Raw genomic sequence first — 107,287 nt, forward strand, 5'->3', positions numbered from 1 at the left:
TGCGGCGCACCACCCCCAGATCGTGGCTGATGAACAGCAGGCTCATCCCCAGATCGCGTTTGAGTTCCGCCAGAAGATCAAGGATCTGCGCCTGAATCGTCACATCGAGCGCCGTCGTCGGCTCGTCCGCCACCAGCAGTTCCGGCCCGTTCGCCAGCGCCATCGCGATCATCACCCGCTGCCGCTGCCCGCCCGAAAGCTGGTGCGGCAGATCGGCCAGACGGCTTTCCGGGTTCGAAATGCCGACCCGGGTCAACAGTTCGAGGATCCGCGCCCGCGCCGGGGCACCGCTCAGCCCCTGATGCAGCGCGAGGCTTTCCCCGATCTGTTTCTCGATCGAATGCAAGGGGTTGAGCGAGGTCATCGGCTCCTGAAAGATGAAGCTGATGTCATTGCCGCGCACCGCGCGCAGCGTCGGCTCGCTCGCCCCCACCATCTCGCGGCCGAGATAGGTGACCGAGCCCTCGACCTTGGCATTGGCCCCCAGAAGCGCCACAGTGGAGAGCGCCGTGACCGACTTGCCCGAGCCGGATTCGCCCACCAGTGCCACGGTCTCGCCCTTGGCGACGGTGAAGCTGACACCCTTGACGGCCAGCGCCTCGCGGCCCTCCTGACGGAAGCTGACGCGCAGGTTGTCGACGGAAAGAACGGCAGTCATTTGAACACCTTGCGCGGGTCAAAGGCGTCGCGCAGGCCCTCGAAGACGAAGACGAGCAGCGAGAGCATGGTGGCGAAGGTGACGAAGGCGGTGAAGGCGAGCCAAGGCGCCTGCAGGTGCTGTTTCGCCTGCAAGGCCAACTCGCCAAGGCTGGGCGCGGAGGACGGCAGCCCGTAGCCCAGATAATCCAGCGTCGCGAGGCCCGAGATCGCCCCGGTGATGACGAAGGGCAGCATCGTGATCGTCGCCACCATCGCATTGGGCAGGATGTGGCGGAACATGATCACCCGATCCGACACGCCCAAGGCGCGGGCGGCGCGGACATATTCGAAGTTGCGCGCGCGCAGGAATTCGGCCCGCACGACGCCCGTCAACGCGGGCCAGCCGAAAAGGATTGTCACCCCGACAAGCAGCCAGAACGACCGACCCAAGATCGCGAAGAGGATGATGATGACGTAAAGCGAGGGGGTGGAGGACCAGATTTCCAGCAGGCGTTGGAAGATCAGATCGACCTTGCCGCCGAAATAGCCCTGCACCGCCCCCGCCGCGACGCCCAGCACGGAGGAGACCGAGGCGACGATCAGCGCAAACGCGACCGAGATGCGGAAGCCATAGATCACCCGCGCCGCCACATCGCGCGCGGTGTCGTCGGTGCCCAGCCAGTGCTGCCCATCGGGGGCCGAGGGCGCGGTGCCGACGTCGTTGATGGTGCGGTAGTGGTAGGGAATGACCGGCCAGAGCATCCAGCCTTTTTCAATGGCTTCGCCCGCGACGGTGCCGGTGGTCTCGGCTTCCTTGCGGGTCTCTTCGGGGGTGTCCCAGCATTCCTGCCGCCCGCCGGTGACGATCAGGCATTGCACGGCCGGGTCGGTGTAGATCGCCTCGGTGCGGGAATCGCCGCCAAAGGCGGTTTCCGGGTAGAACTTGTAAACTGGGAAGAACGTCTCGCCCCGGTAGCGCACGACGATCGGGTGATCGTTGGCGATCAGTTCCGCAAACAGCGACAGCAGGAACAGCGTCGAGAACAGGATCAGCGACCAGAAGGCGCGGCGGTTGGCGCGGAAATTGCGCCAGCGGCGCTCTGCGAGGGGCGACAAAGCCATCAACCGGCCCTCCGTTCGAAGTCGATGCGCGGATCGACGAGGGTATAGGTGATGTCGGAGATGATCCCGATCACCAGCGAAATCAGGCCGAACGCATAAAGCGAGCCGAAAACAAGCGGATAGTCGCGCTCGACCGCGGCTTGGTAGCCAAGCAGGCCAAGCCCGTCGAGCGAGAACATCGTCTCGATGATCAGCGAGCCGGAGAAGAGGACCGACAGGAACAGCCCCGGAAACCCGGCGATCACGATCAGCATGGCGTTGCGGAAGACATGGCCATAAAGCACGCGGCCCTCGGTCAGGCCCTTGGCGCGGGCGGTCATCACATATTGCTTGTTGATCTCGTCGAGGAACGAGTTCTTCGTCAAAAGCGTCAGGGTGACGAAGGACGACAGCGTGATCGCGATCGTCGGCAGGCAGATGTGCCAGAGGTAATCCAGCACCTTGCCCCCCATCGAGAGCGTGTCGAAATCATCCGAGGTCAGCCCCCGCAGCGGGAAGATCTTCCAGTAGCTGCCGCCCGCGAACAGCACCATCAAGAGGACGGAAAACACAAGCGTCGGAATGGCATAGGCGACGATGATCGCGGCCGAGGTCCAGGTGTCGAAGCTGGTGCCGTCCTTCACCGCCTTGCGGATGCCCAAGGGGATCGAGATCAGATAGGCAAGCAATGTGGACCACAGGCCGAGCGAGATCGAGACCGGCATCTTGTCGATCACCAGCTCCACGACGGTCTTGTTCTTGAAGAACGAAGTGCCGAAATCAAAGCGCAGGTAATCGCCCATCATCTTGAAGAAGCGCTCGTAAGCCGGGATCTTTTCGCGATGGCAGGCGGGGTCCTTGAGGTTCGGCGTGCCGGTGAAGCCTTCATCGCAGGTGATGCGCGAAAAGCCCATCTGCACCTCGAGCTGCGCCAGCAGGTCCGGGGAAATCCCCCGCGCGCCCTGATAGCCCATGTCCTCGGCCGATTGGCTCTGGCCCGCATCGGCGCCGCCGGTCAGGTTGCGCGTCGCATCGGACTCGCCCTGCACCCGGGCGATGATGCTTTCGATCGGCCCGCCCGGCACGAATTGCGTCAGCGCGAAATTGATCAGCATGATGCCGAAAAGCGTCGGCAAAACCAGCATCAACCGCCGCAGGATATAGGCGCCCATCGTTCCCTTGCCTTGCAGTTTTGCGACATTTCAGCGGGCCTGAAGCCCTAGAGCGCCCCTGCCGCTTTCAGTTTTGCAGCCTTGTCGGCGTTATACCACCAGAAGTCCAGCTCTCCCAGAGAATAGGGCGGAAGCTGGGCCGGGTGCTCGTACATGTCATAATAGGCGACGGTGTGGCTGTCCTTGAACCACTGCGGCACCCAGAAATACAGCGCCCGCAGCGCCCGGTCGAGCGCATGAACGCGGACCGCCAATTCCTCTTTCGTCGTCGCTTCCTCGACCTTGCGGATCAGCGCGTCGATGGCCGGATTGGCGATGCCCGCCAGATTGAAGGCGTCCTTGGTCGCGCCCGAGCCGAAGTATTGCTGCAGCCCCGCGCCGGGCAAAAGTTCCTGCCCGAAATGCCCGGTGATCAGGTCGAAATCATGCCGCGACTTGCGCTCCTGATATTGCGCATCATCGACCCGGAAGTTCACCGCATCGACCCCAAGCGCGCGCAGGTTTTCCACGAAAGGATTGATCACGCGATCGAAGCTCTGGTCATCATTGATGAATTCGACATGCAGCAACTCGCCCTTGGCGTTGCGCCGCATCCCGTCATCGCCCGCGACCCAGCCCGCCGCCTCCAGAAGCGCCGCCGCCTTGCGCATGTTGCCCCGGTCGAGCTGACGCTTGCCCGAGACCGGCGCCAACACCGCCGGATCGGTCAGAACGCCTTCGGGCAAATCCTTGGCGAGCGGCGTCAGCAGCGCCAGCTCCGCCTCCGAGGGCGGTCCCGAGGCCGCCAGATCAGAGTTCTCCCAAGGCGAATTGATCCGCTTGTAAAGGCCGTAGAACAGCGTCTCGTTCGACCAGTCGAAGTTGAACATCAACCCCAAAGCCTGCCGCACGCGGATATCCTGGAACTTCGCGCGCTCGAGATTGATCGCCCAGGCCTGACCGCTGGCCACACTGCCATCGGGCAGTTGCGCCTTGACCACATGTCCGGCTTTCAACGCCGGAAAGTCATATTGCGTCGCCCAGATGATCGAGCTCGCTTCGTTGCGGAAGGTGTAGCTGCCCGCCTTGAACCCTTCGAAGGCGGATTGGTAATCGCCGTAATACTCGACCCGGATGCGGTCGAAATTGTTGCGGCCCAGATTGATCGGCAGCGTTTCCCCCCAATAGGCCGGGTTGCGCTTCCAGACCACGGTCTGGCCCATCTTGAAACTGTCGAGCATGTAAGGACCGGAGCCCATCAGCTCGACCTGCGCGGGCTTTTCCAGATCGATCTTGTCGCGCGCGAACTGCGCCTTGGAAAAGACCGGGAAGCCGCCCGCCGACTGGATGATGTCGCGACGCGGATAGTCGGGCTTGAAGGTGAATTTGATGCGGCGCGCGTCCAGCACCTCGACCGAGGCGATCTGCTGCGCGACGATGGCGCGGAAGCTCGACAACCCCTTGTCGCGCATGGTTTCATAGGAAAAGAGCACATCCTCGATCGTCAGCGGCGTGCCGTCCGAGAAGGTGATGCCGGGGCGCAGGGTGAAGATCACCCAATCGCGCGAGGGCGGATATTCGAAGCTTTCGCACAGCAGGCAATAGGCCTCGCCCACGGTGTCGGCGGTGCCGGTGAGCATGCTTTCCTGCGGCGCGCTGGCCATCGGCGCCGCGCGGCCCTCGATCGTGTAGGGGTTGAAGTTGTCAAAGCCGTAGCCGGTCCATTCGGAGATCTCGCCGCCCTTAGGGGCCTCGGGGTTCACATAGTCGAGATGCTTGAAATCGGGCGGATATTTCACTGTGCCAAGGGTGGCGATGGCCGCGGCGGTGATCGTCTCCTCGGCGCGCAGCTGCCCCGAAAGACCGGCCGCCAGAAGCATCGCCACGAGCCCGCCGCCCAGCGCGCGGGCCATCGCCGCCCGCCGATCCTGCACCGCAACCCGAACTGCCGCTTTCGCCATGACATTCTCCCTTTTGCCTCACTAAAGGGCGAAGGGCGCGCGGGGGCAAGTTGCAAAGATGTGAGGGCGGCAAAATGAAAGGGCCGCCCCCGCGGGACGGCCCCTTTTGTACTGTGGATGAGATCAGCGCGGCAGCGTGTTCAGATAGGCGATCACGTTGGCACGGTCGGCCGCATCCGGGATGCCCGCGAAGGACATCTTGGTGCCGGGCACTTCGGCCTTCGGGCTGACCAGATAGATGTCGAGACGATCGGGCGTCCAGTTGCCGACATGGGCCTTCATGGCCTTCGAATATTTGAAGCCTTCGACGGTCGCGGTGGCACGGCCGATGACGCCGTTCAGATGCGGGCCGATGGCGTTCTTGCCGTCGATCTTGTGGCAGGCCTTGCAGGTCTTGCCGAAATAGGTCTCGCCAGCTTTCGCGTCGCCGGTGATCGTGGCCGGATCGACCTCGACATAGGCGGGCGGCGGCGGCGCGGCGGGCTCAGCCGGCTCGGCGGCAGCTTCGGCGGCGGGCGCAGCAGCGGCAGGCGCGGCGGCGGTTTGGACAGCAGCCTCGTCGACCGAGGGCAGCAGGGCCTTCCCGTCCGCACCAACCGCAACGGCGGTGGCCGGCCGCGTCGCGAAGAGCGAGTTGGAAAGCATGTAGATGAACCCGTAGAACAGAGCCACGGCGAACAGCGTGACCCCAATCTTCGTGATGTGCGTCTTGACGAGCATGGCTCCCCCGGCGGTTGGCATCTGAAGTTGACGCATCTACGCGCTTCGACCGGCACATTTCAAGGTTCATTCGCGTGGCAATTGGCGTTTGAGCCGCGATAAAAAGGCGCGGATCAGGGGCTTGACGGCATATCGACGCTTTTCTTGGCCCGGTCTTTGCGACATCAAGGGGCCGGACCGACTGGCAAAGGAATGCAAGCATGGCGGGAAATGGCGTGATCGCCTTTCAGGGTGAATTGGGGGCCTATTCGCACGAGGCCGCGAACCTGGCACGGCCGGGGATGGAGCCCCTGCCCTGCGCCACTTTCGAAGAGGTGATCGATGCGGTGCGCGACGGCCGGGCAGAGCTTGCCATGCTGCCGGTCGAAAACTCGACCTATGGCCGGGTAGCCGACATCCACCGGCTCTTGCCGGAATCGGGGCTGCATATCCTTGACGAGCATTTCCTGCGCGTGCGCATCGCACTGATGAGCCTGCCGGGCACGACGCTGAGCGATATCAAGCATGTGCGGGCGCATCTGGTGCTGTTGCCGCAATCGGCGCGCTTCCTGCGCGAGCATGGCATCGCGGGTCATGCCGCCGCCGACAGCGCAGGCGCCGCGGCCGATCTCGCCCGGACCCGCACCCCGGGCGAAGGGGTTCTGGCCTCGGAACTCGCCGCCTCGATCTACGGGCTCGACGTGCTTGCCCGCGACATCGAGGACCACGGCCACAACACCACCCGCTTCCTGGTGATGGGGCGCGAACCCGATGACAGCCGCCGCGCCGCGCGCATGATGACCACCTTCGTCTTCGAGGTGCGCAACATCCCGGCCGCGCTTTACAAGGCGATGGGCGGCTTTGCGACGAATGGCGTGAACATGACGAAGCTCGAAAGCTACATGCTCGACGGCTCCTTCACCGCGACGCAATTCTACGCCGATATCGAGGGCCATCCCGAGGATGAAAACGTGCGCCTCGCGCTCGACGAGCTGCGCTATTTCACCTCTTATCTCCACATTCTGGGCACCTATCCGGCCGATCCGCGCCGACAGGAATGAAGAAGGGGGGCGTTGCCCCCCGTCCTTCGGACTCCCCCCAGCGTAGTTTCACCAAGAAGAAAGCCGCTGTTTCTTCTTGGGAGAAATACGCCGCAGGGGTGAATTGGCCGCAGGCCAAGAGGGGGGCGCGCAGCCACCCCCTGCCCCGTCCGCTCAGGTGCTGCGGCTTTCGAGATCACGCAGGAAGCTCTTGATCCGTTCGTCGTAGCGACGGTCAAGATTGGCCCGGCCCAGCCGCGCCGATTGCAGCAGCAGCCGACCGCCGAGCGTGCGCGGCTTCACTTCCAGCACGGTCGACATCCGGCTGCGGGCCGGCGCGAGCGCGGTGAATTCCAGCACCAACGTCACCTCGAACCCCGCGGAGGTGCCGCTGTAATCGATCCGCGCCGGGGCCTCGAACCGGGTGACGTCGACAACCATCTGCCGCGGCTTGCCGCGCAGCCGGAAGCCCACGTTCCAGGACATGCCCGCGGCCTTTTCCGCCAGCGAATCGAGGCGGCGCATCACCACCCCCTTTTGCAATGCGGCGCGTTCAAGGGACGGAATATCGGTGAGTTGCGCGAAGAGCTGGTCGGCGGGCAAGGCCACGTCGACGCGGTTGCTGAATTTCATGCCTGCCTCCAAGGACGTGGCTGCTTTGACCACCCGATTCCCTTGCCCAAAGCCCCGTCAGCTGTCAATCGGCCGGGGGCGCAAGCCAGTCCAGCAGCATCCAGCGTGCAACAGTCCCGGGCCGGGACGGGCGGATCTCGGGGTCGCTGCCCGCCAGAATCGCAGCCAGACGCGACCGCGGCACCCAGATCGCGGCTTCGATTTCGCTCGGATCGACGGTGATCACGTCGCTTTCGGCTTCACCCGCGCAGCCCAGCATCAGCGAGGCCGGAAACGGCCAGGGCTGCGCCGCCAGGAACCGCACCGGGCCGACGCGGATGCCGGTTTCTTCGAAAACCTCGCGCCGGACCGCCGCCGCGGGGGTCTCGCCCGGCTCCATGAACCCGGCCGGGCAGGAGAACATGCCCTCGGGCCAGCCCGGAGAGCGGGCGAGCAAGACGTGATCTTCGCGGGTGATGCGCATGATCACCACCGGATCGGTGCGCGGAAATTGCACCCGGCCACAAGCCGGACAATCGCGCTGCCAACCGGCATGGCTGATCGCCGTCGCCCCGCCGCAGGCCGGGCAGAAACCGTGAAACTGGTGCCAGGCGATCAGCCCGCGCGCCGTCGCCGCAAGCTCGGCCGAGCGGGCGCAAAGCCGCGGCATCACCCAGCGCAGATCGGCCCGTTCGGCCGCCGCGGGCAGCGCGGTCTCGGGCAGATCGAGCGCGAAGACCGGGGTCTCGCCGATCAGGCCCAGAAACAGCCGCGACACCGCTTGATGTTCTGCAGGCGCAGCCGACCAGAGGCCCAGCCCGGTGGCCGGATCGGCCGCAGTGCCCTCGGGCGTCATCAGCACCTCGCCCGCAATGAAGCCGATGCAGCGCGCCGCCGGATCGGCCCAAAGCGCCGCCAAAGCCGCGGCATCGGCGCGCAGTTTCGCCGCCCGATCCAGACCGGAGCCATCCTCGGGACCGGTAAAACCCAGAAACTCCTGCTCAATCGGCCCCGTCATCGCGTCACTCCGGCTTTCCTGCGCCGGTTCTGGCACGGGCCTGCCCGCTTGGCCAGTCACGCCCGCGCGCGCAGCCCCCCGGCACGCCGCGGGAATCGGCCCCCGGATGGCCCGTTCGTTGCTGATGTGCTGCAATTTGAGGCAATGACCCGGAAAAGAGGCTTCGTTTCGGATCACTGCCGGTTTTTGCGCCGCAAGTTCCGCCTTGTCGATTCCCTTCGGCGCCGCGCTGCGGCAAGGTCAAGAAAAGGAAGAAAAAAGTCCGACAGGGGACCCCGCACCGAAAAGGTGCAAGACTGACGATGCACCGCAAGGTGCTGACCCATCTGGCCGCGCGAGGCGGCCTTGGGGCGACGTGGCCTCCTCCTCCCTGCCACGTCGCCCCGACGAATCTTGGGCCCCGACGAATCTTTGCCCCCGACGAATCCCGGGCCCGACTCTCAGCGTCGCGCGGCGAAGAAATCCTTCAGAAGCTTTTCGGCAGGATCGGCGGCGATGCCGTCATAGACCTCGGGCACATGGTGGCATTGCGGATGCGCGAAGATCCGCGGCCCCTGTGCCACGCCGCCGGATTTCGGATCGCCCGCCCCGTAATAGAGCCGTGCGATCCGCGCATTCGACAGCGCCGCCGCACACATCGGACAGGGTTCGAGCGTCACGTAAAGGTCGTACCCCACCAGCCGCTCCGATCCCAAAGCCGCGCAAGCCGCGCGAATCGCAAGGATTTCCGCATGTGCCGTAGGGTCGTTCAATTCCCGCGTGCGATTGCCCGCGCGGGCGACGACCGCGCCCGAAGGGGCGACGATCACCGCGCCCACCGGCACTTCGCCGCGCGCGGCGGCGGCCTCGGCTTCGGCCAGCGCGGCCTGCATGTGGCTCTTGAACTGCATCGCCCTTCATCCCCCGCAAACCCTGCCTGATCAAGCCGCTTTCCAAAGCTGCATGAGAGGTGTAGGAAGGCACCTCCGCCCGCGATGGTCGCGCGCCCCCTCCCCTTGAAGGATCGGTCATGACAAATACGAATGAAACCCCCGCCCCGACTCTGACTGCCGATACGGCCGAACGCATCGCCAAGGTGATTGCGCGCTCGGGCGTCGCCTCGCGCCGCGATGCGGAAAAGATGATCCTTGCGGGCCGGGTGACGGTGAACGGCAAAAAGGTCGAGACCCCCGCGCTGGATGTGAAGCCCAGTGACAAGGTGGTGATCGACGGCAAGCCGATCGACGCGCCGCAGGAAACCCGGCTCTGGCTCTATTATAAACCGCTTGGCCTTGTGACGACCGAGAAGGACGATCAGGGCCGCCGCACGATTTTCGACGAAATGCCCGAGGAAATGCCGCGGGTGCTGAATGTCGGTCGGCTCGATCTCAATTCCGAAGGGCTGTTGCTTTTGACGAACGACGGCGGGCTGAAGCGTCGGCTCGAGCTGCCGGAAACCGGCTGGCTGCGCAAATACCGCGTCCGGGTGAACGGCCGCCCGACGACCGAGACCTTTGATCCGCTGCGCCGGGGCATCACCATCGATGGCGAGGATTTCCAGCCGATGGAAGTGTCGCTGGACCGCCAGCAGGGCGCGAATGCCTGGCTGACCGTCGGCATCCGCGAAGGCAAGAACCGCGAGATCCGCCGCGCCATGGGCGAGGTCGGCATGACGGTGAACCGGCTGATCCGGGTCAGCTACGGCCCGTTCCGGCTGAACGACATGGAACCGGGCGCCGTGGTCGAGGTGAAGCGCAAGATGCTGCGCGACCAGCTGGGCGACCGGCTGTTGTCGGGGATCGAGGATGGCAAGCCGCCGCGGTCGGAACGGATGGCGCCGAAGCCGGGCGCGCGCCGGCCGCGTCCCGAGGGGGGCGAGGGCGACGAGCGCAAGGGCTTTGGCCGTCAGCGCGATTTCGCGGGCGCCGAGGGCGACCGCAAGCCGAAATCGTTCGGCATGAAATCGCATCGCGAGGACGGAGAGCGCAAGCCGTTCGAGCGCCGTGAGGATGGCGAGCGCAAGCCCTTTGCCCGTCGCGAAGATGGTGATCGCAAACCCTATGCGCGCCGCGAGGATGGCGACCGCAAGCCCTACGCTCCGCGCGATGGCGAGAAGAAGCCCTATGCGCGTCGTGAGGATGGTGACCGCAAGCCCTACGCCCCGCGCGATGGCGAGAAGAAGCCCTACGCCCGTCGCGAGGATGGCGACCGCAAGCCCTACGCTCCGCGCGATGGCGAGAAGAAACCTTACGCCCGTCGCGAGGATGGCGACCGCAAACCCTACGCCCCGCGGGATGGCGAGAAGAAGCCCTACGCCCGTCGCGAGGATGGCGACCGCAAACCCTATGCGCCGCGGGATGGCGAGAAAAAGCCCTATGCCCGTCGTGAGGATGGTGACCGCAAGCCCTACGCTCCGCGCGATGGCGAGAAAAAGCCCTATGCCCGTCGCGAGGATGGCGACCGCAAACCCTATGCGCCGCGCGATGGCGAGAAGAAGCCTTACGCCCGTCGCGAAGATGGCGATCGCAAGCCCTATGCGCCGCGGGACGGCGAAGGCGGCAAATCCTTCGGGCCGCGCGGCGGCAAGCCCGGCTTCAAATCCGAGGGCTTCAAAAGCCACGGCGGCGGGAAACCGGGCAGCAAACCGCGCTCGGAAGGGTTCAAGAGCCATGCGAGCGGCGACAAGCGGCCCTTTGGCGGCAAGCCCGGCCCGAAACGCGGCTGAGCCCTGCGGCGGCAAGCCCCTTCAAACCCGGCCCGGTTGCGCCTACCTTGAGCGCAACCGGCAACCGGCGGAGGGCCCATGTCGCGCAAAACCGTGCAAACCATCGCTTTCGGACTGCTTCTGGCGCTGATCTTCTCGGTCGCGCTGAAAGGCACGGTCTGAGATGGCACAACGTTTCGGCGGCAAATATTCGCCCCAGCCGATGGCGCCCGAAAAGGGCTTTCCCGGCGTTGCCCCCGACAGGCTGCCCGACCCTGCCCCGCGCCACCGCCTTGCGGGACGCCCGGTCTGGCTGGCGGCGGCGGCTTTCCCCTTTCTCTTCAATGCCTTTGGCGATGGCCCCGTGGCGCTGGCGCGCAATCTTGGCGCCTTTGCCGTCGTCGGCCTTGCCGCCTTCCTGTTTCGCGAGGGCCTGAAAGCCGAAGCCACCTGGGAGGCGCGCAAGACCGCCCGCCGCCCGGCCGTGCCGCGCAAGGCTCTGGGCGCGGTCACGCTTGGCGTCGGTCTTGCCCTTGGCGCGCAGGCGCCCGACCTTGGCCTGATCGGCGCGGGCGTGGTTGCGGCCGTGGGCGTGGCGCTTGGCCTGATCGCCTTCGGCCTTGATCCGATGCGGGACAAGGGGATGGAGGGGATCGACCCGTTTCAGCAGGATCGCGTCGCCAAGGTGGTGGCCGAGGGCGAAAAGCATCTGGAGGCCCTGCGCGACGCCATCGCGCGGATCGACGACGCCCGCCTGACCGCCCGGACCGAGGCTTTCGCCGCCTCCGCCCGCGGGCTGTTCCGCGCGGTCGAGGAGGACCCGGGCGATCTGACCGCGGCGCGGCGCTACATGACCGTCTATCTGCAAGGCGCCCGCGACGCCGGGGTGAAATTTGCCGATCTCTGGGCGAGCAGCCGTGATGGGCAGGCGCGGACCGAATTTGAATCGCTGCTGGATGATCTCGAGGCGAATTTCACCGCCCGCACCAAGGCGCTGCTGGAAAGCGGCCGCGAGGGGCTCGACATCGAGATCGAGGTGCTGCGCGACCGGCTCGCGCGCGACGGTGTGACAGCGCCGCGCAGCTAGGCATCGTTTCGCCAAAGGAAACGGCGCGTTCTTCGCAAAACGCCTGTTTTCCCGGCGAATTTCGCAGCTTGGCCACAAATCGGCCGCACCTGCCAACGACCTTGGCAACGTAGTGTCAAAGGTGCCCCATGCCGCAGAACACCCCCCCGCCCCGAATTTCGGCCACCGCATTCCTTGCGTTTGCGTCGGGCCTTTCGCTTTCGGCCCCCGCCGCCTTCGGTGCCGAGCCGCAGGTTCTTTCGGCGCTGCGCGTTGCGTTTTGGCACCTGCCCGGCAGCACCACGGTGTTTCTGGCCACGCCACTCGCGCTCGCCGCGGTGCTGTTTCACCGCCCGCTGATCAGCAACCTCCATGCGCTGGCGGTCGGCCTGTCGATCCGGGCCTCGGCGCTGCAGCCGGCGCCGAAGGCAACGGAGGCGCCGCTTGACCCCCTCGCCCCGGCCAAGCATCTGGCCGAAGGTGGCGCGCTGGCCGATCTGGTGAAGCTGCGCATGACCGAGGTGCACCGCCAGCTGCGTCGTCTGGCCCCGGAGCTGCTGCCGGTCTTTGCCGATTGTCGCGCCGCGCAGGTGCGCCTTTTGCATGATCTGCGCAACCGCCCCGCCGAGGCGCGGCTCGATGCCGAAACCGGGCTGATCGGCGCGCTTGTGCAGATCGAAACCGCGACCCGTAAACTTTCGGTTGTCCTTCCCGACACGACGAAGGAATATGCCCTTGGCAACTATGCCGATACGCTCGAAAAAGTCACGGGCGAGACGCTGGATTGCCTGATCGCGCTGCGCGCCCGCTCCAAGGGCGCACAGCGTGGGGTGCAGATCGGGGGCGAGGTCGATCCGGCCTGACATCGCGCCCCAAGGGGGTGAGCATGACCGAGACCGTCCGCGCCGAGGCAGCCAAGGCGCTTGCCGAGATTGAAACCGTCACCGCGACGCCATTGGCCGAGCCTGCCCCGCCACCGGTGCCGCTCGCCGAAGCCCCGCCGCCCGTGGCAGAGGCGATCCGCGCCCGGATGGCAGAAATCGATCTGCGCGACACTGGCTCGATCACCCAGTTCGGCACCAAGGCGCAGGTCGAATTGCAGGCGATCTCGCAGGAGATGCTGGCCGATGTCCGCGCCAAGGATCTGGGCGCGGCGGGTGACAGCCTTTCAGCGCTGGTGACGACGATCCGCGGCTTTTCCGAGGAAGAGCTGGACGTGCGCCGCGAACGCTCGCTCTGGGACAAGCTGACCGGCCGCGCGGCGCCCTTTGCGAAATTCGTCGCCCGCTACGAAGAGGTGCAGGGCCAGATCGACAGCATCACCGATGCGCTGCTGGGGCATGAACAGCGGCTTCTGGTCGATATCAAGGCGCTGGATCGGCTTTATGAAAAGACCCTGAAATTCTATGACGACCTGGCGCTTTACATCGCCGCGGGCGAAGCGAAGATCGCCGAGACCGACCGCGCCGACATTCCCGCCAAGGAAGCCGCTGTCGCTGCCGCATCGGAGGCCGACAAGATGCTGCGGGCGCAGGAGCTGCGCGATCTGCGCGCCGCGCGCGACGATCTGGAGCGCCGCGTGCATGATCTGAAGCTGACGCGGCAGGTCACGATGCAGTCGCTGCCCTCGATCCGGCTTGTGCAGGAAAACGACAAGAGCCTCGTCACGAAGATCAATTCGACGCTCGTGAACACGGTGCCGCTGTGGGAAACGCAGCTGGCGCAGGCGGTGACGATCCAACGCTCGGCCGATGCGGCAAAAGCGGTGAAAGAGGCGGCCGATCTGACGAACGAGCTCTTGGCGGCGAATGCGAAGACCCTGCGCGAGGCCAATGCGACGGTGCGCACGGAAATGGAGCGCGGCGTCTTTGACATCGCGGCGATCCGCGGCGCCAATGCCGAGCTGATCGCGACGATCGAGGACAGCCTGCGCATCGCCGACGAGGGCAAGCGGCATCGCGCCGAGGCCGAGACCGAGTTGAAGACCCTGGAAGCGACGCTGCGCGAGACCCTGTCTGCGGCGCGGGCAAAGCCGGTGCAGGCCAAGGAATGAAGCACGGTCAAAGGCTTGCGGGAGTGCTTGCGCTTTGCACGGCGCTCTCGGGCTGTTTCGACGGGCCGGGGGGCGGGATGGATCGATCCCCCCGCCCCGAACCTTCGCCCGTCGCGCCGGTCTCGGTCAGCCCGCGCAGTGCCGAAAGCCTTGCCGTCGAGGCCTATTACCGCCAGGTCGAGGCGACGCTGCGCAGCCGCGGGCTGATGCGCGTCGATGTCGCCCCGCGCGATGCGCCCTTTGCCACGCATCAGCTGATCGACAACTTCATCCACATCGCGCTTTACGATGAATATTCTTCTTTCGCAGGCACTTACATCGCGCAGACCCGGGCTTCGCGGCTGCGGCGCTGGGAAGTGCCGGTGCAGATGAAGGTCAGCTTCGGCGACTCGGTGCCGCTGGCGCAGCGCGCCCATGATCAGGCGATGATCTCGGCCTATGCGGGCCAGCTGGCCACGGCCACGCGCCATCCGGTCTCGGTGGTGAAAGAGGGCGGGAATTTCGACGTTCTGGTGGTGAACGAGGACGAACGCCGCGCGCTGGCACCGCGGCTGATGCAGCTGGTGCCCGGCATCGACGCCGCCTCGGTCTCGGCGATCACCAATCTTGCCCCCTCGACCTTCTGCGTCGTCTTCGCTTTCTCCGAGGGCGATGCCCCCGACTACAACCATGCCGTTGCGGTGATCCGTGCCGAACACCCGGATCTTCTGCGCCGCTCCTGCGTGCATGAAGAACTGGCGCAAGGTCTTGGACTTGCAAACGATTACCCGAGTGCGCGGCCCTCGATCTTCAACGATGACGAGGAATTCGCGCTGCTCACCCGGCAGGACGAGCTTCTGTTGCAGATGCTCTACGACCCGCGCCTGCGCCCCGGCATGACCGAAGCCGAGGCACGGCCGATCATCACCGATATCGCCACCGAACTGACCGGCGGCAGCTAGGAGGACCCATGGGCATTCTCGATTTCCTGACCGGCGAATTCATCGACGTCATCCATTGGGTCGATGACACGCGCGATACGATGGTCTGGCGCTTCGAGCGCGAGGGCCATGCGATCAAATACGGCGCGAAGCTGACCGTGCGCGAGGGTCAGGCGGCGGTTTTCGTGCATGAAGGCCAGCTGGCCGATGTCTTCGGGCCGGGGCTGTATCAGCTTGAAACCAACAACATGCCGATCCTGACGACGTTGCAGCACTGGGACCACGGCTTCCAGTCGCCCTTCAAGTCCGAGATCTATTTCATCAACACCACCCGTTTCACCGATCTGAAATGGGGCACGAAGAACCCGGTGACCTGCCGCGATCCGGAATTCGGCCCGGTGCGGCTGCGCGCCTTTGGCACCTATGCGATGCGCGTGGTGGAACCGGCTGTTTTCATGAAGGAAATCGTCGGCACGGATGGCGAGTTCACCGCCGACGAGATCAGCTTCCAGATCCGCAACGTGATCGTGCAGGAATTCTCGCGGGTGATGGCTTCGGCAAAGATCCCGGTGCTCGACATGGCGGCGAATACGGCCGACATGGGCAAGCTGGTGGCGGGGGCCATCGATCCGGTGATCAAGGCCTATGGCCTGTCGATCCCGGAATTCTACATCGAAAACATCAGCTTGCCCGAGGAAGTCGAGAAGGTTCTGGATCAGCGGACCTCGATGGGGATCGTGGGCGATCTGAACCGGTATATGCAGTTCAACGCCGCGCAGGCGGTGTCGCAGCCGGGCAGCCCGATGGGCACGGCGATGGGGATGGGCATGGGGGCAGGAATGGGCATGAACATGGCCGCCGGGCCTTGGGGGGCAGCCCCCGCCGCCGCGCCCGCCGCTGCACCCGCGGCCATGGCCCCGCCGCCGCCCCCGCCGCCCAGCGAGACCGTCTGGCATGTCGCGGCGAACGGGCAGACGACCGGCCCCTTTGCCCGCGCGCAGCTCGCTGCGATGATCACCGCGGGCGGCTTTACCCGGGCAAGCCTCGTCTGGGCGCCGGGTCAGGAGGGCTGGAAAGCCGCCGCCGAGCTTCCGGAACTGGCCGCGCTCTTCGCCACCGTGCCGCCGCCGCCCCCGCCCGGGGTGTAAGCCATGGCCCTGCCCAAGGTCACCCGCGACAAGACCGAGCATCATACGCCCTGCGAGGCCTGCGGCGCCGATCTGCGCTTCGCCCCCGGCCAGGAAAAGCTGCTTTGCGATCATTGCGGCCATGAACAGGCGATCCCGCGGGCGCTGGGACGGGGGCAGTCGGGGCTTGTCGAACTGCCGCTCGAGGCGGGTCTGTCGGCGCGGCTTCCGGGCGATGCCATGCAGGACAGCCGGACGCTGAAATGTCCGAATTGTGCTGCATTGATCGAGATAACCGGGGCAAATCATGCGGGCCAATGTCCGTTTTGTGCAACTCCGGTGGTGACCGACACGGGCCTGACGCGGCAGATCAAACCGCAGGGCGTGGTGCCTTTTGCCCTGACCGAGGCAGAGGCCCATGCGGCGCTGAGCAAATGGCTCGCCGGGCTCTGGTTCGCGCCGTCGGGGCTGACGCAATATGCCCGCAAGGGGCGCAAGATGACTGGCGTCTATGCGCCGTTCTGGACCTTCGACGCCGAGACGCGTTCGCAGTACACCGGCGCGCGCGGAGATGCCTATTACGAGACCGAGCAGGTCGAGGTCGAGGTGAACGGCCGCCGCGAGACCCGGACCGAACAGGTGCGGCGGGTCAACTGGACCCCGGTCGCGGGTCGGGTCGCGCGTGATTTCGACGATGTCGTGGTCTATGCCTCACGCTCACTGCCCCCCGCTTACATGGCGGCACTGCAGCCTTGGGACCTCTCGGCGCTGACGCCCTACAACCCGGATTATCTCGCCGGATTCGAGGCCGAAGGCTACACGGTCGATCTGTCCGAGGGCCACGATCAGGCGCGGACCGAGATGGCGCGGGTGATCGACATGGATGTGCGCCGCGATATCGGCGGCGACGAGCAGCGCGTGGCCACGATCAACACCGATTTTGCGGCCGAGACCTTCAAGCATATCCTGCTGCCGATCTGGACCGCCGCCTATAAATATCGCGACACCTCCTATCGGTTCGTCGTGAACGCCCAGACCGGTCAGGTGCGCGGCGACCGGCCCTGGTCGGCCTGGAAGATCGCTTTTGCGGTCATTCTGGCGGCGATTGCGGTCGGCGTGGGGGTCTGGCTCTACAATATTCAACATCACTGATTTATTGCGCCCTGCCCGGCTTGGCGCTATGTCTCGCGCAAACGGGGAGGGAACGATGATCCTGAGTTGTGGCGAAGCGCTGATCGACATGTTGCCGCGGCAAAGCACGGCGGGCGAAGCGGCTTTCGCGCCCTATGCGGGCGGGTCGGTGTTCAACACGGCCATCGCGCTAGGCCGTCTGGGGGCAGAGGCCGGGTTCCTGTCAGGGATCTCGACAGATCTCTTCGGCGAAGTGCTGATCGAGACGCTGGCCGCGTCCAAAGTTGATGCCGGGCTCTCGATCCGCTCCGACCGACCGACGACGCTGGCCTTCGTCAAGCTTGTCGATGGCCACGCAAGCTACGCATTTTACGACGAAAATACCGCGGGCCGGATGATCACGCCCGCCGAGCTTCCGGCCATCCCGGCCGCGGTCAAGGCGATGTTCTTCGGCGGCATCTCGTTGCCCGTCGATCCCTGTGGCGGCACCTATGAGGCGCTGATGGCGCGCGAGGCCGCCAGCCGAGTCACCATGCTCGATCCGAACATCCGTCCGGGCTTCATCCGCGACGAAGCCGCCTATCGCGCGCGGCTGAACCGGATGATCGCGCTGGCCGATATCGTGAAAGTCTCGGACGAGGATCTGCGCTGGCTCGAGGGACCGGGCGAGATCGAGGCTTTGGCCCGCGGTCTTCTGGCCCGCGGCACGAAGCTCGTCTTCGTCACCGAGGGCAGCACGGGCGCCCATGCCTTCAGCGTCGAACTTTCCCTTTTCGAACCTTCACACAAGGTCACGGTCGTCGATACCGTTGGCGCCGGCGACACGTTCAACGCGGGCGTTCTGGCCGCGCTCGACCGGGCGGACAAGCTGACGAAAGCCGAGGTCGCAACCGCCGATGCCGCGCTGATCTCGGCCTGCCTGACGCTGGGCAATGCCGCCGCCGCGATCACCGTCAGCCGCGCAGGCGCCAACCCGCCCTGGGCGGAGGAGCTGAAATGAGGGCGCTCATCCAGCGGGTCCGGCGCGCAAAAGTCGAGGTGGATGATCGGGTTACGGGCGAGATTGAACAGGGTCTTCTGATCCTTGTCTGCGCCATGCAGGGCGATACCGAGACCGAGGCCGAGAAGCTTGCCGGGCGGATTGCGAAGCTGCGCATCTTCAAGGACGAGGCCGGAAAGATGAACCGCTCCGTCACCGATATCGGCGGCGCCTGCCTTGTGGTCAGCCAGTTCACCTTGGCGGCCGACACCTCGCGCGGCAACCGCCCGGGCTTCTCGACCGCTGCCCCGCCGGAAGAGGGCAACCGGCTCTACTTGAAGTTTTCGAACCTTCTGCGCGATCTCGGCCTGCCGGTCGCAAATGGGGAATTCGGCGCCGACATGGCGGTCAGCCTGCTCAATGACGGCCCCGTCACGATCTGGATGGATACGGCCGACCGCGCCTGATCGATCGGCGCGGATGACGGCGCCCGATTGACGAAGATTTTGCGGATTGCCTTGACTTTGAGGCGATCCGCGCCCATGTGGCAGTCATCCCGCCTTCGCTGCCGCGTGAGCAGCCGCTTTCCGCATGAAAGCACGATCGGGACAATTGGCCTCACATTCACGCGGGGGGCCGGGTGCAACGCCTTGCACCGCCCGCCCGCCACCGCCCCCGCCCGGGGGCATGATCCTTTGCGCGCATCTGCGCCACGAAAGACGAACCCTTTGGAAACGTTTGAAAACCTCGGCCTTGCGCCGATGCTCCTGAAAAATCTGGCCGGGCTTGGCCTGACCAAACCCACGCCGATTCAGGCGAAAGCCATCCCGCATATCGTGCGCGGCCGCGACATCCTCGGCCTCGCCCAGACCGGCACCGGCAAGACCGCCGCCTTCGGCCTGCCGATGCTGACGCGCATCCTCGCCTATGGCAAACGGCCCGCCCCGAAAACCGTGCGCGCGCTGATCCTGGCCCCGACCCGCGAACTGGCGACGCAGATCCACGACAACCTGGCCGCCTATGCCGAAGGCGCCCCGGTGCGCATCCAGCGCGTCGTTGGCGGCGCTTCGATCAACGTGCAGTCGGAGAAACTCTCCAAAGGCTGCGACGTGCTGATCGCGACGCCGGGCCGCCTGATCGACCTGATCGAGCGCCGCGCTCTGGTGCTGAGCGAGACGAAATATCTCGTGCTCGACGAGGCCGATCAGATGCTCGACATCGGCTTCATCCATGCGCTGCGCCGCATCGCGAAGCTGATCCCGGCCGAACGGCAGACGCTGCTGTTCTCGGCCACGATGCCGAAACTGATGGAGGAACTCGCGGAAAGCTACCTCTCGGACCCGATCCGGGTCGAGGTTGCCCCCCCCGGCAAGGCCGCCGAAAAGATCGATCAGGGTGTGCATTTCACCACCCAGGGCGAAAAGGCGACGCTGCTGGCCGAGTATATCTCGCGCCATCCGGGCGAGCTGGCGGTGGTCTTCAACCGCACCAAGCATGGCTCGGACAAGCTGGCCAAGCTTTTGGAAAAATGGGGATTTTCGGTCACCGCGATCCATGGCAACAAAAGCCAGGGACAGCGGGAACGGGCGCTCTCGTCCTTCCGCGCCAGCGAAGTGCAGGTGCTGGTGGCGACCGATGTGGCGGCGCGCGGGCTCGATATTCCGCAGGTCGCGCATGTCTACAACTACGACCTGCCGAACGTGCCGGAAAACTACGTCCACCGCATCGGCCGCACCGCGCGAGCCGGGCGTGACGGGCGCGCGGTGGCCTTCTGCGGCCCGCTCGAGATGACCGACCTGCGCGCGATCGAGGCCGCGATGGGCGCGAAGATCCCGGTGATCGGCGGCGAAGCGCATGCCGAGGGCGGCTCGCGTCCGGCCCCGGGGCGCAGCGGTCAGCAGAAGAAGCCGCATCGCGGTCAGGGTCCGAAACCCGCCCGCGACGGCGAAGCGAAACAGGCCCGCAAGCCCGAGGCCAAAGCTGCGGCGAAACCGGCAGCAAAACGCGGCGGTCGTGCCGAAGGCCATGCCCCCACGGGCGGTCAGGCCGCGCCGAAACGTCCGGCGCGGGCCCAGCGCGGTCACTGAGACCTGATGCGGGGGCAGATGCCCCCGCCTCCCCTCTTGTGTGCCCGGGCAGGCTGACGCAAAAGGCGCCATGGCCAAGCTTTACTTCCACTACTCGACGATGAACGCCGGCAAGAGCACCGCACTCTTGCAGGCTTCCTACAACTACATTGAACGCGGCATGCAGACCTTCCTGGTCACGGCGCGTCTGGATGACCGGGCGGGTCCCGGAAAGATCGGCAGTCGCATCGGCATCTCGGCAGAGGCCACCTGCTTCACACCCGAGACCGATATGTTCGATTTGTGCAAGACACGGCTCAAATCGGCGCCCTGTGCCTGTGTATTTATCGACGAATCACAATTCCTGACCGAGCCGCAGGTCTGGCAACTGGCCCGTGCCGTCGATGATCTGGGGCTTCCGGTGATGTGCTACGGGCTGCGCGTGGACTTTCGCGGCCAGCTTTTCCCGGGCTCGGCAGCGCTTTTGGCGCTGGCCGATGAAATGCGCGAGGTCCGCACCATCTGCCATTGCGGCAAGAAGGCGACGATGGTCGTGCGGATGGGGCACGATGGCCGGGCCTTGCACGACGGCGCTCAGGTGCAGATCGGCGGCAACGAAACCTATGTCTCGCTCTGCCGCCGTCACTGGCGCGAGGCGATGGGCGAGGGCCTGCAGTCTTGAAATCGGCGGCGGTCGCTCCAATATATTCCGCAAAGCGAATATATTGGAGGCCACGATGGCGGAAGCGCTGCGACTGACCTGTCTTGCCTGCGGGCAGGCGAACAAGGTGCCCGCGGACAAGCTGGCGGCAGGGCCGAAATGCGGCATCTGCGGCGCCGGTCTGATGACCGGCAAGGTGGCCGAAATCGATCCGGCGACGCTTGCCAAGGCGGAGCGCGATGACGTTCCCCTGCTGGTCGATTTCTGGGCGCCTTGGTGCGGTCCCTGTCGGCAGATGGCACCGCAGTTTCAATCTGCTGCGGCGACGCTGGCGGGTCAGGTGCGGCTTGCGAAGATCGACACGCAGGCCCATCCGGCGGCGGCGCAGCGCCACCGCATTCAGGGCATCCCTGCCTTCATCCTGTTTCGCAAGGGCCGCGAAGTGGCGCGCGCTGCGGGTGCAAGGCCCGCGAACGAACTTGTCGGCTTCGTGCGCGGCAAGCTCGGGGCGAGTGCCTGAGAAGATGAAAAATTTTGTGCGCCGCGGGGTTTGGGGCGCTTGACAATACCCGTGCCATGGGCGAAATACCCCCCACGGCGAGGGGCTGTAGCTCAGTTGGGAGAGCGCATCGTTCGCAATGATGAGGTCAGGGGTTCGATCCCCCTCAGCTCCACCAAGCCGTAAAACTTCCTGAAAATCGACGCGATATCAGAGGGTTACAGGAAATGTTCCTGGCCTCTCCGACCAAGTTCCGACCAATCATTCCGACCAAGTTTTGAGGCCCGACCGACTCAGGGCAAAGCCGCCCCATTTTGGCGGAAAAATCCGAAGCGTCACCTCGACCGGAAGGCTCAGGCGCGCATCCCCCCGTGCCGTCCGCGCCCTCCACATGCCGGGCCGCCAAAAGGGCACCCCCACCCCCCTTCCGATCCGTGCCAAGCCGAAGAGCTGGCACATCTTCGACGGCTGCCCCGTCACCTCCCTGCCCGCCGCAGAACACCCATCTGGGCGCTTCTACTGCATGGGTGCTAGCCGCTCCGCATCCGCAATTTTACATGCACAACGTTCGTTGACATTTGACATTCACTGCGCCACCCTGCCCCCGACAGATCAAACAGGGGGCCGCAGCCGTGCGCCAGTTCGTAACTTACCGCCGTGTCAGCACCGAAGAACAAGGCCGCTCCGGGCTAGGGCTTGAGGCCCAGAGCCGGGACATTGACCTTTACCTTGCCAACTATGCTGAGACGCCTTTCGAGGTGCTGGGCGAGTTCCTTGACGTGACCTCGGGGCGGGACAACGACAGGCCCGAGTTGAACAAGGCGCTGGACCTGTGCCGCCGCACCGGGGCCGAATTGCTTGTCGCCAAGCTGGACCGCCTGTCCCGCCGCGTGTCCCTCATCGCCGCGCTGATGGATGATCCCAAGGTCAAGCTGCGGGTGGCATCCATGCCGAACGCGGACAAGTTCCAGCTGCATATCTATGCCGCGCTGGCGGAACAGGAACGGGACTTCATCTCCCTGCGCACCAAGGCCGCGCTGGCCGAGGCAAAGGCCCGGGGTCAGAAGCTGGGCGGGCTCCGGGACGCCACCGGCAAGCGCAACGAGGCCATCCAGCGTGACGCCCGCAGCTTTGCCGAACGGGTGCGCCCGATAGTGCAGCCTATGCGCGCCTCCGGGGCCACCTTGGCGCAGATCGCAGAGGCCCTTGGCGGGGCTGGCATCGCGACACCTCGGGGCGGGGCTTGGACGGCAACGCAGGTCAAACGGGTGCTGGACCGGTTGGAAAGTGTTGCATAAACGCCACACTTCGTCTCGCTATCTGTTTGTTTTCTCGGTCACAGAACCTGCGGCGAAAGGAATCGATCTGTGACCGGCACAGCGATAACCCGTTGATCGGACTCACTTCGCATCAGATTGCATATCTGAGGCAAGAATAACCAAGCATTTACAATGCATTATGGCGCAACTATCGGGGCCTCAGAGACAAACTGAAAGGACACCGCATGGCACATGCCGCCAACGAAATCGGGCACCTGCGCGCCCGCCTCGACTCTCTCAACGAACAGCAGGGCGTTCTCAAAGAACAACTGGCAAAGGGGGAAGCGCAAGTCGCCGAACTGGATGCAGCGGAGGAAGAACTGACGAAACAGATCGAGGCGCTCCGGGCACAGGCCGCCGCAGTCCAGAGCCTGAAAGAACTGACAGATGCCATCGCCGCTGCCCGCACGGACGGCACGACCAGCGAAACCCAAGCCACCCGCAAACTGATTGACGCGCTCCGGGACGCGCGGGAACTGGTCGGGGATGACAACTGGATTGACGGCCTGATTGCTGCCTCCGAAGCGCACCTCCTGAAGCTGGAAGGGGCGCATCAATGACCGCCTTAGACCTCCTCATGTGGGCCTTCCGTGCCTTTGACGTCCTGTGGGTGCTGGCCGCCGCGTGGCTGGTCTGGAACACCCTCTAGGCGCCCCCAGGGACGACGCAGGGCCTTGCTTCGGTGGGGCCTGTTGCCTCTCACGGGGGACAGGCGCCCTCTCCCCTCCGAAGACCTCCAGCACATCGCCAACCGCAAGGAAACGCCGCCGTGACAGCCGCCATAACCCACGCCTTGGACCTGTTTGAACAGGCGAAGGACAACGGCATAAGCCCACACGCAGCCCCCCGGAAACACAACGCCCTAGCCGCGTGTATCCAAGCCTCTGGCCACTTAATGACCATCGCCGAGGAAGTTGCGGCGGGGCGGCTGGACGGGGACACCGCACGTCAGTTTCTGCGCATCGCCTCCGTCTCCCTACCGAAGGCCATGAAGGCCGTCGAAGCTCTCCAGAACGCCGCCAAGCACTGACCCAACCAACCGACAGGAACCCCCCATGAACACCCAGACCACCACCCTCAACACCCTCCTGTCCGCAGCTGGGGACCGCCTTGACCAGATCGCAGGGGAACACCGCCTCAGCCGCGAACAGATCGCCGCAATGAACACCGCCCGCCTTGCCGCTGACTTCCTCTATGACCTCGCCGAGGAGTTTGCGCGGGGTGAGGCGGCCGCCCCAATGCCCAGCAGCCCGGCAATGCCGCTTTCCGCCCGCATGGTCATGGCGAAGCTTGCAGAGCTGCAATTCGGCTGCGGCGTCCATATCGCCCCGAACGCGGCGCAAGGGCAGGACCGGGAATGGGCCAAGGGGCCGTTTGACGCCGCGGCCTGAAACATCCCTCCGGCAGAGAATAGGCCCCACGCAACGGCCCCGCTTAGGTGGGGCCTTTTGCCTTCGCTGGGGCGGTTGCCCAAGCCGCCCGAAGCTGCCTAAATCAGGCGACCCGGAAGCAAGGCACTGACGGGGCTAAGCAACAAAGAAATTTTGAGGGAACACCACATGGCCGCCGAAGACGACGTTAGGGCCAACATGCGCCGCCTCTTTCGCATCGTTGAGGAGATACGGGACCAATACCCCCGCATGGAACTTGGGCAGGTGGCTGTCCTTCTGTCCGTTCTCTCTGATCCGGGGATGCGTGCGACCGACCTGAGAAGCCGGGTGGGACTGCAGAAATCCGCGCTATCCCGCAACGTCCGGGCACTCTCGCAAACGTCATATCTACAGGACGAAGACGGGGGCCAGCGCCAAGGGCTGAACCTGATAGTCCAAGCGATTGACCCTTTCGACAGTAGGGCACACCTTCTCAACCCAACAAAGAAGGGCAAAGCACTGGCCAAGAAACTGTCCGACATGCTGGGATGACAAGAAGTCTATCGGGTCTAATCGGGGATTACCCCTTACTACAGGACCGGGCCTCCCATCCCCCCAAAAAACACAATGTTAAAACAGATGACAGCCACGCCAATAGGCGCGGCCTTTTGCGCTTTCACGGGGCCGAGGGCGGGACTTCGTCAGCACATTGAATTAGGACGCACTACAGGACAGGGCGGTTGGTCTGATTACCACTCACCACAGGACGGGTCAGCTCTGCCTGATTAGGTCGTACCACAGGAAGGGGCCTCCGGCTCAATTACCCCTCACTACAGGACAGGGGCTCCCCTAAACAATCTCTCTAACATGTAACGGATGCGCCAAGTCGGCGGCACCGCACCTCCTCCCCATCATCGCTGATCTTCCGCATGGCCTCCCCCGCATAACCTGCGGCGCTGTCTCCTTCCCAGCCCCGCAAGGTGCCTGTGGCGGGCGATGCAGGGGAAGTCATGCCGAGGATCACCCTAGCCCACGCCACACTGAAAGGAACCACATGAAATTTGACCTAACCTCCCAAGACGCCGCTCTCGAAGCCGCAACCGCCGCCATCCACGCCCGCATCCCCGACCTCGGGAACCTCACATGGGCCGATTATTGCGCCCGGAACGATCACGCAGCAGTCGCCCACCTTGACCCCGGCACAGCCTCCCAGATCCTGCGGAAGCGGGGAACGCGGCACCCGGTCCCGTTCTTCGAAGATGACGGCACGGTGTCCTTGCGCGTCCCTGTGCGCTTCCGTGGCCAGACCCTGACCGCGCTGGTCAACCTTGCCGACTGGATCACGTTGCAGGAGGGGGGCTATCGCGGCCTGTGGTGCGTGAACGCCAGCGGTGCGGGGCAACCGACCGTCAAAGCATGGCGTCCGATGGCCCGTGGCGGCACCGCGAACATGCAGCCGATTGCCCGCGTGATTCTGAAAGGGGACGAGAAGTCCCGCGCCAAGTTCCTAAACGGCAACAGCTTCGACCTTCGCCGCAAGAACCTGCAACGCATCGACTGCGCCCAAGGTCGCCACCTCACCAACTCCCGTGCGCTGGCCCGTGACGGCATCGACCAGATCCCCAAGGGCTGACACCGCCCGCGCCCGCCAAGGCTCTCAGGGGGCCTCTCCGGGCCTCCTAGACTCCCTGCCCTGCATCCCCTGCCGGAAGCTGCACCGCCTCCACACAGGCCCGCAACTGGGCCGGGGAAGCGCCCTTTGTGTAAACCCCAAAGGTCAGATCCTTCTTGTCCGGGACATGCCCGATCACGTCCGCGATGGTCTCTCGGGCTATCCCGGCATGGCGGGCCTGAGTTGTGAACCAGCGCCGGGCGGAGTGGAAGTTCACAAGGCTGCGGCGCTTGCCATCGCGCTTGTCTTCGACCCCCAGCGCCTCCCGGAACCTGCGGAAGCGTTTGCCGAAGGTGTCAGCCGGGCGGGTGTCGTGCGCCAGTTCGTGAAAGAGCCACGCAGTCGGGGCCTTGTCCTTCCTCCGCCTCTCGATGATCCCCAGAAGGTCAGGATGCACGGGCACGGGGCGGGCCGCCGCCTCGGTCTTGCCCTGTTGAATGTCGAAGACCAGCCCAGCGCCTTCCGGCCCCTCCCGGACCTCCTCGACCCACAGCGTCAACACCTCGGCCAGCCGCATCCCCGACAGCAGCGAGACACGCAGCACATCGCGGATCAATTCGTCATTCCCCGGAAGGCGGCTAGGCGGAGCCGGGGCGAACAAGAGCGCCTTGACCTCCTCCTCCGTGAAGGGCCGTTCTTCTTCGCTCCGACTGCCCCGCTCGACACGCTTTCCCCGGCGCGGCGTGACCTGACCGGACCACGGCCAGCCTTCATCCCGGCGGACCCCCTGAGGCAGATCGACGTGACCCCGCGCGGCCAGCCACGACCAATAGCCCCGAAGCGCCGAGAAGTGCTTCTTCTGCGTTGCCGGGTGCTTTTCTTCCAGAACCTCGGTCACATATCTGCCAGCCTCTCGCCGCCCGATCCGGTCTAGGGTCAGGGCCGGGCGCTGCGCCTCCGCCCACTTCACGAAACACCCGAGGTTTGACCGCCGTTCGGTGAGGGTCTTCGGGGCATAGTCGGCGCGGGAAAGGAATGTCTCGACAAGCGCACGGGGAAGTTCACGCCCATGCAGAGCGTCAAGGAACGCCTCTTGCTCCTCCTCACTGCCAAGCGCCTCCAAGGTGCTTTCCGCTGACAACTCGGCGGCCTCCAAGGGCGACAGGCCCACATCCTCCGGCCCATCAGGCCCCAGATGCTCGACAGCGGCGATGGCCTCACGATGCAAGCGCCCCAGCTCCCGGGCCGTCATGGTTTCGGCCTCTACCGCTTTCCCTTCCCGGATATGCGCGAACAGGACCGAGGTTTCCGCCTCCAGCTCATCGCGCAGCCGCCGCGCCTCGCGCTTGTCGGAGGTCCGCAGGTTGACCAGATAGGTTGCCCGCTGCTGGCCCGTTCGGGGGTCTTTCAGGGCCGCGCGACAGGCCGCCGGAATGTCCCGTTTGAACCACCAAGTCAGGCCACGCAGATCAAGCAGCCTGTCCGCATTTTTCCGCTTTGCCATCGCAGTTCCGACCAATGTCTCCGACCAATTTTAGGCCGCCCAAGCCCTTATATTGAAAGGAATAACTGGAAACAAGCGTTTTGGGTTCGATCCCCCTCAGCTCCACCAAGCCGTTTCCAGACAATGGGTAAAATGACAAAGCCGCGCGGCTCATAGCGCTGTCGGCTGCTTTCTTTCGCCAACTTCCGATCTTGTCAGAGTTTCGCGCCCGGCGGCGGCAAGGCCTCGAACGGTTGTGCGGGTCCGAAGCGGAAGCCCTGCCCCTCCAGACAGCCAAGCCCGCGCAGATAGACCGCGGCCTTGTCGGTTTCGACACCCTCGGCCACGGTTTCGAGCCCGAGCACCGCCGCCAGATCGAGAATCGCGCGCAAAATCGCGCCGTTGCGATGATCGCCCGAGAGGCCGAGCACGAAGGACTTGTCGAGCTTGATCCGGTCGATCGGCAGATCCCGCAAATGCGACAGCGACGCAAAGCCCGTGCCGAAATCATCCAATGCGATCCGCATCCCCTGCGCCCGCAAGCGCTTGAACCCCTGCGCGAGCACGTCGGCGCGTTGCCCCAGCAACACGGTCTCGACCACCTCGAGTTCGAGCAGTTGCGGGGAAAGCCCGCGCGCAGAGATCAGCGCCAGAATCTGCTCGGCGAAATCCATGCCCCGGAGCGAGGCCTCGGAGAAATTGACCCCCACCCGGACCAGCCGCGGCGCGTCCCGCTTCAGATCGGCCAGCACCGCGTCGAGCACATTGCCATCGACCAGCCGGGCGCAATCGACATCTTCGAGCGCCGCCCCCCAAAGCTCGGGGGTGGAGATCGTCCCTTCAGGGGTGAGGATCCGCGCCAGCGCCTCGTAGCCGACGATGCGGTGGCTATCGAGCCGCACCTTGGGCTGATACCAGGCGCGAATCCGGCCGTCGCGCGCGGCTTCCTGCACGAAGGCGACCGCCGTGCGGCGGGCGTCGAAACGCGCACGCAGCGGGCCGCGCAGGAAGGCCGCAGAGCCGGGCCGGACCGATTTCACCTCCGACAGGGCCTGACGGGCACAGCGCAAAAGCCCTTCGGCATCGGTGGCATCGGCGGGAAAGGTCGCGAGCCCGATGCAGGCCGTCAGCCTTGTCGCCGCAATCTCGAAAGGTTGCGCCATCGCGGCCTGGGCCTCGCGGGTCAGGCGTTCGGCCGCGGCATCGGCATCGGCCGCGGGCAGAAGCAGGGCGAATTCGTCACCGCCGAGCCGCGCCGCCACACCGGCCGCCCCCACCAGCCCCGCAAGGCGCACCGCAACATCCCGCAACAACTCGTCCGCAGCATCGGCGCCGAGCATGTCGTTCACCGCGTTGAAATCATCAAGGTCGAGCAGAACCAGCGCAAAGGGCCCACCTTCCAGCGCGGTCTGCAGGCGGCGATGGAACAGGCGGCGATTGGCAAGCCCGGTCAATTCGTCGATGTTGGCGGCCTGCCAGAGCCGCTGCTGATCCTCATGGAACTGGGTGACATCGTTCAGCACCCCGGCAATGCGCACCATCTGCCCGCCCAGCCACTCGCCCTCGGCCTGCAGCTGCACCCGGCGCAGCTCACCCGTGGGCGTCGCCAGAACGGCCTCCTGCGCGAGCGGCTCCTGCGTGCGGGCGAGCCGCGCCAGATCGGCCCGGATCGCCGTGCGCACCTTGGCCGAGACGAAGCGTTCGAGCATCTGATCCAGCGTCAGCCCCACCGCGGGCACCAGGCCGAGCATCTCGAACACCCGATCCGAGGCCTCGATCTCGCCGGTTTCGGGATCGAGCGCAAAGGCCCCGACCCCGGCCATGCGTTCGATCTGCGCCAGCCAGCGCGCACGCAGCTGTGCGATGACGCCCGAGCGCGCCTGTTCCTGATCGCGCAGATACTGCCGCCCGGCGTCGACCAGGACAAAGCCGATATGCCCCCCCTCCCCCGAGATCTGCGCGCTGAGAAGACAATGCCGCAGCCCCCCGGCGCCATCGGGCAGGGGCAGCGTCACCTCGTCGATATGGCCTTGCAGGCGCAGCTGCGGCCACAGATGCGTCTTCCAGTAGACCTGTCCGGGCGGGGCCAGAAGCTGCACGAAACTGCACTCGCCGATCACCGCCGCGGCGGGTTGGGACAGCCAGCGCAGAAGCGTGGCATTGACCGCCAGAATCGTCCCCTCGGCATCGGTGAGCACCAGCCCGCAGGGCAGAAGATCTGCCTCGGGTCCGAAACCGCTGGCCAGAAAGGCGGGAAAATCCATCATCGCCCGACCACCCGACCGCAAGACAGGCCCATCCGCCCCCCCTCGCGCAGGATGCGCGGGGCGTCGCACGGACCGACAGCTTGCGGTTTCGTCACGCGAAAATCCTCCCGAGGCGGGACCGATCCCGGTCTCGCGCCTCCTGATTACACCCGAGTTGCCACCAAATCCTTGATGCGCCCCCGAATTTCACATCTCCATGCATATTTTTCGCGCCGCAGCGGCCCCGATCCGTCAGGGTTAAAGAATCCTTGCCGGAACCCGAACACAGGCGCAGAATTTACAACCAAAGCGTGTCGAACTCCAGTCACATCAGGTCGGATTTCACGCAGGACGCGCAGAGGGTCGGAGTGCGGGAGGACGCGGTGACGCGGGACGTCGATCTCTCGGCCCTGACGTCGGATCAGGGCTTCATCCTGCACGACAATGTGGCAGGCGCGGGCTTCGGTAACTGCGTCGCCTCGGCGGGGGACCTCAACGGCGACGGGCGTGACGACCTGATGATCGGCGCGCCGGGCGAGAACACGGTCTGGGTGGTCTTCGGCCAGAGCGCGCCTGTTCCGAGCGCTCTCGATCTGGATCGGTTGACCGCGGATCAGGGCTTCAGCATCGTCGGTGCGGCGGATGGCAGTTGCCTTGGCGCGAGCCTTGCCGCGGCGGGCGACGTGAATGGCGACGGCTTCGACGACATCCTGATCGGGGCGCCGCGCAGCGACTCGGGCGCGGAGGACAGTGGTGCCGTCTGGGTGGTTTTCGGCGGCGCACAGATCGGGGCGGACGGTCCCCTTGATCTGTCGACGTCCGGCGCCGCCGCGGCCCTGCAGATCAGCGGCCGCGCCGAGGCCGATCTGGCGGGCGCCAGCGTCGCGGCAGCCGGGGATGTCGATGGCGACGGTCTCGATGATCTGCTGATCGGCGTGCCCCGTGCCGATGGCCGCGGCAGCGATGCGGGGGCGGTCTGGCTGATCCGCGGTGCCAGCGATCTGTCGCAGCTCGGCACGCTGGCGCTGGCCAGCCTGCCGCCCGCGTGCGGCGCGGCCATCACCGGGCTTTCGGCCTCCGATCTGCTCGGCCTCTCCGTGACAGGCGTCGGCGATCTGAACCACGACGGGTTCGACGATCTCCTCTTGGGCGCCCCCGGCCGCGATGGCGCGGGCGAGGATGCCGGGGCGGCCTGGGTGATCTTCGGCAGCGATGATCCGGAGCGCGACCCGATCGATCTGGCGCATCTCGACCCGACGACCGGTTTCGCGCTGACAGGCCCGTCCGAGGGGGCAGCGGCGGGTTGGTCGGTGGCGGGGCTCGGTGACATCAATGGCGACGGGATTGACGATCTCGCGCTTGGCGCGCCCGAGGCGCAGGGCACTGCGGCCTGGAGCGGCGCGGTCTGGGTGATCTACGGCCGCGACACCGCGCAGGGGGCCCTGCCCTTCGACACGATCGATCTGACCACGCTCGCCCCCGAGGCGGGGTTTGCACTTCTGGGTGCTGCGCCGAATGCGGATCTGGGTTGGGCCGTCGGGTCGGCGGGCGATGTGAACGGCGACGGCATCGGCGATATCGTGATCGGCGCTCCGGGGCTTGGCCCGGACTCCGAAAGCCGGAGCGGCGGCGCCTATGTGATCTTCGGGCGCAATGTGGCGGCGGGGGCGGACCCGTTCGGGACGCTCGATCTCGGCGCTCTGGCCGCGCTGGACGGGCTGGAGCTGACGGGCTGTGGCGCGGGGGCGTCGCTGGGGGTTTCGGTCGCCGCGGCGGGCGATCTGAACGGCGACGGCTTGGACGATCTGATCCTTGGCGCGCCGGGCCTTGCCAGCGATCCGACAGCACAAGGGGCGGCGGTGGTGATCTATGGCGGCAGCTTTGCCAGCCGGCTCTCGGGCAGCCTTGGCAATGACACGCTGTCGGGCAGCACGGGCGGCGATGCGCTGCTTGGATTTTCCGGCAATGATGCGCTTTTCGGCCGGGCGGGCGCGGACGAAATTCAGGGCGCGGCGGGCGATGACACGCTGGATGGCGGCGCGGGGATCGACAGCCTGCGCGGCGGCGCGGGCGATGACACCTATCTCGTCAGCGACAGTGCCGAGATCGTCTGCGAATTCTGCACGCCCGACAGTCGCGACGATGCCGGAGGCCTCGACACGGTGCTGGCGCGCGTCTCCTATGATCTGACCTTCTGCCCCGGGGCCTGTTTCGTCGAGAACCTGACCCTGATCGGGGCGGCGCCGATCTCGGGCACCGGAAATGCGCTGGCCAACCAGTTGATCGGCAATGCGAATGACAACGCGCTGCGGGGTCTTTCCGGCAACGACACGCTGACGGGCCGCGACGGCGCGGACCGGCTCGAGGGCGGTGCCGGGGCCGATCTGCTCGACGGCGGCGCGGGGGCGGATACGATGCTCGGCGGCCGCGGCAACGACACCTATGTCGTCGAGCGCACGACCGACCGGGTGATCGAGACCGCGTCAGGCGGCACCGATCTGGTGCGGGCCAGTGTCAGCGTCGATCTCGACGCCACGGCAGGCGCGCACTTCGTGGAAAACCTGACCCTGACCGGCAGCGGCAACACCGCGGGCAGCGGCAATGCGCTCGCGAACCAGATCACCGGGACTGCGGGGAACAACCGGCTTTCGGGCGGGCTTGGCCTTGATCAACTGCGCGGCGGTGCGGGGGCGGACAGTTTCGTTTTCGACACCGCCCCTGCCCCCGACAATGTCGACCGCATTCTTGATTTCACCCCGGAAGACGACACGATCCGGCTGGATCATGCGATTTTCACCGCGCTCGATCCGGGGCGGCTCTCGGCACGCGCCTTCGTCGTCAACACGACCGGGCTGGCCGCGGATGCCGACGACCGGCTGATCTATGAAAGCGATAGCGGGAGACTGTTTTACGACGCCAATGGCGCTGCGGCGGGCGCGCGGGTGCTGGTGGCGCGACTCGCGGCCGATCTCGATCTGACAGCGGCCGATTTCATCATCTTCTGACAGGAAAAGGGCGCCCGCAGGCGCCCTTCCCCGATGCCGATCCGATCGCGCTTATTTCAGCGCTTCGTTGGTGATGTCGAGCGTATAGGCGCCCTCGGGGGCCTTGGTGATCACCGGATCCGAGCCACCCCCCATCAGCGTCGCCACCGTGCGGTCGTAATCGGCCACATCCAGCGCGCCGTTCGAGCCAGCGGTCAGCTTCGCCACTTCGCCCATCATGCGCTTTTGATGAACCTCGGTCTGCGCCCCGGTCTCGTCGTTTTCCAGAACGATCATCGCGGCTTCATCCGGGTTCGCCTCGGCGTATTTCCAGCCCTTCATCGCGGCGCGGACGAACTTCACCATCGTCGCCTTGAAGGCCGGATCGGCGAGCTTGTCCTCCATCACGTAAAGACCGTCTTCGAGCGTCGCGACGCCCTCGTCTTCATATTTGAAGGTCACCAGATCCTCGGGCTTGATGCCCGCATCGATCACCTGCCAGTATTCGTTGTAGGTCATCGTCGAGATGCAGGCGGCCTGCTTTTGCAAGAGCGGATCGACGTTGAAGCCCTGCTTCAGCACTTCGACACCATCGGCGCCGCCCGTCGTCGGGATGCCCAGTTTCGACATCCAGTTCAGGAACGGATATTCGTTGCCGAAGAACCAGACGCCCAGCGTCTTGCCCTTGAAATCGGCGGTGGTCGAAACGCCCGATTCCTTCAGGCAGGTCAGCATCATGCCCGAATGCTTGAAGGGCTGCGCGATGTTGACAAGCTTGAGCCCCTTTTCGCGCGCGGCCAGCGCCGGCGGCATCCAGTCGACGATGACATCGGCGCCGCCCCCCGCGATCACCTGCTCGGGGGCGATGTCCGGGCCGCCCGGCAGGATGGTGACGTCAAGGCCCTCGTCCTTGAAATAGCCCTTCTCGGCGGCGACGTAATAGCCCGCGAATTGCGCCTGCGTCACCCATTTCAGCTGCAGCTTGACTTCCTCGGCCGACACGCCGCCCGCCATCAGGGCAAGGGCCGCCGCCCCGAGCATCATCTTCTTCATCATCGTCTCTCCTGTTGGTCCCGGACTTTGTGCCCGGTTGGTGAATTCATCTTCCCCGCTGTGACGGGTGCCAGAAGGTCGCCGCCTTTTCGATCATCGTGATCAGGCCAAAGAGACCCGATCCCGCCAGCGCCGCCACCGTGATCTCGGCCCAGACGAGCGCGAGATCGAGCTGGCCGACCGAGGTCGAGATGCGGAACCCCATCCCTCGCGTCGGCGAGCCGAAGAACTCTGCCACGATCGCGCCAATCAGCGCCAGCGTGGTGGCGATCTTGAGGCCGTTGAAGAGGAACGGCAAGGCCGCAGGCAGGCGGAGCTTGATCAGGGTCTGGCTGTAGCTGGCCGAATAGGTCGCCATCAGATCGCGGCTGAGCGCATCGGTGGCGGCAAGCCCCGCAACCATGTTCACCAGCACCGGGAAGAAGACCATCACCACGACGACCGCCGCCTTCGACTGCCAGTCGAACCCGAACCACATCACCAGAATCGGTGCGATGCCGACGATGGGCAGGGCGGCGACGAAGTTGCCGACGGGCAGCAGGCCGCGTTGCAGGAAGGGCGAGCGATCCACCGCAATCGCCGTCGCCACCGCCGCGCCGCAACCGATCAGATAGCCCGCGAGCGCCCCTTTCAGGATCGTCTGTGCGAAATCCTGCCACAAAAGCGGGATGTTGGCGAAGATCGCCGCCGCAATGTCGGACGGCGCAGGCAGGATGACCGGGCTGACATTCAGCCCCCGGACCAGCCCCTGCCAGAGCACGATCAGCGTCACGCCGAAGAGCATGGCGACGAAACTGCGCACCGGGCGGCTGTTCGGAAACCGCTCGGCCAGATGGAAGTTCAGCGCCATGGCGCAGGCCCAGAACAGCAGGGCTCCGTAACCGACCGCGCTCATTTCGCCATCCCCATGCGCTTGAGAACCACGCGCTCGATCACGCCGACGATCAGCACCAGCACGGCCGCCAGAATCGCGGCGGCAAAGAGCGCCGACCAGATCTGGATCGTCTGCCCGTAGTAGCTGCCCGACAGAAGCCGCGCGCCAAGCCCCTGCGAGGCCCCGGCGGGCAGTTCGGCGACGATCGTGCCGACCAGCGCCGCCGCGACGCCGACCTTCAGCGAGGCGAAAAGATAGGGCATCGAGGACGGCAGGCGCAGCTTCCAGAACGCCTGCGACCCGCTCGCATTATAGGTGCGCAACAGATCGAGCTGCATCCCGTCAGGCGCGCGCAGCCCCTTCACCATGCCCACCAGCACCGGGAAGAAGCTCAGATAGGCCGCGATGATTGCCTTTGGAATCAACCCCTTGATGCCCAAGGATGCCAGCACGACGATGACCATGGGCGCAATCGCCAGAATCGGGATCGTCTGGCTGGCGATCGCCCAGGGCATCACGCTCATGTCCATGGCGCGGCTGTGCACGATGCCGACGGCCAGCACGATCCCCGCCAGCGTGCCCAGCGCAAACCCCGCCATCGTCGCCGAGAAGGTGATCCAGGAATGCAGCACGAGGCTTTTCTTCGAGGTGATCTTCTGCCCCGCAAACCCGTCCCAGAGGCCCTTGGCCACCTGATGCGGCGCGGGCAGCACCGGACGCTCCTGCGTCATCGTATCGGCCAGCACCTGCGAAAAAGTCACCGTGACCCCGGCGCGGGCGGCCTGGTCATAGGTCCATTGCTTGTTCAGCATCACCGCCGCGCCATACCACAGCGCGACGATGGCCGTCAGAACCGTCAGGATCGGAAGGATCGATCTCATGCCCGCCCCCCTGCTACCCCGCGCGAACCGCGCCTTTGCCGCTCAGTCATAGGCATGCCCCGCGCGCAGGCCCTCGCGGACGCGATGGGCGATCTTCAGGAATTCCTCGCTGTCGCGGATATCGAGCGGGCGTTCCTTCGGCAGCGTGCTTTCGATCACATCGGTGATCCGGCCCGGACGGGGCGACATCACGACGATCTTGGTTGAAAGGTAAACCGCTTCCGGAATCGAGTGTGTGACGAAGCCGATGGTCTTGCCCGTCCGTGCCCAGAGCTTCAAAAGCTCCTCGTTCAGACGGTCGCGGACAATTTCATCCAGCGCTCCGAAGGGTTCGTCCATCAGCAGAATATCCGCATCGAAAGCCAACGCCCGCGCGATCGAGGCGCGCTGCTGCATCCCCCCCGAAAGCTGCCAGGGGAACTTCTTCGCGAAGCCCTCGAGATCAACCAGCGAGAGCACTTTTCGAACACGCTCCTCCTGTTCGGCCTTGGAATAGCCCATGATTTCGAGCGGAAGTTTCACATTTCCCGCAATCGTGCGCCACGGGTAAAGCCCGGCAGCCTGAAAGACATAGCCGTAGGACCGCGCTTTGCGCGCCTCGTCGGGCGGGATCGAATTGACCTTCAGCGTGCCGCTGGTCGGGTGTTCCAGCGCCGCGATACAGCGCAGGAAGGTGGTCTTGCCGCAGCCCGAGGGGCCGATGAAGCTGACGAAATCGCCCCGCTCGATCGACAGGTTCACGTCTTTCAGCGCCTGAACCGGGCCATCGTTCGTCTCGAAGACCAGGTTCAGGTCCTTGGCAAAAATCACGGGGGCTTTCACGTCGTCCTTCATCCTTGCTCACACGCCACTGGCCGGGATACCGGCGCGCACCACGGGACGCGGCGCGGTCAAGTCCTTCCAGGTGCTCAGCGCCTTGCTGACCGACCCGTTCGGCTCGCGCGCCACGAATTGCCCGTGGCCCTCGCGGCTTTGCACCTTTCCTTCGGCAACCGCAACCATCCCGCGGCTGAGCGTGTAGCGCGGCAGGCCCTTCACCTCCTTGCCCTCGAAGACGTTGTAATCAATCGCAGATTGCTGAGAGTTGGCGGAAATCGTCTTGCGTGTTTCCGGGTCCCAGACCACCAGATCGGCATCCGCCCCCACCAGCACCGCGCCCTTCTTCGGATACATGCCCATGATCTTGGCGATATTGGTTGAGGTCACGGCAACGAATTCGTTCATCGTGATCCGCCCGGTATTCACCCCGGCCGACCACAGCATCGGCAGCCGGTCCTCAAGCCCCCCGGTCCCGTTCGGGATCTTGGTGAAATTGCCGACGCCAAAGCGCTTTTGCTCGGTGGTGAAGGCGCAATGGTCGGTGGCGACACACGACAGCGTCCCGGCCGCCAACCCGGCCCAAAGGCTGTCCTGATGGTGCTTGGCCCGGAACGGGGGCGACATCACGCGCCGCGCCGCATGGTCCCAGTCGGGGTGGAAATATTCGGTCTCGTCCAGCGTCAGATGCTGGATCAACGGCTCGCCCCAGACCCGCTTGCCCTGCATCCGCGCCCGGCGAATGGCTTCATGCGCCTCCTCGCAGGAGGTATGCACGACATAAAGCGGCACGCCCGCCATGTCGGCGATCATGATCGCGCGGTTCGTCGCCTCGCCCTCGACCTGAGAGGGCCGCGAATAGGCATGCGCCTCGGGGCCGGTGTTGCCCTCGGCCAGAAGCCGCGCCGACATTTCGGCAACGATGTCGCCATTCTCGGCATGCACCATCGGGATCGCGCCGATCTCGGCGCAGCGGCGGAAGCTGGCGAACAATTCATCATCGTTCACCATCAAACTGCCCTTGTAGGCGAGGAAATGCTTGAACGAGGTGATGCCGCGGTCCACCACCTTCGGCATTTCCTCGAACACCTGCTCGCCCCACCAGGTCACGGCCATGTGGAAGGAATAGTCGCAATGCGCGCGGGTGGATTTGTTGTCCCACATCTTCAGCGCATCCATCAGCCCCTGCCCGGGCGCGGGCAGCGCGAAGTCGATCACCATCGTCGTCCCGCCCGCCAGCGCCGCGCGGGTGCCGCTGTCGAAATCATCGCTCGAATAGGTGCCCATGAAGGGCATCTCGAGATGCGTATGCGGGTCGATCCCCCCCGGCATCACATAGCAGCCGGTGGCGTCGAGCACCGTATCGCCCACCAGCCCCTGCCCGATCGCGATGATCTGCCCGCCCTCGATCGCCACATCGGCCTTGTAGGTCAGATCAGCGGTGACGATGGTTCCGTTCTTGATGACTGTGGTCATGTGCACTCCCTGCAAGCGCGTGCTTTTATCTTGCCCTAAATATCTCGGGGGTCCGGGGGCAGCGCCCCCGGCGCGCGATCATTCAACGACTTCGGCGGTCTCCAGAACCGCATGCAGAAGCACATCCGCCCCCGCCGCCGCCCATTCGGGCGAGATTTCCTCGGCCTCGTTATGCGACAACCCGTCGACACAGGGGCACATCACCATCGTCGTCGGCGCCACTTTCGCCGTCCAGCAGGCATCGTGCCCCGCGCCCGAGATGATGTTGCGGTGCGGATAACCGAGCTTCTCGGCCGCAGCCCGCACCCGGCCCACCAACTCCGGCGTGAAGGTGACGGGGTCGAAATGGCCCACGGCGTCGACCGCGCAGCCGACCTTCAGATCTTCACAGATCGCCGCGGCGCGTTTCTCGATTTCCGCGCGCATCCCGTCGAGCTTCGCCTGATCGGGCGAGCGGATGTCGACGGTGAAAATCACCGTGCCGGGCAATACGTTGCGCGAGTTGGGCGAGAATTTCACCTGCCCCACCCCGCCCACGGCATCGGGCTGGGCGGCCATCGCGACCTCTTGCACCATCTCCATGATCCGCGCCATCGCAAGACCCGCATTGACGCGCATCCCCATCGGCGTCGAGCCGGTATGCGCCTCCTTGCCGGTCAGGGTGAATTCGAGCCACCACAGCCCCTGGCAATGCGTCACCACACCGATGGTCTTGGCCTCGGCCTCCAGAATCGGCCCCTGCTCGATGTGGAGCTCGAAATAGGCGTGCATCTGGCGCGCGCCGACCTCTTCGTCACCAATCCAGCCGATCCGCGCCAGTTCCTCACCGAAGCTCTTGCCGTCGAGATCCTTGCGCGCATAGGCGTAATCCAGCGAATGGATGCCCGCAAAGACGCCCGAGGCGAGCATGGCGGGCGCAAACCGCGCCCCTTCCTCGTTCGTCCAGTTCGTCACCACGATCGGGTGTTTCGTCTTCAGACCGCGGTCGTTCATCGTGCGGATGACTTCAAGCCCGCCCAGAACCCCCAGAACACCATCGTATTTCCCGCCCGTCGGCTGGGTGTCGAGATGCGAGCCGATATAGACCGGCAGCGCCTCGGGGTCGGTGCCCTCGCGACGCATGAACATGTTGCCCATCTTGTCGAGGCCCATGGTCAGCCCGGCGGCATCGCACCAGCTCTTGAACAGCGCACGGCCCTCGGCATCGGCATCGGTCACGGTCTGACGGTTGTTGCCCCCCGCCACGCCCGGCCCGATCTGGGCCATCTGCATCAGGCTGTCCCAAAGGCGCGCGGAATCGATACGGAGGTTTTCTCCGGGTGCTGGCATCTGGCTGTCTCCCTGTCGGCTGTGGGGCTTTGCCCTCTTGCGACTCATTTTCTGACCGATTGGTCAGAGGAAAGAGGCCACGCTTCCCCGCCCCGGTCAATGGGGAATGGGGGGCTATTGCAGCCCTTGGCGCCAAGGACACAGGCCATTGCCCGAATTTTGGGCGCGCAAACCGGCGGCTTGATCGGCGCAACCGATGCGGTTAGCGTCATGGCACCCGAGAAGGCGCCGAAGGCCCCCGGGCACCGGTTGACAGGGAAAATCCCGCGACCGGAACGGCAGAGCAGTCAAGGACGAGGCAGGCATGGAAGAGATGGAGAGCGACCTCTGGGAGGCGCTCGAACGCAGCGCAGCCTTTTTCGAGGGGGGCGCGGCCTTCGAGCCGATCCGGCAGGACCGCATCAACCCCGTGGATTTGCGGCGCAAGATGGGTCTGACGCAGGCGCAGATGGCGCCGATGATGGGCATGAGCCTGTCGGGCTATCGCAAATGGGAACAGGGCCAGCGCACGATCAGCGGCCCGGCCGCGGTGCTGCTGCGGGTGATCGAAACGGCCCCCGAGGCGGTCAAACAGGCGCTGGCGTCGTAAGATAAAGTCCCCCGCAAGGGTCGGGCGGAGAAGGAAAAGCACCGCTTTTCCCCGCCCGTTGGCGCAACCGCGGTTGCGGGACCGCCTCCACAAGCATGAACAGAGGGCAGCGCTCCGCCCCGGCGGGCGAGAAGCGCCCGCCTGTGGCGCGGGGCGGGCGCTGCCCGAGTGCCTTTGGGCCCTCGGGGGTCATGGGGCTGATGTGGCCCGTGTGACCTCGGCAATGGCCTCGGTCATGGCAAAGGCGAGGCTTCCCGGTCCATGCCGGAAAGCCCGAAGCCTCACTTCCCGCTGGTGCTCGCCATCGGGTTGTTCGGATGCCCGGTCCAGTTCAGATAGTCGCTGACCGGCTTGCCGGTGCGCTGATCCAACTCGCCTTCGGACAGCTCGCGCATGGTGATGCAGTTCGTCGGGCAGACCTCGACACAGAGGTTGCAGGCGACGCATTCCTCTTCCTTCACCGTCACCGTGCGATCGGCCGCCATCGCGATCGCCTGATGCGAGGTGTCCTCGCAGACGATGTGGCAGCGGCCGCATTTGATGCAATCGTCCTGATTGATCGAGGCCTTGGTGGTGTAGTTGAGGTTCAGATACTGCCAGTCGGTCACCTTCGGCACGGCCCGGCCGACAATCTCGCGCGTCTCGGTCAGGCCCTTGCGGTCCATGTAGTCCGACAGCCCCGAGATCATCTCTTCGACGATCTTGAAGCCATAGGTCATCACCGCGGTGCAGACCTGCACGTTCGAGGCGCCCAAGGCCATGAACTCGGCCGCATCGCGCCAGGTGGTGACGCCACCGATGCCCGAAATCGGCAAGCCCCGCGTGGCCGGGTTGCGGGCGATCTCGGCCACCATGTTCAGCGCGATCGGCTTCACCGCAGGGCCGCAATAGCCGCCATGGGTGCCAAAGCCGTCAATCGTCGGCTGCGGCGCGAACAGGTCCAGATCGACCGAGGTGATCGAGTTGATGGTGTTGATCAAGCTGACCGCATCCGCCCCGCCGCGTTTGGCGGCTTCCGCCGGTTTGCGGATGTCCGAGATATTGGGCGTCAGCTTGACGATGCAGGGCATGCGCGAATGTTGCTTCACCCAGCGCGTCACCATTTCCACATATTCAGGCACCTGCCCCACCGCCGCGCCCATGCCGCGCTCGGCCATGCCATGCGGGCAACCGAAGTTCAGCTCGACCCCGTCGGCCTCGGTTTCCTCGACGCGGGCAAGGATCGATTTCCAGCTGTCCTCATCGCAGGGCACCATCAGGCTGACAACGAGCGCGCGGTCCGGGCAATCGCGCTTGACCGATTTGATCTCGCGCAGGTTCACCTCCAAGGGCCGGTCGGTGATCAACTCGATGTTGTTGAGCCCCAGAAGCGTGCCATCCGGCCCGTGAATCGCGCCGTAGCGCGGCCCCGAGACGTTGACGACCGGCGGGCCATCGAGCCCGAGCGTCTTCCAGACGACGCCGCCCCAGCCCGCCTCGAAGGCGCGGCGCACGTTCACTTCCTTGTCGGTCGGCGGCGCCGAGGCGAGCCAGAACGGGTTCGGGGATTTGATGCCGAGGAATGTCGAAGTCAGGTCCGCCATCTCAGGCCCCCATCAGAAAAGCGTGGATGTCTTCGGCCGCGTCACGGCCCTGCGCGACGGCATTCACCGTCAGGTCTTCGCCGCCGGTGGCGCAATCGCCGCCCGCCCAGACATGCGAAAGCCCGGTGCGCCCCTGCGCGTCGATCTCGATCTTGCCGCCGGTGATCGTGAGACCCTCGGGCACCGGCCCCAGCGTCTGCCCGATGGCGGTGAAGATCTGATCGGCCTTGATGCGCAAGGTGTCGTCGAGCTGCACCAGCTTGCCGTCGCGCGTTTCGGTTCGGGCGAACTCGACCTCGTAGCCCTGCTCGTCCTTGCGGATCGCCACAGGCGCGGCATTCGGCACGATCCGCACGCCATGCGTCTGCGCATGGTCCTGTTCATGCGCAGAGGCGGGCATCTCGGCCTGCGAGCGGCGATAGACGATGCTCGCGGTTTCCGCGCCCAGCAGTTTCGCCTGCACCGCCGCATCGACGGCCGTCATGCCGCCGCCGATCACCACGACGCGCCGCCCGACCGGAACCGTCGCCAGATCCTCGGCCTGACGCAGATGCGCGATGAAGTCTGTCGCAGGCGTCGCAAATTCCGCGCCGGGGATCGTCAGCGCATTCACGCCCGCCAGCCCCATGCCGAGGAAGACCGCGTCATGTTCCTTGAGCAGATCCGCGACCGAGCCGTTGCGGCCGAGCTTCCAGTTCTCCAGCACCGCAATGCCGCCGATCTGCAGCAGCCACGCCACTTCCTTCGCCGCAAAGCCGCCCGGCGCCTTGTAGGCGGCGATGCCATATTCATTCAGCCCGCCGGGCTTCAGCCGCGCATCATAGACGGTGACCTCGTGACCGAGCATCGCCAGCCGATGCGCGCAGGCCAGACCCGCAGGCCCCGCCCCCACCACCGCCACAGACTTCTCTGTGCGCGGCGCGCGCGCGAAAGGATGCACGCCCGAGGCTTGCAGCGTGTCGGTGGCATAGCGCTGCAACGCGCCGATCTCGACCGGCTTGCCCTCGGCGGCCTCGCGCACGCAGGCGCCCTCGCACAGGGTTTCGGTCGGACAGACCCGGGCACACATGCCGCCCATGATATTCTGCGACAGGATCGTCTTCGCCGCGGCTTCCGGCGTTCCGGTCAGGATCTGCCGGATGAAGAGCGGCACATCGATGTCGGACGGGCAGGCCGTGGTGCACGGCGCCTCGGCACAGAAGTAGCAGCGCGCCGCGGCCACCTGTGCCTGATGCGCCGTCAGCGGCGGGGCGACATCGGCAAAGGCCTCGCAATAATCTGCAGGCGGTAGACGCCCGGGATGCACCCCGGGCCGGAACTGGCTTGTGGTCACGAAAGACCTCCCTGGCTTTTGTTATTGTCCTTGAGGCTGCCACGATCCGAATTTTTATCAATAGGTAAAATACGCGATCCGCACGACGGACGCATTCTGGCCGGGCATCTGCCCAACGAATGGGCGCGACATGGCGCGGATCGGGGTGGAGATTCGGCGAGACGGCGCAAATCGGCCTTGGAGACCGAAGATTCGGCGCAGATTCGGCCAAGGATTCGGGCTGGAATGCTGCAAACTGCGTCAAACAGGCGAGGTGGGAAGCCGCCCGAACGGTTTCAAGACCTCACGGCCGATAAATTCGGCGCGACATTTCGACCTAAAGATTTCGGTTGCCTGCGACAGGCCGTCCAACCCCGGACCCGGGCCGGATAGCTGCAATCTGCGACAGCCTAACGCAGTTTAATGTACATCTGATTTGACACTTTGGGTCAGACCCCCTCTCCGGGACCTCCGCATCCTGCCTCTCGCAAGACCGCCGCGATGCGGAAACACCCTTTGCAAATTGACCCTTGCGCCCTGTCGCACCCCCTTGCCGCAGGGTCTGACGAGGCCCTCGACTCTGCCCCGGAATCAGAAAAATATGCGTCTGGAACACCTGTTTTTCTTGAGCTTTTGCGCCGGGCGGGGTGGCCGAATTTGCCGCAGTGTCAGCCCGACTTTACACTTGATTGCCGACACTTGGGCTCCCATAGTGCATCTCACGAGGTCGGATCACAGACGGTCCGGCAGCGGGGGGGCGCTGAAACGGAGCTCGAACTTAACCGAGAGAGTTCCATCAACGTTCCCAATGATCCCAGTTTTGGAGGATTCGGGACAATGACTGACGATAAAGCTGGGCCGAGCGGCCTGTCGCTGAAAGAAGCTGAAGAAATCCACAGCTACCTGATCGATGGCACCCGTGTGTTCGGGGCGATGGCGCTTGTTGCGCACATCCTCTCGGCCATCGCCACGCCGTGGCTCGGGTAATCGGGTAGAGGAGAGATACAATGAACAACGCCAAAATCTGGACCGTCGTCAAACCCTCGACCGGTATCCCGCTGATCCTCGGCGCCGTTGCCGTGACCGCCCTCGTGCTGCATGCTGGCCTGATGGCCAACACCACCTGGTTCTCGGCCTACTGGAATGGCAACCCGATGGCGACCGTCGTCGCTGTTGCGCCGGCTCAGTAATCTGCTGACCTTTGGGCCCACCGGCACCCGTCGGTGGGCCCATTCCCTCCGGGGCTGAGCCCCTCGCACTTTCTCTCTCCGACGGGCGGCTGGACTATGGGCTACCGTGCTTTTGCTCTGAAGAACCTGGCGCGGCACGCTCCGAAGTACCTGCCATTCGCCGATGTGGCCAGTGAAGAGGTTCCGCTCTCGCGGTTGCTGCGACTGTCGCTCTTTCAGATCACCGTCGGGATGACCATGACCCTGCTCGCGGGCACCCTCAACCGGGTGATGATCGTCGAGCTCGCGGTTCCGGCCTCCCTCGTCTCCGTGATGCTGGCGATGCCGATGCTGTTCGCACCCTTCCGCACGCTGATCGGCTTCAAATCCGACACCCACAAGTCGGCTCTGGGGCTGCGTCGCGCACCCTGGATCTGGAAGGGGACGATTTATCAATTCGGCGGTTTCGCCATCATGCCTTTCGCGCTTCTGGTGCTGTCCGGGTTCGGGGAATCCGTCGATGCGCCGCGCTGGATCGGGATGAGTGCGGCCGCGCTTGCCTTCCTCCTCGTGGGGGCCGGTGTCCACATCGTCCAGACCGCGGGTCTGGCCCTTGCCACCGACCTCGTCGAGGAGGAAGACCAACCGAAGGTTGTCGGCCTCATGTATGTGATGCTGCTCTTCGGCATGGTTGTCAGTGCGCTCACCTATGGGGCGCTTCTGGCGGACTACACCCCGGGGCGCCTGATTCAGGTGATCCAGGGCACTGCGTTGATGAGTGTCGTGTTGAACATGGCGGCGATGTGGAAGCAGGAAGCTGTCAGCCGGGAACGCGCCCGGCAGATGGAGGAGGCGCAGAACCCGAGCTTCAAGGAAGCCATGAGCCTCCTTCTGGCCCGACCGGGGATGCTGTCCTTGCTGACTGTCATCGCGCTGGGAACCTTCGGCTTCGGTATGGCCGATGTGTTGCTCGAACCCTACGGAGGTCAGGCGCTGCACCTGACCGTCGGAGAGACGACGAAACTGACCGCGCTCTTTGCGTTCGGGACGCTTATCGGCTTCGGTATGGCGTCTCGTGTGCTGGGGAACGGGGCAAGGCCGATGCCTCTGGCGATGCTTGGTGCATTGATCGGGGTGCCGGGGTTTGCTGCCATCATTCTGTCTTCGTTGATCAGCCAGGGCGGTATCTGGTTGTTCCTCGCGGGCACCTTTGCCATCGGTCTTGGCATCGGCCTGTTCGGCCACGCCACGCTGACGGCGACCATGCGCACTGCGCCTGCCGATCGGATCGGGCTGGCGCTGGGGGCCTGGGGTGCGGTGCAGGCGACAGCCGCCGGTGTTGGCGTCGCGCTTGCAGGGGTGGTTCGGGACGGCTTGGTTGCCTTGCCGGGGGCCTTCGGGGCCGGTGTGGCAGGGCCTTATAATACGGTGTTCGCTCTTGAAGCCGTGCTCTTGATCGTGGCCATCGCCTTTGCCGTTCCGCTGGCAAGGCGCGGCAAACGTTGAGGACTGGAGCGGGCGAACCCGAGACGTGACTGAAGAATGCCCTTGAACCCGAGGAGGATGCATGACGACGGTGATCACACGGCTTTATGCCGATGAAAACACGGCTTGCGACATCGCAAGACAACTGAAAAGTGAAGGTATTCCGAAACGCGCTCTGAAGGTCGTCGTCGCCGACGGCAAGAAGGGTGCTGCCTTGGCCGAAGCCCTCAAGTCCGCCGGCGTGCATCCCAGCGCGGCTGCGGGCTATGCCGAACGTGTCGCCGGCGGCGCTGCCGCGCTCGTGGCGAAAGTCAACTACAAGCCGCTCGGCGCGGCGAAACTCGTGCGCGCCATCACTGCTCGCGCAGCGGTGGTCGCGGTCGAGAACGCAACCGAAGAGTTCACCTGTGAGGACGCATCTGAAATGACTGACAACATCATGAAAGACCACCGGCACATCTTCCTGCCGCAACCCGTCAAGGCCGACGAAAAACCCGGCGCCTTCTCGGAACGGTTTGGCTGGAAACTTCTGCTCGACACCCCGCGCAAGAAGAACGTCTACGAAGGCACGAAGTTCATGTCGCAAGACTTCTGGCCGACCCCGCTGGTGAAAACCACCGAGCCGAAGGTCAAACTGCTGCCGGCCGACGCCCCGCCGCAATCGGCGAAGTTCTGGAAGGCTCCGCTCCTGAAGGACACCCCGCGTCAATCGAACGTGATCCCGGGCGACTTCCTGCCCTTCTCGAACACCTTCGGTCTCGCGACCATTCAGCGTCGCTGATCACTGACAAGGGGCGGCATTGACCGCCCCTGCACTCCTCGGGTTGCGCCCGTCTGATCGCCCTTCCCCGGAAGGTCCGATCAGGCGGGCGCCTTTTATTTCGGCCCCCCTGCCCTGCTGCGTTGTCCTCGGGCGGACAAGAAAACGCATCGCGTTTTCCCGCCCGTCGCGGGCCGGTCGACACAGGACCGCATCCATCAAGAACAACAGAGGACAGCGCCCGTCCCGGCGGGCGAGAAGCGCCCGCCATGGGCGGGGCGGGCGCTGGCCGAGTGCCTGAAGCACTCGGCGGTCATCGGGCATCTGATGCGCTCGGCCTCGGCGATGGCCTCGGCCAAACGCCCCTCAGGCGGTGATGAAATCGCGCACGAAGTTTGACGCCGGGCGCGCGCGGATATCCTGCGGGCGACCGATCTGCTCGATCCGGCCCATCGACATCACCACGACCAGATCGGCCAGTTCCATCGCCTCTTCCTGATCATGGGTCACGAAGACCGTCGTCAGCCCGGTCGCGTCGTGGATATCCCGCAGCCCCTGCCGCAACTCCTTGCGCACCTTGGCATCAAGCGCGCCGAAGGGCTCGTCAAGCAGCAGCATCCGCGGCTCGATCGCCAGCGCGCGGGCCAGCGCCACGCGCTGACGCTGGCCGCCTGACAGCTGGCTCGGGTAGCGCGCGCCGATCTCGGGCAGCTGGATCAGCTCCAGCAGCCGCTCGACGCGGCGGGCAATCTCCAGCTTCGGTGGACGCTCGGCCCGCGGCCGCGCCTTCAGCCCATAGGCGATGTTTTCAAACACCGTCATGTGCCGGAACAAAGCATAGCTTTGGAACACGAACCCGGCGCGGCGCTCCTGCACGGTCAGGTTCGTGGCGTCCTGCCCTTCGAACAGCACCCGCCCCGAGCTGGGGAATTCAAGCCCGCCCAGAATCCGCAAGAGTGTCGTCTTGCCGGAGCCCGAGGGACCAAGCAGCGCCACCAGCGCCCCCGAGGGGATGGCGAGCGACACCGGATGCAGCGCCGCCGTCGTGCCGAAGAGTTTCGAGATCTCTTGAATGTCGATATCCATCTTATCCCTCAGTGACGGTGGGTGGCGGCGATTTCGTCGGCGTGGCGCAGTTCCAGCACGGTCTTGACCAGAAGCGTGACCAGCGCGAGCGCGGTGAGCAGCCCGGCGAGAGAGAACGCCGCGACCGAGAGATATTCGTTGTAAAGCATCTCGATGGTGATCGGCATCGTCGCGGTCTGGCCGCGGATCTTGCCCGAGACGACCGCGACGGCACCGAATTCCCCCATCGCGCGGGCGTTGCACAGCAGCACGCCGTAAAGCAGCGCCCAGCGGATCTTCGGCAGTGTCACCGTGACGAAGACGCGCCAACCCGAGGCGCCCAGCGTCAGCGCCGCTTCCTCTTCCTTGCAGCCCTGCTCGATCATCACCGGGATCAACTCGCGCGCGACGAAGGGGAAGGTGACGAACATCGTCGCCAGCACGATCCCGGGCAGCGCGAAGACGATCGGATACCCTTGCGCGACAAGCCAGCCGCCGATCGCGGAATTGGCGCCGAACATCAGGACGATGCAGAGCCCCGCCACAACGGGCGAGACGGAAAACGGCAGATCGATCAACGTGATCAGGAAGGCCTTGCCCCGAAAGTCGAAGCGGGTGATGAACCAGGCCGCGGCGATGCCGAAGGCGGCGTTCAGCGGCACGGAAAAGGCGGCAATCGTCAGCGTCAGCCGGATGGCCGACAGCGCGTCGGGATTGCCAAGGCTTTTAAGCGCGGCAAACCAGCCCTTGGCGAAAGCCTCGGCAAAGACGGTGAGCAGCGGCGCGGCCACCAGAAGCGCGATCCCGGCCACGGCGAACAGGATCAGCCCGCCCCGCACCAGCGGCGTTTCATCGGTGGCAGAGCGCCAGTTGCGTTCGGCTGCGTCAGACATCGCCAATCCTCCGGCGGCTCCAGATCTGGATGAGGTTGATCGCCAGCAGCATCGCGAAGCTGATCACCAGCATGGCGATGCCGATCGCGGCGGCGCCGTCATAGTTGAATTCTTCCAGCTGGATCACGATCAAAAGCGGCGCGATCTCGGTTTTCAGCGGGATGTTCCCGGCGATGAAGATGACCGAGCCGTATTCGCCGACCGCACGCGCCAAGGACAGCGCAAAGCCGGTCAGCGCGGCGGGCATCAGCATCGGCGCGATCACCCGGCGCAGCGTCGTCAGCCGTGTGGCGCCAAGCGTTGCCGAGGCTTCCTCGACCTCGCGATCGATCTCCTCGACCACGGGCTGCACGGTGCGGGTGACAAACGGCAGGCCGACAAAGATCAGCGCGATGAAGATGCCCCATTGCGTATAGGCGATCTTCAGGCCGACCTCTTTCGCCAGCACCCCGAAAACGCCGTTCGGCGCATAAAGCGTCGTCAGCGCGATGCCCGCGACGGCGGTGGGCAGCGCAAAAGGCAGATCGACGGCCGCATCGACCAGACGGCGGCCGGGAAAGTCGTAGCGCACCAGCACCCAGGCCAGAATCACGCCGAAGAACAGGTTGAACAGTGCGGCGAAGAACGAGAGCCGGAACGACAGCTCAAGCGCCGCCCAGACCCGCTCGCGGTTCACCGTGGCCCAGATCCCCTCCAGCCCGTAGCTTGCGCCCTGCGCGAGAAGCGCCCCGATCGGCCCCAGCACGACGAGCGAGAGCATCGTCAGCGTGATCCCCATCGAGAGCCCCAGCCCCGGCATCGGCGAGCGGTTGATCAGTGGTCGGAGCATGGCGGCGCGTCCCTCGTGTGAGCTTCGTCATTCCCAAAATATCTACTGCGGAAGTCGTTATTGAAAGGGATAAATCTCGCCTTTATGGGTCGTGAATATAGAATTTTATTCTCTGCCCCCCTCCCCCGAGTCGCGCCAAGCAAAAGGCCCCGCACCGGGCGGGGCCTTTGACCGGGATGGGCAATTTGCCTCAGGCGGGGGCGCCGGTTCCGTCGAAAACCCCCTCGAACAGCACCGAGGACAGATAGCGCTCGCCCGAGTCGGGCAGGATCAGCACGATGGTCTTGCCCGCATGCTCGGGCCGCGCCGCCAGACGCAGCGCCGCGGCGACGGCCGCACCGCCGGAAATCCCGGCGAGGATCCCCTCTTCCCGCGCCAGACGCAGGGCGGTGACCACGGCCTCTTCGTTCGAGATCTGCTCGATCGCATCGACGAGGCTGAGATCCAGCACCTCGGGCACGAAGCCCGCGCCGATGCCCTGGATCTTGTGCGGACCGGGCTTCACCGGCTCGCCCGCGCGGGTCTGGCTCAGCACCGGGCTCGCCGCGGGCTCGACCGCGACCGACGTGATCGCCTTGCCGAGCGTCTTCTTGAAGTAGCGGCTGACGCCGGTGATCGTGCCGCCGGTGCCGACGCCCGCCACGAAGATGTCGATCTTGCCGCCGGTTGCCGCCTCGATCTCGGGGCCGGTGGTGCGCTCGTGAATGGCCGGGTTGGCCGGGTTCTTGAACTGTTGCAGCAGCACGTATTTCGGGTCCGAGGCCGCGATTTCCTCGGCCTTGGCGATGGCGCCGGCCATGCCCTTGGCGCCTTCGGTCAGCACCAGTTTCGCGCCGTAAGCCAGAAGCAGCTTGCGCCGTTCAAGGCTCATCGTCTCGGGCATGGTCAGCGTGATCGGAATGCCGCGCGCCGCGGCGACAAAGGCCAGCGCGATCCCGGTATTGCCCGAGGTCGGCTCGACGATCTCCTTGCCGGGCGTCAGGATGCCCCGCTCTTCCGCGTCCCAGATCAGCGCCGCCCCGATCCGGCATTTGACCGACCCGGCCGGATTGCGCGCCTCGATCTTCGCCAGCACGGTGGCGCCAAGCCCCTTGCCCAGCCGCCCGAGTTTCACCAGCGGCGTGCCCCCGATCGAGAGCGAGTTGTCCTCGAAAACCGTCGTCATCTGCATCTCCCCGAATGTGGTCCCCCCCTATCGAGCACGCCCGGGCGCGGTTGAAAAGGGGCTAAAACCCGCCTTCCACAAAGCGGCCGAACTTTGGGATATTGGTATTTTGCCGATGGCGCGCGAAAGCACAAAATTCTCTTCCGCACCGGGCTCGGCGCGGGATTTCGGGTCGAAACACGACGCGAGCCCCGATTCAGAGAATAAAATCCGCGGCCGTCAGCAAATTCGCGTTGTTGAGCAGGATCGTCAGATTCGCGAGCCCATCGCCATCAGTATCGGCCTGCAGCAGGATATGCGGGCCATTCGCATCCGTTTTCACCGTGTAGCGCAGCTGACCCGCGACATGGGTGAAAACGCCCGTGCCGATGAAGGTGAAGGCCTCATTGGTGCCCGTGGCCGTGTTGGCGTCGATGGCGCTCAGATGGATATGGTCGATGCCATGCGCGAAATCGGTCAAGGTATCCCGCGCCGCCCCGTGCGACTCCGCCGCGGAAGAATAGACGAACGTGTCCGCGCCAAGACCACCGGTCAGCACATCCGCGCCCTGCCCGCCCTTCAATCTGTCGGCGCCGCCGCGACCGTCGATCCGATCCGCGCCCCCGAAGCCCGACAGCACATTGCTGGCGTCATTGCCGATGATCGCATTGCCCCGCCCGTTGCCCGAACCGTTGATCGCCTCCGCACCCGTCAGCGTCAGCCGCTCGACATTCGCCGCGAGCGCCAACGTGACGGAACTCAGAACCAGATCATCGCCGCCGTTGGCGAGCTCGATGAGCGTGTCGAGCCGGTCGGCGACGATATAGGTGTCGTCCCCCGCCCCGCCGATCGCCGTATCGGCGCCACTGTCGCCCGCCAGCGTGTCGTTCCCAAGCCCGCCGATCAACGAGTCGTTGCCGCCCATGCCGTGCAGAAGATCATTTCCCGACAGACCATTGATCGTGTCGTTCCCACCTTCTCCGGTCAGTGTATCGTCCCCGACCGCGGCGACCACCGGGACAGCGTCTGTATCCGGCGCCGTGAAACCACCATAAAGGCGCGTGCTCGCAATAGACTTCGCTGGCGTCCGGGCCATGACGAACCTCGCTGAACAGGAATGGGGATTGTCCCGCAAAACGCCACCGCGGGAAATTCAATAACAATGCCAGTATCTTCCCGCAGGATTGATACGTCAAGGTCAAGCCACGCCGAAGAGCGGAAAGCGGCGCGCCGAGGCCCTGCCCCGGCGCGCGCGCGTCACAGATCGCCGCCGAACCCGTAGGTCTGGGTGACGTAATCGATGTCCTTGTCGCCGCGGCCCGAGAGATTGATCAGGATCGACTTGCCCGGATTGGCCGCCGCCTCGCGCAGCGCAAAGGCCACCGCATGGGCGCTTTCCAGCGCGGGAATGATCCCCTCGTGCCGCGACAGCGCATAGAAGGCCTTGAGCGCCTCCTTGTCGTCGGCGGTGGTGTAATTCACGCGGCCGGTCTTGTGCAGATGGGCATGTTCCGGGCCGACGCCGGGATAATCAAGCCCCGACGCGACCGTATGCACCGGCGCGGGCTCGCCATTGGCATCTTTCAGCACAAGGGTGCGGAAGCCGTGGATGTCGCCATCCTCGCCAAAGCTGATCGTCGCCGCATGCTCGCCCAGTTTCGACGAGGTGCCCAGCGGCTCGACCCCGTAAAGACCGACCGACGCATCGTCGATGAAGCCCGCGAACATCCCCATGGCATTCGAGCCGCCACCGACGCAGGCCGCCACCATGTCCGGCAAATCGCCTGTCATTTCAAGGAACTGCTCGCGCGCCTCGATCCCCACGACATGCTGGAAGTTGCGCACCATCATCGGGAACGGATGCGGACCGACAACCGAGCCGATCGCGAAGAGCGCGGTATCGGCCTGGCTGATGTAGCTCTGGAAGCAGCTGTCCACCGCCTCCTTCAGCGAGCGCCCGCCAAAGCCCACCGGCACCACCGTCGCCCCCAGAAGCTTCATCCGGGTGACGTTCGGCGCTTCCTTGGCGATGTCGATCTCGCCCATGTGGATTTCGCATTCCATCCCGAAATAGGCCGCGGCCGTGGCCAGCGCCACCCCGTGCTGACCCGCCCCGGTTTCCGCCATGAGCTTGGTCTTGCCCATGAATTTCGCCAGCAGGCCCTCGGCCATGCAGTGATTGAGCTTGTGCGCGCCGGTGTGGTTCAGATCCTCGCGCTTGGCATAGATCTGCGCGCCGCCACAGAGGGTCGACAGGTTCTTCAAATAGGAAACGGGCGTGGGCCGGCCCTGGAAATGCTTGCGGATATGGCGCAGCTCGGCGATGAAATCAGCCGATTTCGAGATCTTCGCATAGGCTTCGCGGATCTCCTTGAAATGCGGTTCAAGCGGCGGCGGCAGCATCGCCCCGCCATAGTCGCCAAACCAGCCGTCCTTGTCGGGTGTCGTCTTGAGATAGGATGTCATCCTCGGTCCTCCCACGGTCTTTCCGCGCGGGATTTGACGCCGATCCGGGGGGCACGGCAAGGCGCGATAGCGCCACAGGCGACAGAGTTCCACGAGTTTCCCGGGCTCAGCCGGTCCGACGCGCCTCGCGGTCGAGGAACTGGGCGAAATCGCCCGCATTCATCGGGCTCGCCCAAAGATAGCCCTGTCCGGCATCGACGCCCAATTCAACAAGAGCGCTGCGCTGCGTCTCGTCCTCGACCCCTTCGGCGACCGAGCGGATGCCCATGCCGCGCGCCATTTCCGCAATCGCCGCGACGATGGCGCGATCCTCCCGGCGGAAGGACAGGCCCGCAATGAAGCTGCGGTCGATCTTCAGCTCGGCCACCGGCACCTTCTTCAGATCGCTGAGCGAGGCATGGCCAGTTCCGAAATCATCGAGCGACAGCTCGTAGCCCCGATCTGCCAGCGAATCGAGCAGGCTGATCGCCATGTCGGTGCCGCGCCCGATGAAACAGCCCTCGGTGATCTCGATCAGCAAGTCCTGGCCGGTGATCCCCGCCGCCTCGAACATGCCGATGGTTTCCAAGAGCAGTTCGGGCGACTTGATGTCATCGGGATGGATGTTGAGGGCGATCTTGCCCGGATCGAGCCCCGCGCTGCGCCAGCCCGTCATGTTTTCCGCCACCGTCTCGGCGATCTGGCGCGACAGGTTGGGCAACATGCCCCGCTCGGCCGCGATCGCCAAGAAGCTGTCGGGCGCGACATCCACCCCCTCGGGCGTGCGCCAGCGTACCAGCGCTTCCGCCCCCAGAAGCCGTCCGTCGGTCAGCGCGAGCTTGGGCTGATACTGCACGAAGAGCTGGTGACCTTCGAGCGCCTCGCGCAGGCCCGCCTCGATCCGGTCGCTTGAGATCACTTTCTGCCGCAACTGTTCGTCGAATTGCAGGCACTGGCCACGCCCGGTTTCCTTGGCCCGGTTCAGCGCCAGATCCGCCTTGAGCAGCAGCTCCACCGGATCTGTGCCATCCTCGGGGCACAGCACCGCGCCGATCGAAGTTCCCGGATGCACCCGCCGCCCGGCCAGTTGCGCGGGCTGATCGAAAGCCGCCAGCAGCCGGTCGGCGATCGGACGGATCTTGGCGGCCTCCGAAACCTCGGCCAGGATGACCGCGAATTCATCCCCGCCCAACCGGGCGATCACATCCCCCGCAGGCAGGTTCGCGCGCAGACGGCGGGCGATTTCCGCCAGCAATTCATCGCCCACGCCATGCCCGAAGAGGTCGTTGATGTTCTTGAACCGGTCGAGGTCCATCAGGAACAGCGTGAACCCCTGCCCATTCGTGCGCTGTCGGGCCACCGCCTCGGCCAGACGCGCGTTGAAGGCCTTGCGATTGAGCAACCCGGTCGTGTCGTCGATATTGGCGAGCAGATAGTTTTCGTCGCGCGCCTGACGCAGGTTTTCAACCGCCAGCGACAGCGCCGAGACGGATTCGTCGCGCTGCCGCGCGATCTCGCCCGCGCTGTAGGAAAAATAGGCCAGAAAGCCCCCGTAAACGAGCGCGTAAAGCGTCACTGCCCAGGCCTGCGCCCAGCCGCCGAGGTGGAAGGACAGGATCACGGCCGAGAGGATCGTGGCCTGAAAGGCGAGCGAGGCCACGAAGGCCCGGTGCAGCATGAAGGCCCCGCCCGCCAGCATCCCGGTGCAGACGAGCAGCACCACCATGGGCTCGCCATGGTCGTGCATCCCAAGCACATGCAGTGGCAAGGCAGCCCAGGGCGCGGCCAGCAGGACCGAGGTCAGGATCAGCCGCCGTGCCGCGCGGCGCGACACCCGGGTGACCTTGCGGCCCGCCGCCCGCCGCGACATCCGGCTGAGGGCAAGGCCAAGCGCAAAGACAGCGCCGATCCAGAAGACGACGAACATGTCGTGATCCCAGCGCAAGGAATCGAGCGCATAGATCACCGCGTTCACCGCTGTCACCATAACCCCGGCCGAGGTGCCGTGCACGACGCTTGTCACGTCTTCCGGGCTTGGGTGCTTGGTCAGCACCGCCCGGATCCGGCCGAGAAGAGAAAACACCCGAGGCAACACGGCAGTCTTTCGTTGGAGTCGCCCCCCGATCATGACCGCAAATGGTAACCAGTGACTGAAGGCGCGTCGAAAAAAGCCTGTCGCGGCGTGTTTCTTCGGCGTTCAGCCAAGCGCAACGTCGCTCCAGCGCACCCCGTCGGGGCCAAGGAAGGTCGCGATGAACTCCTTGGCCGGAAGCGGCTTTCCGAAGTGATACCCCTGCCCCAGATCGCAGCCATGCTGGCGCAGCCAGACCACCTGCGCGGGCGTATCGATGCCCTCGGCGACCGTGCGCAGGCCAAGGGCCGCCGCCATCGCCAGCGTCGCGCGCACGATCGCATCGGAGGCCCCGTCATCAAGCGAGATCCGCGACACGAAACTGCGGTCGATCTTCAGCTCTTTCAGCTGCAGCTTCTGCAGATAGCTGAGCGAGGAATAGCCGGTGCCGAAATCATCGGCCGAGAGCTCGTAGCCCGCGACCAGAAGCGCCTCGATGCTGTCGCGCGCGTCGGAATTCAGATCGACGACCGCGCCTTCGGTGATTTCGAACAACACATCCTCTGGGCCGAGCTGCGCGGCGCTCAGATGGGCCAGCACCGCGTCGCCGAACCGGACACGGCGCAGGCTTTCGGGCGAGAGGTTGATCGAGATGCCCAGATGCTGGCCGCGACCGCGCAGTTCGGCAAGGAAGGCGCCGACAAGGTCGATCATCAGCAAGTCGATGTCGCGCACGAGCCCGGATCGCTCCGCGATCGGCATGAAGATGTCCGGGCCGATGCCCGCCAGCGCCGGATCAGTGCAGCGCACCAGCGCCTCGGCCCCGGCAAGGCGGCCCTCTTCCAGCAGACTGACCTTGGGCTGCAGGTAAAGCGCAAAGGCGCCGTCGCGGATCGCCCGTTGCAGCGATTGCCCGATCATCGCCTCACGCGCGAGCCGGTCGCGCAACTTCGGCGTGAAGGGCACGGCGCGGTTGCCGCCGAGCGCCTTCGCCTCATACATCGCCAGATCGGCGTTCAGCCACATTTCCTCGGGCGTCTGGGCATCCATCGGAAACAGGCTGAGCCCCATCGAGGCCGAAAGATAAAGCGGCTGGCCATCGATCTCGAAGGGTTTGGCAAAGGCCGCCGCAAGGGCGCGGGTCGCGCGCTCGGGCTCCTCGGCGATGCGGCAGCGGCGCAGGAAGGTGAATTCCTCGGCGCCGACCCGCGCCAGAAGCTGGTCGGGTTCGCGCAGCGCCTCGAGCCGTTCGGCGACCTTGCAGATCACCCGGTCGCCAAGCTGCGGCCCGAACCGGTCCTTGATCTGCTGGAACTGGTCGATGGACAGGAAAACCTGCTGCAACAGCTCGCCCGTGCCGCGCGCCCGCGCCTGCGCCGGGGCGACCTGCGCGCGGAAGGATTCCCGGTTCGGCAACCCGGTCAGCGCGTCATGCGTGGCGGCATGGCTCGCCTCTTCGGCGGCCTGCGCCAGACGCCGTTCATCATTCAGCCGTTGCGTGATGTCGGAGACCGAGCAGACCACCTGCACCGGCCCGCCGCGCGACTCCATCGGGGCGGCGTTGACCGAAATCACCCGCTCGCTTCCGTCGGCATTGGGCAGCGTCAGCCGCAGGTCGTGCAGCGTCTCGCCCCCCCGCCCCACGCGCTCGAACGGGAAGCCGGTGCCGGTGCCACGGTCGCGCGCGCCATAAAGCCGGCCGAGCGCCGTGTGATTGCGCCCGACGAGCCCCGCCCCGGTCACGTCGAGGATCTGCTCCGCCTCCATATTCGCGAAAACGATGACCCCCGAGGGATCGAAAGCCAGAATGCCGGACACCGAGGTCTCGGTCAGGCGTTGCAGGAAATCGCTTTTCGCGATCAGCTCGGCCTCAAGATCCTTGCGGCGCGAAATATCGACATGCACGCCCGACAGCACCAGCGCCTCGCCGCTCTCCGAGACCTCGACCGCGCGGCCGCGCGAGAGGATCCAGACCCAGTGGCCATCGGCGTGACGCATGCGGAATTCTTCGGTAAAGAAATAGTCCCGGCTGCGGAATTTCGGCTCCTGAGCGGTGTTCAGTCGCACAACGTCATCAGGGTGAACCAGCGCACGCCAGTCGTCGATCATCAGCGGCGCGGGCAGGTCCTCCAGCTTGCGGCCGAGAATTGCCGCCCAACGGTCGTTGACGAAGAGCCGATTGCTGCGCAGGTCGTGCCGCCAGGTGCCGACCTCGCCGCCCGCGATCACATCGGCAAGGCCGCGGATCGCCTCCTGCTGCTCATGCACATCGAGGGCAAAGCCGAAAAGCTTGCCACCGGGGTCGCGGCGACTGCTTTCGACATCGGTGACCACCTTGATCCAGCGATACTCGCCGCTCTGCCCCCGTATGCGATGCGTCTGCGGCGGGATCGCTACCAGCTTGCCCGCAAAGACCTCGCGGTGCAGCGCCATATGGGCATCATAGCTTTCGACATCATCGGGATGGATCAGCGCCCGAAGCGCCGAGGCGGGCATCACGACGCCTTCGGGAAAACCGACGGTGCGGGCAAGGAAGCCCGAGGCGCGGATCGTCAGATCGCCATCCGGGCCGATCGCCGTTTCCCAGTCACACCCCCCGGCCGCATCCAGCGCACCGCGCAGGCGATCTTCGGCGAGCGACACCGCATCAAGCGACTGTTCAAGCTGGGAAAGCGTGCCCCGCAGCACGGCCCAGAGCGCAAAGGAGGTGACGGCGATGAAAGCCCAGCCCTTGAAGGTCTGATAGGATTGATACTGTTGATAATCGCCGGAAATCGCAGCCAGCATGTGGTCGCTGGTCAGAATGTAGAGTGCGCCAACAAGCGCATAGGCCGCGGCGACCCGAAAAGCAGTGAAGTGGTGAACCAGTCTGGCAGGCATGGTCGCTTTTCGCGTGTGTTCCGGGTTCAGGGGAAGTCGGACACGAACGCGGACGATGTGTCAATCGTCGTGAACGGCCTGCCCTGAAATACCCGGGCAGCCTGCACCGAAAGCGGTGAAGCAATTCTTGCGATTTCGCCGTTAGACGTCGAATTTCAAAGGCATTTTAGCGAGTATCCTTGTCATGTCGCGACATGAAAAAGCCGACGGCCCGCGGACCGTCGGCTTTGTTTTCTCGCCCCTTGCAGATCAGGCGCGGGCGGCCTCATCCGACGACAGCGGCTTTTTCAGCGCGATCAGCAGGCCCGTCGTCACCAGCGTGCCGACAACGATCGAGAGCGCATAAAGGCCGAGGTTGGTCACCGCATTCGGAATGGCAAGGACGAAGATCCCGCCGTGCGGTGCGACAAGCAGGCAGCCCAGCGCCATCGACAGCGCCCCGGTGATCGCCGAACCGACGATGATCGAGGGGATCACGCGGGCCGGGTCTTTCGCGGCAAAGGGGATCGCGCCTTCGGTGATGAACGACAGACCGAGCACCGCGGCGGCGCCGCCGGCTTCCCGCTCTTCGGCGGTGAAGCGGTTCTTCGCAACCAGAGTGGCGAGCGCCAGACCGAGCGGAGGCGTCATGCCCGCGGCCATCACGGCGGCCATCGGCGCATAGGTGTTCGAGGTCAAGAGGCCGACGGCGAAGGTATAGGCGGCCTTGTTGATCGGGCCCCCCATGTCGACGGCCATCATGCCACCGAGGATCAGGCCCAAGACGACGGCGTTGGTGGTACCAAGCCCTTGCAGGAAGGCGGTCATCGCGGCCAGAAGGGCAGCGACCGGCGTGCCGACGATGTAGACCATGACCAGCCCGGTGATCGCGGTCGACAGCAGCGGCAGGATCAGGACGGGTTTGAGGCCCTCAAGCGTGCGCGGCAGCTGGATCGCGTCGCGCAGCCAGCGCGCAACGTAGCCGGCCAGGAAGCCCGCGACGATGCCGCCAAGGAAACCGGCGTTCAGGTTCACCGCCAGCATGCCACCGATCAGACCGGGGGTCAGGCCGGGACGGTCGGCGATCGAATAGGCGATGAAGCCCGCCAGAACCGGCACCATCAGCTTGAAGGCCGCGCCGCCACCGATTGCCATCAGCGCCGCGGGCAGCGTGCCCTCGACCTCGAAGGCCTTGATGCCAAAGACGAAAGAGAGCGCGATCAAGAGACCACCGGCGACCACCAGCGGCAGCATGTAGGACACGCCGGTCAGCAGGTGCATGTAGGGGCCCGAGCGGCTCGCCGCCCGTTTCGCTTTCAGTGCATCGACGGTATCGGCCAGATTGGCGCCCAGCACCACCCCCTCGGCCACGGCTGCATCCAGCACCTTGGCCGCGCCTTTCACCGCCGCGCCGACCGAGGTCTTGTAGACCTTCTTGCCGCCAAACCGGCTGTCATCGACATGGGTATCGGCCGCGATCACCACCAGATCGGCGGCCTTGATCTGCGCCTCGGTCAGCGCGTTTTGCGACCCCACCGAGCCCTGCGTCTCGACCGCGATCTCCCAGCCGCGCGCGGCGGCAGTTTTCTTCAGCGCATCGGCCGCCATGAAGGTATGCGCAATGCCGGTCGGACAAGAGGTGATCGCCACCACCTTGAGCGGCTTTTGGCCTGTTTGGGTTGTCATCTGCGGGGTCTCCTCTCCGACTAAGGCAAGGGCTTCGGCCAGAACCGCGGACGTCTGGGTGACAGCGCGGCTCGTCGAGGTCCGGTAAACGGGTTTCGTGATGAAGCGCACATCCTCGACGCGGATGTCGGCGGCGATCACCACCACATCGGCGGCGGCAATCTCGGCCACATGCAGCGGCGCTTCGACGCCTTGGGCGGATTGGCGTTCGACACGGATGTCGTGGCCCATCTGCGCGGCGGTGGCACTCAGCGCCTCGGCGGCCATATGGGTATGCGCAATGCCTGTGGGACAGGCGGTCACGGCGACGATCTTCGACATGGGTTCCTCCGCTTCGGCTCAGACGCGCGACAGCGTTTTGACGGTGACGGTGCGGGCAAGCGCGGCGATGCGCGCTTGCGGCGGCAGATGCGGGCCGATTTCGCCGAGTGCACCAAGCGAAAAGGCGGTGGCGAGCGCGGCGGTGTCGTCAAGGCTCAGGCCGAGCGTCGCGGCATGGATCAGCCCCGCCACCATCGCGTCCCCCGCCCCCACGGTGGAGGCGATCTCGGTCGCGGGCGGGATCGCGAGCGCGATCTCGTCGCCCCGCGCCAGCACCGCTCCGGCCTCGCCCATCGAGACGGCGACAAGCCCGACACCCTCGGCGATCAGATCGCGGGCGGCGGCCATCACCGCATCAAGGTTGGCCAGATCCCGGCCCAGATGCGCGCCCAGTTCCGCCGTGTTCGGCTTCACGATGTCGGGGCAAGCCGCCAGCGCCAGGGCCAGCGCCGGACCCGAGGTGTCGACGGCCACCCGCGCGCCGCCCTTTCGGGCGAGCGCGGTCAGATGCGCGTAAGCCTCCGGCCCCAGCCCTTCGGGCAGGCTGCCGCAGAGCGCGACCCAATCGAGGCCCTGCGCCAGCAGGTCGGTCAATTTCGCGGCCACGGCGTCGAGGTCCGCAGGCCCGGCCGCAATGCCCGGAAAGTTCAGATCGGTGACCTGATTTTGCAGCGGATCGACGATCTTGACGTTGGTCCGCGTCGCGCCGGGCAGGCGCAGGCAGGCATCCACCAGCCCCGCCGCCGCGAAATGGCGCGCAAAAAGCGCCTCGTTTTCAAGGCCCAGCAGGCCCGTCACCGCCACCTCATGGCCAAAATGCGCAAGGAACGAGGCCACATTGACCCCCTTGCCGCCCGCATCGACGCGGCTTGCCGCAACCCGGTTCACCGCATCGGCGGTGAAGCCCGGCACGGTGACCGTCTGATCGACGGCGGAATTGAGCGAAACCGTCGCGATCCGGGGGCTCATTTCAGCCCCCGCACTTCAGCGGCGTCGACCGCGGCCAATGCCCGGCGCGCCAGATCGCGGTTTTCCGCCATCGAGGACCGGCGCAACTGCGCCTTGATCCCGGCCACGGCGGGGATGGACACGGACAATTCCCGCACCCCAAGCCCCGAGAGCACCGCCGCCCCCATCGGATCGCCCGCGATGCCACCGCAAGCGCCAACCCAGATCCCCGCCGCATCAGCCGCACGCACAGTGAAGTCAATCAGCCGCAGCACGGCCGGATGCAGCCCGTCGGCCTGTTTCGCCAGCACCGGATGCATCCGGTCCATGGCCAGCGCATATTGCGTCAGGTCATTCGTGCCGATCGAGAAGAAATCGACCCGTTTCGCCAGTTCCGGCGCCATCATCACGGCAGACGGAATTTCGATCATGATGCCGATTTCGACCGGTTCCGCGCCGACCTCGGCCCGGACCTCCTCGGCGATGCGCCGCGCGGTGTCCAGTTCCTGCACCATCGCGATCATCGGGAACATGATGCGCACATGCCCCTTCGCCGACGCCCGGTAGATCGCCCGCAACTGGGTGCGGAACAGGTCTTCGTGGCTGAGGCAAAAGCGGATGCCGCGCTCGCCCAGAAACGGGTTTTGTTCAACGGGCATGCGCAGATAGGGGATCTCTTTGTCGCCACCCACATCCAGCGTGCGAATGATGATCGGCAGCCCGTTCAGCGCTTCCAGCATGGCGGAATAGATCGCCACCTGCTCGTCTTCGCTCGGCGGCGCCTCGCGGTTCACGAACAGGAATTCGGTGCGCAGAAGCCCCACGCCCTCGGCGCCCGCCTCGACCGAGGCGACGGCTTCGGCCACGTCCGAGATATTGGCCACCACCTCGACGCGCGCGCCATCCACCGTCAGCGCGGGCTTGTAGCGTTCCCGCGCCTCGGCCTCGCGCTGGGTTTTCAGCGCCGCCATCGCGGTTTCGGCCTTGGCAATGTCGGTGGCCGTGGGGGCGACGACGATCACGCCCGCGCCGCCATCGAGCAGCACGGAGGTCCCCGTCGGCAGATCGAGAAGCCCCGCGCCGACGCCCACGACCGCGGGAATATCCAGCGCCCGGGCGATGATCGAAGTATGCGAGGTCGGTCCGCCCTGCGCGGTGGCAAGGCCGCGCACCAGCGCGGGGTCAAGCCGCGCGGTGTCCGAGGGCGTCAGGTCATCGGCGAGCAAGATGCAGGGCACGCTGGGCAGATGGGTTTCGCCGGTCTGCACCGTGCCCAGATGTTGCAGCACGCGTTGGCCCGCGTCGCGCAGGTCGATCGCCCGGCCCGACAGCACCGCATCCTTCATCGACGCCAGCATGTCGGCGCGTTCGCTGAAGACCTGATGCCAGGCAAAGCCGGCGGACCGGCCCTGCCCGATCAGGGCCTTGGCGGCCTCGACCATTTCCGGGTCGTGCAGAAATTCCTGATGCGCGCGGAAGATCGCGGCGCGGGCGGGGCCGGATTTCTTCCAGACCTCGTCGTGCAGCTCTTCCAACTCGTGCCAGGCGGTCTGCAACGCGGCCTCAAGACGGTCGTTTTCGAACGCGGCATCGGCGGCATCGGTGTCGAAAACCACCTCATCGCGGGCAAAGCGGAAGACGGGGGCAAGCGCGTAGCCCGGCGAGGAGGAGATGCCAACGAGGGTGCGCCCCTCGTAGGATGCCATCGACGCCCCCGCCCCCGTCAAACCGGGCGTAGCGGCTTCGGGGGCCGCCGCACCGGTGTCTTCTTCCTCTTCAAGCCCGGCTTCGAAAGCCGCGGCAATCGCGGCCAAAGCCGCCGTCGCATCCTCCCCTTCGGCGCTGATGCGCAGGGCGGCGCCTTGGGCGGCCCCCAGATTGAGAAGCGAAATCAGGCTTTTCGCATTGGCCACCCGGGCGCCATTGCGCACCCGGATCTCGGCCGCAAAGCCCTTGGCCAGATCGACAAGCGTGGTCGCAGGCCGGGCATGCAGCCCATGCGCACCGCGGACCACCACATCAAAGCCCTGCGCGAAATCCTCGGGCGCGGCCTCCGGGCGCGGCGCGGGCGGCTCGGCCCCGGTCAACCGCGCGACGATCACGGCGGCGTCCAGCGTCGTCGCCAGCCGCTCGGCCTCGGCCTCGTCGCCCAGAACGTCGGTCAGGTTGCTCAGCACCTGCAGGTGCTCATCCGATTTCGCGGCAATCGCCACGACGAGCCGCGCCGTGTCGCCCGGCGCCCATTCGACGCCCGCGGGCAGCTGCACCACCGCAATCGCCGTGTCATGGATCAGGTCGCGGTCCTGCGGCAGGCCATGCGGGATCGCGATCCCGTTGCCCAGAAACGTATTCGCGACCGCCTCGCGGCCCATCATGCTCTGGCCGTAGCGCGGATCGATCTTGCCCGCGGCGGTGAGCAGGTCCACGGCCTGCGCGATGGCGTCGGCCTTGTCGGTGGCCGTCTTGCCGATGGCCACAAGTTCGCTGGTCAGGGGTATCACGGTTCCTCCTCGGCATCGGATGTGCGATGCTCTTGAAGGGACGAAGCGCCCGGCAGATGAATGGAGTATGTCGCCCGTGACGGCCCGGCTTGTAACAATTGTCATATTGGCGCTGAGCCTCGCCCGCGCCGAGGCGCTGGAGGTGCTGACCCGTGATGGTGGCCCGATTGCCGGACCGGCCATCGCGCACGGGGCGGAATTTGCGCGCGAAACCGGCGTCGCGGTGCATGTCACCCCCCGCCCCTTCGATGCGCTTTACGGCGAGGTGATGATGGGCTTCGTCACCGGCAGCCCCCCCGCCGATGTGCTGATCCTGCCCGCCGACTGGCTGCCCGATGTGGCGCCCTATCTGATGCCGGTGCCCGAGGCGCTTGTGCAAAGTCCGCTCGTGCGGGGCATCCACCCCGCCTATCGCGACCGGCAGATGCGCTGGCGCGGCCAATGGCTGGCGGTGACGCTCGACGGCGATCTGCACATGGGGGCCTATCGGCGCGATCTGTTCGACGACCCCGCGACACAGGCGGCGTATCGGGCAGAGACGGGTCACGCCCTCGAACCGCCGCGGACATGGGCGGAGTACGATCACATCGCGGCCTTCTTCCATGCCCGCGGCGTCTCTGGCACGCTTGAAGCCTCGGCCGAGAATGGTCAGCGGCTCTGGTCGCTCTTTTCCCACGCCGCCGCCTACACCGCCCATCCCGACCATCCGGGGCATTTCTTCTTCGACCCCGAGACGATGGCGCCCGAGATCGACAACCCGGCCTGGGTGCGGGCGCTGCATGACTACCTTGACGCGATTTCCACGGCACCGGGCCCTGCCTTGCCCAGTCATGGCGTGCGCACGGAGTTTGCTGCGGGCAAGGCGGCGATGGCGCTGGATTGGTCCGATATCGGCACGGTGGCGACCGATCCGGCCAGCTCGAAAATTCGCGACCGGGTCGGGTTCTTCGCCCTGCCCGGCACGAAGGAGGTCTGGAACCCGGCGACGAAGCGCTGGGACAGGCTGGAAGCGCCGCGACCGGTGCCGTTTCTGGCGTTCGGCGGCTGGATCGCGGTCGTGCCGCGCGCTGCCGGCGATCCGAAATCCGCCTGGAATTACATCGCCTTCATGGCCGATCCGGCGCGGGCGGCGAAAGACGTGATGTCGGGCGCCTCGGGCTTCAACCCCTATCGGCTCTCGCAGCTGGAGGATACCGCGGGCTGGTCGAAGCTGATGGGGGCGCAGGCGGCAACCGACTACTTGTCCGTGCTGCGCGAAAGCCTGTCGGCACCGCAAACCGCGCCCGATCTGCGTCTGCCGGGCTATCCCGCCTATATGGCGGCGCTCGATGCCCGCATTGGTCGCGTGCTGGCGGGCGAGATGACGCCCGAGGCGGCCTTGGCGGCGGCAGCGGCGGATTGGGACCGGATCACCGACCGTCTGGGCCGGGCGAGCCAGCGCCGCCACTACCGCGAGGCGATGGGGCTGGAGGTCGCGCCATGACCCTCTGGCGCGGGATTCAGGGGCGGCTTTTGCTGATCGTCGCCGTCTCGACCCTTGCGATGGCGCTGGCGGGCGTTGCGGCGATCCGGGCGCTCGATCAGATCGGCGAGGCGGCAGAAACGGTGACCGGGCGCGACGTGCCCGCGATGACGGCGGCGCTGCGGCTCGCCCGCATCGGCGACCGGCTGCAAAGCCGCGGCGCGAGCCTGATGGCCGCGAGCACCGCCGAGGCGCTGACCGAGGCGCAACGCGCCATCGACGCCGATCTGGCCGCCTTTGCCGCTCAGGCGCAGGCGCTGCGGGCGGCGGCTGCGCCGCAAACCTCCGATCAGATCGCGACCCTGTCCGCCGATCTCGCGGCGCGGCTGCGCGCGCTTTCGACCGATCTCGACCGGCTGCGCGGGCTTGCGCGGCTGCGCGATACCGAGCGGGCGAAGATGCTGGCGGAACAGGATTTTCTGCGCCAGTTGCTCGGCCCCTCGATCCTTGCGGTCGAGGCGATCACCGGCGGGCAGATCCTGCCCGACCCCGAGATCTACCGCACCGCGGTGCGCTCGCAGGCGCCGCTTCTGGCGGCCGAACGGCTGACCGACCGGGCGATGTCGGACCTGCTGCTGGCGGGGGATGCCCGCGACCCGCAGGCGCTGGAAGACGGCCGCGCCGCCTATCGCCGCACGCTGGCGCAGCTTGACAGCACCGGCGCCGCCCTGCCCTCGGGCCTGCGCGCCGAATTCGGCCGGGCGCTGGCGGCCTTCCGGGCGCAAGCCGCGCCGGGCGGCATCTTCGATCTGCAGGCCGAGGACATGCGCGCCCGCACCGCCGCCGAGGCCGATCTGCGCGCCGCGGCCTCGCGCGCCGCCGATCTGAAAGCCGCGGTCGATGCCCGGGTGATCGCGGCGAGCCGCACCACCGCCGAGGTGACCGAGGGCCTGCGCCGCACAATTCTGGAACGCACGACGCAATTCGCCTCGATCGCCCTCGCCGTGATCCTGATGGCGGGGGGCGTGTCCTATTTCATGGTGATCCGGCCGCTTTCGCGCAATCTGCGCGGGGTGACGGCGGCGATGGTGCGGCTCGCCGCCGGGGAACGCGATGCGACCGTGCCCGGCGCCGAACGCGCCGACGAGATCGGCGATCTCGCCCGCGCCTTCACCGTCTTTCGCGAAAACTCGGCGCGGGTGGAAAAGCTCGACCGGGAACTGGCGGAACGCTCCAGCCTGCTGATCGCCACCTTCGAGACGATGAAGGACGGGTTTTCCGTCTTCGACCGCGACCGGCGACTGGTGGCCTTCAACCCGCAATATCTGGCGCTGCATGATTTCAGCGCCGAGGCGGTCGGCGCCGCCCCGACGATCGGCCAGATCAACCGGATGCTTGCGGCGCGCGGGGTGCAGGCCAGCCTGCCCGATGGCACGCCGGTCGATCTTGATGAGATTGTGCCGCGCCGCCTTGCCGAGCCGCAGCGGCTCGAGATGCGCTTCCCCTCGGGGAGGGTGCTGGAACTGCGCTCGAACCCGATCCCGATGGGCGGCTTTGCGACGATCCACATGGATGTGACCGAAAGCCGGGCGACGCAAAGCCAGCTCTTGCATGCGCAAAAGCTCGAGACCGTGGGCCAGCTGACCGGGGGGATTGCGCATGATTTCAACAACATCCTCGCCGTGATCATCGGCAACCTGAACATCCTCGCGCGCGAACTGGCGGACAGCCCCGCGCTGAAGGCCCGCGCCGAGCGCGGCCTTTCCGCCGCCAACCGCGCCGCCGGGCTGATCAACCGGTTGCTGACCTTCTCCCGCCGCCAGCGCCTTGCGCCGGAGAATGTCGATCTGAACGGCCTCGTGCGCGGGATGCTCGATCTGATGCAATCAAGCCTTGGCTCGGGCATGCAGATCACCCCCGATCTGGCCGAGGATCTGCCGCGGGTGCGCGTCGATCCGGGGCAACTGGAAAACGCGCTGATGAACCTTGCGGTAAACGCCCGCGACGCGATGGAGGGCACGGGCGAGATCATCGTCACCACCCGCCGCGCCGCGGATGGGTTTGTCGAACTGACGGTCGCGGATACCGGCGCGGGCATTCCGCCCGACCTGCTCGATCAGGTCTTCGAGCCCTTCTTCACCACGAAACCGGTGGGCAAGGGCAGCGGGCTGGGGCTGTCCATGGTCTATGGCTTCGTGCGGCAATCGGGCGGCACGGTGGCGATCGACAGCACCCCGGGCGCGGGCACCCGCGTCAGCCTGCGGCTGCTGGAGAGCACCGCCCCCGAGGCCCCCGCGCGCCCCGAGGGGCTGGACACCGCCGAGGCCTGCATTCTGGCCGTCGATGATGATGCCGACCTGCTGGAGATCACCGCCGATCAGCTGCGCCGTCTGGGCCATGCCGTCGTCACCGCGCCCGACGGGCTGACGGCGCTCGAGATGCTGCGCGAAATCCCCGAGATCGACCTGCTCTATACCGATCTGGCCATGCCGGGGCTCGACGGTCGGGCGCTGGCGGAAAAGGCGCAAGTGCTGCGCCCCGATCTGCCGGTGCTGTTCACCTCGGGCGCGCCGGGCAAGGCGGGGGCGGATTTGCCGAACCTCTTGCGCAAACCCGTCCCCGAGGAGGTTCTGGCCGCCGCGATCCGGGTCAGTCTGGAACGTCAGAGCCGCCGGACGTCGGCATCGAGCGCATAACCCGCGCCGCGCTCGGTGCGGATCAGTTGCGGCGCGCGCGGATTGGGCTCGATCTTGCGCCGCAGCCGCAGGATCAGCACGTCGATGGTGCGGTCGAAAACTTCACCGCCGTCCGCCCGGGTGCGTTCCAGAAGCTGATCGCGGCTGAGCACGCAGCGCGGGGCGCGGACAAAGGCCTCAAGCAGCAGGAATTCCGCATTGGTCAGCGCCACCCCCTGCCCCGCGGGCGTTTCAAGCGTGCGCGCGGTCAGATCGATCACCCAGCCCGCGAAGCTGCGCCGGTCATGCTCGGTCAATTCGACCGGCACCGCCACCGCGCCCGCGCGGCGCAGCACCGCCTTGATCCGCGCCACCAACTCGCGCGGGTTGAAGGGTTTGACCACATAATCATCGGCGCCCATCTCGAGGCCGACGATCCGGTCGACATCGCCGCCGAGCCCGGTCAGCATGATGATCGGGATCGAGGAACTCGCCCGCAGCCGCGCCGCGAGCGTCAGCCCGTCCTGATCGGGCAGGCGCAGATCGAGCAGGATCAGATCGGGCGTCCCGGCCGCCAGCACAGGCGCCACTTCGGCCGCTGTTGCCGCCTCGGCCACCTCCCAGTCGCGCGCCTCGAGTTCGTAACGCACAAGGTCGCGCACGTCCGGGTCGTCATCGACGATCAGAATCTTCACCATGCCGCAGGCCTCCCCCGCGCCACAATAGGGACGGATCGGCCCGCCCGCCAGCCGCCTTTCCCCCCGCGGCACCATCGACATGGCCAAAAGGACAGGTTTGCGGTTACAGTCGCCGTCATGAGCGTTCGGACCGCGGCTGGTCCGCGGGTGCCATAACGGCATATGTTGGTTGTTTAGTTGATTGAGGCTGCGCATGCCAAAGGCGCAAAGAAATTTGAGAATCCGCGAAATCCTCGAGGTCGCGCGGCGTACACGCATGGAATTCGCGGCGCAGGTGGTTCTGATCACCTTCACCGGGGCCGTTGCCTGGATGGCGACGGGACTGCATTGCATCCCGCTCTGGGTTGCGCTGCACTTCGGTCTGATCACCGTCGAACGCAAGATCACCCGGCGCCTGCGCAACAGCGAAAGTCCCTTCGCGCTGCCCGCCGTTCTGGCGGCGCATCTGGCGATCGGGGCGGTCTTCGCCGCGATGCCGGTCTATCTGTGGATGCAGGAGGACGAGGCCTTTCACTTCACCGGCACGGTGCTGCTGCTCGGCTCGATCCTGAACATCTTTCTGGTGCGCGCCCAGATCTGGTATCTGGCGCTCTGTTTCGTCGCGCCCGATGCGGTGGCGATCGCCCTGATTGCCGGGCATATCGCGCGCCAGACGCCGACCCCGGCGCAGGCGATCACCGTCTGGGTCGTTGCCTCGGCGATCATCGTCTATCTTGGCGTCGCGCTCTTGCAAGCCGCCCGCGCCCATCGCCGCCACCTGGTCACGCGCGAGCAGTTGGTGCAGTCGCAGAAAATGGAGGCGCTTGGCAATCTTGCGGGCGGAATGGCGCATGATTTCAACAATATCCTGAATGTCATCACCGGCACGCTCGATCTTGCGCGCGACGAACGCGACCCCGCGCGGATCGCGGCGCAACTGGATCGGGCGCATGCTGCCGCGGACCGCGGCGCGTCGCTGATCCGGCAGGTGCTCTCCTTCGCGCGCAAATCACATCTGGAGCCGCGCCGCGTCGATCCGCCCGCGGTCATCGCCGAGGTCGAGACGATGGCGCGGCGGCTCATTCCCGAACGCATCGCCATCGACACCCTGGTCGATCCCGACGTGCCCGCGGTACGGGTGGACGAGGGCACGCTGGTGACGGCGCTGCTCAATCTGGTGCTGAACGCGCGCGATGCGATCGAGGGGCGGGGCCGGATCATTCTGAGCTGCACGCTTGCCCCCGGACTGCCGAGCGGTCGGCGCGGCAGGGTGATGTTTTCCGTGCGCGACGACGGCCACGGCATCGCGCGCGAGATGATCGGCCGGGTGACCGAGCCCTTCTTCACCACGAAACCCGTGGGCGAAGGCACCGGGCTCGGGCTCTCGATGGTGGCGGGCTTTGCCGCGCAATCAGGCGGGGCATTGCAGATCGACAGTCAGGAAGGCGCGGGCACCGAGGTGCGGATGCTGCTGCCGCTCGACGATGGTCCCGCCCAGCCAAAGCCCCCCGCCCCGGCCAACCGCCCCGCGCCTGCCCCGATTGCGAAACCGCGCTGTGTGCTGTTGGTCGAAGATCAGCGCGAGCTGCTGGAACTGCTGCAGATCTTCCTGCGCCGCAGCGGTCACGTGGTCCATGCGGCCAGTTCGGGCGATGCGGCCTTGGCGCTGATCGAGGACGGGGTCTGCCCCGATATCCTGATTTCCGACGTGGTGATGCCCGGCCAGATGCAGGGGCGCGATCTGGCGGCGCTCGTGCGCGAGCGCTTCCCGCAGGCGCAGATCGTGCTGATGTCGGGCTTCGAGGAAGCTTCGTTCGGCTGTCCGGAACAGAAGCACTGCGACATGCTCTTTCTGGCGAAACCGGTGCGGCTGGCCGAGCTCGCCGAGGCGATCGCGCCCCGCTGAGGCGCCTATTGCAGCGGCCCGGCGCCATCCTCTGCCGGGCGTTCCTCTTCCTCGGCGATGTCGCCGGGGATGACGTAGCTGCCGTTCAGCCAGCGCGCCAGATCGACATCGGCGCAGCGTTTCGAGCAGAACGGGCGGTATTTCGCCTCGCTCTCTTTGCCGCAGATCGGACAGCTCATGTCCGCCCCGCAAGCAGGGCCGCCAGCGCCACCCGATCACGCTTGCGCACCAGCTCGTAAAGGCCAAGCGGCGTCCAGCCCGCAAGGCTCGTCTCCGCCGCCTCGGTCTTGAAGGCCGCGCGCAACTGCTGTTCCAGCACCAGACGGTCCTTTTTCGGCATCGGCGCGAAATCGACCACGACCTGACCGCCCAAGCCCCGCAGCCGCAGCTGCCGCGGCAGATCGCGGGCGGCGGCGATATTGGCCTTCAACGCCGCGGCGGGCGAGGTATCCGCGCCGGTGTTCACATCGACGGCGACCAGCGCGCGCGTCGGCTCGATCATCATGTGACCGCCGCCGGGCAGGGCGACGCGCGGGTTCAGCGCCGCATCGATCGCTTCCAGAACACCGTGATCCTCGAAGCCCTCGACCACCTCGTCGGGGGCGGGATCGGCCCATTCGCGCCAGGCTTCTTCATGCGGCGTGGGGGCGTCGACCAGCAATTCCGGTGCACCGTCCACATCGGCCAGAACCGCCTCGGCCAGCTCGCGCAGGCCCGCGATATCCTCGACGATCTCGCCGTCTTCGGCGCCCTCGCAGGCCGAGCGCAGAATGAGGCCCATCTCGGAGCCGTCCATCACCACGCCCGCCAGAGCTTGCAGACCCTCGCGGGTGTCTTCCTCACGGATGCGGCGCGAGACGTTCAGCCCCGGCGCCCCCGGGGTGACGATGCCGTAGCGGCCCTTGAACAGAAGACGCAGCGTGACCGGAACCGCCTTGCCGGGTTCCGCCCCGCCCGAGACCTGCACCAGCACCGATTGCCCCGGCGCAAGTCCCTTGGCGTCTTTCAGAAAGCCCTTTTCGCCGCCCGGAAGCGCCACGAACAGACCGCCCTGCCCTTTCATCGGCCGCTCGATCCTGGCGCGGCAAATGGCACCGGGGGCCAGCGCCATCGCGTCCGAGACATCGACGAGCAGATCTTCCAGCTGGCCATCGACCATCAGCGCAGCGGCTTCCAGACCGCCGACCGCGCCCAGAATCACGATCCGACCCTTCATGCCTGTTCTCCCGGGGCAATGCCCGCCGCGCGCAACAGCACGGCAGTCTCGGCCAGCGGCAGGCCGACGACGCCGGTGAACGACCCCTGAATCCAGGGGATGAAGGCCCCGGCAAGACCTTGAATCGCATAGCCGCCCGCCTTGCCCTGCCATTCGCCTGAGGCGAGATAGCCGTTCACTTCCGTGTTCGAGAGCGGGCGGAATTTCACCACCGTATCCACCAGCCGCTCGCGCAAACCCGCGCTTGTGCGCACGGCAACGGCGGTCAGCACATGGTGGCGACGCCCCGACAGCAGCCACAGAAACTCGGCCGCTTCCTTTTCATCGGCAGGCTTGCCCAGAATCCGGCGCCCGCAGGTGACGGTGGTATCGGCGGTCAGGATCACCTCGTCGGCCGCGCACTCAAGCACCGCCGCCTTTTCGCGGGCCATGCGCGCGACATAGGCGCGGGCATCCTCGCCGCGCTCCGGGGTTTCATCGATGTCGGGAGTGCGGACCTCGGCCGGGGTCAGGCCCAGCTGACCCAGAAGCTCGCGCCGACGCGGGCTGGCCGATCCGAGGACAAGCTTCACTTGAAGCGGTAGTTGATGCGACCCTTGGACAGGTCATAGGTGTTCATTTCCACCTGCACCCGGTCGCCAGCCAGAACACGGATGCGGTTCTTCCGCATCTTGCCTGCCATATGCGCGATGATCTCATGGCCGTTTTCCAGCTCGACCTTGAACGTCGCGTTCGGCAGGAGTTCCTTCACGACGCCGGGGAATTCGAGCATTTCTTCCTTGGCCATGGTCACTCCATTGGGGGATACCCGCACGGATGCGGCGGGCGCGCTTTCTTTGCGCCCGCTAAAGGCAGAATTCAAGGGCAATGTCAAGATTTGCGGGGGGATTCGGCCACAGTGCGGATCTGCACCGCTTGCAAGGGTTGCTCGGACCAGTGCTGAAAAAGCAGCACCGAACCGTCGCGGCGGCTATGTGTGACCCGGTCGAGATCGACCGTCGCGACCACCCAGCCGGGTTCGTCATAGACCCCTTTGGCAATGACCCCATCATCGGGCCAGCCCTCGTCCGGCGGGCCGTAGATCCCTGCGGCGCCGTGATTTTCATCGACGGCGGGGCACCAGGGGGCCAGCCCCACAACGGGCGCCTGAACCGTCACGCACTGGTTTTCCAAGGCGCGCGCCTGCGACCCGATCCGCACCCGGTTGTAGCCCGCCGCCGCATCGGTGCAGCTGGGTGCCAGAAGGATTTCCGCCCCCGCTTCGCACAGCCCCCGCGACAAAAGGGGAAACTCGCTGTCGTAGCAGATGACGATGCCGATCTTGCCGATGCCGGTGTCAAAGAGGGTGAGTCCCCGCCCCGGGCCGATGTTCCAGTCCTCGCGCTCGAACCGGGTCATGATCGCCTTGTCCTGATGGCCGATCCGCCCCGAAGGACCAAACAGAACGGCACGGTTGCGCAACTCCAGCCCGTCCTGCGCCGGCCCCGAGGGGGCGAGGATGTAAAGCCCGAATTCGATCGCAAGACCCTCGAAATGGCGCTCCATCGCGGCGCGGTGGCGCAGCACTTCCTCGACCGCGAGGGTCAGATCGGCGGCAACCGCGGCGCCGCCCAGCGCAGCCAGTTCCATCGCGCCATATTCGGGGAACACCAGCAGATCGGCCTGTTTCAACGCCGCCATCTGCACCCAGGCGCGGGTCTTCGCCTCATAGGCGGCCCAGTCCTCGGCCCAGTCGAGCGGATAGGCCGCGGCGGCGATGGTGACATGTCTCACAGCGGCTTCCCCCAGAATTGCAGCGGTTTCTCAGTCTCGCCCGCCGCGCCGACATCCGTCCAGCGGAAATGCGCGATCACGCCCGGCAGGGGCGCATAGCCGCGCTTGCGCCAAAACGCATCCAGCGGGCGGTAAGTGCCTGGCTTCAGGGGATGATCGGCCGGGCGGATCACCGCGCAAAAGGCCGAATGGCTGCGGCCAAGCGCCCGCGCATGGGCTTCGCGGGCGTCGAAGAAGGCATGGCCAAGGCCGCGTCCGCGATATTCGGGCAAAAGCACCGACTCGGCGCAGTAAAAGACGGCGGTCAGAGCGAGGCCCGTCGCCGCAAAGGGGGCGGCGAAATCCTCGGCATGATCTTCGAGCGGCGTGCCGGTGGCAGCCCCCACCAGCCGCGGCCCGTCGAAGGCGCCGACGACAACCGCGCCCGGCGAGGTGCGGTAGCTTTCCAGATAGCGCCGCTCGTAGTCCAGCGAGCCCTCGTAAAGATAGGGCCAGTCGCGGAAGACGGCGATGCGCAGCCGCGCCACATCCTCGAGCGCGGCATCCAGCGCAGGGCCGGTCAGAACCCGGGTCTGCATCAGCTGACCTGACGGATCCAGTCGGCGAGGTTGTAATAGGTGGTGACGCGCTGGATCTGATTGCCGCGCAGGGTGAAGAAGGTGCCGGCGGGCAGGATGTAGCTCTGGCCGCGCGCCTCGGGCAGGCCGTCGTCGGTGGCGATGTAGCTGCCATGCACGGTGAATTCCGCCGCCGCGCGGGTGCCCGCATCATTCGCCATCACCACGATGTCGGCAAGCTTTTCGCGGTAGCAGCGCGTCATGTGAGCATTGAAGGCGCGGAACTTTTCGACGCCGCGGCGGATCTGACCCTCGTTGACGTGATGCTCGAAATCCTCGGTCAGCAGCGCCTCCATCGCCGAGGTGTCGCCCCGGTTGAAGGCCTCGTAATAGGTGGAAATCACGGCAAGGGCAGCGGCGCGGGGCATCGGATCCTCCATCTGTTGCCCCATCTGTGGCATGGCCTGCCTGTTTGGTCAAACCTTGGAACCGGCAGGGAATGGGCGAAAAGCGGCATGGTCCTGACCGAGGCCATCGCCGAGGTCATGCGGCACATCGGCCCCGTGACCGCCGGGGCGCCAAAGCGTCCCGGCCAGCGCCCGCCCCGCCCATGGCGGGCGCTTCTCGCCCGCCGGGGCAGGCGCCGGCCTCTGTCACGCTTGCGGAAACGGTCGTGCTGCGCCGTGGTCGCTTCGGGCGGGGAAAGGCGATGCCTTTCCTTCTCCGCCCGACCCGATGTCAGCTTACGCCAGCGCCGCGCGCACGGTTTCCGCCATCGGCGTCGTCGGGCGCCCGATCAGCCGCGACAGCCGATGGCCCTCGTCGTAAAGCGCCCCCGCCGTGCCGGTCACCGCATCACATTCGGCCAGCGTCGCGGCAAAGGCGGCGGGCAGGCCGAAACCTTCGAGCGCCTTGGCATAGTCCGCCTGCGTCATGTTCACATAGGCGACGGGCTTGCCCGATTGCTTCGCCACCTCGGCCGCCAGCTCCGCCATGGTGAAGGCAGTATCGCCCGCCAGTTCGTAAACCTGCCCCTCGTGGCCCGCTTCCAGTGCCACCACCGCAGCAGCCTCGGCGAAATCGGCCCGCGGCGCGGCGGCATACCGGCCCTCGCCCGCCGCCCCGATCAGCGCCCCGTGTTCCAGCGCCGCGCCCAGATTGCCGGTCAGGTTTTCCGTATACCAGCCGTTGCGCAGGATCGTGTAGGCGACGCCCGAAGCCTTCAGCGCGGCCTCCGTCGCGACGTGGTCAGAGGCCAGCATCACCATCGGCGAGGCCTCGCCCTTCAGGATCGACGTATAGACGATCCGCCCCACGCCCGCGGCCTTGGCCGCCGCAATCGCCTTGGCGTGCTGCCCGGCGCGGTCGTTGAAATCGTTCGAGGAAATCAGCACCAGCACCTCGACGCCCGCCAGAGCTGCCGCATCGGGGGCGGTGTAATCGAAGGCCCGCGCCTCGTATCCCGTCACTTTCGAGGGCGTGCGGGCAAGGGCGACGGGGGTGGCGCCGCGGGCTTTCAGCGCGGCAAGCACAAGGGTTCCGAGTTGGCCGGTGGCGGCAGAGACGGCGATGGTCATGGCAAGTTCCTTCGTTGTGACTTGCCCGATCTAGCCGCATGCGCTATCAAAACGTAAGTACCCACATAAATGTAAGTATCCAAAAAAGATGCACAGCCCTCCCGCCGTCCTTGCAGAGCTGCCGCGTGGCGATGTTCTGGCGCGGGACTGCCCGTCGCGGCAGATCCTGCAACATGTCACCTCGCGCTGGGGGGGCCTCGTGATGGTCGCGCTGGGGCGCGAGACGCTGCGATTCGCGCAGCTGCGCCGCCGCATTGGCGGGATTTCCGAGCGGATGCTGGCGCAGACGCTGCAGGTGCTGGAGGCGGACGGTCTGGTGGCCCGGCACGATCACGGCGAGGTGCCGCCGCGCGTCGATTACTGCCTGACGGCTGCGGGCTGGGAAATCGCAACGCGGGTCTTTGCGCTGACCGACTGGATCGAGACGCATCTGCCGGAACTGCTGGCAGAGCGGGCGGAAAAGGCTCAGGCCTTGGGCTGACCGAAACGGGCCAAGATATGATCGCGGATCTGGTCGCGGGTCTGGCGGTAGTAATGCAGCCGCGCCTCGCGCCCCTCGCCCAGCCCCGTCGGGTCCATGATCGCCCAGTGCTCGACGTCGATATGATAGAGCCGCGTCAGATCAAGCGCCTGATGATAGGACGCAGGCGACAGCGCGATCACCAGATCGAAGGCCCCCAGATCGTCGCCCATCTCCTTGAGTTCATGGAAGCTTCTGGCCTGATGTCGCTCAAGGTTGACGCCGATTTCGGAACAGACCGCGATCGCGAAACCGTCGGTATCAAGGTCGGCCTTGACCCCCACCGACTGCACATAAACCTCGCGGCCGTAGAACTGCTTCATCATCCCCTCGGCCATCGGCGAGCGCGTGGCGTTGTGGTCGCAGCAGAACAGGACCGCGTTGGGAAGCTTGCCCATCAGCTCACCGGGGTCAGGACGCAGACAAGGGTGAAGAGCCGCCGCGCAGTGTCGATGTCGATCTCGGCCTTGCCGGTCAGACGTTCTTGCAGCACCCGCGCGCCCTCGTTGTGGATGCCGCGCCGGGCCATGTCGACCGCCTCGATCTGGCTCGGCGGCAGCTTCTTCACCGCCTCGAAATAGCTTTCGCAGATCTGGAAATAATCCTTCACCACCTGCCGGAATGGCCCGAAACTCAGGTGGAACTCGGCCACCTTGTCGCCCCCTTCCAGACAGGTATCGAAGACAAGCCGCCCGTCGCGCACGGCGAGCGTCAGCGCAAAGGGCCCCTCGGGGGCGGGGGCGCCGTCGCGGCCGGGGATCACCCAGCTGTTGTCTTCGAGCAGGTCAAAGACCGCCACGCGGCGCTCCTGTTCGATTTCGGGCGTCGGCGCGGGCAGACCGGAATCGTCGATCTCGAGACGGGTGATGCGGCTCATTCTGTCCCCTTTTCATTCAGGGCATCGAGGCGGGCGCGGACGGAAAGACCATGCGCCTGCAGGCTTTCCGAAATCGCCAGCGTCTCTGCCGCGGGGCCGATGGCGCGCAGGGCTTCGGGCGTCATCTTGGCCAGCGTCGTGCGCTTGAGGAAATCCATCACCGACAGGCCCGACGAGAACCGCGCCGAGCGCGCCGTGGGCAGAACGTGGTTCGGCCCGCCAACATAATCGCCGATCGCCTCCGGGGTCCATTGGCCCAGGAAGATGGCGCCGGCATGGGTGATCTGGGCCGACAGCGCCTCGGGGTCGGCGACGCAAAGCTCCAGATGTTCGGGGGCGACGCGGTTCGAGAGCCTCGCCGCCTCGGCCAGATCGCGGGTCACGATCACCGCGCCGAAATCGCGCCAGCTCGCCCCGGCAATCGCGCGCCGCTCCAGTGTTTCCAGCCGCTTCTCCACCGCCGCGGTCACCGCTTTCGCAAAACCCGCATCGGGCGTCAGGATCAGCGCCTGCGCCGATTGGTCGTGTTCGGCTTGGCTCAGCAGATCAAGCGCCACCCAGTCGGGGTTCGCGGTCTCGTCAGCAATGACCAGAATTTCCGAGGGCCCGGCGATCATGTCGATGCCGACGCGACCAAAGACGCGCCGCTTCGCCGCGGCGACGAAGGCGTTGCCCGGCCCGGTGATCTTGTCCACGGGCGCGATCGTCGCCGTGCCGTAAGCAAGCGCCGCCACCGCCTGCGCGCCGCCGATGCGGTAAACCGTGTCCACCCCGGCGATATCGGCCGCCAAGAGCACCAGCGGATTGACCGCGCCACCGGGCGTCGGGCAGACGACCACCAGCCGCTCCACCCCCGCCACCTTGGCCGGGATCGCGTTCATCAGCACGGACGACGGATAGGAGGCGAGCCCCCCCGGCACATAGAGCCCCGCCGCCGAGACGGGCGACCAGCGCCAGCCGAGTTCCGCGCCCGAGGCCTCGGTCCAGCGTTCTTCCATCACCGGCATCTGCCGGGCGTGATAGGTGCGGATCCGCTCGGCCGCGAGTTCAAGCGCCGCACGCTCGGCCGCGGGCACGCGCGCGATTTCCGCGGCGATCTCGGCTTTCGAAAACGCCAACGTCTCGGGGGTCAGGTCAAGCCGGTCGAATTTCGACGTGTAGTCGATCACCGCCGCATCGCCGCGGTCGCGCACCTCGGCAATGATCGCCGCCACCGTCGCATCGACATCGGGGCTGTCCTCGCGCTTCATCCCCAGAAGGGCGGTGAAACGGGTCTCGAAATCATCGGCGTCGGTGGTCAGGAAATGCGGCATCGGGGGCTCCTTCTTGACCAAGGGGATAGAGCGAAGCGGGACGCGGGGCAAGCTTCGCGCGCGGCCCGCCCCTGCGGCATCCATCGCGCAAGAGCGTATTTGTTCCAAGAAGAAACCCATGCCGTTTCTTCTTGGAACAAATACGCCTCTGCCCTTAGGGCCGAGCGCGGCCTTTCAGATCAGGCGCTTGCGCAGCGGATGGCCGAGCAGCCAGCCACCGCCGCCGCGGTCGTCCATCTGCCAGCCTTGGCTGCGATAGAAGGCCAGCGCGGTGTTGGTCGCGGTCAGCCGCGCCTCGACGCGGCCATGGGCCCGCAATTCCTCTTCCAGCGCCGCCAGAAGGGCGCGACCGCAGCCCTTGCCCTGCGCCTCGGGCGCGGCAAAAAGCAGCCGGATCCGACCCTGCCCATCCGGCTGGTGGCGCCAGTCGATCCCGCCCACGGCAACGATTCCGGTCTCGGGTTCGGCGACGAAAAGCCGCTGCGCCGGGTCATGCAGGATCGAATTCAGCGTCATCGGGCTGTTCGACGCGACCCAGGGCCGGATACGTTCCGGATCGTCCCGGTGATCGGCGCGGCACAGCGCGGTGATCGACGCGCCGATCACCTCCGACAGGACCGTGAGTTCCTCGGAGCGGGCAGGACGGATCATGATCTTGGGCCTTCTATTCTGGGTGGTTCGGTGCCTGCCCCGAAACGGCCCGATAGGGCCGCGTCACATCCCGCAGATCGACGGACAAGCACTCGACCCCGGCAGCAATCGCACCATCCCCCGCAAGGGTGATCACCACGCGCCCTGCCCCCTCGGGGCCCGGCTCGAACACGATGTCGAGCAGCGACAGCACCAGGTCCGCCTCCTTCCGGTCGAATCCCTGCGAGGCGACCTGGGTCACGTCGGAGAGCACCAGAAGCGACTGCACCCGCTCGTAAGGACGGCCTTCGGCCTCGGCCTGCGCCTTGTCCTCCCAGCGGAAGCGGTTGATCAGCATCGAGAGCCGCCGGGCCTTCGCCTCGTAGCGGATCTCGGTCACCGGCAGCACGGCATCCTGAACCAGCGCGGCCAGCACGCCAAGATCCTCGGCGTTTTCCGCGCGCAGGCTCAGTGGCCCTTCGGCCCCGTCGTCAAACCGTGCATCCCGGCTCATTCGCCCTTCACCCGTTCGATTTGCGCCCCGACAGCGCGCAGCTTTTCTTCTACCCGTTCGTAGCCGCGATCAAGGTGGTAAACTCGACTGACCACAGTCTCGCCTTCGGCGGCCAGCCCGGCCAGAATCAAGGAAACCGAGGCCCGCAAATCAGTTGCCATCACCCGGGCGCCTTTCAGACGCGCGACGCCGTGCACTTTTGCAACACCGCCATGCACCTCGATCCGTGCTCCCATGCGGGCCAGTTCGGGCGCATGCATGAAGCGATTCTCGAAGATTCGCTCCTCGAGAATCGATGTCCCCTCGGCGGTGCACAGCAAAGCCATCATCTGCGCCTGCAGATCGGTCGGGAAACCGGGGAAAGGTTCGGTCACCACATCGACGGCGCGGATGCGGCCATTCTTGCGTTTGACCTTCAGCCCGCGCGCGGTTTCCTCGACCGCGATCCCGGCCGCATCGAGTTTTTCGCAGAAGCTTTCGACCAGTTCGATTCGACCGCCAAGGCATTCGACCTCGCCCCCGCAGATCGCCGGGGCGAGCATGTAGGTGCCGAGCTCGATTCGGTCGGTGACGACCGGGTGAGTCGCGCCATGCAGCCGGTCGACGCCCTGAATGGTGATTTCCGCCGTGCCCTCGCCCTCGATCTGCGCGCCCATCGCGCGCAGGCAACGGGCGAGGTCAACGATTTCCGGCTCGCGCGCGGCGTTTTTCAGCACCGAAGTGCCCTTGGCAAGGGTTGCCGCCATCAGGAAGTTCTCGGTCGCGCCGACGGAAGCAAAGCGCATCTCATGCACCGCGCCCTTCAGCCCGCCGCGCGCATTGGCGTGCAGATAGCCTTCCTTCAGCTCGATTTCGGCGCCAAGGGCCGCCAGCGCATCGATGTGAATGTCCATCGGCCGCGCGCCGATCGCACAGCCGCCGGGCAGCGAGACAACCGCATGGCCAAGGCGCGCCAGCAGCGGACCGAGCACGAGGTTCGAGGCCCGCATCTTCCGCACGATGTCATAATCGGCTCGCGGGTTGATTTCGCCATGGCACGAGGTGGCGAGCACCTTGCCCTCCTGCAGCGCGGTGACCTCGGCGCCAAGGCTGGCCAGAAGCTGCGTCATCGTGCGGATGTCGGACAGCCGCGGCGCATTGGTCAGCGTCAGCGGCTCTTCGGACAGCAGCGTCGCGGGCATCAGCGCCAGACAGGCGTTCTTGGCGCCCGCAATCGGGATCTGCCCGCTCAGCGGCCCGTTGCCGCGCACAAGGATGCTGTCCACTCGCTCACTCCTCCGGGCCGTTTGCGGCCGTATCGTTGCTGTCCCCCTCGGCGGAGCGCGCCCGCGCCTGAGCCTTGCGCCGCGTCAGATTGGCGCGCAGGGCGGCGGCCAGACGCTCTTCGCGCGTGGCTTCAGGGGCTGTTTTCCGGTTGGGGGTGTCATCGGTCATGGGCACTCTTTAGCGGCGCCGATGAAATGTGTCGAGAGAGGGTGAATATTTGCGCTTGCGCACCCCGCGCGGTTCGTCTACATCCGCGCCACGGTCGGAAGCGACCAGCGTGAAAGCGCCGGATGCTGCAGTAGCTCAGTGGTAGAGCACTCCCTTGGTAAGGGAGAGGTCGAGAGTTCAATCCTCTCTTGCAGCACCATACCATCCCCTTGATCTTAAATAAAACCCTTGAATTCAAGGCGCTGGTGCCATTTTTGGTGCCAGAACAGGTGCCAGAATGGGGGTATCGATGGCGGCGAAACGACGGCATTGGAAAGAGAAGGACGGGCGTTACTGGGCGCGCATCTCGATCCCGCTCGAGCTCAAACCGTTCTTCGCCAACAAGACGCAGCTGACCGAACCACTGGGCGGCGACCTGCGTATCGCGGATGAAAACCACGCCGCGGCTGTCGCCCGCCTGAAGGACAAGCTCAAGGCGGCGCGACGCATGCTTGAAGCCGCCACCTCCGATGCGCCTGTCGAACCGGCTCCCGTCGCCGCCGTGACGCCTCGTCGCGCCCTGACCCCGGAAGATGTCGAACAGGCCGTCTGGGCGCATTACACCAGCACGCTTGCACAAGACGCGGCGAAACGGGCTGCAATGCCGACCGAGCAGGAGATCGCGGACGAGCTCGAAAAGGCGAACAAGCGCATCGAAGCTGGAGACGCCGATCCGAGAAAGAGCATCTCGGGCTTTTTCAACGTCTACTCGGACTACGAGTTGAAGGCCTCCATGCGCCATTTCGACGAACGCTTGCGCAAGAGCAAACTCAAGGCTCTGCGCGCCGAGATAGCCACCGGCAACACGCGATTGGTGAATGCGACAGTGCAGGAATTCATTGATCGACACCATATCGCCGTCGCCCGCGAGTCTCAGGAATGGCGCGATCTGGCGCAAAAGCTCATGCGTGCGGAGATCGAAGCGCTCGAGCGAACCTGCGAGCTGGATGCCGGTAACTTCGGCGGAACCCCGCAGGACCCGATCGTGCGCCCGCCGTCAAGGCCGATCGACGAGGGCGAACCCGTTTCGCTTTGGGGACTTTTTTGCGATTACATCAAAGTCAGTCAGGCGACGGGCACGCACCTTGACGGCGGTGCGAACTGGACGCCGCCGATCCGATCGCTCCAAGACTTTCTCGGTCATGACGATGCGCGGAAGATAAAACGAATCGATCTGCTCAATTGGCGCGACGCACTTCTTGCAGAAGGCAAGTCCGCGAAGACTGTCTCGGCGAAGTATCTCGCCGCAGTCCGTGCCGTGCTCACCTGGGCAGAGGCAAACTTCAAGCTGCCGACAAACGAGATTGAAAAGGTCAATCAGAAGGTCGCCAAAAAGCAGCTTACCCGCGAACGCGGCTACACAAAGCGTGAGGCGGTGCGCATCCTGAAAGCGTCACTCAACTACGAACCTCGCGCAACCACGCATCCCTCGCACCGCGAGAGCGCCCATATCACCGCAGCAAAGCGATGGGTGCCCTTGCTTTGTGCTTTCACGGGCGCTCGCGTCAACGAGATCACTCAGTTGCGCAAACAGGATGTCTTCAAGGAGGCGGGACGCTGGATGCTTCGCATTACCCCCGAGGCCGGTTCGGTCAAGACGGGTGAATACCGGGATGCCCCTCTTCATCGACAGGTCGTCGAGCTTGGCTTCTTGGAGTTTGTCAAGGGAGCGAACGAAGGTCCGCTTTTCCATGGAGCGCAAACTCCCGAAAAATACCTCTCCGGTGCGCGCACGACATCCGGTCGACTGTCCCAATGGCTGCATAAACTGAACCTCGTCCCTGAAAACGTGCAACCCAACTACGGCTGGCGACATCGTTTCAAGACGCAAGGACGAGAACTGGGGATGTCGGACCGGGTTCTTGATGCGATTCAGGGTCACCCCGGCAAGAAGGCCGCCGACGATTATGGAGATGTCACGATCGCGGCAAAGGCGCGGCTCATCGACGCGCTGCCGCATTATGTGTTCGACGGAAGCGATGACGATGATGACGAGGCTGAGGACGTCGAAGAGGCCGCCGCGATCGAAACCTGAGTCACACCCTGTTCGACGGGGCGGCCCTCATGTTCGAAAAACCGCGTTTTCTTGACATGACACGATGCTCATGTTCGCAAACGGGGCGTTACGATAACATGAGGGCGACTGCTTCACCGCGCAGCTCTCAACTTCACCCGCGCGACTTTGCCCAGCCTCACGCAGACGAAATCAAGCCGAATGTGGTTCGCCCCTTGTTCGAACTCGTGGACGACGATGCTCGGCGCGTCCTGGAAATCTGCAAGACGAATGTTGCCTTGCGAGAGCCTTCTTTTGCCGACGAGGACGCGCACTCGGGAGCCGGTCATCTGGTTGCGCAGCACGAGCAGGTAGGTGCGACCCCGGTCTTCGATGTCGTCGAGGTCATAGATCTTGAGCATCGCTCCGGATCTGTCTCGAAACACGCGGGACCGACCGGACGGGGCACGCTTGCCCCGGACCTGCCGCTGATCGTCGTCGGTGCATCCATGCTTCGGCCACGGCCAGCCGACATCGTCGAACAAGACCCGTCCACCGTGACGGCTTTGGTAGAAATACACCCGAGCCCCGCAGACCGGGCAGGACGCGTTCGGATCGAGGTAACAGTCGTGCGTCCAGCCGTGACGAGGAACCGGCTCGGTGACACGTTCCAGGCCGTCACACAGCCCGCCACCGATGTGAAGCGGTCTGAGCACGCCATCGACATAGCGAAACTCGATCTCGCCCCCGCACTTGTCACAGATTGCCACCTCGAACGCCTTCCTTCGATCGCAGCTTAACTTCAAGCATCCGAGAAATAGTTCTCGTCGACCGAGTTGATGAAACAGGTGCTGCGGGCCCGCACGCCGACACCATACTGAATCATCAACCCGGCAAGGCGCTGACCCTTGCCGGGACGGCCCTGATGTTCGAAACTCGCGTTTTCTTGAGATGACACGAAGCTCATGTTCGCGAAAGGTGCGTTGCGATAGCATGAGGGCGCGTCACGCGGAACCTCTGGGTGGTATTTCGAGACGCCGAACAGAATCTTCATCCGGTGCGCTTTGCAGCCATTCATCGAGCTCCTGCGCCACGGCGTCCGGATTGCGTCGAAGCACGCACTCCCAGATGACAGCAACACGCCATCCGGTGGACAACAGCAACGTTTCAGCCCGCTGGTCCCGCCGCACGTTCGCTTCGAATTTCTCCGACCAGAACGCAACCCTCGTGGAAGGCATCGTGGTTTTCGGGCAGCCCGGATGTCGATGCCAATAGCAACCGTGCACGAACACGGCCGCCCGGAAACGCGGAAAGACCAGATCGGGCGAGCCGGGAAGATCCTTGCGATGCAAGCGAAACCGCAACCCGAGCGCATGCATCCTGCGACGCAGGGCCAGTTCGGGGCGGGTGTCGACACTGCGGATGCCGGACATCATCCGTGATCGCACTTCCTTCGAAACTATGTCGACCATGTGCTCTTGCGCTCCCGGCGCGGACCTGGAAGAAGACGACAAGACCCGCGTGAACGGCATGACAATGACAAACCCGATTTCCATCGTCGATCTGTTTTCGGGCCCGGGCGGCCTTGGCGAGGGATTTTCATCGGTGCAGGGCCCCTCGGCACCGGCTTACCGGATCGCAGTGTCGATCGAGAAGGACGCTGCAGCGCATTCCACCTTGCGTCTGCGCGCATTTCTGCGGCGATTTCCGGTGCTGCCGACCGCTTATCTGGACTGGATGAGCAAGGGAGGCCCGGCGCCGGATTGGGCGGCCCTTCATCCCGAGGAGTGGGAAGACGCAAAGCGCGAAGCGCAATGCCTTGAACTCGGCACGAGGCCTGCTGCGGATCTCCTGGAAGAGCGCATCCGCGAAATCGAGGCGTCGGGTCAACGTCGAACGCTGCTCATCGGCGGACCGCCCTGCCAAGCCTATTCGCTGGCCGGAAGGTCTCGCAACGCAGGGATCGCAACCTACGATGCGCAGGCGGATCATCGGAACTTCCTCTACGAGGAATATGTCCGCGTTCTGAACCGGCTGGGGCCGGTCGCCTTCGTCATGGAAAACGTCAAGGGTATGCTGTCGTCTTCGGTCGAGGGCAAGGCGATCTTCGCGATGGTGATGCGCGACCTCAAGGCGGCGGGTCGGGGTTATCGCCTGTTCGGGTTGGCGACGGAACCGAACCTTGCGCGTGACCCTGAACCGAGGGACTTCATTGTGCGCGCCGAGGATCACGGCGTTCCGCAGATGCGTCATCGGGTCATCATCCTCGGCATCCGGCGCGATATCGCCGATCATCTGCCGCCCTCGGCGATCCCGACCCTTGCGCGCAGCTCATGTCAGGTCAGTGTCGCGCAAACGATCGGGCATCTGCCGCGTCTGCGCAGCGGGCTCAGCCGCTCCGACAGTCCCGCCGCCTGGACCGACGCGATGCTCGATGCTGCCGGGCAGGTCGAAGCAGCGCTCTCTGACAAGGCGATCGCCCATTCCGAGCAGATCCGGCGCGTGTTGCGTCGCGTTGTCGAAAGGCTGGGCGAGACCGTCGCCTGCGGCAGGTCCGCAACACGAAAAGCCGCCGCAAGCGCCGAGCTTCCGGCCGAACTGGACACCTGGCTGGCGGGGCACGCTGGTGGACGTATCACCCTTCATGAAACCCGCGGTCACATGCCGACCGATCTGGCGCGATATCTGTTCGCGGCCTGTCATGCCGAGGTGACAGGGAACAGCCCGCGCGCAGAGGCGTTCCCCGACTCGCTTGCGCCCGCCCACCGCAGCTGGAGCAGCGGCAAGTTCAATGACCGCTTTCGCGTGCAGCTGGCTCATCAGCCGAGCACCACGATCACCAGCCACATCTCCAAGGACGGTCATTATTTCATCCACCACGACCCGACACAATGTCGCAGCCTGACGGTGCGTGAAGCTGCGCGGCTACAGACATTTCCCGACGACTACATGTTCCTCGGAAACCGCACCGAGCAATACGTGCAGGTCGGAAACGCCGTTCCCCCCTGGCTCGCGCATCAGATCGCCAAAGCCATCCTGCCGGTATACGACAGTCTTTGACACCCCAATGGGGTAATTCTCCGTCAAAGTCTCGCCAAGTTCCTGTCAAGGTTGTGTTGCAACCCACCGGAACTTGCGGTCATATCCGGGGAAGTTATGGATTTGGTGGCGGAATTTCAGGACATGGATCGGGCGCATCCGGTGATTGCACCAGATCGTTCCGTCGATGCGGCATCCGCATCGACAAGGTCAGGACGACACCCGGATCACGCTGGCTATCAACCCGATGCGAGGGCGGTTGCGCTGGGGCGCACTGCGCTCCATCTCGCGGCCGCAGCTGGTGATGCCTTCGCATGCAAGACACTGATTGCCTCCGGATACGACCCCTCCTTGCCGGACAGGCACGGCAGATCGGCTGCCGCACAAGCGCGATCGGCCGGACACTTCGACCTTGCAGACGCACTGGATGGACGCATCGCCAGCCAGGCTGAAATCGACGCACGCCGCCCGCTGAGCTTCGGGGAACTGACTGGACTTGTGCTCGACAACGCGCGCGTCCTGGAGCGTCTCGTGAAGGAGAAACGTCTCGACGCGCGCGACAGCAAGGGCGACACACCACTGCACATCGTTGCGATGCAGGGCAAGCTCCGAGCCGCCGATTTCCTCGTTCGATCAGGAGCGGATGTCCATGCCGTCAACATGGCAGGACTGACGCCGGGCGAGGTCGCACGCGAAAGTGGTCATATGTTGCTCGCCGACCTGCTGCTGTCCGCCATCGGTGCTGCGGATGATCCGGTTGAACCGGATCGGACGGCCGCAGCCGACAATCGGCCGATCATCGAGGCGACCAACCTGATCGAACCACCCGCACGGAATGACGTTGTCGATTTCGACGAAGATGCGCTCGACGATCTGTCCTTTGATGGCGAAGTCGAGGCTGTGGATTTTCACGAAACCTGCGGAAGTGCCGAGACGCGCGCGGATTTCACGCGCATCACCAATGACGTGACCCTTCGCACCGACGAGGCCGAGGCGGAGATCGACTGGGACATCGACCTGCAGTCGCTGCGCATCGAAGGTGACGGCATAGGCACCGGCCACGCTGGCACAGAGGATGACGACGCGGACTATGCAGTGTCGCGCCGTCGTGGGCTGCGTCGCGAGGTGAAGCATTCGACCTGGCACCGGTTCTCGATCGAACCCGACCGATGTGCGGAGATTGCGCAGCGCATCGTCACGAACGCCGGCGTCACCGACGAAGATCTCGACGAGATCATCGGCATCTGTCACGGACGTTTCGACCCGGTCGATCTGCGCCTGAACGTCCTGCGCGAAATCGAGGCCGCGGGGTTCGAACATGCCCGGGTTGATGAAGATACCGTTTTCGAGGCCATGACGGACGTTTGCGCGGAGGATCTTTCCGAAGCGATTGCCGCGACTTGCACGCGTGCTTCCGTGCTGCCGGGGATGGGTAAGCGCGTTCTCGACAAGCGCTCGGAGCAGCGCCTGACAGGGGCTGTCAAGCAGGCACGGACGGCGCTTCTGCTCGGGATCGTCGAGCATGCGCATGTGCTCGACATCATCCTATATATGGCAGAACAGGTCATTTGCGGCACCGTGGACTGCGCCGAAGTGACCGAACTTCAGGTCAACCCGACACATCTGACGCGAGAAGGTCAGGTATTCATCAACGCTGCCGAGGCACTGCGCGCGCTTCGGAACGCGATTGCGGCAGGGTCTGGATCGGCGGTGCGGGAGGCCGTGTCTCTGGTTGCGGATCTGGAACTGAAGCCGGAGTTTCTGGAGGCCGTCGTCGCCGAAATGCGCGAGAGTGGCGAACTGAGCGCTTTCGCCGAAACGATGGCACGCAACCTGGCAGCCCGCGAAAACGCCATCTCTGCGCTCGTCGAAGCATCCCTCCCGCTTTGCCGTCGGCATGCTGCACAACGCACCGCAGACGATGAGGATCAGGAAGATGTGTTTCAAGCCAGTTTCCGGGGATTGCTGAGGGCTGCATCGAACTGCGATCCAGCACTGGGCAATAACTTCGCTGCCTATGCATCTTTCTGGCTTATTCAGGCGGTATCGTGGTGGCGCGCCAACGAAAGCCGACTGATCCGCTTTCCGGCACACTTCTCTTCGGTTGTCTGGAAGCTTGCGCGCGCTGAAGAAAGCATTGACCCGTTTCTCCCGGGCGCACCGAGAGATGTCGAACTGGCAAAACGTCTCGATCTGACACCCCTCGAAATGCGCAAGATGAACAGGTTGCCGAGATTCGCGGTCGAGCTTTCGGTGCTTGACGATCTGGTTCCGGAGGGTCCGCTCAAGGAAATCCCGGAACACATTCACGACGCAGAATGCGCGGCGATCATGCACAACTGCCTCGCTGAGCTTGATGAGCGTCAGGCAGAGATCATCAGGATGCGCTTCGGGATAGGACTTGAAAACGAAATGACCCTCGAGGAGATCGGTCAGATCGAAGGTGTCACCCGAGAGCGCATTCGGCAGATCGAAGCCAAGGGCATGGAGCGACTGCGTAACCCCATGCGTTTGCGTCAACTCCACAAGGCATTTCCCTCATGACGTTTCGAAACGCCCCGCCGGTAGCGGAAGCCATGATCGAGTCGCTTCGCGGCCTCGGTTACAGCACCGCAACCGCGCTTGCCGACATCATCGACAACTCCATCAGTGCAGGAGCGAGCGAGATCGATATCCGGTTCGATTGGGCCGAGGCACACAGCCGGGTCAGCATTCGCGACAACGGCGCAGGCATGACCGATGCCGAGCTCGAAACCGCGATGCGTCTGGGCGCCAGGGATCCGCGTCACGCCCGCAGCAGCACCGATCTTGGACGCTTCGGAATGGGGCTGAAGACGGCAAGCTTCTCGCAGGCACGTCGGCTGACAGTCGCCAGCCGACGCGCCGGAGAGACGATCGTCTGCCTGCGCTGGGATCTCGATCGGCTTGGCGAAGCCGCGGGGGGTGGATGGCCCCTGTTCGAAGGGGCGCATCCGGGCTCCGAACACCATCTGAGCGCACTCGACATCCAACCGCACGGAACCATCGTGCTTTGGGAATGTCTCGACCGTATCGTCTCCGAGGGGTTCAAGGCACAGGACATGATCGACCTCGTGGATCAGGTCGAGCGTCATCTTGCGATGACCTTCCACCGCCTGATCGACGATCCGGCCCGCCCGCTGAAGCTCACGCTGAACGGTCGCCCGGTCGCGGCATGGGATCCGTTCATGACGGGCCATCCCGGGAAAGCGCTCGAAAGCTCCGAGTTCCGGCTGATACATACGACGGGTGTCATGGTGCAGGAACATGTGCTGCCGCACCGCGACATGCTGAAACCCGCCGAGGCGGATGCGGCGGCAGGTCCGGCCGGCTGGACCTCGCAGCAGGGTTTCTACATCTATCGCAACCGGCGTCTGCTGGTGGCAGGTGGCTGGCTCGGACTAGGCGAGCGTGGTCGCGCCTGGACACGGGACGAGGCGCACAGGCTGGCGCGAATCCGGCTCGACATTCCGAATTCGGCCGATGCCGAATGGAAGATCAACATCCTGAAGTCGACGGCAAGCCCGCCGGTCATCCTGCGCCCTCAGCTTCAGCGCATCGCAGCCGAGACGCGCGAACGCGCGCGACTGGTGTTTGCACACCGCGGCCACCTTTTGCCATCGGCAGGCAGGGCTCAGGGCGTGCGTGATGTCTGGGATGCGGTGAAGACGCGCAACGGCACCGCCTACCGCATCTCGCGCGAACACGATCTGGTCGCATCGCTGCTCGATCGCGCCGGCCCGTTGAAGACCGACATTCTTGCTCTGCTGCGCCTTGTCGAGGAGACCGTTCCCGTGCAGCGGATCTGGCTCGACACGGCAGAAGACAAGGACACCCCCGCAACCGGCTTCACGGCAGCATCGGAGGAAGATGTCCGCACGCCGCTCGCGGCCCTGTTCCGCGCGCTCGTCCTGCACAGCGGCCTGACCGAACCGCAGGCCCGCGACCGGCTGCAACGCACTCCACCTTTCGAGCGCTACACCGCGCTCATCGACGCATTGAAGATCGAGGATGACGAAACGCAATGACCACGATGGACCAGAAAGCCTTCGATACCGTTCTGAGCATGGCGCAGAAGCTGCTGATCATGAATTCGACCAGCGCAGGCAACGCGATCACTCCCGCGATGATCGAGACACAACTCGACATGCTTGCGACCATCATGCCGACACAATTCGCGGTGATCGACCGCGAGGCACTGGTCGAGGAACTCATCCGCCGTGCCAGCCAAAGCGTCGGCTCGAATGCGACGCTGAAGGATGGCGGTGACCACATCGACTGGCTCAATGCCGAGCGCAAGAAGGACTGGCACTACTGGCGGCGCTATTCGGAATACATGGAGACAAAGATCCCGTGGAAGGCGCTCGACGCGCTGGATGGCGCGACCGACGAGGTCCTTTCGCAACTCGAGGACCCCAAACGCGAGGGTGCGTGGGACCGCCGCGGACTTGTCGTCGGGCATGTGCAGTCGGGCAAGACCGGAAACTATACCGGCCTGATCTGCAAGGCGGCCGATGCGGGCTACAAGATCATCATCGTCCTTGCCGGTCTGCACAACAACCTGCGCGCCCAGACGCAGATCCGTCTTGACGAGGGATTTCTGGGCTTCGCGACGCTGGCGAACGTCGAGAACCTGCCGCCGGTCGGCGTCGGGCTGATCGACACCGATCACTCGATGCAGCCGAACTACGCCACGAACCGCAGCGAGAATGGCGACTTCAACAAGAAGCAGGCATCGAGCCTCGGTGTCTCGCCCGAGCAGCGTCCGTGGCTGTTCGTGGTCAAGAAGAACAAGACGGTGCTCGAGCGGCTGCTGTTCTGGATCCGGAACCGTGCCGCGAACTGGACCGACCCGGAAACGGGACGCAAGATCGTCACGAACCTGCCGCTGCTGGTGATCGACGACGAAGCCGACCACGGCTCGGTGGATACCGGAGAGAATGTGGTCGACGAATTCGGCGCCCCCGACGAGGAGCACAACCCGACCGTCATCAACCGTCTGATCCGTTCGATCCTGCATCACTTCGCGCGAAAGGCCTATGTGGGCTACACCGCCACGCCGTTTGCCAACATCTTCATCCACGACAAGGGCACGACAACCGAACACGGTCCGGACCTGTTTCCGGCATCCTTCATCACCAGCCTTGCGGCGCCGTCGAACTACATCGGACCGGGACGCGTCTTCGGATCCTCATCGGCATTGCCGGAAGAACTTCCCCTGGTGCGCGCCCTGGCCGAGGCCGATTATGCCCCATGGATGCCGCAGAAACACAAGAACGGCTATCGCCCGACATGGAAAAGCGAAGCGCGCATTCCCGATAGCATGGAAGAAGCCGTCCGCTCCTTCCTGCTGGCCTGTGCCGTGCGCAAGCTGCGCGGTCAGGGCGCGAAACATGCGTCGATGCTGATCCACGTCTCGCGCTTCACCTCGGTGCAGGGCGAGGTTGTCCGTCAGGTCGAGGACTATGTCCGCACCCTCAGGGGACGCTTCGCGCGCGGGATCGACCTTGCGGAAACCGAAGCGCTGATGCGGTCGGATTACGAAAACCGCTTCCTGCCCGGCATGGAGCGCATCCGCGCGCAACTTATCCCGGACGAGCAGCTTGCCGATTTCACCTGGGAGCAGCTGCGCGAGGTGTTGCCCGACATCATCAGCGACGTGAAGGTGCGCGAGATCAACGGCACCGCGAAGGACGCGCTCGACTACGTCGAGAACGAGACCACCGGGCTCAAGGTGATCGCGGTTGGGGGCGACAAGCTTGCACGCGGCCTGACCCTCGAAGGGCTCTGCACCAGCTACTTCCTGCGCACGGCGCGCATGTATGACACGCTGATGCAGATGGGCCGCTGGTTCGGCTACCGTGACGGTTATCTCGATGTCTGCCGTCTCTACACGACGCACGAGATGATCGAGTGGTTCGGACATATTGCCGATGCCGCCGAGGAACTGCGCCAGGAGTTCGACAACATGGTCGCCGCCGGGGCAACGCCGAAGCAGTTCGGGTTGCGGGTGCGGTCGCATTCTGTGCTGACGGTCACCTCGCGTTCGAAGATGCGCAACGCGCGACCGATGCACCTGACCTTCTCGGGTGACCTGCTGCAGACGATCGTCTTCCAACCCCGCCGTCAGGACATGCAAGCGAACTACGCGGCGGGCGAAATGCTGCTGCAGGCTATGGGACCGGCGCTGCATCCCGAAGATCAGCAGTTCATTCCGCCCGGGGGCACGAATTGGAAAGGGCACTTCTGGCGCGACGTGTCTGCCGAAAACGTGACGGGCTTCTTGCGTGCCTATCGCACGCATGGCGCGAGTTTCCGCGTCGTGAGCCCGCTCGTGGCCGATTTCATCGACGAGATGAACAAGGATGGTGAACTGACGAACTGGACCGTGGCGCTGATCGGCGGCGGTGAGGACGAGCACACGATCGCCGGGCTGACGGTAAACAAGCTGAAGCGGAGCGCCGTTCAATCCGAGCCCGCCGACCGGTATTCGATCAAGACGCTGATTTCGCCGCGCGACCAGGCGATCGATCTGACCGAGGCGGAGTGGCTGGCCTCGCTCGATCTGACACGTCGCACCTGGCGCGGCGACAAGGACCGCGACCAGGACGCGACTCCCCCCGACGAACCGCGCGGCACGGCGATCCGCAAGGTGCTCGGCTTCGGCGACACCGAGCGTGGTGTCGCGCCGCGCCGCGAGCGCGGACTGCTCATGCTCTACCTGCTCGAACCGAAGTTCAGCAAGATCACCGAACTCGAGGCGGGGCCGCCGGTGCTCGCCTGGGCGATCAGCTTCCCGGGCAGCCCGTCGGAACGGCGGGTCAGCAACGCGGATTACATGGCAAACAGCGTGCTGTGGGGGGCGATGAATGACTGGGTGGACTGAAGACGGCCTGCTCAAATCCTGGCGTGCACTGGCAAAACGCGACGGCGAGTCCGACTGGCAGTTCGTGCATCTGACTGATGTCGGTCCCGTCGCCATCAAGGCAGGCTGTCACTTCCCGGGCGGACGCGAGGCGCTTCTGGTCAGCTTCCCGGGCACGGTGCTGGCTGACGGCGGTGGCCTGCCGGAGGGCAAGGGTTTCGACGTGATGCCGATCAAGGACACGACCCAGTTCGCGGGACGCTCCGCGATCGGGCTGGTGCGCAGGGTCGAAGGCTCGCTCGACATCTTTGCCGTGATGGCGGCGGACGTGCTGCGTGCGCTCGATGCGACCAGTGCAAAGACCCCGCAGGCGCTGGCGAAATCCCTGGTCGGGCGGGTCAGCGAATGGCAGGCCTTCATGGCGCGCAAACGGCGGCCGATGTCGCCGCAGTCACAGATCGGGCTTGCGGGGGAACTCTGCTTCCTCGATCGGCTCTGCGACCTTCTGGGAGCCAGCGAAGCCGTTGAATTGTGGAAAGGCCCCCTGCATGCAGCGCAGGACTTTCACATCGGCACCGGTGCCGTCGAGGTGAAAAGCTCGATGGCGGGCACCGCGTTCCTTGCGCGGATCAACAGCCTCGAGCAGCTCGACACCGAGTTGGCGCCGCTTCACCTGGCGGCTGTCCGGTTCGAAGAGGCCGACGACGGTCTGGCGCTTCCCGAACGTGTTGCAGCGCTGCGCGCGCGCATGTCAGAAGCCGGCGTGAGGCGGGCGCTCGATGCCCTGCTCTTGCTTTCGGGCTATGATGACGAGCACGCGGATCACTACCGTCGTCGCCTGCGCATTGCCGAAACCAGGTCTTTCGCGGTCGGCCCCGATTTCCCCTGCCTGCGCCGTGCAACGACACCCGGACCGATCCGCAAGGTCGTCTACACGCTCGATCTCGATGCGCTGGGTCAGCCTGCGCAGCCACTCGAAGAAGCCCTTTTCTCCCTTGGAATGATTCATCATGAGCCTTGAAGACTTTCATCAGAACTTCCGTGCCCTCGTTCAATCGACGATTGCCGAGCGCGTGCAGGCGGGCGACGGCCCCTTTCCGCAAGAAGAGCTCGTCTTCGCCGAACTCGTGATGGAACGCGTCGCCGATGCCGGCATTTGCGAACCTCCGACCGTCTGCCATTGGAGCGGCAAGATCGGTCAGTCGAAGCTGCGGATCACCGGCTTCGCGCTGTCATCGGACGAGACCCGGCTTGATCTGTTCGTGACGCATTATTTCGGCAGCGAAGAGATCACGCCCCTTCCGGATTCCGTCGCTGCCGACACGGCCAAGGAAGGCGTGCGCTTCCTGATGCACGCAGCCGGGGGAAAGCTGGCCGACAAGGTGGAGACCTCGCACGAGATTCTCGGGCTGATCACGACGATCACCGCGAACTGGCCCGATCTCGACCAGCTGCGCGTTTTCGTCATCACCGATGGCAAGACGAAGGCGAAGCACTTCTCGACCAAGGAGGTGCACGACCGCATCGTCGCCATCGAGGCGATGGACATCGAGCGGCTCTATCGTCACACCGTCGGCAAACCGCGCGAAGAAGTTTCGATCAGTTTCGAGCAGACCATCGGTAGACCGCTGACCTGCGTGCACGTTCCCGATCCGGATGCAGATTACGAATACGCGCTGTCCGCGATCCCCGGTCAGGTGATCCGGCGACTTTATGAACGCTTCGGCAGTCGCCTGCTCGAGGCGAACGTCCGCACCTTTCTTGGCGCCCGCGGCAAGGTCAACAAGGGCATCGCCGAAACCCTCGCGCGCGAGCCGGAACATTTCATGGCGTTCAACAACGGTCTCGTTCTGGTCTGCGACGAAGCCGTCTTCGCGCGCGGACCGGACGGCAACATCGGCATTTCCTTCCTCAAGGGCATCCAGATCGTCAATGGTGGTCAGACAACCTCCTCGATCTACTTCGCCGCGCGCGACAACAAGGCGCTCGATCTGGGCAACGTGATGGTGCCGGCGAAGATCATCATCCTGAAAGGCGCCGAAGACATCGAGCGCGAACGGCTGATCGCCGCCATCTCGCGGTTTGCCAACAGCCAGAACGTGGTGAAGACCTCGGATCTGTCCGCGAACCGCCCATTCCATGTCCAGCTCGAGAAGCTTGCGAACGACACCTGGTGCCCCGACGGGATCGGGCGGTGGTTCTACGAACGTGCCTCGGGCGCCTATCAGGTGATGCTGCTGCGGGACGGCACGACACCCGCGCAGCGCAAGAAGCTGACCGATGCAATCCCGACCAGGCGAAAGCTGTCGAAAAACGACATTGCGAAATTCCACGAAGCCTGGCGCTGTCGTCCCGCGCAGGTCGCTCTCGCCGGCGAAAAGAACTTCGCGGCCTTCATGACCGCCCTCGACGAGGATCCCTCGATCGTTCCCGATCCTCTGGACGCGAAGTGGTATAAGGCGATGATCGCCAAGGTCATCATCTTCAAGTCGCTGGAATCCGCGATAAAGACCAAGGAGGCGAAGGAAACCTTCCGGCAGGGCTATGCCAACATCGCCACCTACACGATCTCGGTCGTCTCGGATCTGATCGGGCATCGCATCGACTTCGAGCAGGTCTGGCAGCGCCAACGCATCTCGCCCGATTTCCTGCATCTGCTCTACAAGTGGGCCGAAGAAGTGAATCGCATCTTCGATCAGGCGGCGCCGGGGCGTCAGATCTCGGAAGTGGCGAAACGACCGGAGATCTGGGCGAAGGTCAAGGCGGGAACCTATCCGATGCCGGGCGATGACGTTCCAGAGCTGACACGATGATTGGCGAGAAGGCGTCTGAACCGTAGGTTCAGACGCCTTGGCCCCGTAAAATTGCGCTCACGAAGTTCCGGCTTGTTCCTTTCTCCAATCTTGGAACCGCAATGCCAAGCTGTGCAGCCGTGTTGGTCGCCCTCGTCCCCGTCCGGCGCGCCCATCCAGTTCCGCAATCACCTGTGTGAGGCGTTGTTCCAAAACAGCTATGAGCAACAGGTCCGATGTCTCCGGATCCACCCTCCAGCGACATTCGCCTTTTGAACTCAGGTATTCATTGAATTCCGACATCGTTCTTACAAGCGTTTCATGCTCGACCTGTCCCAAGGCGGCACGGATGAGCGACGGAGAGTTGAGATCGATGTCCACAAGCAAGTCGAACAGCTGACCTGACGCCCCCGAGAAGTTCGAGAGGGCGAATCCTGCGAAATCGCGCATTTTCACCACGAAGTCGTGCTGATCCACGAATGCTTTGTCGGATGAGTTGGAACTTGCAGACGTCGTCACTGTCTCGGCACGCTTTTCATGTGCCGCCAGCAGACCCGAAACACATAGGTCCCCCTGCCTGACCAGTCTTCCCAACTGTCCGAGGTAATACCTTTCGTCGTCGCTTGGCTCGCCAAGATCAGGTTTGTAGCCGATGTCGTGTTCGATCTCGTTCCAGACATGCGCGATCATCGTGCAAACCTGTATCTCGCAACTTATGTCGCCGACATTGTCGTAGATGCCCACCTGCTGTTCGGTCGGCAAGGCAACCTGAACATGTATGGCGCGATAATAATTTTCCCTATTCTCCGTATTCTTGTCCTTTCTGTCGATCTCGATTTCACCATTCGGACCGGCAAGGGCTTTTTGCAGATGCGCCACGACTTCCTCGCAATCCTCGTGCCGATAGGTGGCGATGCGCACCCCTGCGAGGTCGCCGATACCGTCAAAGATCTCGCCGACGTTCTCGTAATTCTTGTCCAGACGGGTGCTGAAGCGCTTCAGTTTGCCTTCAAAGGACTTGGGCGTCTTCACCCGAAAGGTCACCTGCGCGCGGATGGCGTTCTGCTCGCAGATGTCCTCGCGGCAGATTTCCGCGATCCGGTCTGCAAGCTTGACGTAGCGGTCACGCTCGCGACGGTAGCGATCGACAGCGTCGGGAATGTATTTTGGGTCGAAGGGCATGCGTATGTTCCAAGAACATGAAAAACACGCGGTCATGTTCTACCCAAAGCGGAGGGGCGACAAGGCATTTCACCTTGCCTTGCAGCCGCTGCGACATTTCGACATGCGCGCCTGACGTCGCTCGGGTCCGGGTGGCCTCACCTTTGCCACAGTCGAACCATAGCCGCGGGACCAAGAAGGCAGCCATCTGCATCAAGGTGTTGATCATGACCTATCAAAACCGCGTCGATCCGTTCGGGACCTTTCACGCCGTGGCCGCAAAAGGCACCCTGATGGGCAACCGGGGTATCCTGCATGACGAGGCGAAGACCATTGCTCGCACCCATGCGCATCAGCACTGGGTCACCTGCGCGCTCTCGTTCAAAGGGCGGCAGCAGGAAATCATGAAACCCGGCCGCTACACCCAGCTGTTCTTCCTCGACGAAGCGACCGCGCTTGCCGCCGGGCATCGTCCCTGTGCCGAGTGTCGGCGCGAACGCTACAACGAATTCACTTCACTCTGGCGGCAGGTGCTTGGCGAACCCGAGGCGGGGCGGTCCCTGCCGGAGACGATCGACCGTGCACTTCACTCTGCCCGCATCGCGCGCGGTCGCAAGGTGACCTGCACCGCAGACATTGCCGACCTGCCGGACGGGGTGATGGTCGCTTCTGCCGACGCAGCGGTGCTGATATGGCAGGGACGCCAGTTCGACTGGAGCTTCGAGGGGTATCACCCGCGACCAATTCTACTCGAAGGTCCGGTCGAGGTGCTGACACCGAAGCCGCTGGTCGAGGTCATCCGCGCGGGGTTCGTGCCGCAAGTGCACGCCTCGGCGAGCTGACCTCGTCGCTCGCCCCGGTTGTGCCCGAGCTTCGCCGCAATCGCCTGCTCTTCTGGTGCAACCGTAACGAGCGCGAGCCTGTGATGAACACCGTTCCTGTCCTGACCCATGCCACCGAGCGCGATGTCGACCTTTTGCTGGTCGAGGAATTTGCCGCCTCTCCCCTCTTCACCGCAGCCATCTTGCGCGCAATCGGCCTCATCGACCTTGGTTTCATCCGGTCGCAGGTGCTGCATTCGGTGCGCAGACTGCACAACCGGCGCGAAATCGACATCTCGGTGCAGGTCGAGACCCGGCGAGGCAAGGTGCTCCTGCTGATCGAAAACAAGCTCGACACCTCGGAACAGCCCAAGCAGGCAGAATCCTATCGCGCCGAAGCCGAGGCGCAGGCCGGCAGTTTTCTGCTTGTGCGCACGATCCTGACCTGCCCCGAGGCCTATCGCGCGCAGAATTCCCGCTTCGCCGGAGCCTTCGATCATGTGGTGAGCTACGAGATGATCGCCGACTTTTTCCGCGCGCGGGCGGGGCGGGAAAGCGGTGAATTGGGCGCCCGCATGACGCATCGCGCCGATCTGATGATGCAGGCGATCGAGAAACAACGGCGCGGCTATGTGCAGGTGATCCACCCCGCCAAACATGCCTTCAGTGCGCGCTATGTGGCGCTTGCCGCGAAGATCGCGCCCGAATTGATCCCCGGTCCCTCGATGCTGCGCGAAAGCGCTGCCGAGAGCGTGACGATGATCTTCGCCCCCGAAACGCTGCCGGACTGGTCGTTCCTGCCGCAGATGCGGATCGTCCATCAGCTGCGCGAGGGCAATGCGAACGTCAATTTCTACGGCTGGGGTGACCACTTCCCCGAACTGGCGGCGCGTGTTGCTGCCGACCTTGCAGGAAGCGGCATTCGACCCGTTCCGACGGTGAACAAGCGAAAAGGGGGCCGGTCGGGGCTGATGCTGGTGGTCGAGACGCCAGCCATCGACCAGTTTGCCGATTTCGAGGCGCAGATCGACGCGGTGCGACAAGGTATCGACCGCACGCGCGCCCTTCGCGCCTGGGTCCTGGCGCACAAGTCCGCGGTGCAACGCTGGGCAGCGATGGTGCCGAAGCGCTGAAGCGGGCAGCCGGAACCACGGGACCAGCGGGACCGGTGGGGCCGGACCCGCTGCTGGTGAACTCAGCTGATCTTGTAGGCGTCTATGCGCTCAAGGTTCAGCGTGTAAAGGCGCGGACGACCTGGGATGTGGCGCGACGCACGGCGCATCGTGCGACCACCTTCGCCGGGAAGAAGCATCTGCATGTCGAGAAGCGCTTTCGCCGCGCGCGCACCTTCGGTCTCGGGATAGAGCCGCGCCCAGGTTTCGGCGGTCAGGTATGCCCGGGTGTCGTCGCGCCAGCCGTGAAGGTTGCTTTCGGTCTGATCACCTCTCAGGGGCGAAAGCGTCGCCAGTTCGTTGTCGAGGAAGGTTTTCAGCGGCTCCACCACGGTATCGACGGCTTCGCGCTTTTCACCAAAGCGACGTTCATACCAGTCGAGGAAAGCAGTCCTGGCTGCCTCAACTGCGGCATCGTCCGACCAGCCGGTAAGCTTCATCCCCGTCGCCAGCCGTCCTGCCACCGCGATGATCGCGAAACGACGGGCAACACGCTGGATCTGGCCATCAGGCGCGCTCGGCAACGTGCCTACCCACGACGACGCCAGTGCGCGCACCAACGCCTCGATCTGTGTCGCGAAACCAGTGCGGGTAAGCTTCGACAGCCTGCGCACGAATTCACGACCGACCGCGCCGTGACAAGCGTTCGCAGCATTGCGCAGCATGTCGGCGAAGGCGGCGGCGTTCTTTGCATCGTGCAGAATGTCGAACACGCCCCAGGTCCGGGTGTCGGCTTCGATATCGATCAGACGCACCTCGTGGCCAGTCTTCGCATCGAGCCGCGCTTCTTTCAGCTTTTCTTCGACGCTGATTTCACCCGAGGAGATGATCGCAAGCCGCCACGAGGCTGTATCGGCCAGCGTCGCGTCTTTTGTCATCCGGCTTTTCGCTTTCCCGTTCGCAAGCATGTAGATCGCTTCGTGCAACGCACGGGGGCTGATTTCGGCGATTTCGTCGAGCGGCAGAAGCATGTCGTTCAGCGCCGCAGCCGTGGTCTCCAAGCCGTTGCTCGTCGCGCGCCACTGACCGATCAACTCGCGCGAACCCCACACCGAGGCAGCGAGCCGAAGCAGCGTGGTCTTGCCGGAGGAAGATGTGCCGCGAAAGTGCAACCCGCCACCGATCTCGCCGAGGAGGGCGAGGAGCGGACCGGAGAAGGCAAGCGAAACCGCGAGCATCATCAGCGGGTTGCCATCGCATTTGCGACCGATCTCGGAACGCCAGGTGTCGATCGTGCCCTTTTGAACAAGATGGCGGGCGGGACCGTTTCCGAGAGCCGGCATCGGCAGCACTTTCGCGTCGCCGATCACGTCGGAGCCGATGACGAAGCTGTCGAAAGTCTCCCCCGCCCAGCCGAGACGCGAAACCGAGGTCAGGCGCGCTTGCGGTTTCCAGCGCTGGAGAAGCTGCAGCAGGCGGTCTTTCGAGCCTTTGCCGACACCCAAAACCAGACCGCAGTCATGTAACCGGGCCAGCACCTCAGCTGCGCGTCGCGTCAGATCGGCATTCAGCACCGGCACATCGTGCCAGCGACCATCATCGTCGCGCACCACAACCAGGCGTCCCCAACCGCGACCATCTTGATCAGCGAACAAGGCATCGACGCGCAGGGGCGAACAGATGAAAACCGGCTCACCCTCCTCGTCGCTCGGCATCTGATAGACGCCATCGGAAAAGAGTGCGTAACCATCAGGGATTGATGAGACCGCGCCGACCGGATCTGCAGCTTCAGCACTGGTCGTGACAGTTGGGACCGCTGGGACCGGCTGCCGATCATCGTTCGCGGCGAGTGTGGAGGTTTCGACGCTTTGCGCCGTCACCTCGGCTTCGGCCGCAGGTGTCGGCTCGGATTGCACCGGATGAACGAGTTGCAGGGTGGGTTTGGCGGCCTCGACCGCAAACTCGGTTTCGGCTTGCGCTTCAATCGCGTCGGAGATCGAGACGATCTTGTTCATGACGTTCATTTCTTGATCTTTCTCTTCTGAGCCGATCAATCGGCAATGGGGGATCGGTCGCGGCCGGCATGGCCGCGTCGGTTGAGTCAGTTTTTTCTGAAGCGTTCGCCGGTCCCGGCGGTCCCGCCTGGTCGGTAAGGGCGGGAAGGTGTTGGTCTGTCGGTCACGTCATCAGGTCATGAAAGAAATCTCCGTCGGTTGAAGGCAGGCACAAATGCTTCGGCACCGGAAACGCGATGGTTTTCGATGATCGAGCGATGCAAGGTGCTCTGTCGTGTTGTCAGGATGCGAAAGACCCGCCGAAGCGCGCGGGGTGCATGCTTCGGTCAGGGCGTTAGTTCAGATGTAGCCGGTTGCTGGTGGTCGTGACGCTTCAGCTCTCGAACTTCACCACGAAAGTCTGTTTCGCGAGCCACTCTTCGAACGTTCCGATGAAAATGTCGGGTTTCCACTTCGGCATGGGCACACGAATTTCCTTGTTGAACTCGACCAGCATCGCGTTCAACTCGGCAACGGTGGCGAAGGCAGCACGTTTGATCTCGGGGTCGCTCAGATCGGTTTGCTCGATCTCGGCGATGCGCGCGCGGATCTCGGCGTATTTGTAGTCACGCACGCGATGCGCAAGATCGTGCGCCGCATCAATCAGGCAACCGATCAGCACTTCGGCTTTACCGAGCGAGCTACCCTTCGAGTCACCGAACGGGTTCGAGAACCCGCTCTCTTCACGCGAGTCGCTCAGATCGTCGAGGGTGCAGGCTTCGGGGCCGCTGTCGTCGGTGAAGTAAAGCGGCTGCACACCGGCGAGTTCGAGCGAATGCGCGTATAGCGAGTCATACTGGTCGTCGAGGGTGAAGACCTCGAAGAACGGCGTCTTGAACAGATCGGCGTTCTGCGTCGGCGTCTTCATCGCTTCTTGCTTCTTTGCTTTCTGGCGCTCGCGGTAGCGCCTGACTTTTTCTGCGTTGGAAAGGGCCATCATGAGTCTCCTGCTGCCGATGCACGGTTACACCAACACCGACACCATTGCAAGCCGTCAGAACCGTCCCGAGGATTTTTTTGGGGGGCAGACATGACGGCGCGTCGATCCCGCTTTGCTGCCGTTTGCCGTGATCCTGAACCGATGACGACCCCGAGGCCATCGAAACCGCTTGCGACCGCAGCGCGGGTTTCGATACGAGACGCGCATGAGATTGCCGACCGAAGCCCTTCTGCCCTTTGCGAAAAAGCTCGCCGACCCTTTGCGCCTTGAGCATGAGGTTCGGGTGTTGACGAACACCCAGCGTCGTCTTGCAGGACGCGTTGCGCTGGTGCCGAAGGTCGATCTGGACGCGTATCGCTTCCAAGCCGTGTATGACTGGATCGAGGTTCGCGTTCATTTCGCGCGGCCGACGCAGGCGCAGCATGTCCAGCAGGTGCTGAGACAGTTCCTCGACCGGAATAGTCATATCGCGCCGGAGGATCTGGGACCAGGTGGGGTCTTCACCGCTTGCACGATCAAGGTGCAGGAACCGGCCAGCATGGCGCGGATCACCGAGATCCATGCTGCCTTGAAGACCTCTTTCGGAGAAGCAAGCGCAGCGCGCGTGACAGGTCTCGAAATCAGCATCGACGCCTACCCCGCCCAACCGGGTGACAAGGACAGGGCGGTGCTTCTGGGTGCGATGCAGCGCACGATCTGGACCGGGCGAGACATCTGGTCGAACAAGAACAGCCGCCCGCGCGCGGTCTTTGCGAAAGTAGAGACAGGGGTTCGAAAGCTCCTGCGTGCTCCAACCATGCGAGAACGGGATCTGTCAGCGGTGAGCCCGGATGCGCACGAGATCCCGCCCATCGATGCAACGATGTATCTTGGTGCGAGCGACGATGACCTGATGATCCGGCTCATGGACAAGGTGATCGACACGCAGCGCATGGATGGGAGTTTCACCGACCTTTCCGAGGACCGGAAACGGGTGCGAATCGAAGCAACGCTGAAGGGGGCCGAGTTGCTTGCGATCGGCGTGACCGACATCGCCTCGTTGAAAGCGCTGCAGGCAAGCAGGCTGCAAAAGCGCACCTTCCAGTTCAAGCTGCCGACGTTTTCGGCCCGGTCACAGATCAGGACCGGGAGCGATGTGCTGCAGAACGAAAAGCAGCGTTGGCGCGCGAGGACCTGGTTGCGCGCCGGGTTGGTCGGTTTGATGGCGATGGACCGGGAGAGCGAGAGGTTCCTAAAGACACAGAAGCGCGATGTGGCGAAAGCGGTGCGGAGGATCAAAGGTCCGCGGCCGCGCGTTTTTGCAGGAAAGCGGCTCGCGGACTCGTTCGTTGCCTGGGATGAGATGAACAGGAAGGTGAACGTGGCGCTGACAGCCCTGGAGAAGCGTGAAGGAACGGCGTGGAAGAAGCTGAAGCCTTGATGAAGGGGTGTGTGGAAGCCTCTGAGTAAGTGCTTATCTACAGTTAAAAGGACCGAAAGCAGGGTCTTTCGCTCGGACTCCTTGCAGAAAAGGCTGCCATAAAGGGGTCACGATCGCGGACAAGGCTGATGACGGTGGAAAAAACCTGCACCGAATGTGGCGGCGATGCAGCCAGTGATTGTCCGGGCTGGTCCTTCGTTGACCGATCCCGCCTTGCAGCCGTTCCCCGCTTGAGGCCGCCCTGCATGGTCGAGACTGCGGTGGCATCCATCAGCAGTCGCATGTTTTCGAGCAATCAGCCGAAGTCGCGCTGACATCGGAGCACGCGATCGGGTCAATATACGCTATAGCGCATATTGACGATTTATACGCCCTGGCGCATGATCGCGCGATGAGCAACCTTGCACGCACCCCCAAGCAGATCGGCGCCGTCATTCAGCGCACCCGAAAAAACCACGGCTGGAGCCAAAGCGACCTCGGCGAGCGCGCGGGCCTGCGTCAGGCGACGATCTCGACCATCGAGCGCGGCGAAAGCCCCGCAAGGATTGATACCCTCCTGTCGGTGCTGGGGGCGCTCGATCTCGAGTTTCGGATCGACATCCGCACAAAGCTGACACAGTTTGACATCGAGGATCGTGCCTGAATTGGCGCGATGCAGCAGCGTGTTCGTAGAAGGTGAGACGTGGCCATAAGCTGGCCACTGATCGACGCGCGACGAGCCGGACCGCCCCTCACGGGCGTGATCGACTGCTGCCGTGACTGTGCGAAAAGAGCGGGACCGGAAGGGTCCGGTGATTTTCCTATCGCAAGGAGAACAGGCGCGCCGCCGCTGTCCTCCACACCTTCGCTTCGCACTCCATCATGCAGATCGACATCAACCACCGCAGATCGACCACGGAGCGTGCGTCAGGCCCATTGGGGCGCGCGCTGAGTCGCATCCATCATCACGCATGAGGTCACGGTGCACCCGCGCGAGATCGCAGCCTGTGACCGCCCCAAGTGCATTTTCGATTGAACCGGAGAAACGACGTCCTTCGCCGCGCTGTCTATATAGCTGAAGAGCTGTTCAGCTGATGAGCTACAGTCATTTCACGAAGCGCGGCGCAGGAAACATGCTCATAACAGCCACCTTCACATCGAAATCCGCGCCGGTGCAATCGTTGTTAGCCAAGGCGTTGTCATGCCACAGAGCGGGGTTTTCGATCCGATCCTGGTGGATTTCGTTTCGGGATGCCCCGTCCTGAAGTCCGCGCTTTAAGGTGGAAAAAAGTTTTCCGAGACTTTTGTCAACCTTGGGAGCGTCGAAGCCTTATTTTATTGGGCTTTCGAGGTTGACAAGGTTGACAAAAAGACCCGAAAGGTTGACAGAAACGACGTTTTTGATGTCGCTTTTCAACCAAATGTCAACCCGTTGTCAACTTTGGAGGCCATTTTGTCAACCAAGTGTCAACCAAAATGCAACCCTCTCAGCACGCTCTGGCGAACTCGCCGAAGGCATCGTTGGCGGCGCGCATGTGGACTTCGCCTCTCTGCCTTCAAGGCATGTCTCCTCGGAAACCCGCACCTTTGCATCGGTGACTGCCCCGGCCCGCTTGGAACGCCATATCAATCATCATTGAAACGGCGCCCCCTGCAGCCCTCTTCAAACCGCAATTTCAACGATCGTTGACGCAAACTTCAAAGTGGTGCATCCTCAGCACTCGTTTCAACGATCGTCGATGGCGCGATGACCGACACCCCCATCTCCACCGTTGCCGAGCTCGGACAGGCGATCCGCGCACGCAGGCTGGCGCTTGGCTTGCATCAGGCCGAGGCCGCGATGCAAAGCGGGGTCTCGGCGGCGACGTTCAGCGCGATCGAGAACGGCAAGGAGACCGCCCGCATCGGTCTTGTGCTGCAAATCTGCCGCGATCTCGGCTTGCAGATCACGTTGAGCGCCTGAGATGCCCCGGCTTGACCTCGACGTCTTCCTTGAAGCCCGCGCGCAGCCGATCGGTCGTCTGACCCGGTTCGACGATGGCGCGCTTGCTTTCGCCTATCTCACCGACACGCTGCCCCATCCGCTGTCGCTGTCGCTGCCACTCCGCGAGGAACCCTTCGGCGATGCCGTGACGCGCGCCTTCTTCTCGAACCTGCTCTTCGAGAATGCGCAGCGCGAGCAGATCCTGCAACGCTACCGGCTCGACTGGTCCGACATCGTTGGACAGCTCGAACATCTGGGTGCGGATTGTCCTGGTGCGATCTCTTGCGTTCCGGTGGGGGCAGGTCCGGCGAAGATGCCAGGCGATCTTGCGACCGACTATGACGCGCTCGATGCGGACGATCTCACTCGGATCATGGTCTCGCTGCGTGATCGCCGTCGTCTGCCCGAGGACACCCGCGACCCGTCTCCGCTTGCGGGCGTTCAAGGCAAGGTCGCACTGACACAGCTGCCGGATGGTCGCTTTGCGCTGCCCAAACGCGGGTTGAACGTGCCGACGACGCATATCCTGAAGGTGCCCCGACCGTCCGAAATGGCGCTGGTGCGACAGGAACATGTGCTGATGAGCCTGATGCGCGGGATGCAGCGTCATCCGGTCGCTGAAACCGCGATGCTGGGAGAGGGCGACCTGCAAGGACTGCTCGTCACCCGTTTCGATCGGATGTGCGACGGCGGGGTCGTGCATCGCATCCATCAGGAGGATTTCGCCCAGGCGCTCGGTCTTGGTCCGCATCTGAAATACCAGCGCAACAACAGTGACAGCCGCCGTTTCGGGGCACGCTCGATGGGAGAGCTGCTCGCGCAGACCGCAAACCCCGGTCGCGCTCGTCAAGCGTTCCTCGAGGTGACGCTGGTGAACCTGCTTCTCGGCAACACCGACAACCACGCGAAGAACCATGCGCTGCTTTACACCGGTCCGCGTCCCGTTCTGGCGCCGGTCTATGACGTCGCGCCGGTGCTGATCGACCGCGAAGTGACACATCAGCTGGCGTTCGACATCGGACGCGCGCAGATGACCGACGAGATCGCTGCGGCCGACCTTGAGGACTTCATCCTTTCGCTTGGCTTTCCGCGCTTCACGCCCGCGCTGCGCAAGCGCCTGATCGAGATCGTGCAGGCCACCGTCGTCCAGATCGCTCCGATGCGGGGACCGAGTCTGAAACCGCTCGGCGATGCGATGGCGGAACAGGCCGGCTGGCTCGCACAGGCGCTGGAGGTGGCGATCGAGATCCCCGAGCGCGATGGGTTGATCATCAATCGACCGTGAAGCGCCGGGGTTGCCTTGACCGCCGAGCGTCCTCAGACATCGAAAGACACGTCTCAGTTGCAAAGCCTCAATAGCAGTGTCAAACTGTCAAAATGATACATGCCAAAAAACCAATTGATGCATTGAAGCCACCTGCAGCGAGGAACTCAATTGATCGAAAACATCTATTTGGCGAATGTAGGCGCTTACGATGCCATAGGAACGAAGCTCGAAGCGTTGAAAAAAGTAAACTTCATCTTCGGCTCGAACGGAGCTGGCAAGACAACGATTTCTCGCATTATCGAAGGCTCGGGAAACTTCCCTGACTGCCATATAGCATGGGCAGGCGGCACCCCATTGGAAACCCGCGTCTATAGTAGAGATTTTGTCGAGAAGCATTTCGATGCGGCAAGCAGCATCAAGGGCATCTACACGTTCGGAGGGAACGTTGAGGTCGCCGAGAAGATCAACACACTAAAGGCAGAAGCCGATTCCATCAAAACGAAGCTTGGCAGTCTCCGAAAGAATCTTGTCGGTGAGGACGGAACAAGTGGTAAGAAGAAAGAACGTGAAACGCTCGACGCACAGTTTTTACAAGATGTGTGGGACGCCAAAGGAAAGCTCAGTGATTTGAAAGACGCCTTCACTGGACTAAACAGCGACAAGAAGAAGTTCCGTGACCGCTACTTGACCGAGGCCTCAGCTAACGTCGCGACAGTGAGGGATATTTCAGAGCTTCGCGACGACGCCGCAACTGTGTTCTCCGGATCGCTGACAGAGGCAAAAGCCTTACCCAGTCTGGATAAATCAAAAGTTACAGAACTTGAAAGCTCGGCTATCCTCAAAAAGAAGGTCATAGGCAAAGAAGACGTAGACATCGCCGCGCTGATAAAAAATCTCGGCAATAGTGACTGGGTGCAACAGGGACGGCAGTATTTCGATCAACTTGAAGATCGGTGCCCATTCTGCCAGCAAAATACAGATGCAGCTTTCAGGCAGAGCATAGAGGCATATTTTGATGAGAGTTACATTGCCGACCTCGCGGCTATTGACAAGCTGCTTTTCGACTACACCAATGCAGCAAGAGACCAACTGACCAATTACAACGTGTCCGAAATTATTGAATCGCCCTACCTTGACCGCGAGGCTTTCGAGAAGGATGTCACGGCCCTTCGCCTTGCTCTTGACAGCAATATTGAACACGTCAGGGCAAAGCGGAAGGAGCCTAGCTCCACAGTAACTCTCACCGATACAGCCCCGCTGCTTGCAGCAGTTAACTCCCACATCGAAGCGGCCAACCAGAAAGTCAAAACCAATAACGATACCATCGACAATCTTGCCATCCGCAAAAAAGAACTGACATCGCAAATTTGGAAACGGCTGCTGGAAGACACAAAGGCGATTTGCGGTAAATTTAAATCCGAAACTGACGGACTCGACAAGGCGATCAGCTCGTTGGAAACTCAGATTGAAAAGGAAAGCATCAATCTTTCCAAAAAGCAGGATGACATCGAAGAAAATGAACGCAAGATCACAAGTATCAAGCCTACGATTGATGAAATCAACAAACTCCTGAAGTCATTTGGCTTCACCAACTTCAGACTCGTTGAAAGCTCGGCGAGCGGCTTCTACGAGGTCAAAAGACCGAACGGGAGCGACGCAAAACGAACGCTGAGTGAAGGCGAGAAGTCCTTTATCACGTTCCTTTACTTCTATTATTTGATCAGGGGGTCGTTCAGTTCGAGCGGCGGCATGGGTGACAAGGTTGTAGTGTTTGATGACCCCGTTTCGAGCATGGATGCGGATATACTTTTCATAGTTTGCAATCTGATAAAATCCGTCATCGCCGAGATGCGCACAGATGCGAGCACAATCAAGCAGGTATTTGTGCTCACACACAATATCTACTTCCACAAGGAGGTAACGTTCGACACATGCCGAAGAACGGGCAAGAAGAAAGATGAAACGTTTTGGGTGGTGCGTAAGACTTCGAGGAGATCAGAGCTGGTGTCGTTCGGGGAAAACCCGATCAAGTCGAGCTATGAGCTTCTCTGGAAAGAGGTCAGGCAGATGGCCTGCTGCCGGTTTCGTGGACACGAAGATAAGATCGTGACCAAGGAAACGGAGATCGGACATGGTGAGACGGAAGTTCACGAAGGAGTTCAA

At 64.5% G+C, this 107,287-nt stretch carries 94 protein-coding genes and 2 tRNA genes (1 of these 96 only partly in view); 45 read left to right on the top strand and 51 right to left on the bottom strand.

Annotated features, from left to right (window positions below; translation table 11 throughout):
• From C8J30_RS08810 to C8J30_RS08830, 5 genes are all read right to left on the bottom strand, one after another.
• Positions 1–658: the 5' portion of an ABC transporter ATP-binding protein gene (locus C8J30_RS08810; RefSeq protein WP_110805478.1), read on the bottom strand. The gene continues 935 nt to the left of window position 1, outside the view; the window shows 658 of its 1,593 coding nt (coding positions 1–658); the start codon lies at positions 656–658; its stop codon lies off the left edge, out of view.
• Positions 655–1,761, bottom strand: coding sequence for an ABC transporter permease (locus C8J30_RS08815; RefSeq protein ID WP_110805479.1), 1,107 nt, complete (start codon positions 1,759–1,761; stop codon positions 655–657). Before C8J30_RS08815 ends, C8J30_RS08810 begins: the two co-directional genes overlap by 4 nt.
• Positions 1,761–2,912 (bottom strand): microcin C ABC transporter permease YejB, encoded by a 1,152-nt coding sequence (locus C8J30_RS08820; RefSeq protein WP_110805480.1) that lies wholly within the window; start codon positions 2,910–2,912, stop codon positions 1,761–1,763. The genes C8J30_RS08815 and C8J30_RS08820 overlap by 1 nt, the downstream gene beginning before the upstream one ends.
• A 47-nt stretch (positions 2,913–2,959) precedes the next feature.
• Complete coding sequence (locus C8J30_RS08825; RefSeq protein ID WP_110805481.1) at positions 2,960–4,852, bottom strand: extracellular solute-binding protein; 1,893 nt, start codon at positions 4,850–4,852, stop codon at positions 2,960–2,962.
• A gap of 123 nt (positions 4,853–4,975) precedes the next feature.
• On the bottom strand, positions 4,976–5,572 hold the full coding sequence (locus C8J30_RS08830) for a c-type cytochrome (protein WP_245909737.1): 597 nt from the start codon (positions 5,570–5,572) through the stop codon (positions 4,976–4,978).
• Positions 5,573–5,772: 200 nt separating this feature from the next.
• Between C8J30_RS08830 and C8J30_RS08835 the strand changes: the two genes are divergently transcribed.
• A complete protein-coding gene (locus C8J30_RS08835) occupies positions 5,773–6,612 on the top strand; it encodes a prephenate dehydratase (protein WP_110805482.1) in 840 nt (279 codons plus the stop codon).
• Positions 6,613–6,765: 153 nt separating this feature from the next.
• On the opposite strand, the gene C8J30_RS08840 is transcribed toward C8J30_RS08835, so the two are convergent.
• The 3 genes from C8J30_RS08840 to C8J30_RS08850 form a co-directional block, all read right to left on the bottom strand.
• On the bottom strand, positions 6,766–7,224 hold the full coding sequence (locus C8J30_RS08840; RefSeq protein ID WP_110805483.1) for an SRPBCC family protein: 459 nt from the start codon (positions 7,222–7,224) through the stop codon (positions 6,766–6,768).
• A 64-nt stretch (positions 7,225–7,288) separates the two neighbouring features.
• Positions 7,289–8,221, bottom strand: a complete 933-nt coding sequence (gene nudC / locus C8J30_RS08845; protein ID WP_110805484.1) for an NAD(+) diphosphatase — start codon at positions 8,219–8,221, stop codon at positions 7,289–7,291.
• 440 nt (positions 8,222–8,661) lie between these two features.
• Positions 8,662–9,111 carry a nucleoside deaminase gene (locus tag C8J30_RS08850; RefSeq protein WP_110805485.1) on the bottom strand — a complete coding sequence of 150 codons (450 nt, stop codon included), beginning with the start codon at positions 9,109–9,111 and terminating at the stop codon, positions 8,662–8,664.
• Positions 9,112–9,230: 119 nt separating this feature from the next.
• Here C8J30_RS08850 and C8J30_RS08855 point away from each other — a divergent pair, with 119 nt between their 5' ends.
• From C8J30_RS08855 to C8J30_RS08945, 19 genes are all read left to right on the top strand, one after another.
• Positions 9,231–10,925, top strand: a complete 1,695-nt coding sequence (locus C8J30_RS08855; protein WP_110805486.1) for a pseudouridine synthase — start codon at positions 9,231–9,233, stop codon at positions 10,923–10,925.
• Positions 10,926–11,088: 163 nt separating this feature from the next.
• Positions 11,089–11,991 carry a 5-bromo-4-chloroindolyl phosphate hydrolysis family protein gene (locus tag C8J30_RS08860; protein ID WP_110805487.1) on the top strand — a complete coding sequence of 301 codons (903 nt, stop codon included), beginning with the start codon at positions 11,089–11,091 and terminating at the stop codon, positions 11,989–11,991.
• Positions 11,992–12,119: 128 nt separating this feature from the next.
• Positions 12,120–12,833, top strand: a complete 714-nt coding sequence (locus C8J30_RS08865; RefSeq protein WP_110805488.1) for a hypothetical protein — start codon at positions 12,120–12,122, stop codon at positions 12,831–12,833.
• A gap of 23 nt (positions 12,834–12,856) precedes the next feature.
• Positions 12,857–14,023: a toxic anion resistance protein gene (locus C8J30_RS08870; RefSeq protein WP_110805489.1), complete on the top strand. Its 1,167-nt coding sequence runs from the start codon at positions 12,857–12,859 to the stop codon at positions 14,021–14,023.
• Complete coding sequence (locus C8J30_RS08875; protein ID WP_110805490.1) at positions 14,020–14,964, top strand: DUF2927 domain-containing protein; 945 nt, start codon at positions 14,020–14,022, stop codon at positions 14,962–14,964. Before C8J30_RS08870 ends, C8J30_RS08875 begins: the two co-directional genes overlap by 4 nt.
• Positions 14,965–14,972: 8 nt before the next feature.
• Positions 14,973–16,091 (top strand): SPFH domain-containing protein, encoded by a 1,119-nt coding sequence (locus C8J30_RS08880; protein WP_110805491.1) that lies wholly within the window; start codon positions 14,973–14,975, stop codon positions 16,089–16,091.
• 3 nt (positions 16,092–16,094) lie between these two features.
• Positions 16,095–17,222: a primosomal protein N' (replication factor Y) - superfamily II helicase gene (locus C8J30_RS08885; RefSeq protein ID WP_110805492.1), complete on the top strand. Its 1,128-nt coding sequence runs from the start codon at positions 16,095–16,097 to the stop codon at positions 17,220–17,222.
• Positions 17,223–17,277: 55 nt separating this feature from the next.
• Positions 17,278–18,201 (top strand): carbohydrate kinase family protein, encoded by a 924-nt coding sequence (locus tag C8J30_RS08890; RefSeq protein WP_110805493.1) that lies wholly within the window; start codon positions 17,278–17,280, stop codon positions 18,199–18,201.
• On the top strand, positions 18,198–18,647 hold the full coding sequence (gene dtd, locus C8J30_RS08895; RefSeq protein WP_110805494.1) for a D-aminoacyl-tRNA deacylase: 450 nt from the start codon (positions 18,198–18,200) through the stop codon (positions 18,645–18,647). The genes C8J30_RS08890 and dtd overlap by 4 nt, the downstream gene beginning before the upstream one ends.
• A 294-nt stretch (positions 18,648–18,941) precedes the next feature.
• Positions 18,942–20,267: a DEAD/DEAH box helicase gene (locus tag C8J30_RS08900; protein ID WP_181420820.1), complete on the top strand. Its 1,326-nt coding sequence runs from the start codon at positions 18,942–18,944 to the stop codon at positions 20,265–20,267.
• A 70-nt stretch (positions 20,268–20,337) separates the two neighbouring features.
• A complete protein-coding gene (locus C8J30_RS08905) occupies positions 20,338–20,928 on the top strand; it encodes a thymidine kinase (protein WP_110805496.1) in 591 nt (196 codons plus the stop codon).
• A gap of 55 nt (positions 20,929–20,983) precedes the next feature.
• Positions 20,984–21,427 (top strand): thioredoxin TrxC, encoded by a 444-nt coding sequence (gene trxC, locus C8J30_RS08910; protein WP_110805497.1) that lies wholly within the window; start codon positions 20,984–20,986, stop codon positions 21,425–21,427.
• A gap of 81 nt (positions 21,428–21,508) precedes the next feature.
• Positions 21,509–21,584: transfer RNA gene (locus C8J30_RS08915), tRNA-Ala, on the top strand.
• A 454-nt stretch (positions 21,585–22,038) separates the two neighbouring features.
• The gene (locus tag C8J30_RS08920) at positions 22,039–22,704 is read left to right on the top strand and encodes a recombinase family protein (RefSeq protein ID WP_110805567.1); all 666 of its coding nucleotides are present in this window, start codon (positions 22,039–22,041) and stop codon (positions 22,702–22,704) included.
• Between the two features lie 206 nt (positions 22,705–22,910).
• A complete protein-coding gene (locus C8J30_RS08925; RefSeq protein ID WP_110805498.1) occupies positions 22,911–23,285 on the top strand; it encodes a hypothetical protein in 375 nt (124 codons plus the stop codon).
• 335 nt (positions 23,286–23,620) lie between these two features.
• Positions 23,621–23,755, top strand: coding sequence for a hypothetical protein (locus C8J30_RS19235; RefSeq protein ID WP_281269375.1), 135 nt, complete (start codon positions 23,621–23,623; stop codon positions 23,753–23,755).
• A gap of 25 nt (positions 23,756–23,780) precedes the next feature.
• Complete coding sequence (locus C8J30_RS08935) at positions 23,781–24,116, top strand: hypothetical protein (protein ID WP_110805500.1); 336 nt, start codon at positions 23,781–23,783, stop codon at positions 24,114–24,116.
• A gap of 168 nt (positions 24,117–24,284) precedes the next feature.
• Entirely contained in the window at positions 24,285–24,647 is a 363-nt protein-coding gene (locus C8J30_RS08940) for a MarR family transcriptional regulator (RefSeq protein WP_110805501.1), read from the top strand.
• Between the two features lie 502 nt (positions 24,648–25,149).
• Positions 25,150–25,728 carry a hypothetical protein gene (locus C8J30_RS08945; RefSeq protein WP_110805502.1) on the top strand — a complete coding sequence of 193 codons (579 nt, stop codon included), beginning with the start codon at positions 25,150–25,152 and terminating at the stop codon, positions 25,726–25,728.
• Between the two features lie 46 nt (positions 25,729–25,774).
• On the opposite strand, the gene C8J30_RS08950 is transcribed toward C8J30_RS08945, so the two are convergent.
• Together C8J30_RS08950 and C8J30_RS08955 are read right to left on the bottom strand one after the other, a co-directional pair.
• Positions 25,775–27,211 (bottom strand): tyrosine-type recombinase/integrase, encoded by a 1,437-nt coding sequence (locus C8J30_RS08950; protein ID WP_220033710.1) that lies wholly within the window; start codon positions 27,209–27,211, stop codon positions 25,775–25,777.
• Positions 27,212–27,405: 194 nt separating this feature from the next.
• Positions 27,406–29,457, bottom strand: a complete 2,052-nt coding sequence (locus C8J30_RS08955; RefSeq protein WP_110805503.1) for a putative bifunctional diguanylate cyclase/phosphodiesterase — start codon at positions 29,455–29,457, stop codon at positions 27,406–27,408.
• Positions 29,458–29,819: 362 nt separating this feature from the next.
• Between C8J30_RS08955 and C8J30_RS08960 the strand changes: the two genes are divergently transcribed.
• A complete protein-coding gene (locus C8J30_RS08960; RefSeq protein ID WP_146227883.1) occupies positions 29,820–32,441 on the top strand; it encodes a calcium-binding protein in 2,622 nt (873 codons plus the stop codon).
• A 51-nt stretch (positions 32,442–32,492) separates the two neighbouring features.
• Here C8J30_RS08960 and C8J30_RS08965 read toward each other — a convergent pair whose 3' ends face one another.
• The 6 genes from C8J30_RS08965 to C8J30_RS08990 form a co-directional block, all read right to left on the bottom strand.
• Positions 32,493–33,473: an ABC transporter substrate-binding protein gene (locus C8J30_RS08965; RefSeq protein WP_110805569.1), complete on the bottom strand. Its 981-nt coding sequence runs from the start codon at positions 33,471–33,473 to the stop codon at positions 32,493–32,495.
• A 46-nt stretch (positions 33,474–33,519) separates the two neighbouring features.
• The gene (locus C8J30_RS08970; RefSeq protein WP_110805505.1) at positions 33,520–34,368 is read right to left on the bottom strand and encodes an ABC transporter permease; all 849 of its coding nucleotides are present in this window, start codon (positions 34,366–34,368) and stop codon (positions 33,520–33,522) included.
• A complete protein-coding gene (locus tag C8J30_RS08975) occupies positions 34,365–35,228 on the bottom strand; it encodes an ABC transporter permease (RefSeq protein ID WP_110805506.1) in 864 nt (287 codons plus the stop codon). The genes C8J30_RS08970 and C8J30_RS08975 overlap by 4 nt, the downstream gene beginning before the upstream one ends.
• A gap of 42 nt (positions 35,229–35,270) precedes the next feature.
• Complete coding sequence (locus C8J30_RS08980) at positions 35,271–36,062, bottom strand: ABC transporter ATP-binding protein (RefSeq protein ID WP_110805507.1); 792 nt, start codon at positions 36,060–36,062, stop codon at positions 35,271–35,273.
• 6 nt (positions 36,063–36,068) lie between these two features.
• The gene (gene hydA / locus C8J30_RS08985) at positions 36,069–37,520 is read right to left on the bottom strand and encodes a dihydropyrimidinase (RefSeq protein ID WP_110805508.1); all 1,452 of its coding nucleotides are present in this window, start codon (positions 37,518–37,520) and stop codon (positions 36,069–36,071) included.
• 78 nt (positions 37,521–37,598) lie between these two features.
• Positions 37,599–38,849 (bottom strand): Zn-dependent hydrolase, encoded by a 1,251-nt coding sequence (locus C8J30_RS08990; protein ID WP_110805509.1) that lies wholly within the window; start codon positions 38,847–38,849, stop codon positions 37,599–37,601.
• A gap of 304 nt (positions 38,850–39,153) precedes the next feature.
• Here C8J30_RS08990 and C8J30_RS08995 point away from each other — a divergent pair, with 304 nt between their 5' ends.
• Complete coding sequence (locus C8J30_RS08995; protein ID WP_245909739.1) at positions 39,154–39,438, top strand: helix-turn-helix domain-containing protein; 285 nt, start codon at positions 39,154–39,156, stop codon at positions 39,436–39,438.
• A gap of 281 nt (positions 39,439–39,719) precedes the next feature.
• Here C8J30_RS08995 and preA read toward each other — a convergent pair whose 3' ends face one another.
• The gene (preA, locus tag C8J30_RS09000; protein ID WP_110805510.1) at positions 39,720–41,021 is read right to left on the bottom strand and encodes an NAD-dependent dihydropyrimidine dehydrogenase subunit PreA; all 1,302 of its coding nucleotides are present in this window, start codon (positions 41,019–41,021) and stop codon (positions 39,720–39,722) included.
• Position 41,022: 1 nt separating this feature from the next.
• Complete coding sequence (locus C8J30_RS09005) at positions 41,023–42,354, bottom strand: NAD(P)-dependent oxidoreductase (RefSeq protein WP_110805511.1); 1,332 nt, start codon at positions 42,352–42,354, stop codon at positions 41,023–41,025.
• Positions 42,355–43,170: 816 nt separating this feature from the next.
• Here C8J30_RS09005 and C8J30_RS09010 point away from each other — a divergent pair.
• The 4 genes from C8J30_RS09010 to C8J30_RS09025 all read left to right on the top strand — a co-directional run bounded on the left by C8J30_RS09010 (position 43,171) and on the right by C8J30_RS09025 (position 45,768).
• Positions 43,171–43,320: a light-harvesting protein gene (locus tag C8J30_RS09010; RefSeq protein ID WP_013068239.1), complete on the top strand. Its 150-nt coding sequence runs from the start codon at positions 43,171–43,173 to the stop codon at positions 43,318–43,320.
• A gap of 20 nt (positions 43,321–43,340) precedes the next feature.
• A complete protein-coding gene (locus C8J30_RS09015; RefSeq protein WP_110805512.1) occupies positions 43,341–43,523 on the top strand; it encodes a light-harvesting protein in 183 nt (60 codons plus the stop codon).
• 96 nt (positions 43,524–43,619) lie between these two features.
• Entirely contained in the window at positions 43,620–45,008 is a 1,389-nt protein-coding gene (locus tag C8J30_RS09020; protein ID WP_110805513.1) for a PucC family protein, read from the top strand.
• 61 nt (positions 45,009–45,069) lie between these two features.
• Positions 45,070–45,768 (top strand): hypothetical protein, encoded by a 699-nt coding sequence (locus C8J30_RS09025; protein ID WP_110805514.1) that lies wholly within the window; start codon positions 45,070–45,072, stop codon positions 45,766–45,768.
• A 345-nt stretch (positions 45,769–46,113) separates the two neighbouring features.
• Here C8J30_RS09025 and C8J30_RS09030 read toward each other — a convergent pair whose 3' ends face one another.
• The 11 genes from C8J30_RS09030 to ptsP all read right to left on the bottom strand — a co-directional run bounded on the left by C8J30_RS09030 (position 46,114) and on the right by ptsP (position 62,509).
• Positions 46,114–46,833: a sulfate/molybdate ABC transporter ATP-binding protein gene (locus tag C8J30_RS09030; RefSeq protein ID WP_110805515.1), complete on the bottom strand. Its 720-nt coding sequence runs from the start codon at positions 46,831–46,833 to the stop codon at positions 46,114–46,116.
• A gap of 8 nt (positions 46,834–46,841) precedes the next feature.
• Entirely contained in the window at positions 46,842–47,705 is an 864-nt protein-coding gene (gene cysW / locus C8J30_RS09035) for a sulfate ABC transporter permease subunit CysW (RefSeq protein WP_110805516.1), read from the bottom strand.
• A complete protein-coding gene (gene cysT / locus C8J30_RS09040) occupies positions 47,698–48,534 on the bottom strand; it encodes a sulfate ABC transporter permease subunit CysT (protein WP_110805517.1) in 837 nt (278 codons plus the stop codon). Before cysT ends, cysW begins: the two co-directional genes overlap by 8 nt.
• 190 nt (positions 48,535–48,724) lie before the next feature.
• Positions 48,725–49,699, bottom strand: a complete 975-nt coding sequence (gene cysK, locus C8J30_RS09045; protein ID WP_110805571.1) for a cysteine synthase A — start codon at positions 49,697–49,699, stop codon at positions 48,725–48,727.
• 196 nt (positions 49,700–49,895) lie between these two features.
• Positions 49,896–50,693, bottom strand: coding sequence for a calcium-binding protein (locus C8J30_RS19240; RefSeq protein WP_181420821.1), 798 nt, complete (start codon positions 50,691–50,693; stop codon positions 49,896–49,898).
• 242 nt (positions 50,694–50,935) lie between these two features.
• A complete protein-coding gene (gene trpB / locus C8J30_RS09055) occupies positions 50,936–52,144 on the bottom strand; it encodes a tryptophan synthase subunit beta (RefSeq protein WP_110805519.1) in 1,209 nt (402 codons plus the stop codon).
• Between the two features lie 106 nt (positions 52,145–52,250).
• Entirely contained in the window at positions 52,251–54,206 is a 1,956-nt protein-coding gene (locus C8J30_RS09060) for a putative bifunctional diguanylate cyclase/phosphodiesterase (protein WP_245909740.1), read from the bottom strand.
• A 114-nt stretch (positions 54,207–54,320) separates the two neighbouring features.
• Positions 54,321–57,074: a putative bifunctional diguanylate cyclase/phosphodiesterase gene (locus C8J30_RS09065; protein ID WP_110805520.1), complete on the bottom strand. Its 2,754-nt coding sequence runs from the start codon at positions 57,072–57,074 to the stop codon at positions 54,321–54,323.
• A 249-nt stretch (positions 57,075–57,323) separates the two neighbouring features.
• Positions 57,324–59,060, bottom strand: a complete 1,737-nt coding sequence (locus tag C8J30_RS09070) for a PTS fructose-like transporter subunit IIB (RefSeq protein ID WP_110805521.1) — start codon at positions 59,058–59,060, stop codon at positions 57,324–57,326.
• Positions 59,061–59,078: 18 nt separating this feature from the next.
• On the bottom strand, positions 59,079–60,029 hold the full coding sequence (pfkB, locus tag C8J30_RS09075) for a 1-phosphofructokinase (RefSeq protein WP_110805522.1): 951 nt from the start codon (positions 60,027–60,029) through the stop codon (positions 59,079–59,081).
• Positions 60,026–62,509 carry a phosphoenolpyruvate--protein phosphotransferase gene (gene ptsP, locus C8J30_RS09080; protein ID WP_110805523.1) on the bottom strand — a complete coding sequence of 828 codons (2,484 nt, stop codon included), beginning with the start codon at positions 62,507–62,509 and terminating at the stop codon, positions 60,026–60,028. The genes pfkB and ptsP overlap by 4 nt, the downstream gene beginning before the upstream one ends.
• 67 nt (positions 62,510–62,576) lie before the next feature.
• Between ptsP and C8J30_RS09085 the strand changes: the two genes are divergently transcribed.
• A complete protein-coding gene (locus tag C8J30_RS09085) occupies positions 62,577–63,992 on the top strand; it encodes an ABC transporter substrate-binding protein (protein WP_110805524.1) in 1,416 nt (471 codons plus the stop codon).
• Complete coding sequence (locus C8J30_RS09090; RefSeq protein ID WP_110805525.1) at positions 63,989–66,667, top strand: hybrid sensor histidine kinase/response regulator; 2,679 nt, start codon at positions 63,989–63,991, stop codon at positions 66,665–66,667. Before C8J30_RS09085 ends, C8J30_RS09090 begins: the two co-directional genes overlap by 4 nt.
• Here C8J30_RS09090 and C8J30_RS09095 read toward each other — a convergent pair.
• Positions 66,634–67,425, bottom strand: a complete 792-nt coding sequence (locus C8J30_RS09095; RefSeq protein WP_342767529.1) for a response regulator transcription factor — start codon at positions 67,423–67,425, stop codon at positions 66,634–66,636. The two genes, C8J30_RS09090 and C8J30_RS09095, sit on opposite strands and share 34 nt — an antisense overlap.
• 175 nt (positions 67,426–67,600) lie before the next feature.
• On the opposite strand from C8J30_RS09095, the gene C8J30_RS09100 reads away from it, so the two are divergent.
• Positions 67,601–69,229, top strand: coding sequence for an ATP-binding protein (locus tag C8J30_RS09100; protein WP_181420822.1), 1,629 nt, complete (start codon positions 67,601–67,603; stop codon positions 69,227–69,229).
• Between the two features lie 5 nt (positions 69,230–69,234).
• Here C8J30_RS09100 and C8J30_RS09105 read toward each other — a convergent pair whose 3' ends face one another.
• From C8J30_RS09105 to C8J30_RS09140, 8 genes are all read right to left on the bottom strand, one after another.
• Positions 69,235–69,408 carry a DNA gyrase inhibitor YacG gene (locus tag C8J30_RS09105; protein WP_110805527.1) on the bottom strand — a complete coding sequence of 58 codons (174 nt, stop codon included), beginning with the start codon at positions 69,406–69,408 and terminating at the stop codon, positions 69,235–69,237.
• Positions 69,405–70,445: a ribonuclease E/G gene (locus C8J30_RS09110; RefSeq protein ID WP_110805528.1), complete on the bottom strand. Its 1,041-nt coding sequence runs from the start codon at positions 70,443–70,445 to the stop codon at positions 69,405–69,407. The genes C8J30_RS09105 and C8J30_RS09110 overlap by 4 nt, the downstream gene beginning before the upstream one ends.
• The gene (locus C8J30_RS09115) at positions 70,442–71,017 is read right to left on the bottom strand and encodes a Maf family protein (protein ID WP_110805529.1); all 576 of its coding nucleotides are present in this window, start codon (positions 71,015–71,017) and stop codon (positions 70,442–70,444) included. The genes C8J30_RS09110 and C8J30_RS09115 overlap by 4 nt, the downstream gene beginning before the upstream one ends.
• On the bottom strand, positions 71,014–71,232 hold the full coding sequence (gene infA / locus C8J30_RS09120) for a translation initiation factor IF-1 (RefSeq protein WP_013068259.1): 219 nt from the start codon (positions 71,230–71,232) through the stop codon (positions 71,014–71,016). The genes C8J30_RS09115 and infA overlap by 4 nt, the downstream gene beginning before the upstream one ends.
• 83 nt (positions 71,233–71,315) lie before the next feature.
• Complete coding sequence (locus tag C8J30_RS09125) at positions 71,316–72,218, bottom strand: carbon-nitrogen hydrolase family protein (protein WP_110805530.1); 903 nt, start codon at positions 72,216–72,218, stop codon at positions 71,316–71,318.
• The gene (locus C8J30_RS09130; RefSeq protein WP_110805531.1) at positions 72,215–72,796 is read right to left on the bottom strand and encodes a GNAT family N-acetyltransferase; all 582 of its coding nucleotides are present in this window, start codon (positions 72,794–72,796) and stop codon (positions 72,215–72,217) included. Before C8J30_RS09130 ends, C8J30_RS09125 begins: the two co-directional genes overlap by 4 nt.
• Positions 72,796–73,203, bottom strand: coding sequence for a ketosteroid isomerase-related protein (locus C8J30_RS09135; RefSeq protein ID WP_245909741.1), 408 nt, complete (start codon positions 73,201–73,203; stop codon positions 72,796–72,798). The genes C8J30_RS09130 and C8J30_RS09135 overlap by 1 nt, the downstream gene beginning before the upstream one ends.
• Positions 73,204–73,518: 315 nt before the next feature.
• A complete protein-coding gene (locus C8J30_RS09140; RefSeq protein ID WP_110805532.1) occupies positions 73,519–74,352 on the bottom strand; it encodes an NAD(P)H-binding protein in 834 nt (277 codons plus the stop codon).
• 88 nt (positions 74,353–74,440) lie between these two features.
• On the opposite strand from C8J30_RS09140, the gene C8J30_RS09145 reads away from it, so the two are divergent.
• On the top strand, positions 74,441–74,833 hold the full coding sequence (locus C8J30_RS09145) for a winged helix-turn-helix transcriptional regulator (protein ID WP_110805533.1): 393 nt from the start codon (positions 74,441–74,443) through the stop codon (positions 74,831–74,833).
• Here the strand turns inward: C8J30_RS09145 and C8J30_RS09150 are convergent.
• The 7 genes from C8J30_RS09150 to C8J30_RS18585 form a co-directional block, all read right to left on the bottom strand.
• Positions 74,818–75,270: an arsenate-mycothiol transferase ArsC gene (locus tag C8J30_RS09150; protein ID WP_110805534.1), complete on the bottom strand. Its 453-nt coding sequence runs from the start codon at positions 75,268–75,270 to the stop codon at positions 74,818–74,820. The two genes, C8J30_RS09145 and C8J30_RS09150, sit on opposite strands and share 16 nt — an antisense overlap.
• Complete coding sequence (locus C8J30_RS09155) at positions 75,270–75,749, bottom strand: UPF0262 family protein (RefSeq protein ID WP_110805535.1); 480 nt, start codon at positions 75,747–75,749, stop codon at positions 75,270–75,272. The genes C8J30_RS09150 and C8J30_RS09155 overlap by 1 nt, the downstream gene beginning before the upstream one ends.
• Positions 75,746–77,062 (bottom strand): histidinol dehydrogenase, encoded by a 1,317-nt coding sequence (hisD, locus tag C8J30_RS09160; protein WP_110805536.1) that lies wholly within the window; start codon positions 77,060–77,062, stop codon positions 75,746–75,748. The genes C8J30_RS09155 and hisD overlap by 4 nt, the downstream gene beginning before the upstream one ends.
• Positions 77,063–77,236: 174 nt before the next feature.
• The gene (locus C8J30_RS09165) at positions 77,237–77,713 is read right to left on the bottom strand and encodes a GNAT family N-acetyltransferase (RefSeq protein ID WP_110805537.1); all 477 of its coding nucleotides are present in this window, start codon (positions 77,711–77,713) and stop codon (positions 77,237–77,239) included.
• A gap of 13 nt (positions 77,714–77,726) precedes the next feature.
• Positions 77,727–78,206, bottom strand: a complete 480-nt coding sequence (locus tag C8J30_RS09170) for a DUF2948 family protein (protein WP_110805538.1) — start codon at positions 78,204–78,206, stop codon at positions 77,727–77,729.
• Entirely contained in the window at positions 78,203–79,471 is a 1,269-nt protein-coding gene (gene murA, locus C8J30_RS09175) for a UDP-N-acetylglucosamine 1-carboxyvinyltransferase (RefSeq protein WP_110805539.1), read from the bottom strand. The genes C8J30_RS09170 and murA overlap by 4 nt, the downstream gene beginning before the upstream one ends.
• A gap of 4 nt (positions 79,472–79,475) precedes the next feature.
• Complete coding sequence (locus tag C8J30_RS18585; protein WP_181420823.1) at positions 79,476–79,640, bottom strand: hypothetical protein; 165 nt, start codon at positions 79,638–79,640, stop codon at positions 79,476–79,478.
• A 124-nt stretch (positions 79,641–79,764) separates the two neighbouring features.
• Between C8J30_RS18585 and C8J30_RS09180 the strand changes: the two genes are divergently transcribed.
• Together C8J30_RS09180 and C8J30_RS09185 are read left to right on the top strand one after the other, a co-directional pair.
• Positions 79,765–79,839: transfer RNA gene (locus C8J30_RS09180), tRNA-Thr, on the top strand.
• 90 nt (positions 79,840–79,929) lie between these two features.
• Entirely contained in the window at positions 79,930–81,714 is a 1,785-nt protein-coding gene (locus C8J30_RS09185; RefSeq protein ID WP_181420824.1) for a site-specific integrase, read from the top strand.
• Between the two features lie 113 nt (positions 81,715–81,827).
• Here C8J30_RS09185 and C8J30_RS09190 read toward each other — a convergent pair whose 3' ends face one another.
• Genes C8J30_RS09190 through C8J30_RS09200 form a run of 3 tightly spaced genes read right to left on the bottom strand, consistent with a single transcriptional unit; the run spans position 81,828 to position 83,105 of the window.
• Positions 81,828–82,442, bottom strand: a complete 615-nt coding sequence (locus tag C8J30_RS09190) for a hypothetical protein (RefSeq protein WP_110805575.1) — start codon at positions 82,440–82,442, stop codon at positions 81,828–81,830.
• A gap of 32 nt (positions 82,443–82,474) precedes the next feature.
• On the bottom strand, positions 82,475–82,630 hold the full coding sequence (locus tag C8J30_RS18855) for a hypothetical protein (RefSeq protein WP_220033711.1): 156 nt from the start codon (positions 82,628–82,630) through the stop codon (positions 82,475–82,477).
• A gap of 46 nt (positions 82,631–82,676) precedes the next feature.
• Complete coding sequence (locus tag C8J30_RS09200; RefSeq protein WP_245909742.1) at positions 82,677–83,105, bottom strand: very short patch repair endonuclease; 429 nt, start codon at positions 83,103–83,105, stop codon at positions 82,677–82,679.
• Here C8J30_RS09200 and C8J30_RS09205 point away from each other — a divergent pair.
• The 6 genes from C8J30_RS09205 (at position 83,095) to C8J30_RS09230 (ending at position 94,407) form a co-directional block, all read left to right on the top strand.
• Positions 83,095–84,732 (top strand): DNA cytosine methyltransferase, encoded by a 1,638-nt coding sequence (locus tag C8J30_RS09205; protein WP_245909743.1) that lies wholly within the window; start codon positions 83,095–83,097, stop codon positions 84,730–84,732. The genes C8J30_RS09200 and C8J30_RS09205 overlap by 11 nt on opposite strands.
• 96 nt (positions 84,733–84,828) lie before the next feature.
• The gene (locus C8J30_RS09210) at positions 84,829–87,255 is read left to right on the top strand and encodes a sigma-70 family RNA polymerase sigma factor (RefSeq protein WP_110805543.1); all 2,427 of its coding nucleotides are present in this window, start codon (positions 84,829–84,831) and stop codon (positions 87,253–87,255) included.
• Positions 87,256–87,287: 32 nt separating this feature from the next.
• Positions 87,288–88,757: an ATP-binding protein gene (locus C8J30_RS09215; RefSeq protein ID WP_245909744.1), complete on the top strand. Its 1,470-nt coding sequence runs from the start codon at positions 87,288–87,290 to the stop codon at positions 88,755–88,757.
• Positions 88,754–91,615: a Z1 domain-containing protein gene (locus tag C8J30_RS09220; protein ID WP_110805545.1), complete on the top strand. Its 2,862-nt coding sequence runs from the start codon at positions 88,754–88,756 to the stop codon at positions 91,613–91,615. The genes C8J30_RS09215 and C8J30_RS09220 overlap by 4 nt, the downstream gene beginning before the upstream one ends.
• The gene (locus tag C8J30_RS09225; RefSeq protein ID WP_110805546.1) at positions 91,599–92,615 is read left to right on the top strand and encodes a PD-(D/E)XK motif protein; all 1,017 of its coding nucleotides are present in this window, start codon (positions 91,599–91,601) and stop codon (positions 92,613–92,615) included. Before C8J30_RS09220 ends, C8J30_RS09225 begins: the two co-directional genes overlap by 17 nt.
• Complete coding sequence (locus C8J30_RS09230; protein ID WP_110805547.1) at positions 92,605–94,407, top strand: AIPR family protein; 1,803 nt, start codon at positions 92,605–92,607, stop codon at positions 94,405–94,407. Before C8J30_RS09225 ends, C8J30_RS09230 begins: the two co-directional genes overlap by 11 nt.
• Before the next feature lie 57 nt (positions 94,408–94,464).
• Here the strand turns inward: C8J30_RS09230 and C8J30_RS09235 are convergent, their stop codons facing one another.
• Positions 94,465–95,568: a GTP pyrophosphokinase gene (locus C8J30_RS09235; RefSeq protein WP_181420825.1), complete on the bottom strand. Its 1,104-nt coding sequence runs from the start codon at positions 95,566–95,568 to the stop codon at positions 94,465–94,467.
• 206 nt (positions 95,569–95,774) lie between these two features.
• On the opposite strand from C8J30_RS09235, the gene C8J30_RS09240 reads away from it, so the two are divergent.
• Positions 95,775–96,389 (top strand): hypothetical protein, encoded by a 615-nt coding sequence (locus C8J30_RS09240; protein WP_110805549.1) that lies wholly within the window; start codon positions 95,775–95,777, stop codon positions 96,387–96,389.
• Positions 96,390–96,472: 83 nt separating this feature from the next.
• Positions 96,473–97,501, top strand: a complete 1,029-nt coding sequence (locus tag C8J30_RS09245) for a PD-(D/E)XK nuclease family protein (RefSeq protein WP_110805550.1) — start codon at positions 96,473–96,475, stop codon at positions 97,499–97,501.
• Positions 97,502–97,563: 62 nt separating this feature from the next.
• Here C8J30_RS09245 and C8J30_RS09250 read toward each other — a convergent pair whose 3' ends face one another.
• Both C8J30_RS09250 and C8J30_RS09255 read right to left on the bottom strand, forming a co-directional pair.
• Positions 97,564–99,495, bottom strand: coding sequence for a DUF927 domain-containing protein (locus C8J30_RS09250; RefSeq protein WP_220033712.1), 1,932 nt, complete (start codon positions 99,493–99,495; stop codon positions 97,564–97,566).
• A 373-nt stretch (positions 99,496–99,868) separates the two neighbouring features.
• Positions 99,869–100,471, bottom strand: coding sequence for a hypothetical protein (locus C8J30_RS09255; RefSeq protein WP_110805552.1), 603 nt, complete (start codon positions 100,469–100,471; stop codon positions 99,869–99,871).
• 208 nt (positions 100,472–100,679) lie between these two features.
• Here C8J30_RS09255 and C8J30_RS09260 point away from each other — a divergent pair, with 208 nt between their 5' ends.
• The 5 genes from C8J30_RS09260 to C8J30_RS09280 all read left to right on the top strand — a co-directional run.
• Positions 100,680–101,894 (top strand): hypothetical protein, encoded by a 1,215-nt coding sequence (locus C8J30_RS09260; RefSeq protein ID WP_110805553.1) that lies wholly within the window; start codon positions 100,680–100,682, stop codon positions 101,892–101,894.
• A gap of 391 nt (positions 101,895–102,285) precedes the next feature.
• On the top strand, positions 102,286–102,537 hold the full coding sequence (locus tag C8J30_RS09265; RefSeq protein WP_110805554.1) for a helix-turn-helix domain-containing protein: 252 nt from the start codon (positions 102,286–102,288) through the stop codon (positions 102,535–102,537).
• Between the two features lie 1,083 nt (positions 102,538–103,620).
• Positions 103,621–103,836, top strand: coding sequence for a helix-turn-helix domain-containing protein (locus C8J30_RS09270; protein WP_110805555.1), 216 nt, complete (start codon positions 103,621–103,623; stop codon positions 103,834–103,836).
• A 1-nt stretch (position 103,837) separates the two neighbouring features.
• Positions 103,838–105,142, top strand: a complete 1,305-nt coding sequence (locus C8J30_RS09275) for a type II toxin-antitoxin system HipA family toxin (RefSeq protein ID WP_110805556.1) — start codon at positions 103,838–103,840, stop codon at positions 105,140–105,142.
• A gap of 150 nt (positions 105,143–105,292) precedes the next feature.
• The coding region (locus tag C8J30_RS09280) for an AAA family ATPase (protein ID WP_110805557.1) at positions 105,293–107,287 on the top strand (1,995 nt) is incomplete at its 3' end.

It is taken from the genome of Rhodobacter viridis (assembly GCF_003217355.1).
GTDB classification, from domain to species: domain Bacteria; phylum Pseudomonadota; class Alphaproteobacteria; order Rhodobacterales; family Rhodobacteraceae; genus Rhodobacter; species Rhodobacter viridis.

Excerpts from the sequence above, each read along its gene's own strand:
- cysT (WP_110805517.1), bottom strand. The coding sequence starts at position 48,534 with ATGCTCCGACCACTGATCAACCGCTCGCCGATGCCGGGGCTGGGGCTC.
- trpB (WP_110805519.1), bottom strand. The coding sequence starts at position 52,144 with ATGACATCCTATCTCAAGACGACACCCGACAAGGACGGCTGGTTTGGC.
- C8J30_RS09225 (WP_110805546.1), top strand. The coding sequence starts at position 91,599 with ATGACTGGGTGGACTGAAGACGGCCTGCTCAAATCCTGGCGTGCACTG.
- pfkB (WP_110805522.1), bottom strand. The coding sequence starts at position 60,029 with ATGAGCCCCCGGATCGCGACGGTTTCGCTCAATTCCGCCGTCGATCAG.
- C8J30_RS09200 (WP_245909742.1), bottom strand. The coding sequence starts at position 83,105 with ATGTCCGGCATCCGCAGTGTCGACACCCGCCCCGAACTGGCCCTGCGT.
- C8J30_RS09205 (WP_245909743.1), top strand. The coding sequence starts at position 83,095 with ATGCCGGACATCATCCGTGATCGCACTTCCTTCGAAACTATGTCGACC.
- C8J30_RS09260 (WP_110805553.1), top strand. The coding sequence starts at position 100,680 with ATGAGATTGCCGACCGAAGCCCTTCTGCCCTTTGCGAAAAAGCTCGCC.
- C8J30_RS09245 (WP_110805550.1), top strand. The coding sequence starts at position 96,473 with ATGAACACCGTTCCTGTCCTGACCCATGCCACCGAGCGCGATGTCGAC.
- C8J30_RS09135 (WP_245909741.1), bottom strand. The coding sequence starts at position 73,203 with ATGCCCCGCGCCGCTGCCCTTGCCGTGATTTCCACCTATTACGAGGCC.
- C8J30_RS08965 (WP_110805569.1), bottom strand. The coding sequence starts at position 33,473 with ATGAAGAAGATGATGCTCGGGGCGGCGGCCCTTGCCCTGATGGCGGGC.
- nudC (WP_110805484.1), bottom strand. The coding sequence starts at position 8,221 with ATGACGGGGCCGATTGAGCAGGAGTTTCTGGGTTTTACCGGTCCCGAG.
- infA (WP_013068259.1), bottom strand. The coding sequence starts at position 71,232 with ATGGCCAAGGAAGAAATGCTCGAATTCCCCGGCGTCGTGAAGGAACTC.
- C8J30_RS09270 (WP_110805555.1), top strand. The coding sequence starts at position 103,621 with ATGACCGACACCCCCATCTCCACCGTTGCCGAGCTCGGACAGGCGATC.
- C8J30_RS18585 (WP_181420823.1), bottom strand. The coding sequence starts at position 79,640 with ATGACCGATGACACCCCCAACCGGAAAACAGCCCCTGAAGCCACGCGC.
- C8J30_RS08900 (WP_181420820.1), top strand. The coding sequence starts at position 18,942 with ATGCTCCTGAAAAATCTGGCCGGGCTTGGCCTGACCAAACCCACGCCG.
- C8J30_RS08950 (WP_220033710.1), bottom strand. The coding sequence starts at position 27,211 with ATGGCAAAGCGGAAAAATGCGGACAGGCTGCTTGATCTGCGTGGCCTG.
- C8J30_RS09275 (WP_110805556.1), top strand. The coding sequence starts at position 103,838 with ATGCCCCGGCTTGACCTCGACGTCTTCCTTGAAGCCCGCGCGCAGCCG.
- C8J30_RS09070 (WP_110805521.1), bottom strand. The coding sequence starts at position 59,060 with ATGTCGAAGATCGTCGCCGTGACCGCCTGTCCCACAGGCATTGCGCAT.
- C8J30_RS09020 (WP_110805513.1), top strand. The coding sequence starts at position 43,620 with ATGGGCTACCGTGCTTTTGCTCTGAAGAACCTGGCGCGGCACGCTCCG.
- C8J30_RS09255 (WP_110805552.1), bottom strand. The coding sequence starts at position 100,471 with ATGGCCCTTTCCAACGCAGAAAAAGTCAGGCGCTACCGCGAGCGCCAG.
- C8J30_RS09185 (WP_181420824.1), top strand. The coding sequence starts at position 79,930 with ATGGCGGCGAAACGACGGCATTGGAAAGAGAAGGACGGGCGTTACTGG.
- C8J30_RS09210 (WP_110805543.1), top strand. The coding sequence starts at position 84,829 with ATGGATTTGGTGGCGGAATTTCAGGACATGGATCGGGCGCATCCGGTG.
- C8J30_RS08890 (WP_110805493.1), top strand. The coding sequence starts at position 17,278 with ATGATCCTGAGTTGTGGCGAAGCGCTGATCGACATGTTGCCGCGGCAA.
- C8J30_RS08825 (WP_110805481.1), bottom strand. The coding sequence starts at position 4,852 with ATGGCGAAAGCGGCAGTTCGGGTTGCGGTGCAGGATCGGCGGGCGGCG.
- C8J30_RS08850 (WP_110805485.1), bottom strand. The coding sequence starts at position 9,111 with ATGCAGTTCAAGAGCCACATGCAGGCCGCGCTGGCCGAAGCCGAGGCC.
- C8J30_RS09025 (WP_110805514.1), top strand. The coding sequence starts at position 45,070 with ATGACGACGGTGATCACACGGCTTTATGCCGATGAAAACACGGCTTGC.
- C8J30_RS08905 (WP_110805496.1), top strand. The coding sequence starts at position 20,338 with ATGGCCAAGCTTTACTTCCACTACTCGACGATGAACGCCGGCAAGAGC.
- C8J30_RS08860 (WP_110805487.1), top strand. The coding sequence starts at position 11,089 with ATGGCACAACGTTTCGGCGGCAAATATTCGCCCCAGCCGATGGCGCCC.
- C8J30_RS09220 (WP_110805545.1), top strand. The coding sequence starts at position 88,754 with ATGACCACGATGGACCAGAAAGCCTTCGATACCGTTCTGAGCATGGCG.
- C8J30_RS09230 (WP_110805547.1), top strand. The coding sequence starts at position 92,605 with ATGAGCCTTGAAGACTTTCATCAGAACTTCCGTGCCCTCGTTCAATCG.
- C8J30_RS08975 (WP_110805506.1), bottom strand. The coding sequence starts at position 35,228 with ATGAGATCGATCCTTCCGATCCTGACGGTTCTGACGGCCATCGTCGCG.
- C8J30_RS09145 (WP_110805533.1), top strand. The coding sequence starts at position 74,441 with ATGCACAGCCCTCCCGCCGTCCTTGCAGAGCTGCCGCGTGGCGATGTT.
- C8J30_RS08835 (WP_110805482.1), top strand. The coding sequence starts at position 5,773 with ATGGCGGGAAATGGCGTGATCGCCTTTCAGGGTGAATTGGGGGCCTAT.
- dtd (WP_110805494.1), top strand. The coding sequence starts at position 18,198 with ATGAGGGCGCTCATCCAGCGGGTCCGGCGCGCAAAAGTCGAGGTGGAT.
- C8J30_RS08885 (WP_110805492.1), top strand. The coding sequence starts at position 16,095 with ATGGCCCTGCCCAAGGTCACCCGCGACAAGACCGAGCATCATACGCCC.
- C8J30_RS08995 (WP_245909739.1), top strand. The coding sequence starts at position 39,154 with ATGGAAGAGATGGAGAGCGACCTCTGGGAGGCGCTCGAACGCAGCGCA.
- hisD (WP_110805536.1), bottom strand. The coding sequence starts at position 77,062 with ATGCCGCATTTCCTGACCACCGACGCCGATGATTTCGAGACCCGTTTC.
- C8J30_RS09130 (WP_110805531.1), bottom strand. The coding sequence starts at position 72,796 with ATGCAGACCCGGGTTCTGACCGGCCCTGCGCTGGATGCCGCGCTCGAG.
- C8J30_RS08980 (WP_110805507.1), bottom strand. The coding sequence starts at position 36,062 with ATGAAGGACGACGTGAAAGCCCCCGTGATTTTTGCCAAGGACCTGAAC.
- C8J30_RS19235 (WP_281269375.1), top strand. The coding sequence starts at position 23,621 with ATGACCATCGCCGAGGAAGTTGCGGCGGGGCGGCTGGACGGGGACACC.
- C8J30_RS09105 (WP_110805527.1), bottom strand. The coding sequence starts at position 69,408 with ATGAGCTGTCCGATCTGCGGCAAAGAGAGCGAGGCGAAATACCGCCCG.
- hydA (WP_110805508.1), bottom strand. The coding sequence starts at position 37,520 with ATGACCACAGTCATCAAGAACGGAACCATCGTCACCGCTGATCTGACC.
- trxC (WP_110805497.1), top strand. The coding sequence starts at position 20,984 with ATGGCGGAAGCGCTGCGACTGACCTGTCTTGCCTGCGGGCAGGCGAAC.
- C8J30_RS09265 (WP_110805554.1), top strand. The coding sequence starts at position 102,286 with ATGAGCAACCTTGCACGCACCCCCAAGCAGATCGGCGCCGTCATTCAG.
- C8J30_RS08815 (WP_110805479.1), bottom strand. The coding sequence starts at position 1,761 with ATGGCTTTGTCGCCCCTCGCAGAGCGCCGCTGGCGCAATTTCCGCGCC.
- C8J30_RS09090 (WP_110805525.1), top strand. The coding sequence starts at position 63,989 with ATGACCCTCTGGCGCGGGATTCAGGGGCGGCTTTTGCTGATCGTCGCC.
- C8J30_RS09030 (WP_110805515.1), bottom strand. The coding sequence starts at position 46,833 with ATGGATATCGACATTCAAGAGATCTCGAAACTCTTCGGCACGACGGCG.
- C8J30_RS08855 (WP_110805486.1), top strand. The coding sequence starts at position 9,231 with ATGACAAATACGAATGAAACCCCCGCCCCGACTCTGACTGCCGATACG.
- C8J30_RS08840 (WP_110805483.1), bottom strand. The coding sequence starts at position 7,224 with ATGAAATTCAGCAACCGCGTCGACGTGGCCTTGCCCGCCGACCAGCTC.
- C8J30_RS08880 (WP_110805491.1), top strand. The coding sequence starts at position 14,973 with ATGGGCATTCTCGATTTCCTGACCGGCGAATTCATCGACGTCATCCAT.
- C8J30_RS08970 (WP_110805505.1), bottom strand. The coding sequence starts at position 34,368 with ATGAGCGCGGTCGGTTACGGAGCCCTGCTGTTCTGGGCCTGCGCCATG.
- cysK (WP_110805571.1), bottom strand. The coding sequence starts at position 49,699 with ATGACGACGGTTTTCGAGGACAACTCGCTCTCGATCGGGGGCACGCCG.
- C8J30_RS09170 (WP_110805538.1), bottom strand. The coding sequence starts at position 78,206 with ATGAGCCGGGATGCACGGTTTGACGACGGGGCCGAAGGGCCACTGAGC.
- C8J30_RS09095 (WP_342767529.1), bottom strand. The coding sequence starts at position 67,425 with ATGTCGATGGTGCCGCGGGGGGAAAGGCGGCTGGCGGGCGGGCCGATC.
- C8J30_RS08865 (WP_110805488.1), top strand. The coding sequence starts at position 12,120 with ATGCCGCAGAACACCCCCCCGCCCCGAATTTCGGCCACCGCATTCCTT.
- C8J30_RS09015 (WP_110805512.1), top strand. The coding sequence starts at position 43,341 with ATGAACAACGCCAAAATCTGGACCGTCGTCAAACCCTCGACCGGTATC.
- C8J30_RS09150 (WP_110805534.1), bottom strand. The coding sequence starts at position 75,270 with ATGGGCAAGCTTCCCAACGCGGTCCTGTTCTGCTGCGACCACAACGCC.
- C8J30_RS09215 (WP_245909744.1), top strand. The coding sequence starts at position 87,288 with ATGATCGAGTCGCTTCGCGGCCTCGGTTACAGCACCGCAACCGCGCTT.
- C8J30_RS09235 (WP_181420825.1), bottom strand. The coding sequence starts at position 95,568 with ATGCCCTTCGACCCAAAATACATTCCCGACGCTGTCGATCGCTACCGT.
- C8J30_RS08990 (WP_110805509.1), bottom strand. The coding sequence starts at position 38,849 with ATGCCAGCACCCGGAGAAAACCTCCGTATCGATTCCGCGCGCCTTTGG.
- C8J30_RS09155 (WP_110805535.1), bottom strand. The coding sequence starts at position 75,749 with ATGAGCCGCATCACCCGTCTCGAGATCGACGATTCCGGTCTGCCCGCG.
- C8J30_RS09110 (WP_110805528.1), bottom strand. The coding sequence starts at position 70,445 with ATGAAGGGTCGGATCGTGATTCTGGGCGCGGTCGGCGGTCTGGAAGCC.
- C8J30_RS08945 (WP_110805502.1), top strand. The coding sequence starts at position 25,150 with ATGAAATTTGACCTAACCTCCCAAGACGCCGCTCTCGAAGCCGCAACC.
- C8J30_RS08925 (WP_110805498.1), top strand. The coding sequence starts at position 22,911 with ATGGCACATGCCGCCAACGAAATCGGGCACCTGCGCGCCCGCCTCGAC.
- C8J30_RS08820 (WP_110805480.1), bottom strand. The coding sequence starts at position 2,912 with ATGGGCGCCTATATCCTGCGGCGGTTGATGCTGGTTTTGCCGACGCTT.
- C8J30_RS08955 (WP_110805503.1), bottom strand. The coding sequence starts at position 29,457 with ATGATGGATTTTCCCGCCTTTCTGGCCAGCGGTTTCGGACCCGAGGCA.
- C8J30_RS08830 (WP_245909737.1), bottom strand. The coding sequence starts at position 5,572 with ATGCTCGTCAAGACGCACATCACGAAGATTGGGGTCACGCTGTTCGCC.
- C8J30_RS09100 (WP_181420822.1), top strand. The coding sequence starts at position 67,601 with ATGGAATTCGCGGCGCAGGTGGTTCTGATCACCTTCACCGGGGCCGTT.
- C8J30_RS08870 (WP_110805489.1), top strand. The coding sequence starts at position 12,857 with ATGACCGAGACCGTCCGCGCCGAGGCAGCCAAGGCGCTTGCCGAGATT.
- C8J30_RS09250 (WP_220033712.1), bottom strand. The coding sequence starts at position 99,495 with ATGAACAAGATCGTCTCGATCTCCGACGCGATTGAAGCGCAAGCCGAA.
- C8J30_RS08940 (WP_110805501.1), top strand. The coding sequence starts at position 24,285 with ATGGCCGCCGAAGACGACGTTAGGGCCAACATGCGCCGCCTCTTTCGC.
- C8J30_RS09165 (WP_110805537.1), bottom strand. The coding sequence starts at position 77,713 with ATGATCCGTCCTGCCCGCTCCGAGGAACTCACGGTCCTGTCGGAGGTG.
- C8J30_RS09085 (WP_110805524.1), top strand. The coding sequence starts at position 62,577 with ATGTCGCCCGTGACGGCCCGGCTTGTAACAATTGTCATATTGGCGCTG.
- C8J30_RS09010 (WP_013068239.1), top strand. The coding sequence starts at position 43,171 with ATGACTGACGATAAAGCTGGGCCGAGCGGCCTGTCGCTGAAAGAAGCT.
- cysW (WP_110805516.1), bottom strand. The coding sequence starts at position 47,705 with ATGTCTGACGCAGCCGAACGCAACTGGCGCTCTGCCACCGATGAAACG.
- preA (WP_110805510.1), bottom strand. The coding sequence starts at position 41,021 with ATGGCGGACCTGACTTCGACATTCCTCGGCATCAAATCCCCGAACCCG.
- C8J30_RS09240 (WP_110805549.1), top strand. The coding sequence starts at position 95,775 with ATGACCTATCAAAACCGCGTCGATCCGTTCGGGACCTTTCACGCCGTG.
- C8J30_RS09065 (WP_110805520.1), bottom strand. The coding sequence starts at position 57,074 with ATGCCTGCCAGACTGGTTCACCACTTCACTGCTTTTCGGGTCGCCGCG.
- C8J30_RS08935 (WP_110805500.1), top strand. The coding sequence starts at position 23,781 with ATGAACACCCAGACCACCACCCTCAACACCCTCCTGTCCGCAGCTGGG.
- C8J30_RS08875 (WP_110805490.1), top strand. The coding sequence starts at position 14,020 with ATGAAGCACGGTCAAAGGCTTGCGGGAGTGCTTGCGCTTTGCACGGCG.
- C8J30_RS09140 (WP_110805532.1), bottom strand. The coding sequence starts at position 74,352 with ATGACCATCGCCGTCTCTGCCGCCACCGGCCAACTCGGAACCCTTGTG.